The organism is Shewanella sp. SW1, assembly GCF_025653545.1.
Taxonomy (GTDB): Bacteria; Pseudomonadota; Gammaproteobacteria; order Enterobacterales; family Shewanellaceae; genus Shewanella; species Shewanella oncorhynchi.
Window position 1 is genome coordinate 1 of record NZ_JAKKSG010000003.1, and the last position, 115,343, is coordinate 115,343.

Genomic DNA, 115,343 nt, shown 5'->3' on the forward strand with positions numbered 1-115,343 from the left:
GCGTTATACCTAGATGGGTCGTTAGCTCAGTCGGTAGAGCAGTTGGCTTTTAACCAATTGGTCGAAGGTTCGAATCCTTCACGACCCACCACTTATTATTCGCATTGTTGATGCCAAAATAAGTGAACATTTTTATCGTAATACCTAGATGGGTCGTTAGCTCAGTCGGTAGAGCAGTTGGCTTTTAACCAATTGGTCGAAGGTTCGAATCCTTCACGACCCACCACTTATTTTTCAGCTGTATCTCTCTCGAATTTCTCCCTGAATGTCCCTCGTTAAACTCCAATACTGAGTACCGAATTTAATACCTTCGTTTTACTTATTCCACTGCAAAATATTTTTCTAACATAATTATTGGCATTAGCAAGTTCGACTAATGCAGCATCTTTAAAAAGAAATGTATCTTGAGTTTGGCGATTATATTAAAGCTGACATTATGTGCAGTGATGATGACAATGGTGCGTATAATTCTGGGGGGGTCTAGGCAGTTTATGTACCGAGCACTATTTATGGAAAGCTCTAATCCCACTTGGTTGTGATAAAGACTAAAAAGGAGACCTTAGGTCTCCTTTTGCATTAAGCGGATCACATATCTATAGAGTTTAATCTAACAGATTGTTTTCGCGAACATATTGTTCGAAATCTGTGCAGCCACCTATGTGCTTCTCATCGACAAAAATCTGCGGTACGGTTTCAACTGGCTTACCGACAGTTTTTTCTAAATCTGCTTTAGAGATGCCTTCTGCATGGATATCGACATATCTGAACTTAAAGTCATCACGTTTTTCAACGAGTTGCTCAGATAATTGCACAGCACGAACGCAATAAGGACAGCCTGGACGGCCAAAAATAACAACGAACATAATAGCTCCTTAGGATTACTTTAGTCGTTTTATACCATAGGCATAAGTGAATTGATAATGTCAGCCGCGTTTATTTTCAGTTTGATAGCGGCCTTGATAATCAAAATAGCTTTCGAGCAGATCCCAGCCTTTTTTATGTTTCTTCAGCAGCAAGAGATCGGGCATGCGGAATTTATCCGCGTCACTGATTAACTCTGCCACCTTAGTGTACTTTTTGGGTTTTAATCCCGGCGTTCGGCTATGGGGAAAGATGAATAAGGCATATAGGGCTCGCCACTGGGCCGGCGTTTGCAATTTAAAGCGGCGATTAAATTCATTGCCGTCGATATCGAGGTATTGCACTTTCAGATTGCCGTCATCGTCGATTAGCGTCATATGTTGGCAGCGGAACAAATGATGGTGCTGCTGGCTGAGCACTTGCCGCAGGCGTTTATCGGGATCGATGAGAGTCGATTGGCAGTGCTGGCAAATGCGCGCGGCGATATCGTTCTCTTCACCGCAATCAGGGCAAGATTTTGATCTAAATCGAAAGTCGCACTGCAGCTTTTTACCTTGCTGTTCGACAATGCCCTGACAACGGCGACCAAAGTGTTCGATAATGTCGCCATCGTCGTCCGTGAGTCCCCAGAATATATTGGCAAAATCGCACACAGGGCAATGCACTTGCACGGGTACCGATTTACTGTTGGGTTTCGCTTGGCCAACCTCAGGAAAATACAAGTCATAACCATTGGCAGCGTAGTCGATGATAAGACAATCTTCTTTACCTTCAGCGATGCGTAAACCACGGCCGATCATTTGTTGAAACAGACTGACTGAGGCGGTTGGGCGCAAAATCGCAATCAAATCCACATGGGGCGCGTCGAAGCCTGTCGTCAACACAGCCACGTTGACCAAAAACTTAAGCTCTTGGGCTTTAAAGCGTTCAATCGTCGCATCACGTTCATTGTCGTGCGTTTGTGCCGTGATTATGGCGCTCTGTGCAGCGTGAGCTTGGTTGAGTAGGCCAAAAATCTCATTGGCGTGACGCACCGTTGCAGCGAAGATGATAATGCCTTTTTTATGTTGGCCCAGTTCAATGAGCTGTTTCACTATCGCTGTGGTCGCGCGGCCGTAATGCCCCAGTAAATCGTTAACCTCGGTTTCGGCATACTCGCCATTCTCGTTGGCTTTGAGTTGGCTGAAATCGTACTGGGCACTTAAGCCATCAAACAGGGTTGGCGCTGTGAGGTAACCTTGTTTAATGAGTGGCCTGATGGGCAGCTCGAACACACAATGTTCGAACACAGCATGTTCGGGCGAACCCACTTTACCATGGTAGTGCTGCTGGTAAATCCAGCCAGTGCCAAGGCGATAGGGCGTAGCGGTGAGGCCGAGCAATCTTAGTTGGGGATTTTTCGTGCGTAAATGATTGAGCACTTGTTGATACTGGCTGGTTTTCTCAAGGCTGACTCTGTGGCATTCATCAATAATCACTAATGAGAACGGCTGATCGAACTGGGTTAACCCCCGCGCCGCCGATTGAATGCTGGCGACGACGGTTTTCCCGTCGGTGGCTTTTTGATTGAGTCCCGCCGCATAAATACTGGCTTCGGTTGTCAGTAAACCGACTTTCTCTGCATTTTGTGCAACTAATTCTTTCACATGGGTGAGCACTAATACTCTGCCTTTGGCGATGCGTGCCAGTTCGGCGATCACTATGCTTTTGCCGGCGCCTGTGGGCAATACGAGTACTGCGGAAGCTTGGCTTTGCCTAAAATGGGCGATGGCGGCATTAACCGCTTGCTGTTGATAGTCTCTGAGTTTGACTGACACGCTGATAAAAAATCTATGCTGAATAAAAGTGAGGCTGCAAGCTTAACATAACAGGCAAAAAAAATGCCCCTGGTTGGAGGGGCAAGCTAGAGAAAGGAGCAATCACACACACTCTCTCAACAGGGTTCACTTTTAACCTGAGGTTTAAAAAGGGAGGTTCAGGTTACGCTTAGCCTATTGGGCATAGACTAAGCGTTGTGGACGTTGTTCGTAACTCGGATATTACTCAGTACGATTTAAACGTGATTCAATCAAGGTTTCGATCACAGCTGGATCGGCCAAGGTTGATGCATCACCTAAGTTGGTCACTTCGTTAGCGGCAATCTTACGCAGGAAGCGGCGCATGATCTTGCCCGAACGAGTCTTAGGTAAGCCCGTCGCCCATTGGATGAGATCTGGGGTGGCCAGCGCACCAATTTCTTTACGAACCCATTGACGCAGCTCTTGACGTAGCTCTTCGGTTTCTTCAGTGCCGCGGGTTAGCGTGACATACGCATAAATACCTTGGCCTTTAATATCGTGTGGGTAGCCAACTACTGCAGCCTCGGCAACCAGTTCGTGTGATACCAGCGCACTTTCAACCTCTGCTGTACCTAATCTGTGGCCGGATACGTTGATCACGTCATCGACGCGGCCAGTGATCCAGTAGTAACCATCTTCATCGCGGCGTGCACCGTCACCGGTAAAATACATGCCGCGGAAGGTTTTAAAGTAGGTCAGTACAAATCGTTCATGGTCGCCATACACAGTACGCATTTGGCCCGGCCAAGAATCGAGTAATACTAAGTTACCTTCGTTCTCACCTTCTAAAATATTCCCCATGTTATCAACTAAGGCGGGTTGAACGCCAAAGAACGGACGGGTAGCTGATCCAGGTTTAGTATCGGTCGCACCTGGTAGTGGCGTGATCAAAATGCCGCCCGTTTCAGTTTGCCACCAAGTATCGACGATAGGGCAATGTTCATGACCTATGACCTCATGGTACCAACGCCACGCTTCTGGGTTGATAGGTTCGCCTACCGAGCCCATGATCCTCAAGCTGCTACCATCGAACTTATCGAAGTGTTGCTTACCTTCTGCCATCAACGCGCGAATTAACGTTGGCGCTGTATATAGAATGTTCACTTTATGGCGGTCAATCATTTCGCCTAAACGGGCAGGGCTTGGATGATTTGGTACACCTTCATGGATAAGCACAGTCGCACCATTGGCGAGCGGGCCGTAAACCATGTAAGAGTGGCCAGTGATCCAACCCACATCCGCGGTACACCAGTACACTTCACCCGCTTTGTAGTCGAACACATATTCATGGGTCATAGACGCATAAACCATGTAGCCGCCAGTGGTGTGCAATACGCCTTTGGGATTCCCGGTTGAACCTGAGGTATAAAGCAAGAATAACGGCGCTTCGGCGTCCATTTCTTCTGGTTGGCAGTGCTCTGATGCGGTGTCCATCAGTGAATGCCACCACACATCACGGCCTTCTACCCAATCCACTTTACCACCCGTGCGTTTAAGCACGATGACTTTTTCAACGGTAGTGACATCAGGGTTTTTTAAGGCATCATCGATATTGCGCTTTAATGGAATAGCACGGCCACCGCGCATACCTTCATCTGAGGTAATAATGACTTTTGATTTGCCATCAATCACGCGAGAGGCGATAGAATCCGGTGAGAAACCACCGAAGACCACAGAGTGCACAGCGCCGATACGGGCACAGGCAAGCATAGCTACTGCGGCTTCTGGCACCATAGGCATGTAAATTGTGACTATATCCCCGCGGCGCACGCCTTGGCTGCGCAGTGCGTTGGCGAATTTACACACATCTGCATGTAATTCACCGTAGGTGATTTTGCGTTGTTCGCTGGCGTTATCGCCTTCCCAAATAATCGCCACGCGATCACTGTGCTCAGCTAAGTGACGGTCTAAACAGTTGGCAGAAGCATTCAGGGTGCCATCGTAAAACCAATTGATCGATAAGTTATGGTCATCAAAAGAGGTTTTTTTAATTTTGGTATAGGGTTTTATCCAATCAATACGCTTGCCGTGTTCTCTCCAGAAACCTTCAGGATTGACAATCGACTCTTGGTACATTGTTTTATATTTATCGTTGTTTACAAGTGCATTGGCAGCGATATTGCCGGAGACTTTGTAGAGAGACTGCGAGCTCATAGGGCTTCCCTTTTGAAAAATTGCGTGGACTGAGTATGGTATGCAAGGGGGCGGCAACTCCATTAGACCTTGGTCTAGTGTTAAATTTTCCTTTATATTTAGTCTGTTGCATTAAAAATCCGGCTAGATTTTAGACAGGTTTTATCGCACAATAATCAGAAAAAAGAGCAAAGTATGAATTTAACCTTAGTCGTTGCTGTTATTGCCGTCTGTTATGTCTCGCTTTTATTCCTATTGGCTTGGGGGGCGGAGCGTTGGTTTACTCAGATCACTAAAAAGCTTCAGGTCGTGATCTATGGTCTGAGCTTAGCGGTTTATTGCTCCTCGTGGAGTTTTTTAGGCACAGTTGGGCAATCGGCTAAGGATTTTTGGTCTTTCTTACCGATTTTTATCGGCCCTATTCTGATTTTTACTTTAGGTTTTGGCATGTTACGCAAGATGGTATTAGTGTCTAAGGCGCAAAATATCACTTCCGTGGCCGACTTTATTGCCGCCCGTTATGGCAAATCTCAAACTTTAGCCGCCTTAGTCACCTTAATCGCCTTGTTTGGTATCATGCCCTATATCGCCCTGCAGCTTAAGGCGATGGTGTTCAGCCTTAATTTGTTTCAACCCGCAGACGATCCCCTCGATGGCGTGACAATTCCGTTACTGATCACTTCGCTGTTAGCCATATTTGCCATTTTATTTGGTACTCGCAAACTCGATGCGACCGAGCATAATCCCGGCATGATGCTCGCGATTGCCTTTGAGTCTCTGGTGAAACTTGCCGCATTTTTGTTGGTCGGCATCGTCATCAGTTTCGGAGTGTTCGATGGTTTTGGGGATATTTGGCAGCAGGCCAATGCGCAGTCACTAATTAATTATCCCAATCCACGTATTGAAGCTTTAATGCCTGAGTTACTCGTCGGAATGGCGGCCTTTTTATGTATGCCAAGGCAGTTCCATGTGATGGTGGTGGAATGCGCCGATGAGTCCGTGTTATCAAAGGGGCGTTGGCTGTTTCCCATTTATTTAGCACTTTTCGGTTTATTCGTTGGACCGCTCGCCTTGGCGGGGAAGCTCATCCTCGGCGATTCTGTGTCGGCCGATACCTATGTGATTAATTTACCGCTGGCGTTAGATCAACCCTTGTTGGCTGTGATTGCTTTGCTGGGCACCTTATCTGCGGCAACGGGTATGGTGATAGTGGCGGTGGTGACTATCAGTGTGATGGTAAGTAACGAATGGCTGGTGCCAGTGATGCTGCGCACAGGCCATATCCGCGAGAAAAACTTCAGTCAGTTCTCGCACCTGTTACTTAATGCCCGCCGCTTGGCGATCGTGATTATTCTTGGCTTAGGCTATGGCAGCTATTTGGCATTATCAGACAGTGATTCCTTGTCCCATTTAGGCATGTTGTCTTTTGGGGCTTTTGCCCAACTCGCGCCAGCTTTAGTCGGTGGACTCTATTGGAAACACGGCAATCGTGCTGGGGTATTTTTAGGGCTCGGCGTGGGCTTTACGTTGTGGTTCTATATCATGTTGCAGGGCATGACTGATGTGCAAAGCTCATCGGCGTTCTTGTCTAGTGTCGCGAGCGAGAAAGGCCTGCTAGATGCGATAACGCCCAATGTGCGTGATGCGCTGACGGCTCTTTTTGCCAATATCGCCTGTTATATTTTGGGTTCTATTTGGTTTAGAGCCGGTGTGGCTGAGCGTATTCAGGCCAGTGCTTTTGTGAGCCCTGGCAAATTGAAAAACAGTGCCAATAAGAAAAATGGTCCGATTTCACAGCAAGATTTACTGATACTTGCGAGTCGCTTCGTTAGCCCAACACGCGCCTACGAGAGTTTTAGCCGTTTCTCGATTGATGCGGTAAAAAGTGATAGTTGGCATAAAGCAGCGCCGCCGGAGTTGATTTCCCACACTGAACGTTTATTGGCGGGCGTACTCGGCGCCTCAAGCGCATCGCTGGTGATGGATTCCGTGCTGCAAGGGCGCGATTTAGCGCTGGATGAAGTCTTTAGTCTGGTCGATGAAGCTTCATCGAAGATTATGCTCAGTCAAGACATGTTGCGCGGTGCGATTGAGCACGCCTATGAAGGCATGAGTGTTATCGATAACGATCTCAATCTTGTGGCATGGAATTACAAATATGTGGAGCTGTATCAATATCCCGATGGATTTTTGCAGCAGGGCATGCCCATCAGTGAAGTGATCCGCTTTAATGCGGCGCGGGGTTATTGTGGTGAAGGGGAAATAGAACAGCAGGTTGAGCAGCGGGTGCAGCATATGCGTAATGGCACGCCGCACACTTCTGAGCGCCATCGCAGAGACGGTAAAGTGATTAAAATTCAAGGTAATCCCATGCCAGACGGTGGTTTTGTGATGACCTTTACCGATATTACTCAGTATCGCGAGCAGGAGCGCGCGCTGCTCGAAGCCAATGAAACCTTAGAGAGCCGTGTTAACGAACGTACCTATGAATTAGCCATGTTAAACAGTGAGTTACTGGAGGCTAAAGCGCAGGAAGAAATCGCCAACGCCTCTAAGAGTCGCTTCTTGGCCGCCGTCGGCCATGATTTAATGCAGCCACTTAATGCTGCGCGACTGTTCACTGCGTCGTTATCTCAGTATCCCAATCTAGATCGCGAGGCCAGAACCACCTTATCCCATGTGAATAGCTCGCTAAAAATTGCCGGCGAATTGCTCACTGACCTATTGGATATTTCTAAACTCGACTCAGGTATGGTGGATGTCAATCGCCGTGACTTTGCGATTTCAGAACTGATCAATGGCTTATCCGTTGAATTTGAAGCGATGGCAGCGGATAACCAAATTCGTTTTAAGATGGTCCCATGCAGCGCAACCGTTAATTCCGATCCTTCGCTGTTACGGCGTGTCCTACAAAACTTTTTAACCAATGCCTACCGTTATGCTCGCGGTGGCAGAGTGTTATTTGGTTGTCGCCATCGTGGCCATTACCTTGAGATCCAAGTGTTAGATACAGGTTGTGGTATTGATGAAAAAGAAACCCAAGAAATTTTTAAAGAATTCAAGCGGCTGAATAATCCTAAGAGCAACAATGTCAGCGGCTTGGGCTTAGGTTTAGCAATTGCCGATCGCATCAGTAAAGTGCTGGAACACGGTATTCAGGTTTCATCCCATTTAGGCCGCGGCTCGGTATTCTCTATTTGTGTGCCGCTCGGGGAGACTGTGCGTCAACCACAAGTGAAAGCGTTGCCGTCGCTGCTGCAGCCATTGTCGGGTATCAAAGTGTTGTGTATCGACAACGAAGAGGCCATTTTAGCTGGATTAGAAAGCCTATTAAGCCGCTGGCAGTGTGAGGTTATCTGTGCAAAAGATTTATCTGATGCACGCATTAAACTAGGACTGAAAGGCGTCGCGCCTGATATTGTGCTCGCGGATTACCATTTAGATGATGGCCAAAATGGCGTCGATGCGATGGACGGTATTCGCGCGCTTTATGGACAAGATTTACCCGGCATTTTGATTACCGCCAATACTCGCAAAGAGCTGGTGGAAGATGTGCAACGCCGCGGCTATCACTATATGGCGAAAATGATAAAACCTGCCGCGCTACGTGCCTTGATTTCTAGCTTGGTAAAATAAGCTTGGTATACGTGTTCGGTAACATGAGTTTTGTGACGTCGGCACGTTTAACGAAATGCCAAGATAATCGCGTAATTTTTTATGCGCCTTATCTTGGCTAAACGGTTTGACACAGGTTTGTGGGTGTAACTAAATACATGACTAGAGTTTGAATACGGCCAGTTTATTGTTTAAATTCAGTGATAATTCGGCCAAACTTTCACTTTCTTGAGCCAAATAAGTTGCCGATTCAGAGACTTCGAGCGCTGAGTTATTAATCCCGCACACGTTTCTGTTCATGTCTTCTGCGACCACACTTTGTTCTTCTGCGGCGGTGGCGATATGGGTTGCCATGTCACTCACATGTTTTATATGAGCAACGATAAGCGATAAATCCTTCCCCGCTTTTGCCGATTGACTCACACTGTTTTCTGCCAAAGCTCGGCTTGCATCCATTGCCTTAGCGGCGCTCACGGCCCGTTGTTGCAATAATGAAATCGTGTTTTGAATTTCTTCGGTCGATTGCCTAGTGCGACTTGCGAGTTGCCTCACTTCATCGGCGACTACAGCGAACCCTCGCCCTTGCTCGCCAGCGCGGGCGGCTTCAATTGCCGCATTCAGTGCCAGCAAGTTGGTTTGGTCTGAAATCGCGCTGATAACAGAGGTGACCTCGCTGATCTGCATGACTTCCTCTTTAAGCATATTCACTTGATCCGTCGCTTGCTCCACTTCTTTGGCAAGAGCATGAATACCATCTACGCTGGCGTGAACATCTTGGTCGCCAAGGCCAGCTTCCCAAGTGGCTTCTTTGGTATCTTTGGCTGTGCTCTCCGCATTATTCGCGACATCGGCGATAGTGGCGCTCATTTCATTCATGGCTGTGGCAAGTTGGGCGAGTTGATCCCGCTGATTATTTACCGCTTGATTGGTTTCCTCTGCAGTTGAGGCGATCCGAGCCGAGGCCTGTGCAACATTGTCAGCGCTATGACTCGCTTGAAGTAAAGTGCTACGAATGGAGTCTATGCTTTGGTTTATATTGTGGGCTAGGATGCCAAGTTCATCTTTACCATAGATTTTTAGCTGAGTCGTTAAATCACCTTTTGTGATGGCGAGCATAGCCAGATTCACATCATCCAATGGCTGAGTAATAGAGCGGCTAATGGCATAACCTAGCCAAGCCATAAGCACAATAATGACAAATGTAATGCCTCCCATGGTGAGGTATTCATTCCAAATGGTGGCTTCGATATCTTGGAGTAACATACCTGAGCCTAAGATCCAGCCCCAAGGTTTAAATCCCATGACAAGTGAGATTTTTTGCGCTGATTTGCCATTCGCCGTCGTCCAGCGGTATTCGACTAATCCTTGTTTGCCATCACGGCCGAGTTCGACCATTTCGAACCAATAATTCTCTTCGCCTCGATTACCCATTTGTTGGCCAACCAGTTCTTTTTTGATGGGATGAACGATAACGTGCCTCGATTCATCAATCACAAACAAGTAGTTATCACCATCAAAACGCATGTCGTTTAACATGTCTTTAGCGGCTTGCTGTGCTTGCTCTAGGGGTAGCGATTGCGACAATGCTTGGATACGGCTGCTGGCGAGGGATAATACGGCATTAAGTCGTGCTTCACGCTCTGCCATCAGGTTGTGCTTTAGGGCTGTGACGGAAATAGTGAGTAAAATTAAGGCACCTGCGAGGGCGATAATGAGCTGTAGTGCGAGTTTTCGATTAACGGGGATGTCAGCGAGTTTGAACATATGCTCTCCTTTTCTTTGTGTAGCGATTTAAGCCATTCCCTCTGCTCAAGTTGTTGTCAGCTTTTGGCGAAAGATATGTTGTGTAAAGTGAGTGATATAAGCATCGTTGGCTTTGATAAAATTTCCAGTTGGCGAATTAAATAAATGCACTAAATTACAGAGTATTAATGGAAATTGTGAGCAATATTGCAATTGCAACCTTAGCGCGTTTATCTATCGAGAGGATGCGAGATTCGAACAAGGGAAGGGGCTGCTGAGTCTGATATAAGCCAGGCAGTTCGAACCCCTAGCGCACAGTGCGCAGGGGTTCGTTTATTCGACATTAAAGGCTTATTGAGTTGAAAGAGCGTTAAGCTAAAAGATGGTCAAGCGCTAAAGCATTAACCGTGGCTGATAAGCTGCGGCTCAAGACTTTTTGATACCGCGCTAATACCTGCTGCGACTTGCTTCATCGCACTGGTGAGTTTGCTTAATTGTGCTGAGCTAATGATATAGGGCGGCATGATATAGATAAGGTTGGCGAAGGGACGCACCCAGACGCCTAAATCGACAAATTGCTGCTGTAACTCAGCGGTATTGACGGGTTCGTGCATCTCTAACACGCCCACTGCTCCGAGCACGCGCACATCTTTTACGCTTGGCAAATCAATCGCATCGTTAAGTTCAACGCGCATTTGCTGCTCGATAGCGGCCACTTGCGCTTGCCATTCATTACGGTTAATTATGTCTAAGCTTGCACACGCCGCCGCGCAGGCCAGCGGGTTGCCCATAAATGTCGGACCATGCATAAACACGCCCGCGGGAGATTGGCTGATTCCTTGGGCAACTTTATCGGTACATAGCGTTGCCGCTAGGCTGATATAACCGCCAGTCAGCGCTTTGCCTAAACATAAGATATCAGGGGTAATATTGGCGTGCTCATGGGCAAAAAGCTTGCCTGTTCGACCAAAGCCAGTGGCTATTTCATCTAAGATCAGCAGGACATCAAATTCATCACATAGGGCACGAAGACCCGTTAAATAATCTGCGCTGTAGAAACGCATACCGCCAGCGCCTTGCATTATCGGCTCTATAATCACTGCGGCAATATCATGGTGATTAATGCTTAATATGTCGCGCATTGCGGTTAAATCATCGGCTTGTAAAGCTTCGCCAAATGCGGTTTGTGGCGCGGGCACAAATGATTGCTTGGTTACTGCATCGCCAAACATAGTGTGCATGCCGCCTTCGGGATCGCATACGCTCATCGCGGCAAAGGTATCGCCGTGGTAACCCTTCTTAACGGTAAGAATGCGTTGTTTTAGCGGTCGTTCTTCTCCATGTACACTTCGCCCTTGCCAACTCTGACCTTGCCAATATTGCAGCGCCATTTTAATTGCCACTTCGACTGAGATAGATCCAGAGTCGCACAAAAAGACCTTTGTTAGCGGTTCGCAGGTCATAGCGATAAGTTTTTTGCACAGTTCAATGGCGGGTTCATGGGTGATACCGCCAAACATCACATGGCTCAGTTGATGCAACTGTTTTTCCATCGCGGTTAATATCTCGGGATGTGCATAGCCGTGCACACAGGCCCACCACGAGCTAGTGCCATCGACCAACTTGCGGCCATCAACTAATTCCAATTCACAACCTTTGGCGCTGTGTACACCAAAAACAGGAAGAGATCGGGTCATTGAGGTGTAAGGATGCCAAATATGGGCGCTATCAAAGTCAAAATCGAGTAAATTGCGCATAAATGCTCACTTTTTTGGTGATAAAGTAGTCATTAGTAAACTGGGTTCACTGGTTGGCGTTGACAGTTTAAGGGCTGAGGTTATCCTAGCCAAGATAAAAAACAGAATAAAAAGGGTGTTCAATGTCGCAGTTGCAAGTTCGTCATGATTGGAAGCGGGAAGAAATCGAAGCCTTATTTGCGCTGCCGATGAATGACTTATTATTTAAAGCCCACTGTATTCACCGTGAGGTATACGATCCTAATGAAGTGCAAATTAGCCGTTTATTATCGATTAAAACCGGTGCTTGCCCTGAGGATTGTAAATATTGCCCGCAGAGTGCTCGCTATGACACAGGTCTAGAGAAAGAGCGTTTGCTGGCAATGGAAACTGTGCTGACCGAGGCACGCAGTGCTAAAGCCGCGGGTGCCTCTCGTTTCTGCATGGGCGCGGCTTGGCGTAATCCAAAAGAAAAAGACATGCCGTACCTTAAACAAATGGTGCAAGAAGTTAAAGCCTTAGGTATGGAAACCTGTATGACGCTTGGTATGCTGTCTGAAGATCAAGCGAACGATTTAGCCAGTGCTGGCTTAGATTATTACAACCATAATTTAGATACTTCGCCTGAATATTACGGCGATGTGATCACGACACGTACCTATCAAAATCGTTTAGATACACTGACACATGTGCGTGCTTCTGGCATGAAAGTGTGCTCGGGCGGGATTGTCGGCATGGGTGAAAAGGCGACGGATCGTGCAGGCTTACTACAACAGCTGGCTAATTTACCGCAGCATCCTGATTCAGTGCCGATCAATATGTTAGTTAAAGTGGCGGGCACGCCGTTTGAGAAGCTTGACGACCTCGACCCACTCGAATTTGTGCGTACTATCGCCGTAGCGCGTATCTTAATGCCGCTTTCCCGCGTGCGGTTATCGGCAGGCCGCGAAAATATGAGTGATGAGTTGCAGGCCATGTGTTTCTTTGCTGGCGCTAACTCGATTTTCTATGGTTGTAAATTGCTGACCACACCAAACCCAGAAGAAAGCGATGATATGGGGCTATTTCGACGTTTAGGCTTACGTCCAGAGCAGGGTGCCGCGGCAAAACTGGAAGAAGAAAGTGCTGTTTTAGCCAAAGCCGCGGCCTATCAAGATAAGTCATCGGCACAATTCTATGACGCGGGTGCTTTGTAATATCACTGAGCGCATGTTGTCCGACAAACAGGTCGAATAGCCTGTAAACCTTGTTGGCTGCAGCCTATTTTGATTGCGGCCGATAGCTTTATTGGCTGCACTCCATTTTTCAAGCAGCATTTTTAAGACAATCATTCTTGAGGCTAAATCGATGAGTTCTCTGCTCGAGATGAAAATTGCCGCCCGTCAGCAAGCCTTACGTGAGCAAGGTTTATTACGGCAACGTAAAATGCTGAGTGTTGATCACAGCTTTGATGTTAACGCACCCACTTCGAGCCCGCGCTTTGTGTTCGAAGGGCGATCCTATGTTAATTTTAGCAGTAATGATTATTTAGGCTTATCCCGCGTTCCTGAGTTGGTTGAAGCGCTGCACCTTGGGGCGCAGACCTACGGTGTGGGTAGCTGCGCATCGCCCTTAGTGACAGGGTACAGTGATGCGCATGTCACACTTGAACGTGAACTCTGCGCCTTAACGGGGCATGAAGCGGGATTATTATTCTGCTCGGGCTTTAGTGCCAATACTGCGTTAATGAAAACCTTGTTTGATCAGCAAGATACTGTGATTGCCGATAAACTTGTGCACGCCTCAATTATTGATGGTTTACAAGATAGTGGCGCGCAGCTTAAACGTTTTTTACACAATTCGCTTGAGAGTGCTGAGCGGCTTCTAACTCGAAATCACGCATCGGCGTTAATCACAGAAAGCGTGTTTAGCATGGACGGGGATTGTGCGCCGATCACGCAGTTATCGGCGCTTTGTCGTCAACAGAATACTTGGTTGATTGTTGATGATGCCCATGGTTTTGCGGTGCTCGATGACTATCAAAATAGTGATGTAAGAGATAAAGCCGCCAAGCTTATCGATGTGCAAGTGGTGACCTTTGGTAAGGCATTAGGTTGCCAAGGCGCAGCGGTTTTGGGGAGTCAGGCGCTGATCGACTTTTTGGTCAGTAATGCCCGTGAATATATTTATTCGACCGCCTTATCGCCCGCCAATGCCGCATTAGCGTTAGCTGCGACTCGGTACTGTACTGCACATCCTGAGTTACAGCAAAAGCTGCTTGAGAATATTTCGCTATTCAAACAGTTATGCCTCGATGCTGCCGTGCCCCTTTTAGGTTCGGATACCGCAATTCAGCCGTTGATCATTGGCGATGCGCAGCAAACCCTGCAAGTCGCCGAAGCGTTAAGAGCCGCGGGCATTTGGGTTGGGGCGATTCGCCCGCCAACGGTGCCTGTAGGGTCGGCGCGGTTACGCATTACCTTAACGGCGACCCATAGCCCTGAAGATATTGCTGTTTGTGTTGAGCAATTAGCCCAAGTGCTCAGTCGTGTTGGTATCCCGCTTGTCAGTGAACGAGAATCTGCCTATGAGTACAGATAAATGTACCCTATAGATCGCGTTATTTTATTGAATGTTAAGTTTTTATGGTTGAGTGTTAGTTAAAATGCCAAGCCTGATAAAGTCTAGTGATCCAAGCTGTAGTGAGTTTGCTCATGAGTCAAACAAGTTTATTTCTTGCGATCTTAAGCTGAGTGAGCTTAATGCGGGCGTTTCTTATGGGGGCGTTCTCGCGGGGACTGTGTCCAATGTGCACGGGACTCAAATTGCTGAACGTTTTTCCGCAGCGGCCCATAGTTACCAAGATCATAATCAATTACAACGCCTGAGCGCTGCCAGTTTACTCAGTGAGTTTTTGGCAGCAGGTTATCTGTTAGACATAGGGGCTGGCCCTGGGACGGATTTTTCTGGGTACCACAGTGTCTCTCAACCAGCGGATCTCTCTACGCAAAATTCATCCACAACTGTATTTGCCGTGGATATTGCCCTTGGCATGCTACAAAAGCTAAAACAGTCTTATCCCGATTATCTCGGCGTATGTGCCGATGCGCAGTGTTTACCTTTTACCAATGGCTGCATGGATGTTATTTACTCTAATCTAGCCCTGCAATGGTGTGCTGATTTTCCTGCTGCGGTAGCCGAAATGGCGCGGGTACTTAAGCCGAACGGTGAGTGTCATTTGAGCCTCGTAGCGCAGGGGAGTTTGAATCAATTAGCTGAATTAGGGTTAAGAGTGAATGACTTTTCGACGATGCAAGCACTCAAGGCTGCATTTAAACTCGATACATGGCAATTACTTGAAGTGCAACTCGTCCCTATGACAGTGTATTTTGACACTCTTAAGGCACTACTCTATTCAATTAAAGGTGTGGGGGCTTCTGTACATGTCGCCAGTTCAACAACTCGGGTTTCAGGTTCAACAGTGAGTGCTTCAGAATTCACTCCACGGCTGCGTGGTCGTCAAGATTGGCAGGCCATGCAGGCCAAAGCTGAATCGCTACGTTTACCCCAAGGTTTGCCTTTAACCTACCAGATAGTTCAAATACGTGCTCGGCGTAGGTTTTAAAGTTCACATATTATGCCTTTAGTCATGGCATTATCAATTAGCACTAATATCTAGAAAACGTTGGATTTTTAACATTACGTATAGAGATCGTTAGCTATATGGACATTTAGCTTATGGAGAGTGGGCTTAACAAAGCACAACTCATAGCAACAGATAAGGATCTAATATGTATTTTGTAACAGGTACAGATACCGATAGCGGTAAGACTTTGGTTTCGGCGGCATTATTAACCGCTGTGAATCGTTTAGGGCTCATAGCCAATGCTGACTCTGCTGTGAGTATTCTTGCGGCTAACACTATGTTGACTTTAGGTGTTAAGCCCATCGCCTCGGGCTGCGCACAAACCTCCGAAGGCTTGCGTAATGCCGATGCACTGCAGTTGATGACTTCATCGTCGCTGAAACTTACTTATCCTGTCATTAATCCTTTTACCTTTGAACCTGCGATTGCGCCGCATATTGCTGCCGCCCAAGTGGGCGTGAGTTTAGCACCTGAAGCCATTATCGAAAGTTTGGATTTAGCGGCATTTGCTCAAGCGGATTTTTGTCTGATTGAGGGTGCGGGTGGCTGGCGTTTGCCCTTAGGCGAGGGCCGATATTTATCGGAAGTGGTACAGAGATTAGAACTGCCAGTGATACTCGTGGTAGGCATGAAGCTCGGTTGCTTAAATCACGCGCTGCTCACTCAAGAGGCAATACTGGCCGATGGGCTTAAGATTGCAGGTTGGGTCGCCAATTGTGTCGACCCGAATATGAGTATGTTTGCGGAGAATCTGACGAGCCTTAAAGAGATGATGTCAGCGCCTTTCCTCGGCAGTGTGCCTTTTCTTGATGATCCCAGTGCAGAAAATGCCGCCGATTATCTTAATACTTCACCGCTTTTTCAAAGCGTTGAGACTAATGCATAGGCAGTGCCTAACTAATGTTTAGCCGCTGAGCGGCTTAATGCTTTCATCTAAGCGTTACCGCTAATGTCTTTAGACAAAAAAATAAGCCTCACATTACGTTGAGGCTTATTTATATCAAGGCTGCTGATTAATGCTCGCAAATGAGTGACTGCACATTAAAGCTAAGCGCCGCGATTGATTTGCTGCTTCAATGCGGTTGAGGCTTTAAAGCTGGGCTGATTGTAACCGTCGATTTCTATGGCTTCGCCCGTTTGTGGATTACGCCCTGTTTTAGCGACATGGTATCTGAGTTCAAAGGTGCCAAATTGTGGCAGGAAAATTTTCTCGCCTTCGCTCAAGGCGGCGTGGATCTGTTGCAGTATCTGCTCAACCACAGGTTTAGTACTCGCTTGCGATGCATTGAGCTCGGCGGCAATACGTTGGATAAGTTGTGCTTTGTTCATAGAAACCTCTGAAGTCAGCTTAGGTTCAATCGAAGGGGAGTTATAACAAGCTCGCCTTAAGATTGAAAGCCATAGCAAGCTCAGCGCGGTTGATTGGTGTTTTATTGACAGGCTTGTGAGGCTTTTGGTTATTTTGTGTTGCTAAAGTAAGTACAAGTTTGTCGGATTGAGTGGTGGGCTGATTTTACTGGGCGAAGTGACTGACTTAATTTAAAGGCTTATTGAAAGCCTTAATTTAAAACCTTAGTTAAAAGGCTTAAGCGCAAGGCGTATTGCGCTTAGGCTATGGATTGAACACTAATCAACCGTTGGGTGATGAGAAACCCTTTTAACGCTTGCCTATGAAAAGAGTGTTTCTTCCAGAGTGCGACCTTTCAGCAGCATCTTGTATTGCCATTGATGCTGATTGAAGAGGGCGAATAGGCGCATCTCAATATCACTGTTGTGCGCTTTTTCTGTATTTGTGTCTAGCTGGATAATAAACACATTGCTTTGTTTTGAGCTAATGTTCACCACTCCCGCCAGTTTTGCCACTTCCGCTTGCAGTGCATCGCTGTCACAGTTTTGCATGGTTAATGTCAGGTAATCGCTGTCGGTCGACGCATGCATTGACACAGCTTGGCTCAGTTGGCCTTTATCTAAATACAACACTTGATCGCACAGCTTTTCGAGCTCATCGAGATTATGCGAGCTGATCATAAAAGTTGTGGTGGGCGATAAGGCTTTGACCAGTTCACGGACTTTTTTTGCATTGGCAGGGTCGAGTCCCGCCGTTGGTTCATCTAATAATACTAATTCTGGCGAGCCAATCAGCGCCTGCGCAATTGATACACGTTTACTCATACCGTGGCTAAGGCTAGGCGGTTTTTGCTCTGCGACATCCGCCAAATCGACTAAGGTTAATACGCGAATGGCTTCTTGCTTTGCTTGCTCTAGATTCATGCCCTGCAGGCGAGCGAAAAATATTAACTGGCTGACAATCGTCAAGTTGGGATCGAGCACTGCATCTTGGGGTAAAGCGGCAATCTTGCCTAAGAGTTTAGGGCTATTGGGGGCTTCACCGAGTAGGGTTATGGTTCCAGAGCTGGGTGATAAATAGCCGCATAACAGGCTAAAAAGCGTGGTTTTACCCGCGCCATTGGGACCGACAAGGGCGATGGGGGCACCCGCTTCAAGACTGAAACTCACATCATTCAGCGCCTTTTTGCTGCCGTAAAGCTTCGATAGCCCTTGGCATTGGATCAGACTCATAGCGAGCTCCTTTGCATATAAATTCTGCCGAGCAAGAGGGCCACAGCGGTTTGTAACAGTGGAATTGGGGCATAGACTAAGCTATTGAGTCCATTGGTATTGAGCATGTCCGACAGTTGAGCACCGGGTAATACCCACTGGAGTTGTGCGAGTAGGCTAGATTGATTCGCTAACACCACGATAGTGATGGAAATCACTGTCCATAAAATGGTGGCAAACACCATAGCTTGGCGTGCCGTGCGCGCATACAGGGACAATAAAGTCATCACAGCCGTGTAGGGCAAGATCACTATGATGAGGTTAAGACCCACCAAGGCGCCAGATGTTAACGCAGATAAAAACAGTTGGCTGTCGCGGCTGAGCGCGAGGGCGACAGTGGCGATAATCGTTAATAGGATCAGTAAACCTTGGATCAGAATTTGGCCGAGAAAACGGCCGAACAATAAGCTGTCACGGCTAGTGCGTATGGTTAAAAAGCGCAGCGTGCCGCGGGTTTTATCCGATGAGAACTGATCGGCGGCGATAAGAATACTGAACAGTGGAAACAAATACAGCGCAAAACACCAAAACACTGCCATTTCGGCCACGGGCCACTCAAAGAGCACATTGAGGGTATTGGCACCAAATAAGCTGTCGATGATATCTTTTACATTGGGCTGCAATAACATGGCCGATGCACTTTGAATGGGGTAAAGCAGAAGTACACCCCAAACTAAACCAAAGGCGACCAAGGCGATGATCCCGCGGGTATTAAATAAAAATTTGCGCAGTTCAAACATTGCGATAAAAAACATGTTGTTGAAACTGCTGGGTGGATTATTGGTCATGTGCTGTCTCTATTCTTTTTTGCGCTAGGTTCAGGGGCTATGGTGCTTGGCGCGACTATGTTGGTGCGGTTCAGTTTCTCACCCTTGGGTAGACAGTGGATTGGTCCATAAGTGCCATGTTGCCCACATAGCACTTATTATCCATCGGTATTTATCAGTCATTATCTATCGCTAATTAGCTCAATGAGGCGATTAATTCATCGAGCTTTTGCGTCAGTTCGGCGACTTGTTGTTCAAGCTCTGTCACTCTGTTCACTAATTCAAGCGGCTCTGCGTCTACAGACACAGCAACATGGGCTAAGGTATGACTTGTACTACGGGATTGACTAGCACTTTCGTGCGATGACGCTGCAGAGAATAATTCCACATAACGGGATTCACGGCGACCAGCTTCTCTGGGTAATTGTTTTAAGAAGGGCTTTTCACGGCTCATTAATTGACGGATGCAATCTTCCACGTCGATCACGTCTTTAAATTCGTGTAGGCGATTGCTGCGGGTCCGTAGTTCTCCCGGTGTTTGTGGGCCACGTAATAGCAACAAACAGACGATGGCGAGTGCGGCGGGGGACAGTTGAAGTTCGCTGAATTCGGTATTGCAGAACCTGTGTTTGTATTTAACGACGCGGCTGCCGAATCCCGACTGTTCGCTGATCAAACGTTTCCGATTTAGGGAATCAACGGCGATTTGCACTTGGGTTTCGCTGAGTTCGAGTACCGGCTCGCGGCTGGTTTTTTGATTGCAGGCTAAGGTCAAAGAGTTTAGCGAGAGTGGATATTGCTCAGGGGTGGTGATTTCTTTCTCAAGCAGGCATCCGATGACTCTGGCTTCGTGTAACGTGAGTTCCATATAAGCTCCAAAGAAAAAAGCATGGCTTTGTTTATAACAGAGCCATGCTTAATATCCTAGGAGTTGTCAGTCAAACTCAGCCTTAGTGATGGTAAACTGTACGATTTTAAGGCTAAGTCCTGAATAGAGTTGATTATTCAGCGGTTTCAGTTAAACGCAAACCATCATTATCTATGCTCAGTTGACCATTCTTAAACAAGCCACCAATGGCTTTTTTGAAGGCTTTTTTACTCATACCAAGCTGATCGTAAATGATTTCAGCATCGGTTTTATCGGTCAGTGCTAAGAAGCCGCCAGCCTGTTTAAGTTTGATCAGAATGATGTGGGCGTGCTTATCTAATTCTTGTTTACTGCCTTGTTGCAGTACAAGATCGATTTTGCCATCGCGACGCACTTGTTTGATGAAACCTTTGAGTCTTTGGCCGAAACGCAGTTTTTGGAACACTTCATTTTCATAAATCACGCCCCAATGGGCATGATTAATAATGGCTTTGTAGCCTAAATCTGTGGTGCCGCCGATGTATAAATCGACCTGCTCACCCACTGTGTAGTCTGGCTCTGTCTTATCGAGGAACTTATCGATTTTTGATGAGGCCATGATGCGTTCATCGGCGCGGTTGGCGTGTACATAGACCAGATATGAGCGGCCTTCTTCGATAGGCTTATGTTGCTCACCGAAGGGCAGTAATAAATCTTTATCTAAGCCCCAGTCTAAAAAAGCGCCATAAGGGCCGGTTGCGACGGCTTTTAAGTAGGCGAATTCGCCTACCTGTGCCAATGGACGGCGCGTGGTAGCAATCACGATATCTTCAGAATCTAGATACAGAAACACGTCAAGCAGATCACCGACTTGGCAGTCTTTTGGGGTGACTTTGTTTGGTAGCAGTACTTGCCCTAATTCGTGGGCGTTTAAATACACGCCAAAGCTGACTTGTTTTACAACCTCAAGTTTGCAGGTTTTACCTATCTGTACCATGGATCTCTCTGTGCATAATGGAATGTGATTCGGTTGCGATTATACACTTCGGTGCTGAAACTGCAGCATTATTGTCTTTGAGCTTTATCTTAGCGTGTGTGAGTCGTCACTCAGCGCAGGCTTAACCACGCATTGTGTCTCGGAGGAACCACCGATTTGTGGCTGGGTTTGGCGCCGTGATAATTGGTTGTTTGGTTTCACTTAATATTGGCAAATGTGCATCACTTGAGTGACACACAAAAATCAGGGATATTTGCAGGGGTAAATGTCAATAAAAGTGACAAAGGTGATATAAAAAATATTGAACAGACTCGTACGATGTTTATGGGTTAACTAACTAATATTACTCTATTTAAAACCAATGGGTGGCGGGTGGTTGTTAAGCAAGTGTTTATTATATTTTAATGCAAAAGATTAAATGAGATTCTTGCTTGCATTCTGTGACATTGCGCGGTTTAATTGCGCCGTTCAACGATTCCGCTCGTTGCAGACATTACAAATATTACGTGAGTAATAAAGGTTTTATGGTTCACCAGTCATTAACCGTGTAATTGACAACATATCGATTTACATGGGGTTAAGAGGGTTTTTATTAGCTAATGCACAAGCATCCATTTTTTGCACTTTGCCTAAAAGTGTCACAATGCCAACGCTCGATTGTCGTACCATACGATGATACTGGCCTTAAGCATCTCACGTTGATCCGCATCAATTCTGGCCGCGAAGAAGCCAATAGTCCCCTGTTAAAATAATCTTGCCTAGCGATAAGCTGGTTTGGCGTGTTCGCTAGTTCAGTGTTATCGGTTTTCGTTTTCTACTTGTGTTATCGGTTTCTGAAGGTCTTAACCTCTTTCGAACGTCTTTAAGCTACTTATTAGCTTGATGTTTTAAGGATACGACTCAGGATCTTATTTGGCTTTTTGGCGGTATTTGCGCCCTCTAGCCTGAGGATAAATGCAAGCTAGGCAAGTAAAGATAGCTTTACTGAGGTAAGGGAATAAGCTTTCCCTTCAATATGATACGATGTATTGCGCTAAGATGAGTTGTCTCTTGCGCTATTAATGAAAATCGCAGCAATGTCACTTACACTAGCGTGACGTTGCGGCATTAAGGAGAAGGTAAAATCTACCTTCGTGTATGTCAGGTAAGGTGTCCCTTTGCCTGGGTTTGTCGAACGGGCGGTTGTGCTATTAAGCCATAACCGTTTAACCCATTTTTTAATAGACGGGCTAAATAATAATGAATGATTGGTCTATTGATGATGCTCGTGCTGGGTACAATGTTACTCACTGGAGCCAAGGTTTTTATGGGATTAGCGATCAAGGTGAGGTGACTGTGTCACCGGACCCCAAAAATCCTGATTACAAGATTGGCTTAAATGAGCTAGCCAAAGACATGGTTAAGGCGGGAGTCGCTTTACCTGTACTAGTTCGTTTTCCGCAGATCCTGCACCACAGAGTGAACAGTTTGTGCCAAGCATTCGACCAAGCGATACAGAAGTACGAGTATCAGGCGGACTATTTGCTGGTTTACCCGATTAAAGTAAACCAACAGCAAACTGTGGTGGAAGAGATCCTGGCGAGTCAGGCATCAAAAGAAGTACCACAACTGGGTTTAGAAGCGGGCAGTAAGCCTGAGCTGATGGCTGTGTTAGCCATGGCGCAAAAAGCCAGTTCAGTCATTGTATGTAATGGTTATAAAGATAATGAATATATCCGTTTAGCACTGATTGGTGAAAAGTTAGGCCACAAGGTTTACATCGTTTTAGAAAAACTGTCTGAACTGAAAATGGTGTTAGCTGAATCTAAACGTCTGGGTGTGACACCGCGTTTAGGTCTACGTGCACGTTTAGCGTTCCAAGGCAAAGGCAAGTGGCAGGCGAGCGGCGGTGAGAAATCTAAGTTCGGTTTATCTGCTGCGCAAATTTTGTTGGTTGTAGAGCAACTTAAGCAACACGATATGCTGGATTCGCTGCAATTGCTGCATTTCCACTTAGGTTCGCAAATCGCTAATATCCGTGATATTCGCCAAGGTGTGAGTGAAGCGGGTCGTTTCTACTGTGAATTACGTGAATTAGGCGCAAGCGTTAACTGCTTTGACGTCGGTGGTGGTTTAGCGGTGGATTACGATGGCACTCGTAGCCAAAGTAATAACTCGATGAACTATGGCCTGACCGAATACGCTAACAACATAGTTAACGTATTGACCGACATCTGTAATGAGTACGAGCAACCAATGCCACGTATTATTTCAGAATCGGGTCGTTACTTAACGGCGCACCATGCAGTGCTTATCACCGATGTTATCGGTACTGAAGCTTATCAGCCTGAAGATATTCAACCGCCTGCGGAAGATTCACCACAGTTATTGCATAACATGTGGCATTCATGGTCTGAGATCAGCGGCCGCGCCGATCAACGTGCTTTGATTGAGATTTACCACGATAGCCAAAGTGACTTACAAGAAGCGCATTCGCTATTCGCTTTAGGTCAATTGACCTTAGCGGAGCGTGCGTGGGCTGAGCAAGCTAACCTGCGCGTGTGTCATGAAGTGCAAGGGCTATTGAGTGCGAAAAACCGTTATCACAGACCTATCATTGATGAACTCAATGAAAAGTTAGCCGATAAGTTCTTTGTTAACTTCTCATTATTCCAGTCATTACCGGATGCTTGGGGTATTGACCAAGTGTTCCCAGTATTGCCGTTATCGGGCCTAGATAAAGCCCCTGAACGCCGTGCTGTCATGCTCGATATCACCTGTGACTCTGACGGTATTGTCGATCAATACGTTGATGGTCAAGGGATTGAAACCACGCTGCCAGTGCCAGCATGGAGTGCGGATAGCCCATACCTGATTGGTTTCTTCCTTGTGGGTGCATACCAAGAAATCTTGGGTGATATGCATAACCTGTTTGGTGATACAAACTCAGCAGTGGTTCGCATCGAAGATAATGGTGTGACTAACATCGAATCTGTATTGGCGGGTGACACGGTTGCTGACGTATTGCGTTACGTTAACTTAGATGCGGTGGCCTTTATGCGCACTTATGAAGAGTTAGTGAATCTGCATATCGCCGAAGGTGAACGCGCACAAATTTTAGAAGAATTGCAACTAGGGCTGAAAGGCTATACCTATTTAGAAGATTTTTCTTAATTTCTAGCGTGTTAAAATAAATCAGCCTTGGGTAACCTCGGCTGATTTTTGTTTTTATAAGGACAGATTTTTCACTTTTATTGCCGTTTTAGTCGTGTAAAATCGCGTTGTTCTAGGATCAAGTAAAGGATGAGTGACGATCATGAGGTCAAAGGGTTGATGTTTTTTGAAGGTTCAGAAAAAAAACTCGAGATTATCGTGACGGCGTCTACGCCGAATTTACGAGAACTCGATGTGAGTTTTTGGTCTGCCTTAGTCAACTGTGCCCACGCTGAGATACTGTCGCAGTTAAGTAATGCGGACTGTGATGCTTATCTGTTGAGTGAATCCAGCTTGTTTGTATGGCACGACAGATTTGTCATGCTCACCTGTGGTAACAGTACCTTAGTGGACGCCGCTTGTTATTTTATCGACGCGCTTGGCGTGCCTGCCATGGCCTTGGTGAGTTATCAGCGTAAAAACGAATACCAAGCCCATCTGCAAACCACGAGTTTTGCCGAGGATATTGGCAAACTGCGCCAACGTATCGCCGGTAAAGCCTTTCGAGTGGGCCATCTTGACAGCCATCATCACTATTTTTTTTGCTCTGACAGTGATTATCGAGCACCAAAGGATGATCAAACCAGTGAGCTGTTGATGTACCACATTCGTGGCGAATTTGCCGACTATCTTAATGGCGGCTCGCAGAGTAAAGATGATATTTGCGCTGCACTCGAACTTAACGATTTACTCCCTGAATTTGAGATTGACGCCCATTTATTTGATCCGTCAGGCTTTTCGATGAACGGTCTCTGGGGCAAATATTATGTTACCTTGCATATTACGCCTCAAAGCGAGAATGCGTGCGCTAGCTCCTATGTGAGCTTTGAAACGAATCTGGATTTAGCGCAGTATCCGCAAGATCTATTGGGGCGTCTATTAACCTTGTTTGCTCCTGTCAGTTGGGACACAATCCGCTTTAATACCGACGACTCAACGCAGGGATTTCCTGCCCATTTATGCTTAGGGCGGTGTTCATTAACGACCGAGCAAGGTTATGACATTGGTTTTAGCCACTATCAGCAGCTTCAGGCTGAAGTGCTGATCCCTGAACTCATGTGAATTTTTGACGTTTGCTTAAGGAAACCCCATGACAGATCTCAGTGACATCCGCCGCGAGTATGCCAAAGGCGGCTTAAGACGTGCTGACTTACCGCAAAACCCGATGGACTTGTTTGAATTGTGGATGACGCAGGCGAGGGATGCGGAGCTTAGCGATCCCACCGCCATGTGTGTGGCGACTGTAGATGAGCACGGCCAACCTTTTCAACGAATAGTATTACTTAAGCGGTTCGATGATACAGGTTTCGTATTCTTTACTAACCTTGGCAGCCGTAAAGCACAGCAAATTGCTGCTAATAATAAAGTCAGTTTGCATTTCCCTTGGCATCCTCTAGAGCGGCAAGTGTCGGTGCTCGGTGAAGCGCAGGCGCTGTCCACCGCTGAAGTACTTAAATATTTTATGACCCGTCCTAAGGACAGCCAAATTGCGGCTTGGGTATCACAGCAATCGAGTAAACTCAGTGCCAGACAAGTACTTGAAGGCAAATTCTTTGAAATGAAAGCTAAGTTCGCCAAGGGCGATGTGCCTTTACCCAGTTTTTGGGGCGGTTACTTAGTGAGACCTTCGAGTATCGAATTTTGGCAGGGTGGAGAACACAGGCTGCATGATCGTTTTATTTATTCTCGCCATGATGCAGAGTGGGAAATCGATCGTTTAGCACCTTAGTACGGTGCATAGTTCGATAGCTCGGCATAAAACTGAGCTCGTGAACCTAACAACAGAGTTAAAAGACATTGAGTGATTATAAAATTTGGGTTGATGCGGATGCATGCCCTAATCCTATCAAAGAAATCCTGTTCCGGGCGGCGGAGCGCAAAGCCCTGCCGCTGGTGCTGGTGGCTAATCAAATGATCCGCGTACCGCCATCTCCCTATATCAGCCAAATTCGAGTCGGTGCGGGATTTGATGTGGCAGATCAATATATTGTCGATCATGTTGAACCGACGCATTTAGTGATCACCGCGGATATTCCCTTAGCGGCTTTAATCATTGAAAAGGGCGCCTTGGCGCTCAATCCCCGTGGCGAGCTCTATACCGTCGATAACATAAAACAAAAGCTGACGATGCGCGATTTTATGGAGGATTTGCGCGGTTCTGGCGTGCACACTGGCGGGCCTGATTCGTTTTCTCAAGCAGATAAACAGGCTTTTGCCAATAGCTTAGATAAATGGTTAGTGCGCGTATGAATCATAGTTTACTGGTCGCTAATGGATAAACAGAGTATCTTTAGCTTAAGTTAGGTGATGTTGATCACGTTTAACTGGGCAGGATTTTAGCCTGTTGCGGATGTCGAATTTCTTTACGGCATGGCTTTTAAACTCACTCTTTAAGGACGGATATGATGAAAAAATGGATGGGAATTGTCGCCTTATCTGCTATGGCCAGTTTTAGCTGTGCCGCGCAATGGCAAGTGATGGAACAAGATTCGCGAGTCAGTTTTATTTCGGTAAAGAAAGGTGATATAGGTGAAGTCCATCACTTTAAACAACTCAAAGGTACGCTAAAAGATAACGGTCAATTTGAATTAACAATTCCACTAATCGGTGTGGCAACGGGTATTGATGTCCGCGATGAGCGGATGCAAAATTTGTTATTTGAAGTGTCTTTGTATCCAGAGCTGAAACTGTCATCACAAGTAGACCCTAAGATACTAAAAAATCTTGGCGTCGGTGAGAGTAAAGTTTTTGATATTGATGGAAAAATTGCGTTACACGGCAAATCGCAAACTAAGGCTTTTTCGGTGATTATCACTAAAGTTTCTGATAACAAACTTTTAGTGAACAGTTTTCAACCGGTAATTGTTAATGCCAATGAGTTTGATCTTGTGGCTGGGATTGATAAATTACGTGAAATTGCGGGTTTATCGAGTATTAGTCAAGCTGTTCCTGTGTCATTTGTACTAACCTTAACTCAGTAACTTCAATAAGATTGGTATAGATCAATACGTCTGTTATCGAAGATAGGCTAGAGTTAAATAAGTGGCGTATGCGAGATCTTGATAAGAAGCCGAGCCTTTGGCTTCTTTGATATTTTCTGATGTGCTATTAATAGCATCACAATAGATATTAAGTTAATGAGTTTAAAGGGTAAAAAATGGTCACAGATAAAGATGGTTACATGCATTTGGTCCAGTATTTAACTGAACATCTTGGCTTATTTGAAACACCAAATTCTGAGGTGATTTCAGACGATACTGTGATGGAATTGTTTGAAGAGCAATTGTCGGCGCAGATCATTATGGTGTGTGGTCAAAATCCGTCATTGTCTTTCACGCAGCGCAACATGATTATCCGCGAAGTGGATGCGATAGTATATGATTTAGAAGAGATTTTAGCTTCGGTTGCCAATCATAAAGCCACGCCCGCGCAGACGTTATTTATTACCGAATTTTCCGGTTTAATTAAGAATTTGTTCGATCAAGAAATCGCTAAACAGCAAGTCAGCGCCTAGTCAGAAGGGCGCTCTAGCTTTGAGTGGCAAGCGTGCTGGCATTAAAATTAAGGTGTAATTTCAGCTCGTTGTAACAGTTAGTGTTAACGGCCTATTTTAACCGTCATGTTTTTGCCGCTTGATTGCCACGCTTGAGTGCCATGTGTTTCCTCACCTTGAATCTAGTCTTAAGTCGCTGCGCGAGTTAGCGTTAAGCTTAAAACATTTGGTGTGAGGCTATATCTGCTATCCGTTTCCCTTCGAGTTATTCTACTTTTCATCACTTTTCAGTCTTGTATTGCCACTTCGCTTTGTGACTTTTTCTGCTGACTGACACTTAGCTCGAGTGATTTTAAAACTTGAGTGGTGAGGACTAAATCGGCTTAGCGTAAAATAAACCACTCTCTTTTCCAGCATTTATGCCATTGTCTGTGTATCTTTAGTGTGTGAGCTTTAACTATTTTCCCCTTCGTGTATTGATAAGGAGTGTTCAATGCTAACGATCTCTTCGGGCCATGCCCATGACATATTAGCAGTCGTCGCATCTGGTCGTGTAAACCATGAGGATGTTGAAGGTTATCTGGTTCCCGCCATTGAAGCTAAGCTGCAAGATCACGCCAGTATTCGCCTCTGGTACGAGTTTGCCCCTGAATTTGAAGGCATATCCGTCGCTGCCCTGTGGGACGATGCAGTACTCGGCTTATTTCATTTAAGTGATTTCTCAAGAGTGGTGATGATTGCTAACGAAGCTCAAACAAGCGCTATGGTCAATGCGCTTGCCTGTATGCTGCCGTGCCCTGTAAAGGTATTTACTGCCGATGAGCAAACCCAAGCTAAGGCATGGCTTGATCAGTAAGCCGTATTCTTTATTGCGACGCTAAGCTGGTACTAAGCGGCCAATGACACTGTATGTGTGTGCCTTGGTTTAACTGGCTGCTGATGGTTAAGCTGCCATTGAGATCGTTTTTGAGCCACAGATTGATGCAGGTTAAGGTTCCGAGGCAGAGTTCTTGCTCCAGTTCCTGTCGCAATTGTGCGAGCTGCGCCTCCGTCATACCAATTCCATTATCGATAATACTGATCTGCAGCACGTCGTTCGATTTGTCGATGGCGATGGTGATTTCACGCTGTTCGTTGTGAGTCTTAAAAGCATGATTCAAAGTGTTAGTAATTAAGCGATAGAAGAGTTGCAGATATTGCCAAGCAGGGCCATCGATGATGATGTTTTCCTCGCAATCGAGCACTATCTCTACGTTTGCTTTCGCTAATTGCACTTTTAGCAAACCTAAGAGATGGCGCATAAATTGCGCGAGATGTAATGGACGAATATCGTTTTGATGATTGGTCAGCAGCTGGGCAATATGCCGCAATTTCTCTGCCTGAGTCACCATGATTTCGGTGATCTGAGTTCTGTAATTTGCCTCGTCCGTTTGCTGCAGTTGGCAAACTTTGGCGAGTAGCTGATCTTGCTCATGCATGATCTGCGTCATCATTTCAGCTAAGAAGTTTTGCATTAGCTGTTGGCTTTGTTCACGGCTGAGATTGAGTTGATGATGCTTCTCAAGCATTTTAGTTAATGCTTCTTGCTCTTGGTAAAGCTCATTATTATGTTGATTGATAAGGCGAATTTGCTCTTGTAGATGATTGAGCGTCTCGACTTGCCCTAAAAGTAATTTCTCCTGTTCTTGCTCTTTAATCTTTTTCAACGTGATATCAAAGGCGATAGCGCCGACCGCAATCACAGTATCGTCATCATCTTTTATCTTAAATTTGGTCACGATATAAATAAGATTCCCCAGTGGCGAGGGGATGGCCTCTTCAAAATTAATGGCTTCGTTATTGTGCAGTACGCGCCGATCGTTCTGTTGATACTCATGGGCAAATTGGCTGGGGAATACCTCAAAATCCGAGGCGCCAATAATGCGTCTGCGTTCTATGCCTAAAATTTCACAATACTTGTCATTCACCAGAATATATTTACCGTGCAGATCTTTGACATAGATAAGGTTTTGGGAAAATTTCAGCAAAGCCCTTAGTTGTTCTTTATGGCGCTTTAATTCGAGTTGGAATAGGTTCTGACTCTGCAATTGTTGCTCTAGTGCAAGATTACTGGCATCTAAACTCGCCATCGCCACTTCAAGTTGTTGAGTGCGCGACAGGAATGTCTTGGCTAATAAGCCAATTTCGTCGTGACTGTCTTTGGCTTTGAGTTCGATAGAGGCGGAATCATTACGTTTTAAGGCTTGGACGATTTCAATAATGGGGGTGATAAATAGTCGGTGCTGGAGTAAGAATAATAGAATTAAGCCTAATAGTTGAATACAGACTAAATAAACGCCGACCTTTTCGATTAAATGTTTAGCGGTATCCTGCAGCGGTGAAATTGGGGTGACGACAAGTACCTTCCAATAGGTATTTGGCATGAGAAATACCGAAACGAGAGATGCCGTTTTAAGGATTGGATCATGGGTCAAAGTTACCGACGTCAGTAATTTCGGGGCAGTAAAATGATTTAAGGCATTGTTATTTACGATGGCCGCTAACATGTCACGCTCATTTTGATGACTTAGTCTCGTTAGATGCTGCATCTGTTCTTGGGTAAAAACGCGCTCGGCAATCGCCGCTTCTATAAAGGCTTTATCTGCACTCTGTAATTCGACTTCGACGGGGCTGAAATCTGGCTGTTGGCTGGCGAGATGATTGAAGGTGACGAAAGAATGATTGGTATTGGTTTGATGCTTAAGATCGTTATTGGCATCTGGATAGGCGAGTACTTGGTTTTGATGATCTAAGGCTATGACATAGCCTCTGACATTAATCATAGCATTGCGTAACAGCACATTGAGCTTTTCTAAACTGATATCCACAGTGGCTGCACCAATAAACTGATGGTCCATCCACATAGCGCCTGAGGCTGTGATCATTGACTCATGGGTTGTCGGATCGAAATAAGATTTTGACCAGAAAATTTTACCAGCAGGAAAATAGCGCGTCGGGCGATACCATTCTTCGGTGTGGTAGCTTGGGAACGTGTCTTTGTTATAGGAATCAATGGCGACTAATTCATCGTTTACATTGTGTGCCCAAAACAGGCTATCTCGAAATTTTTGCTGATTAAACGCGCCGGGTTCCGGCCAGACGCCGCCGCCAGAGATGATGCGTTGTTGACTATCGAGTTTCAGCAACGTGGGAATGGTTTTCACCAGTTGCTCATGATCATAGCGGTAAAGTTTGGCAATACTGGAAATAGAGTCGACTACGGTTTCAACCTGTGAAGTCATTTCTTGCAGTTTGGCGATAATCAACTGGCCATAGTTTTGGTTTAACACGGCTTGCTGATCAAGAACTTGTTGGCGTTGAATGCTTAGCATCACCCAAGCTGTACTACAAATCAAAATAGCGGCAATGACGAGCTGAATAAGGCTAAATTTGAATGGCAAACTGTTTTGCCATTGGGTTAATGGCGTGTGTGGCTTAGATGTCGAACTTTTTCCCATAATCCCCAGTTTCCAAATCACCACTTTTCATTGAGCCAGTGTAGCGCTTTCTCACTGTTTTGCTATTGGCATATGTTTAAGTTGCGAGGATTGAATAGGATAAGTGGAATATAATCGTCAATAAAAAGGCAGGTTTTATGCCTGCCTTATCTCAAACTCGTTATTTATAAAGAGATGGTTTATTTGAACCACTTAGGACAGGCACAATAAAGAGTAACCAAGCGACTAAGAAGCCACTGAAGGCCACGACCATCCATTCGGGCATCGTTACACCCATAAAGACCCAAGGTACATCAGTACACATGCCAGTAGGCATCATAACGGCAGGGAACCATTCGTGTAATGGCATCCAAGCTGGAAATTCAGGTAAGAATGAGCAGGTTGAAAAAGGGGATGGGTTGGCTTGCATATCTACGAGCGATAAGGCTAGTTTTAATCCCCAAGTTGCACTGATGGCCCAGAGCACGGCAGCTAAGATCCTGACGATTCGATATTTGGGTGCTGTCATGCCAATGAGACCTGCTGCCAATAAACCAAAAATAGCGAGTCTTTGGTAAATACACATGACACAGGGTTCCAGTTTCATAACATATTGAAAATACAGGGCGGCTGCTTCTAACCCAAGGGCTGTGCCTGCGAGAATAAACCAAGATGAACGGGAATGGGCAAAGCGAGTCATTACAGTCAAAGTGAGCTCCATATCAACAAAAAACGCCCTCAGACATGGGGCGTTTTTTGGACTCTACTTATTAAATAAAGTTCAGTCAATAAAGAAGATTAATGTCCAGTCATCGGCTCTAAAACTTCACTAGCGCTGTGATGGATGATTATCTGGGAATCATAGAAATATTGGGTGGCTTGTTCTAAGAAACCCGTTTGAATCGCCATGACACCTACAATAGACAGCACGATAGTGTAAGGTAATGCCATCCATACCATTCTGCCATAGGATAAGCGGATAAGTGGCGCTAGGGCTGAGGTTAGTAGGAACAAGAACGCCGCTTGACCATTGGGCGTGGCAACCGAAGGTAAGTTAGTTCCAGTATTAATCGCAACGGCCAGCAAGTCGAATTGATCACGGCTGATTTGACCGTTAATTAATGCCGCTTTCACTTCGTTAATGTACACTGTGCCGACGAACACGTTATCACTCACCATAGACAGCAATCCGTTGGCGATATAGAAAATCACCAACTGAGTATTGCCTTGATAACTCAGTGCCCATTGGATCACTGGTGCGAATAAGTGCTGGTCGATAATCACGCCAACAACCGCAAAGAAGACAGCTAATAACGCGGTAAAAGGCAGTGCTTCTTCGAAAGCTTTACCGAGGGCATGCTCATCGGTAACGCCGTTAAAGGCTGTGGTTAAAATAATCACAGAAAGACCAATTAAGCCCACTGAGGCCAAGTGCAATGCAAGTCCTGCGATCAACCAGACACCCACTAAGGCTTGGACGATTAACTTCATGTTGTCTTTATTGGTACGGCGCGCATCTTCATGGGCGGCATATTCACATAAGATCCGATGAACGGCCGTTGGCAACTTAGCGCCATAACCAAAAATGCCAAATTTTTCAACTAAGTAACAAGTTAAGATACCCGAGATTAATACAGGAACAGTAACGGGTGACATACGCACAGCGAATTCACCAAATTGCCAATTTGCTTGCGCGGCGATAATAAGGTTTTGTGGTTCACCCACCATAGTACACACGCCGCCCAGCGCAGTACCCACACCAGCATGCATTAACAGATTACGTAGGAAACCACGGAATGCACTGAGTTCTTCTTCGTTTAACTGATCTTCACCATCATCATTTTTACCTTCAGAGGTATGATCGTGATCGGCGCCGAAATCTTTTCCAGAAGCGACCTTGTGGTAAATAGAATAGAAACCCACAGCGACCGCGATAATGACGGCAATAACCGTTAACGCATCTAAGAAGGCTGATAAAAAGGCTGAAGCCAAACAAAACATTAATGACACTAAAATTTTAGAGCGCACTTTAGTAATGATTTTCGTGAAGCCAAATAGCAGCAATTGCTTCATGAAATATATACCAGCGACCATAAATACCAAGAGTAATAATACTTCGAGGTTGGCTTCTATTTCATGTAAGACTTGGCTTGCCGATGTCATTCCGATCGCGACGGCTTCAATTGCCAATAATCCGCCAGGCTGTAATGGATAGCATTTTAATGCCATTGCTAAGGTAAAAATAAATTCTAGAACCAATACCCAACCAGCCACAAAGGGGTCGACATAGAAAAAGAGTATTGGATTGATAATTAAAAATGACAGTATTGCGGTTTTGTACCACTTAGGAGAATTTCCTAAGAAGTTCCCAATAAACGCCTGACTCATTGTCGCCGGCATGGCAGCCTCTCTTCTAATTATGTTAAAAATTGCACGTGATTATTATCAATACCTGCGTTAGTTAAATGAGTCTAGCCTAAAGAGAAAGCTAATGTAATGAGTTACTGATACCGACATTTCAAAAAGCGGAGCTAAGCGGCAAAATTGGCCCATCCTGTATTGACCTTGGTCGTTTTTTTGAACGATTCTGTGACATTTACACGGCGATAACACAGTGATTTTAAGTGAATGGTTTCCATTTTTTACCGCTCTGGTATGATCAGTGACCATTACGACGCACAACAACTGGATAAGTGGGCTGATGATTATCAATGCCAAAGGACCTGCAAGTTTTGCAGAGAAGTATATTGTGAGATCAATTTGGGAAAACAAATTTCCTCCAGGGTCCATTTTACCGGCTGAACGTGAGCTTTCAGAATTGATTGGTGTGACTCGCACCACTTTGCGTGAGGTGCTACAGCGCTTGGCGCGTGACGGTTGGTTGAAAATTCAGCATGGCAAACCAACACGGGTTAACAACTTTTGGGAAACCTCAGGCTTAAACATTCTTGAGACTATTGCTGATTTGAATCCCGAGGGTTTTCCGGTATTGGTTGACCAACTCTTGTCAGCTAGAACGAACGTCAGTGCTATCTATTTTCGCGGTGCTTTGCGTTATAACCCGGATACCGCTGTGGAGGTACTTGCAAAGATACACCAGCTTGAAGATACGGCTGAATCCTATGCTGAATTTGACTACTTACTGCATCACACCTTAGCGTTTTCGTCAGGAAATCCACTTTACGTTTTGATATTAAACGGATTTAAAGGTTTGTATAGTCGAGTTGGTCGTTATTACTTTACCAGCTCAGATGCGCGTTTATTAGCATTGAACTTTTACAAAGAATTAGAACTGTTGGCTCAGGCTAAAAATTACCTCGATGTCTCTGCGCTAATGCGTACCTATGGCATGAATAGCGGTAAGATGTGGTTACAATTACGCGAAGATATGCCGGCTTCTATTGCTCAAGATCATTAAACTCTGTGAGTGATATCACGTTAAGATAGTGCTAAATAAACAAAAAGGCCGTTTCAATTGGAAACGGCCTTTTTATTGTGCTTATTATTCTGGTTTATTGGCTTCAGGGCAGGATGCTAAGACGCTAATACCCGCATCTGCATTTTTTTGCTCTAAGGTGACAGTGAAACCCCATAATCGATGTAAATGCTTTAATACTTCTTTATGGCTATTGGCTAAGGGAATATCGTTATTTGGCACATAATGTAAGGTTAAGGATCGATCACCGTTGATTTCCACATTATGTACTTGGATATTTGGCTCAATATTAGACAGGTTATATTGTTGTGATAGTAACTGGCGAATATCTTGATAGCCCCGTTCATCGTGGATCGCGGATACCGAAAGATAATTGCGTTTCTCATCATCATGGATACCAAACAATTTAAATTGGCGGATAACTTTAGGTGAGAGATATTGGCTTATAAAACTTTCATCTTTAAAGTTTTGCATCGCAAAATGCAATGTTTCTATCCAATTACTGCCAGCAATGTCGGGAAACCAAGCTTTATCTTCATCGGTTGGATTTTCACAAATACGCCGAATATCGGTGAACATGGCAAAACCTAAGGCGTATGGGTTGATGCCGCTGTAATAACGACTGTTGTAATCAGGTTGGGCCACAACGCCTGTATGGCTTTGCAAAAACTCGATCATGAAGCGGTCAGTAACCACGCCATCGTCGTATAAGTGATTCAAGATAGTGTAATGCCAGAAGGTTGCCCAGCCTTCATTCATCACTTGAGTTTGTTTTTGCGGATAAAAATATTGCGCCATTTTACGCACAATACGGATTATTTCTCTTTGCCATGGTTCAAGTAAAGGAGCGTTTTTCTCGATGAAATATAAAATATTTTCCTGCGGTTCGGCGGGGAAACGACGTTTTTTAGATTGAGACTGCTCATGTTGATGGGTCGGAATCGTGCGCCATAAATCATTTACTTGGCTTTGAAGGTAAGCCTCGCGATCCTTTTGTCTTGCTTGTTCTTCCCTGAATGAGATTTCAGAGGGACGTTTATAACGATCGACACCATAGTTCATTAGCGCATGACAGGAGTCTATGACGCTTTCGACTTGTTCTACACCGTATTTTTGCTCGCAGTCACTTATGTAGTTTTTAGCAAAGACAAGGTAGTCAATAATCGAGCTCGCATCTGTCCATGTCTTAAATAAGTAATTGTTTTTAAAAAAGCTGTTATGTCCGAAACAGGCGTGAGCTATCACCAGCGCCTGCATTGTGATGGTGTTTTCTTCCATTAAGTAAGCGATGCAGGGGTTAGAGTTAATCACAATTTCATAGGCGAGCCCCATTTGGCCACGTTTGTAACCTTGCTCGGTTTCGATAAAACGTTTGCCAAAGGACCAATGGGTGTAACCAATGGGCATACCAATGCCCGCATAAGCATCCATCATCTGCTCAGCGGTGATGACTTCAATTTGATTTGGGTAAGTGCTGAGCTTATACAGTGCTGCTACCCGTTCAATTTCCTTGAGGTAGTCCTGCAGTAGCTCGAAGCTCCAGTCGGGACCATCGCTCAGTGGTGTCCAAGGTGTTGATTTAGTTATCCCCATAGTGCCCCCTTAAACCGCTTGTTTCTTGAATAGCTCCCTAAAGACAGGGTAAATATCTTCGGCTTGACGTATGTGCTGCACGGCGATGTTGTCGTAATGCTGTTGCAGGGATTCATATTCGCGCCACAGGGTTTGATGGGCGCGATTGGTGATTTCGATGTAGCTGTAGTAGCGCACCAGTGGCAAGATTTTTTGTTCTAACAATTGCCTACAGGTTGGTGAATCGTCGGCCCAGTTATCACCGTCGGATGCTTGGGCTGCATAGATATTCCACTCATCGGCGGGGTAGCGGGCTTGTTGAATTTCATGCATTAATTTCAATGCACTGGACACTATGGTGCCGCCCGTTTCTTGGGAGTAAAAGAACTCGTGTTCATCGACTTCTTTGGCTTGGGTATGGTGGCGAATGTAAACCACTTCTAAATTTTTATAGGTACGAGTGAGGAACAGATACAGCAAGATATAGAAGCGTTTTGCCATATCTTTGGTTGCCTGATCCATAGAACCTGACACATCCATTAAACAGAACATCACAGCTTGGCTAGAGGGGATTTCTCGTTTCGCATAATTATTAAAGCGCAGATCGAAGGTATCGATAAACGGCACTCTAGCAATCTTTTGTTTTAACTCCTCAATTTGAGCTTTTAAATCCAAAATCAACTCTGCCTTAGTACCTGGAATATTTTCCAGTTCAGCAAGTTCTTGTTCTAACTCTTTTAATAGTTTCTTTTTACTGGCCGACATTGCAATGCGACGTGCAAGGGATGAACGTAATGAACGGACAATATTAATGTTAGCGGGGACGCCATCATTGGTGAACCCAGCACGGTAAATTTGGTATTCCACCAGTTTATTGAGGCGATTTTTTTGTAGATTGGGGAGTTCTAAGTCCTCAAACAATAACTCTAGATACTCATCTTTAGAGATTTCGAACACAAAGTCATCGTCGCCTTCACCCGAGTTTGAGGCCTCGCCTTTGCCCGAACCGCCGCCTGAACCACCAGGTGGTCGGTCAATTTTATCGCCACGGGTAAATTGGTCATTACCGGGATGCACTCTATCCCTGACACCGCCTTTGCCTTGGTGAAACATTGGTTCACTGATATCCCGTGTTGGGATACTGATTTTTTCGCCTTTATCTACATCCGTTACGCTGCGACGAGTCACTGCATCGCTGACGGCCTTTTTAATTTGTTGCTTATATCTATTGATAAAGCGTTGGCGGTTGACTGTGCTTTTTCCTTTCGCATTCAACCGTCTATCGATAAAGTTCGCCATACGCACCTCCCAAAACCCAGCGAAGGCTTTGGCAACACCAAAGCCCTGTACTTAGTTAGCGCAAGTTTAAGAAGATTTACGAACTCGTAAATACCACTCAGACAAGAGTCGGACTTGTTTTTTGGTATAGCCTTTCTCCATCATGCGATTGACGAAATCATCGTGTTTGCGTTGATCGTCGTTCGACGTTTTGGCGTTAAAGGAAATAACAGGCAGTAAATCTTCTGTGTTGGAGAACATTTTCTTCTCGATCACAGTGCGAAGTTTCTCGTAGCTGGTCCAGAGTGGATTGTTACCCTCATGGTTCGCGCGGGCGCGCAGCACAAAGTTAACGATTTCATTACGGAAATCTTTAGGATTGCTGATCCCCGCGGGCTTCTCAATCTTCTCAAGTTCAGCATTGAGGGCGGCGCGGTCGAATAGCTGACCTGTTTCTGGGTCGCGGTATTCTTGATCTTGGATCCAAAAATCGGCGTAGGTAACATAGCGGTCGAAGATATTTTGGCCGTATTCAGAGTAAGACTCTAAGTAAGCGGTTTGAATCTCTTTACCGATAAACTCCACATATTTAGGGATCAAATAACCTTTTAGGAATTCAAGATAACGTTCGGCGGTATCGCCGGGGAACTGTTCTTGTTCAATTTGTCGTTCGAGGACATAGAATAAATGTACTGGGTTGGCGGCGATCTCTGAATGGTCGAAGTTAAATACCCGCGACAAAATCTTAAAGGCGAAACGGGTGGATAGTCCATTCATGCCTTCATCGACACCTGCGTAATCACGGTATTCTTGGTAAGACTTAGCCTTAGGATCGGTATCTTTCAGGCTTTCACCGTCATATACCCGCATCTTAGAGTAGATGGAGGAGTTTTCAGGCGGCTTGATGCGTGACAACACACTAAATTGCGCTAAGGTTTCTAAGGTGCCGGGAGCGCAGGGCGCTTTTGATAACTCAGAGTTGATTAGCAGTTTTTGATAGATTTGCAGCTCTTCTGAGACCCGTAAACAGTAGGGCACTTTGACGATGTAAACACGGTCGAGGAAGGCTTCGTTGTTTTTGTTGTTTTTGAAGGTTGACCACTCGGACTCGTTTGAGTGAGCCAGAATAATCCCGCTATAGGGCAAGGCCGATAAGCCTTCTGTGCCGTTATAGTTACCTTCCTGAGTTGCAGTTAGTAGTGGATGCAGCACTTTAATGGGTGCCTTAAACATCTCGACGAATTCCATCACCCCTTGGTTTGCACGGCACAATGCGCCTGAATAGGCGTAAGCATCGGGATCATCTTGGGAGAAATGTTCGAGCTGCCGAATATCGACTTTACCGACAAGGGACGAAATATCTTGGTTGTTTTCATCACCGGGTTCAGTTTTCGCTATTGCCACTTGGTCCAGAATGGATGGAAAGACTTTCACCACGCGAAATTTGGAGATATCGCCACCAAACTCATGCAGACGTTTTACCGCCCAAGGCGACATGATGGTTTTCAGATAACGGTTGGGAATGTTGAATTCATCTTTTAACAGCTGTCCATCTTCTTCCACATCAAACAGGCAGAAGGGGTGATCGTTGACTGGGCTGCGGACTCCATTCGCGCTCAGAATGTAAATGGGCACTTTTTGCATTAGTGCTTTGAGTTTTTCGGCTAGCGATGACTTACCGCCGCCCACTGGGCCCAGTAGGTATAGAATTTGTTTGGATTCTTCTAATCCTTGAGCCGAGTGCTTTAGGTAAGCCACAATTTGCTCTATGGCGTCTTCCATGCCGAAGAAATCTTTAAATGCGGGATAGCGTGAAATAAGTCGATTCGAAAAAATACGGCTAAGTGTTGGATTTTTTGCGGTATCAATGACTTCTGCTTCACCAATTGCAAGCAGTAGTCGCTCTGATGCTGACATGTAAGCGCTGCGATCTCCCTTGCAGATGTCCAGAAACTCCTGCAAAGAATATTCTTCATCGAGTTTTTGTTCGTAGCGCTTTTGGTAATGCTCGAAAATGCCCATATAAACCCCCTGAAACGCCAGTGATGTCATGGAACGGATAACTGGCTAGCCAGCCTTCTACTCTAATCTTAGACACAAACTCACTATCTGTGTCAAAAAAATATCAAATAAAAACAATAACAAATAGTTGCAAACGCAATTATTGCACTTGTAGTTAGCGGAGGATAAATCGGTAGGATAAGGGATGGGCGGCAAACGAGGGGCATAAAAAAAGAGCCACTAGGGCTCTTTTTACTGGGATTAACCCACTGCTCATTCGGCAGTAAACAACGTTAGGTTAAATGAATTAACCTGCGAAGTTTTGGTTAACGAAGTCCCAGTTAACTAATTGCCAGAAGTGGGCAAGATAGTCAGGACGCACGTTACGGTAATCGATGTAGTAAGCGTGTTCCCACACGTCAACTGTCATGATTGGTGTTACTGTGCTGTCAGTCAGTGGCGTCGCTGCATTGCTAGTGTTAACGATAGCAAGAGTGCCATCGGCTTTTTTCACTAACCATGTCCAAGCGCTACCGAAGTTGTTTACTGCTGAATCAGTAAATTGCGCTTTGAATGCGTCGAATGAACCGAAAGCGGCATTGATTGCATCAGCAACTGGGCCTGTTGGTTCGCCGCCAGCATTAGGGGCTAAGCAGTTCCAGTAGAAAGTGTGGTTCCACACTTGAGCTGCGTTGTTAAACACGCCACCCGTAGAAGTTTTGATGATATCTTCTAAAGATTTGCCAGCGAAATCAGTTCCTTCGATTAAGCCGTTTAGCTTCACAACATAAGTGTTGTGGTGCTTGCCGTAGTGGTATTCTATAGTTTCTTGAGAAATGTGTGGTTCTAGTGCGTTCTTTGCATATGGTAATGCGGGTAATTCGAAAGCCATTAGTATCTCTCCATGGTCTTAGGTTATCGTTTCTTAAACGTGCTCACTTGGGACTATTGTACCGATAAAATTTGTGATGTGAATCATTGTTTAGCTAATTGACTAGATAGACGCCATCGAAAAATCAAATGTCGACATAACCTTACAAACTGTGGGATTTTGTTCTGCGTCTAGCTGACGTACAATAGTCGCATTGAGTCAACGTCATCCTACTTAGGAATCAAAATGGAAACAGTAGAGAAAATTAAGCAGCAGATCACGGAAAACCCTATCATTGTTTATATGAAAGGCTCTCCTAAGTTACCAAGCTGTGGCTTCTCGTCACAGGTAGCTCAGATCATGATTAACTGCGGCGAGCAGTTTGCATTCGTGGATATTCTTCAGCATCCAGACATTCGCGCAGAATTACCTAAGTTTGCTAACTGGCCGACTTTCCCACAATTGTGGATTGAAGGCGAGTTGATCGGTGGGTGTGATATCGTAGTGGACATGTTCCAAAAAGGCGAATTACAACCTTTGATCAAAGCGGCTGCCGCTAAGATCAAGACTGAAGAGTAAGAGTTAATTCTTACTTCATAAAAATATTGCTTCATAAAAAAGCCGCCGTGATTGATATCACGGCGGCTTTTTTATGGTGGTTTCTTAAGAAACGATCAATTTTATAAAGTGGTTATTTTTCAACGACATACTTCGAAATTGATCGTGTTTTCAAGCCGTAATTAATGAGGCGTCACATCAGACTCATGGTGTTTATTGTGTGGCTTAGTCGCGGGTAATAGTAAGTTCATGGTAATAGCGACAATACCGCACAAGCTAATACCAGTAAGACTGAATGAACCTATGCCAAATGCCATGCCGCCGATACCAAAGACTAAGGTAACACCGACAATACTTAAATTACGTGGCTCAGATAAATCCACATGATTACGAATAAGGGTGTTGAGGCCAACTGCGGCAATGGAACCAAATAGCAAACACATAATACCGCCCATCACTGGGACGGGAATAGTTTGCATCAGCGCACCTAGTTTGCCAACGAAGGCTAAAGTGATGGCGGTAATGGCAGTCCAAGTCATGATCTTAGGATCAAAATTTCGGGTTAAGGTTACTGCACCTGTCACTTCTGAGTAAGTCGTGTTCGGTGGACCACCAAAGGCTGCGGCTGCAATTGTGGCAATCCCGTCACCCGTTAGCGTGCGATGCAGGCCGGGTTTTTTCATAAAATCTTTACCCGTGACGTTGGATATCGCCAGAATATCACCTATGTGTTCTACCGCAGGGGCGATTGCCACTGGGATCATAAATGCAATGGCATACCAGTTTAATTCTGGCGCGACAAATTTAGGAATAGCAATCCAGCTTGCAGCGGTCACGACTGCAAAATCAACAATACCAAAGGCTAGGCTTAAACTGTAACCTACTATAATACCTGCTAAAATCGGCATCACTTTGAGTAGGCCCTTTGCGAAAATCGCCACCGCGATAGTGGTACCAAGTGATGCGAGCGAAATAAATAACGCCGTATTTGTAGCGACTAAAGTCAAGCTACCATCACCACTCTTGCCTAATGCCATATTCACTGCCACGGGGGCTAAGCCAAGGCCGATAATAATGATCACAGGTCCCACTACGACTGGGGGCAATAGTCTGTGAATAAAGTCAGTACCGCGCACTTTAACCAAGGCGCCGAGCATGACGTAGACCACGCCCGCGGCCATAATGCCGCCCATTGTGGATGGAATTCCCCAAGTCTGCACGCCATAAAGTATGGGGGCAATAAAGGCGAAGGAAGATGCGAGGAAGATAGGCACTTGGCGTTTAGTAATCAATTGGAAGAGTAGGGTACCGATACCTGCGGTAAACAATGCCACACTGGTGTCGAGCCCTGTAAGTAGCGGCATTAGTACTAGGGCACCGAAGGCCACAAATAGCATTTGCGCGCCCTGTAGGGGGATAGCGAGTCGTCTCATTTATTATTCTCGTTAATTTAGGGTAAACCGCCAAATGATAACAGTTTGTTGGATTTTGAGCAGGAGAAAATCGCCTGTTTTGCCGACGTTGATCACTGTTTGGGTTTTCTGTGCTATGGCAGGCACGGAAATGGGGCTAAATTTTGGCAAGACTCGCTTAAGGCGCTAACTATGGTACAATTTGCCTCATCTGACGCTACTTCAACTACTCAAAGATGCTGAAATTCCTATTGAAGCCGAGCTTAATTGCATTTCTATATTGTCTGTTCACGATTAATAGCGTCAATGCTGTTGAGGTGAGTAAATTAGATGAGGCCAATGTGCCTGTGTCTTCGCGCGCAGTTGCTGAACGCGACAAAGCCTTAAAAAGTGCACTTGAGCAAGTCATTATCAAGAACACTGGGACTGCGCGATCCCTCGATAACAGCCTAATCCAATCTCAGCTCAGTAATCCTGATACCTTGCTGAGCCAGTATGGTTATATCGAGCAAAATGGCCAATTGCTGTTGACCGCGAGTTTTGAGCACCGCCGCATAGTGGCGTTACTGCGTCAGGCACAATTGCCTGTTTGGGGAACTCAACGCCCGCTGACCTTATTTTGGGTTGCTATGCCTGGTGATGGCGACACTATGATATTGGGTGACTCATCTGCGTTAGCCGAACGTAAGATTTTTAGCGATTTTTCCTATGCCCGCGGTATACCTGTACTCTTGCCTATCTTAGATCTTGATGAGTTGATGGGTATAAATCCTAACGATATTAAAGGGATGTTTGCCGACATCGTGGCGAGTGTGTCTGGCCGCTATCAAGCTGACTTTTTGGCGCTAGTGGCAATTGATGCCGCCGGGAATCAGGTTCGTTATCGTTTAAATCTTTATACTAAGGCTACCATTGATTCTTTGACGCCACCGTTATTCAGTTACAACGGTACTGCTGAAAATTCGGCCCAAGCGATTACCGCTATGATGGCGGCGTTAGGTGAATACTATTTTACTAAGTATGCGATTGCCGATACTGGTACTCAGCTTGGTGCGAGTGTTACCTTCGTTAATATCCAAAAAATGGCGCAATTAGTTGAAGTTGAAAAATATTTGAAGCAACTCAGCGCGATTAAAAATGCCACGTTAACGCATATTCAAGGTAATACTGTGACTTTCTCGTTAGATTTATTTGGCTCAGAGACGGATTTACAACGCTTATTAAGCTTAGAGCCGCGTATTTCTGTGGTCGCACCTGTGAGTGCAGGTGAATTTAGCCCTGTCTCTAATCAAACTGGCAAACCTGTGTATGAATGGCGTTTACATTAAGATGTTATCGGCCGTGCTTAGTTAAGCACGGCATTGTTTTTATTTAATATTGAGAAGACCGAGTGCCCTTAAACTCACCTTTGCAACTCTCGCTACCTGTGCATTTGCCAGATGACGAAACCTTTAATAGTTATTACCCCGCCGCGGGTAATGATGAACTTATTCAAAAATTGAGAGCGAATGCCGAAGGGCATGGTGAAGCCGCCATCTATTTGTGGGGCCCAGTTAAATCGGGTCGAACCCATTTAATGCACGCTGCTTGCGCGCACGCTAATGAAGTGGAGCGTCGCAGCTTTTATATTCCCTTAGGCATACATGCGAGTATTTCGACCGCATTGCTTGAAGGCCTAGAACAGTTGGATTTGGTTTGTATCGATGATGTCGATGCCATCGCCGGCCACCCCGTTTGGGAAGAGGCGATTTTTGATCTCTACAATCGCGTCGCAGAAAATAAGAATTGCGCCTTAGTGGTCAGCGGCAGCTCGTCTCCTGCGGATGCTGGGTTCCTCTTGCCAGATCTTGTTTCACGTATGCAATGGGGGTTGAATTACCAACTGCAACCCATGGCAGATGATGAAAAACTTGCCGCACTGCAACGCCGCGCCGCTATGCGTGGCCTGCAATTACCGGAAGATGTCGGGCGTTTTTTACTGAACCGTATGGCGCGGGATTTGCGTACCTTGTTTGATGTATTGGATAAGTTAGATAAGGCCTCATTAGTGCATCAGCGTAAGCTCACGATTCCGTTTGCTAAAGAGATGCTACACCTTTAGATACAGCATGGCTTGTGTTCGTTCTGAAGATACAAAACCTACTGGCATTAAAGCCAAAAAGAGTAAAGCCCGTCATGTTGAATACATACGGGCTTTTGTTTATCTAAAATTTAAAACGCTATTGTTGTGGATGTTGGTGACGGTCACCACTTAAGCGAAGTTCGGCTTCAAAACGAGACTCGGCATTAATTGCAGTTGCATTGCTTTGGCCTTTGAGCTGCGTATTCGCAGGCGATATTGCTAATGTTTGACGCCAGCTTTGACCTTGCACCATATTAATTGGCTCGGGTAGGCTTTCGACCAGACTGATCCCATTAAGCTCTGGCAGCATTTCATCAATCACCAACGCAGCGCGATTTTCTAGACTGTCTTGCGCAATTCGTCCCCTTTGTCCCCAGTCAATAATCAGCGAATCCGCAGTTAAAATCGCAGGTTTATTGGTGACGGCGACATCACGCAATATTTGATAGCGATAACTCATCATGGCTTCCTCAAATAACATGGCCGTGTCTTCACGGGTACTGGAATATGCATAGAAGTCGCTGGCGATATCGGTAGAAAAGAAAGTACTGACATCCGATGCTTGATAGGCCTTTTGCACATTACTCGCCGCTGCGCCGAGGAAACTAACATTGGCAAGTCCCATCATTTCAGTGCTCGTTAATGGGTAGGTTTTGCTGACTTGATCTGAAATTAGACTCTTGCTGGCATTGCGGCGGCTGTAGTCATCTAACAATCTTGGCCCTGTGAGTGTGGCATGCACGCTGCGTGGAAAAAAGTCATTGGCATGGGCGAGCTCGTGGTACAACAAGGACGCCAGATCGGGATTGATTTGCGCTAATGTGCGGTTTGCTCTGACTGTGATAGGCACGCCAAGGGAGGCATATTGGTTATCTTTCACGTAACGCCAAGGCATCACAAAGTTAAGATCATTTCCAAAATTACTGCGGTAATCCGGCGCCTCATTAATAGTGTCGCGCTGGCTTGGCGTAAGCCATAAATCATTGGGATCGAGATAAATCGCCCCTGTGACTACCCAATAGAAAGAAGGGCGTACATCATAGCTAATCACCACGGCCGTGACGGATTGTAACAGGCGGGCAAAGTCGCTATTGGGGTCCATCTGGGCTAAGAAAGCGGCAAAGTTATCACCCATCCAATCGTGGGAAACCAGTACTCGATTTAGAATCGTCTCGTGATTGAGATCGCTTGAGGTTTGACCTATCAAAGGTAAGGTATTGATAGTGCAGCTATCATTAAGCTGATTGGAGTAAACACAGTTTGCTAGCACATTGGCGTAAGGTGAATCCGGACGATAGGCATGGGTGCGCGCAACTGGGGTATCGAAGTATGGTGAGCTGATCGCTGGCGCCGAGGTTGTTAGCACAAAGACATCATCGCTAAGCTGATTGCCATTGACGTTGGCATTCACTTTGAGCCGAGTGATTGTATCCTGGGTGACCGTTGGCGCGGTAAACAAGGGTCTAAACGGATCGCTCACATCGACCATTAAATCTGGGCCAGATGCTACACACCAAGAGATATTTGCTGCGCTTAATTCCGATTGTTGCCCGAGTCTTAAGCTCACATTATTGCCTTCAACCACTTGATGATCTTGACGAACGTTTAGCATACCCGTCGATGCGGGATCGACATTAATACCAATTTCTCCGGAGACATCTAGATTACTGCCCGTCACATGCAAGCTAAAACGGTAGCCGCCTGCGGTGGGAGTATCAAGGGCTAATACCGGACTGTTTTGACTGACGAGTGCTATGTTAGGGCCATCGATTTGCTGCCAACGGAAGGTTAAGTCTTGGCTGTCACGATTTAGGATATTGGCAATGATAGTACTGGATTGACCCGCCACATAATTTGGCTCGGTTTGAAAGCGAATTGAGGATGACGTGGTGGTAATGAGTGGCGAAATGCTATCTGTGCAGCGTGCTAGTGAGGTGGAGGGGGGCGTGACTACACTATCATCTGGTTGACTATCACCACCGCCCCCGCATGCCGCAAGTAGGCCAGAGCAAGCCATAAATCCGAAAAATTTCAGTGGTATCGACATTCCCATTACACCATTCTCCCTTGCTAACTCTGCTGTGCTATTTAGACTTTTGTGGCGTCATGGGACGCTTATACTGTGAGAAACTGACTATAACACGGGCACTTAGTTGCAAAAAGTCAGTGTAAGTATAATAAGTGTTAATTTTGTCGTGATGGGAATTGACGTCGGAACGGAGGTTAGAACTAAGGTTAAAATGGGTATTCAGACTGAGATCATAAGGGATATTTGAGCCAAGGTTTGGCCTTCTAATATAAAAAATGCCGCCATACCTAGCAAGGTGAGACGGCACTGAAAATACATTGAACGGACTATTCTTTAGATTTTTTCTTCAGGCCTAATCCCAGTTCACGACCACGTATGCGGGCATAAAATGGGAAAGCGATTAGCAGTACGCCAATCAATAATACTTCGATTAAGGCAAAAGCGAAGGCGTCATTGGTGACATAAAGCAGGGTGAGCCCATGTAACATATATAAGCACAGAATAAAACTTGCCCAAGCGTAAGTGTATGGATTACCTTGGAAAACTCCCTTTGCGGGTAGTAATAACGGCACTATCCATAAGAGGCTAAATAGCAGGGTGTATTCACCGCTAATCCCTTGGCCAACAAACCAACCGCCTAACAGCAGCACTAGCGCAAAGTAGCCTAAACGGCTAAGGATAAATAAGGTGTTGGACGTCATAAGTCTACCTAAGGGTTGAAAATAAAAGCCATTTTGGTTTAAAAAATCATGGGTTAAAGAATAGTGAGCACATTCTCAGGAGGACGGCCGATGGCTGCGCTTTGATTGGCGAGCACAATTGGCCGTTCGATGAGTTTAGGTGTGTTGACCATAGCCTCAATCAACTGCAATTCTGTTAGTGATGAGTCTGCAAGTCCCAAGGCTTGATATTCTGCTTCCTTGGTGCGCATTAATTCGCGAGCACTGATGCCTAATTTAGCCAGAATGTCGCCGATGTCTTTAGCCGTAGGGGGATTTTTTAAGTATTCCACTAGGGTAATGTCGCAGCCTTGTTGCTCGAGTAAAGCTAAGGTTTCACGGCTTTTTGAACAACGTGGGTTATGGTAAATCGTCGCTTGGGTCATAGTACTAGAGGCTCAATACGGGCTGAAATAACAATGGCGCGGATAATAACAGAAAAAACCGCGCCCCGTCAGTGTGTTCGGGGCGCATAAATGGGTTATTGTCTTTAATCTATTTGTAAACCAACTTATTACTTAAGCGCATCCATTTCTTTATCAGCCATTTTAAACTGGCGAATACGTGCTTCAATACGTGCAAGCTGTAATGGATTATTTTCGGATGCACGGTAGGCAAAGTTAAGTTGATCGATTGCGCCCTTATAGTTCGCACCTAAGGCCATCAGCTCTGCGGTGGAAAAATATTCCAATGCTTGATTGCCGGTTTTTTTATACACCATAGTCAACAATTGATAGGGCAGTTCATTTTGTTTATCGAGGAAAATCATATCCTCCAGCAAAGGAATTGCTTTGGGGGCTTGATCGGCTTCGATATATATATTGGCTAAGTTGGCATTGATCACTTGAGACGTTGGTTTCATTTTACGCTGGGCTTCGAGCATAGTAATCGCTTTTGCATAGTCCTTACGTTCGATCAGTAAATCAGATTTAGTGTCTATATAAAACAGGTTGTTATCATCGATTTTTAACAGCTCATCGACGATTTTTTCTGATTCATTAAACTTCTTCAATCTATATAAAGCCAGCGCTTTGCCATAAAGTGCCGCCTCTTTGAAGCTATAGGTCTGTTTGTTGAGTTGCCGATCAAACATGCTTAATACTGCTTCGTCGCTATAGCTGGAAAAACGGACTTGAATACGGGCTTTTGCTAGCTGAAAATTAAGATTATCAGGGATATAACGTTTAGGGTATTGCTCGGCACGGTTACGGGCTTCAGTGATCCGCGATTCAGGTAATGGGTGAGTTAATAACATTTGTGGTGGTGTTGTGGTAAAGCGATAACGACTGGCTAATTTACCAAAGAAATCCGCTGCAGCATTAGGATTAAAGCCTGCATCCACTAGAATTTGCATTCCGATGCGATCGGCTTCCTTTTCATGCAAACGGGTGTAGTTGATTTTCGATTGTGTTGCCATAGCTTGGGTTGTCGCAAGTGCCGCCATACCTGCTTGTGGTACTGCAATAGTTAACAAAATGGCGCCGAGTAAACCGGCAATTGTTGCAGGATTACTTTTTTGCTGTGCTTCTAGGGATCGGGCAAGGTGACGTTGAGTAACGTGAGTCACTTCGTGGCCTAATACTGAAGCGAGTTCGCTTTCATTGTCGGCATTGAGAAATAAGCCTGTGTGCACGGCAACATGGCCGCCAAAGAAGGCGAAGGCGTTGATTTCATCATTTTGTAATAGGAAAAAATAAAACGGCGTTTTTACGCCTGTGGCATGGGCGACCAGTTTATTGCCAAGCTCGGTAAGATATTGACTCAACACGGGGTCATTTAGCATAGGTGCCGATGAGCGAATGATGCGCATATAAGCATCACCGTAAACCATTTCTTTTTCAAGGCTGAAGGTGTTAACTGCGGCCGTACCTAAATCCGGTAAGTCATTGTTAGCAAAGCTTTTGGCGGCGAAGGTTAGCAGCATCAAGGAGAATGCGCCTGCAACAAAAGGTTTTAATCGAGTCAAAAAAGTCAAGTTACGCAAGCGGATCCTTTTATTTCTAATTATCTCAACTAAAGGCAGATACTGCACTTAGCTTGTAGTTTGAGGTGCAACTTAGGATAATGGCCCAAGTTCGTCTATAGCAAGTTCATTATGATTTTTATTGATTTAACGCTCTTTCGTTGTCCAGTACCCTTAGTGAAAGTGAAGCTTGCATTGAAGCCAATGCGAGAGGGTGAGCAGTTGCATATCTTACTCTCAGACTCTGGTTCGCGGCGAGATGTTCCCCAATATTTAAAAAAACAAGGGCATGTCGTGCAAGAGTTGCGTAATGATGCAAGTCTGTTAGCCTTGATGGTCACCAAAGTTGATTTATCTCAGGGATAAATTGAGGATTTTTATGTTTAAATCCTCTGAGACTAGCATCAAGCGCCTAATTCTGAGCCAGAGTGCCGCTCAGGCTAGGTTGTTTACTCTTGTCAGTTTATTTTTTGATTTAGCTGACGTGTAGAAGCGAAAGTCTAACTGAGTAAAGTCTCGAATAACATCATGATAAATAAACTTTCCTGAGCGTTTGGGAAGCCTCGCCAACCATCACAATTGGAATGATCCATGTTTACTGTTTTTTCTCGTTGGTATCAAGAGCGCTTTAGTGATCCACAAGCTGTGACCTTAATGGCTATTCTTGTCGGGCTCGCGCTAGTGATTTATTTTGCGGCAGGTTTACTTGCTCCGCTGTTGGTCGCTCTTGTGTTGGCATTTCTATTGGAATGGCCTGTGGCGCAAATGCTTAAATTGGGGATTAATCGCACCGCTGGTGCGTCCTTGGTTATTGTGTTGTTTTTGGGAATCGTGGTTTTACTGACATTTGGCTTAATTCCGAGTGTGTGGCGTCAAGGTGTTAGCTTAATTGCCGACTTGCCTAGCATGATAGATAAAGGCTTGCTGACAATACAAACGCTGATCAATCAATATCCACGATTTATCAATCCAGAGCAGTTAGATCTGATGGTTGGTGAGCTTAAAAAACTGCTCGATACTCAACATGTGTTGGATATTGCTAAGCAATTAATCGGTTATTCAGCTTCTTTACTCGTCTTGATGGTGTACGCGATTTTAGTGCCCTTACTGGTATTTTTCTTTTTAAAAGATAAAGATCAACTGATTAGCGGCAGTAAGCGATTTTTTCCCGCAAATCGCCAGTTAGCGCGTAAAGTGTGGTTTGAAATGCACCAACAGATTTTTAATTACATTCGTGGCAAAGTGATTGAAATCGTGGTTGTTGGCGTCGCAACTTATATTTTGTTTGCCTTGATGGGACTGCGATATTCGGCGTTGCTTGGTGTGTTAACGGGGTTATCGGTATTGATCCCTTATGTCGGTGCAACCTTAGTTACATTACCTATCACCCTAGTGGCATTTTTTCAGTGGGGCTTTAGTTCTGAATTTGGCTATTTAATGTTGGGTTACGGTATTATTCAGGCGCTCGACGGTAATTTACTCGTGCCTATTTTATTCTCCGATGCGGTGGATTTACATCCGGTGATCATCATAGCGGCCGTTTTAGTCTTTGGCGGTTTATGGGGTGTATGGGGAGTATTCTTTGCCATTCCATTGGCATCGTTGGTCAAAGCCGTGATTAACGCTTGGCCTAAAACAGAGCTTGAGGCTGACAATAAACTTGATGCGAGTTGATGCTTACCTGTCTAACCGCTATTTGTATTATTGGTTATAGTGGGCGAGTTAACCGTTATCGCTAATTCCTCTTGGCATTTGAATTAAGTGCCAGAGGCGTTTGGGTTGAATGTTATGCCTTCACAATTTAAAGCATCCTCGTCTAGTACTCTGTACCCATTCACTTATTGTCATTCCTTTTTATTATCACTTTGTCTTAAGTATCACCATGAATCGAGCTTTTAGTTTTAGATTAAGGGGGATTTATTCTGTCGCTTGCCAGTTTAGGGATTTACATTATGTAGCCTCTAGGTTAGGTAGATGTAAAACTCTTATATAAGCATGTGGTTACATGATGCAGCGCACATTTTACCCTTGAGTATGTTGATAAAGTTGTGTCGCTTAGTTTGGGTTTGCTTATTCGTTCATCCTTAGCTAAGTTATATCGAGTCGTGCTATTTATTTTGGTTGAGAGATGGAAGTCACCCTGACAAGAATTTCCACTGACAATCGCCATTGGAGGATACTATTGTGAGCAAAAAACTATTAAGTGCGCTTTTCGGGGCAAGTCTTGCAGCGTTAGCGCTGTCGCCAACCGCATTTGCTGCAGATCAAAAATTGTCTGATTTCCATGCTGAGTCGGGTGGATGCGAAAGCTGTCATAAAGATGGTACACCTTCTGCGGATGGTGCCTTTGAATTTGCACAGTGCCAAAGTTGTCATGGTACCTATGCTGAAATGGACGCTGTGCATAAGCCACATGACGGTAATTTAGTCTGTGCAGATTGTCATGCGGTACATGATATGAATGTCGGTCAAAAACCTACCTGTGAAAGTTGCCATGATGATGGTCGTACCCCAGCAACTGTTCTGAAAAAATAATCTCAAAAATACGTTTAGAAAAGTTGGTATATACCTTCATGTCTAAATAAATAACGCCAGCAAATGCTGGCGTTATTTTTATCCGTTTACTAACCGATTACTCGTCTTTTGGCTGACCTTGGATGATCTTCTTGCCGGAGAACATGGCTGAAATAATCCCTGGTTGACGTTTTACTTCAGTATAAATCACCGCGAATACATGTAATAACATCAGCAGTAACAACACATAAACCGCATAGACGTGCACTTGACCTGCCAATCCTTTCATTGGTTTAAGTGCATCCGCTTTTTCTGCGTTCACACCCGTTGCATCATAGGGTTTTAAGCTTGTAGGTTCGACATTGGTATCGGCAAGATAGCTTTGTACAGCACTACCTAGCGGCGGATAATAAATATCTGTACCTGCACGCAAAAGTCCAGTGATCATTATGGTCACTAATAGCAACATGATGGCCATCACGGCAAATTTACCTTTAGGGTTATGACCTAAATACTGCGGATTTTTCCCCGCGGCTAATTCAGTTTTATAAGCTATTAATTCGCTTTTGCTATTAGCATTGGGAAACATGTGGCTGAAACGCGCATATTTGTTACCGATAAAACCCCACACAAGGCGGACTATGAGGTTTATTGCAAACGCATATCCTATGCACACGTGTAAAGTTTTCAAGCCAATTTTACCTGTTAACTCAGATATGCCTAGCTCAGTGCGATACATCATGATGCCACCGACTAAGATGAGTGCGAGCACAAGAATGACATTAATCCAATGAAATAATCGCGTCGGTTTGTCCCACACAGGATAGGATTTTATTTCAAAAGCGGTGGGGTTACTGCTGGACATGGAATTTCCTTATTTTTTGTGTTGGTATGATCTTACGCTTTTATCCTAAAATTTCAGTAACTTTTTTCAGTTTCAATTAAGACTTCTGATTGATAGTGTAGTCAACGAAAGTGTTAGAAGTTTTTGATTTGCGTACGGTAAATATTTTTTACGTAAGTCTTTTTAATCTGTTTTATCTAATGCTAATATCGTGACCACGGTAGACTTGGAAGTCTATTGACGGATGTTGAAGTCGTATTTGGAGGATCTTAGATCCTTAAAAGTGAATAATCGTTAACCAGACAGGGAGTGAGCAGGATGTTCAAAATATTACATTGGATTGTAGTGTCACGATCGCAAGTATTGATGGAATTGCTCGCAGGACGTTGGCCGCAGGAGTTTCTCGTTAAGTTGACCCAAGTCAGCCCTGATGAGATGTGTGAGCAAATCAAAGATAATAATGCCTCCATGGTCGTGATCGATTTAGCGACTGTTGATCTTCAAAAAGCCCATCAATTTCAACGTTTACTTGCCCGTGAGCAACCGAGTGTACGAGTTGTCTATTTGCAGTTCCCTAAGCAAGTGGATGCACGTTTCTTAATGCAAGCAGCCACAACTGCAGGGGTGTTTTATCTCGATGCAGGTTTAACTGAGATAAGCCTAGGACTCTCGAATATTTTACGAGGTCATAGGGTCATCCCAATTCAGCTCATTAATGGGGTAAATGATGATTTTGGGTTGTTCGAAGACACTGAACCGTTAACTATCCGTGAGCGTGAAGTATTACAAGCATTGTTGACGGGAAGTACTAATTTAGATATCGCCAATCAGTTGTTTGTCAGTGAAAGCACGATAAAAACCCATCTGTACCGAGTATTCCGTAAAATTGGAGTGTCTAGCCGTGGTCAAGCGATTGCGTGGGCACAAACCTATTTGCACGATGTGGTGGTTTAAGTCGCTATCAGTATTGATATACACACGGATATACATTTAAGTTAAGTCTTATCTCAGATAAAAGGGGCTAAAGCCCCTTTTATTATTTCTCAAAAGTAGTCTTAAGCCGAAAGCCTATTAACGTCCAAGCCAAGCCGCTATTTTGCTTTTGTCACGAATGGATAGGGCGACAGTATCCTTAGGCGCGGCAGTTATCATCAATTCACCTGTCATCAATTCATCCCGTCTAAACCAATGTAAATTCAACGATTCACCCAGCGGATACTGCTGTAGCTGCGCCTCAAATTGTCCTGTGACTTGTAGGTTATCCGCGGCAATTAACACATCACCTGCACTTAACCCCGCAAGGTGTGCAGGGCTGCCTTGGGTGACAGTCACGATTTTTAATCCAACAGGTGCTGCTTGGGTTTTCGCGCCGAATGCAATCTCATAACCTTTCGCTTGCCCGCCGCCCACATCTTGCGCACCTTGGCTGGCCCGAAGACTCAAGTTGACCCCAAATTCGGCGAGTAAAGCCGCTAACGGAATATCGTCCGTACTATCTAAGTAGGCAAACAGATCTTGGCAATCACGACCAAGGAGTCGTTCAACGATGGCTTGATGGCAAGTATCTGTGGTGCCTTTATCTTGCAGAGCATATTCCTGCCATAAAATCTGCATAACATGGTCGAGATTGTATTTGCCCTGGGTTTCGCTGCGCAGGGTTAAATCTAAGTACAGCGCAAACAGAGCCCCTTTAGTGTAATAACTGATGATGGCATTTTGTGCGTTTTCATCCTGCTTGTAGAACTTAGTCCAAGCATTAAAGCTTGAGTCCTTAACACTTTGTTTAAAGCGTCCCTGGCTGCGATAGACACGGGTGAAGGTCTCACTCAGCATATCTAAATAGCTTTGTTCATCTACCAGACCTGCACGATAGGTAAGAAAGTCATCGTAATAGGAGGTGATGCCTTCATAGGCCCATAATTGTGGCGTATAGGTTTCTGCATCAAGTTTATAGGGTAAAAAGCATTCAGGCTTAATGCGCTTAACGTTCCAGCTGTGGAAATACTCGTGGCTGCACAGGGATAAATAAGTGCGATAGTCGTTATTGATTGGCATATCGAGCGACAGTGGTAAGTCTTTGCGTGAACACATTAATGCAGTAGAAGCTCTGTGCTCTAAACCGCCAAAGCCATTGTCTAATACTGTGGTCATAAACAAATAACGCTTAAACGGTGCAGGTGTACCAAAGAAGTTAATCTGATACTCACAAATGGCCTTTAAATCTTGGCAGAGCCTTGGCATACAAGCACGGTGGCGACCATTGAGTACGATATCATGCTGCACGCCACAGGCATCAAAACTCCCTAAGGTGAATAAGCCCATTTCCACCGGATGATCGATGAGCTCGTCATAGCTTTTAGCTGAAAATTGGCCGAAGGCAAAATCGTCACCACTGGTGCGGGTCATGCTGGTAGCAAGGCGCCAGTCACTTAATGTTGGCTCTGTTGGTGGCTCTATAGAGACGGTGTGTAAAGTGTCTTCAAAACCATGGGCAGATAAAAACACGCTACTGCCGTTAAAGAAGCCGTGGGTCGTGTCCAAATGCGCGGTGCGTACCGACAGATCCCAAGCATATACTTGATAAGTCAGAATAATTTCGCTGCTATTATTATCAACCGACCAAGTTTGTTTATCTAGTTGGGTGAGCTTAAGCGTTTGGCCTTGTGCATCTTGTGCCTTGAGTTCAATGATATTTTTGGCAAAGTCGCGCACCATATAACTGCCGGGCAGCCAAGCGGGTAGGCTAAATACCTGCACTGGCTTGGGTTGTGATAATGTCATAGTGATAGCGAATAAATGGGCTTTCGGATCGATGGGGATTATCTGGTAATGGATCATATTTATCCTACAAAACCTGAGTGTTTTAATGGTGGCCATGCTGCCAAAAATGCCTGCAACTGGCAAATGAAAAGCAAAATATCTGCAGACATAAAGTATTTAATTGTTAATATACCCAAGCAACCTGAAGATACGATTTCAGAGCGCCTAGGGTGCTTCAATTCAAGGCGCATCAATGACAGAATGTCGGCCACCTTTTGAATTGATGCAACACGGGAGTGGAGTACCCTAGACGCTCCGTCCCGGCGGGTTTTAACGCACTTTATGCTGTGTTGGTTATTTTTAACTTAGCCCACTAGGTCCGCAAATAACCGCCTTGCCTAAAGTGCGTTAAACTCCCGCTGAATCATGCATCTTCAGGTTGTTTGGGTATATACTATGCCAACTAACCCAAGGAGGACGCCCCATGGCCGAAGAAACGATTTTCAGCAAAATTATTCGTCGCGAAATTCCCGCGGATATTCTGTATCAAGATGAACTTGTGACTGCCTTTAGAGACATTTCCCCTAAGGCGCCAACGCATATTTTGATTGTGCCGAATCATTTGATCCCAACGGCGAACGACATGAAAGCCTCTGATGAGCCGGTACTTGGCCGTATGATGACGGTTGCGGCTAAATTGGCGGCTGAAGCGGGTATCGCTAAAGATGGCTACCGACTGATCATGAACTGCAATCAACACGGTGGACAAGAAGTCTATCACATTCATTTCCACCTTGTGGGCGGGGAGCCTCTGGGGCCCATGTTGAGCCAAGGCAAATGAAGGTCAATTCGGATTTTTTCCCGTTGACCCAAATGGCGCAGCGGTTTGTGGATCAATTAGCTCAGTGTCGTCGCCTCGGTTTAACCGTATTGGAGGCGAGTGAGCACCATGTGTTGATTGAGTTGCCCTACAGCACTGAATTAATTGGGTATCCCGATACCGGTGTTATCCATGGCGGGGTGATCACTACTTTAATGGATACCGCGTGTGGCAGTGCAGTCGTGAGCGCTATTTTCCATAAATTCAAATTATTAGAAATATCACCCACGCTCGATTTGCGGGTGGATTACATGAAGCCCGCTCAGCCCCATAAGCCAGTGTTTGGATTTGCTGAATGTTACAAGTTGTCTTCTAATATTGCCTTTACCCGTGCAATTGCTTACCAAGACAGTATCGACGATCCCATCGCCCATGCCGTCGGCTCTTTTATGCGGATAAGCCCTGAAATGGTTGGTGATGCCTTTAGGCAAGCGTTAATGGGTGAAGCCGTGCCTGCGATAGGAGAGAGTGATGAGCGCAAATAATTCGATACTAGATGCAGCCAGTACAACTCAAAACGCACAGGTTAAAGCGCCTATTGATGTGCAAGGTATAGTTAAACGCGCCACTGAACTTAATGATTTTGGCCATTTACTTGAACACGTTCCCTATGCCAAATTTATTGGCATGAAGGTGGAGCGTTTTGGTGATGAACTGATTTTTAAATTGCCCGCTAAAGACGACAATATCGGTAATCCTGTATTGCCCGCTATTCATGGCGGCGTGATTGCGGGCTTTATGGAAATGTCAGCGATAGTGCAGTTAATGGTATTTATGCAAACGGCAAAGGTGCCTAAAGTCGTTGATTTTTCAATCGACTATTTACGTGCAGGTCTGCACAAGGATAGTTTTGCTGAGTGTCGTATTACCCGTCAGGGTCGACGAGTCGCCAACGTGAATATTGATTGTTGGCAAACCAATCGTAAGCAGCTTATTGCTACGGCACGGGCACATTTTTTGATTGATTAATCTGATTAAGTTTAGATTGATGAAGCATGACTGATTCACTATTTTAGATTGAGAATGCTTTATTTAACCTATGTTATTAAGCATGAGTTCAGCACTGTTCGATTAGTTTGTCGTTTAATGGGAAATGATGCGCTAGCTGCGTATTTTGTGGCGTGACTAGGAGAAATATATGAAACAAGTTTATACAGGGTTATTACTGGCCGCAGCGCTTACCTTAGGTGCTTGTGCCTCACATACCGCAGGGATTTCAGTGAGCTCACTGGGTGAAACCCGCGTCGATAACTCCAGCTTTGCCAGAGATATTGCGGTACAGAGTGTGGATGCACGCCGAGTCGGTGATTTCGTGCAGGGCTCAGCGTTGATTGTTAGCAAATCCTCTTCCGATATGCGTGTGCAATATAAATTCACTTGGTACGATGCCAGCGGCTTTACTATCGAAGATGAAGCGACCAGCTGGAAATCTGTGAAATTACATGGTAAACAGCAATTGCAAGTCGGCGCTGTTGCACCTAATGCCCAAGTGGTTAAATTTGATGTATACGTGCGTGAAACCTTTTCAAACTAAGCTTGAGTTTACTTCTGTTTAGTTTATTCCGTGTTTAATTGATTTTTTGATATTAAACCCGTTCTAAAATGGCTTACTTCTTTTAAGGAGTAAGCCTTTTTATTCGTTTTACATCAACTTTCAATGACCTTAAGGTCACTCAAATGTTATTAGCTTTCGTCTTTTTGACATTGAAAGTTGCGATAAATCACCCATTTTTAAGCAAAAAGGTTTACGGCAAGGTGAAATCCGGACTTTAGTCCTAAATACATTTAGTGATTGAGCACTACTATCAGCATATTACCACATGAGGATAGAAAGATGACTGCTCATATTAATGCTCAACCTACTGATTTTGCTGAAACTGTTATTATGCCGGGTGATCCACTCCGTGCTAAATATATCGCTGAAACCTATCTTACCGATGCCGTAGAAGTCACGAATGTTCGCAATATGCTTGGTTACACGGGCTTTTACCAAGGACAGCGCATTTCCGTTATGGGTCATGGTATGGGTATTTCATCTATGGTGCTCTATGGCCATGAGCTGATTAATTATTTTGGCGTGAAACGCATTATTCGTATTGGCAGTTTAGGTGCAACACAAAAACATGTACAAATGCGAGATGTCATTTTAGCCCAAGCCGCAGGCACGGATTCACCTACTAACGCTAAGCGTAGTAGTGGCTACCAAATGGCAACTTCTGCGACCTTTTCTTTATTGCATAAAGCCTATACAACAGCGAATGAGAAAGGCATTAGTGTAAAAGTTGGCAATATCTTTAGTGGTGATCTTTATTACGATCCCGATGAAGATATGATCCCCGCACTTGAACGTTTTGGGGTATTAGGTATTGATATGGAAGTGGCGGGGCTTTATGGATTGTCACACCAACAAGGTATCGAATCATTAGCCATTTTAACGGTATCGGATCATTGTTTAACCGGTGAAGAAACTACGGCCGAAGAACGCCAACTCTCTTTTAATAATATGATCGAGCTCGCGTTAGAAACCGCCCTCAATTAGGTTTAAAGCCATCCTTTGAACCCTTAGCATTTCACTTATGGAATGACATAATGAATAATAAAATTACTTTAACAGCCATCAGTTTTCTCGCCAATTTTATTATGGCGGGCTTTGCGACCCAATTTGGGATGTTGATTGAACCCATAGCTGAGAAATTTGCCGCTAATGTTAACGAAGTTGCATCAATTTTTTCATTGCTTAATGGCGGTGCACTCGCGGGAACGATTGCTGCATTTTTCTTTATTGAAAAAATGGGTATCAAAAGAATGACCTTGATAAGTTACAGTCTGGTTGCTCTTTCTGCTCTGGCTTTACATCTAACCAGTTCCCTACAAGTTGTGATGGTAGCAATGACCTTAATTGGTTTTTGTGGCGGTATCGGTCTATGTATTGCTGGTACGATTGTGGTGTCTGTGTGGCAAGAGAAATTACAAAGCACAATGTTAGTGGTGCAAGATGCAACGTTTAATATTGCAGGCGTTATTTTTCCATTGATAACGACTTATGCATTAACAAATTCATTATCATGGAGTTATAGCTATTTAGCCGTAGGTTTAGTGGCGTTCGGTACAGTCATTATTACCTTGTTCACTCATTTCTCTATTTGCGAGCAATCTTCTACAACACAAGAGAAACAACAGTCTGAATGGAATCTCGGTATTATTAGTGGAGGTATTGGTTTATTTTTAGGAATGTTGGCTTTATATACTTTTTTAACTTGGGCACCTTTATTTGTAAAACAAAAATTTGATATTCCGTTTGAAGATGCCGGTAATATTATTACCCAGTATTGGTCCGCTGCGCTAATTGGGGCGTTAATTTCGACTGTGATTGTGACTCGTGTAAAAATTCACCATTTCTTAGTCGGTATTATTGCTTTAGCTATGGTGATCACCGCTGCCATTGTCAGTACCAATAATCTTAATTGGATAGCTTATTTAACCTATGGTTACGGTTTTGTGTGTGCCGCGCTTTATAATGCATTTATTGCTTATGGCGTGTCTTTTGTAAAAAAAGCCAGCAGCAAAAATGTGTCATATATTCTTATTAGCGGAAGTGCTGGGGCGATGTTTAGCCCAGCCATCAGTTCTTTCTTTGAACGTATTATCGGATTACAAACAGTGATGTATGTGATACCTCTGCTTTACGCAGCGATATTTATGCTATTGATCGTTTCAAGTCGGATGAAATCGGCTATGGAACAACACTCGCCATCCGTAAGTTAATTTACCTGTGCATCCATCCCACACTCGGTTGTTAAATTAAGTCGAGTGTGGGTTATGTTGAAAGCGGTTATATACCTGCTTCAACAAATTTCTTGAGTGCGTTGAGATTACAAATCCGAATGCCATCTTTTTTCCGCTCAATTAAGCCTCGTTCCTCAAGATTTTGTAGCGCCCGACGGTAGACTCGGTCGGTAGTGCCAAATCGTTCAGCCTCTAAATAACGTTTACTAAAGCCATCTACGGGCAAGTCATTTAAGTATTCATGGTAAATATCAAATGCCACGTTATAACTGATGGGATAGAGCAGTCGCCGAGTAAAAATATCCACTGTGTCTTGGTAGTCAATCGCAATTGCACTAGCGAAAAATAGCGCGAGTTGAGGGTGTTGACCGAGGCAATGTTGCAGTTTTTCAGCGCTAATCAACATGATTTCTAAGGGTTCACTGGCAATAATGTCTAGTTGACAATGGTACTGGGTGAAGAACTCCATTTCGCCAAACAGCTGTGAATCACAATCAATAGTACCTAATTGAAAACACCGACCATTTCTCGCGGTATGGCCGAGTGATACGCGACCTTGCTTCACCAATACAAGTGATGCCATCGCTTCCCCCTGCGTCATGAGGTGAGCGCCTTTTTTGAGCATTTTTATTTCGCTGATGCAGCTAAGTACAACCGCTTCAATAAGTGGATAGTCTTGCTCCCATCGCTGGCTATAACGTCCTTTCGATAAAGGTTTTAGCTGCATCGACTATGATCCTCTTACTGTGTTCGAAATTGCGACCTTCTATAGCATTATCATGATAGGCGGTCAAATGGACGAAAGGATTTAGGCGGCTACTAAAGATATTTTCATCATACGGACTGAAGGGCAGTGGTTTTCGCGACATTTAATTGAATCGCAGAGATAAGAGTGCCCACTTTTTATTTCCGTCATGTATACTAGGCGCCGCCAAGGGGTGTTTGTTGTGCATTAATGTTACTCTGATTTTAACGTTAACGGCTGCAAACTGAGATGTCATCTGACGAACCCTTAGAACCTGATCCGGCTAATACCGGCGTAGGAATGGGCCAATCAACAGCACACTTCTGAATCGCTTATTCGTTGCCGGATCTCAAACATTATATTTGAGGTCCTATGTCAAACCGTAAAACGTCAAACCATCAATCTCCATTTTCAACCGTATCGCCAAGCTTATTTTTAGCCCGAGCGCCGCTGGCGTTAGCCATCGCCGCAGCGCTGAGCACCCCTGTTTTTGCACAAACCGACGCTATCGATAAACCCGATCCCAGCACTGAGATGGAAGTCATGGTGGTGACGGCGGATTTTCGCAGTTCAAGCTTAGAAAAAATGCCCTCCAGCATTACCGTTATCGACAGTCAAAAAATTCAAGATGAAAGTGCGCAACACTTTGAAGATCTGCTTAATTCTATCGCCAATTTTAACTGGTCAGGTGGAAGCTCTCGGCCGAAATATTTTCAAATTCGCGGTGTAGGGGAGCAGGAGCAATACCAAGGCGCACCTAATTCTTCCGTGGGTTACATCATAGATGATATCGATTTATCCGGTATTGGCATGGTGTCGAGCATGTACGATTTACAGCAGGTCGAAGTGCTTCGTGGACCGCAGGGGACGCGTTATGGCGCGAATGCCTTAGCGGGATTGATTTATCTGAAGAGTAACGATCCAACTGATGTGTTTGAGCATGGCGGCGAAGTGTCGTTAGGCGATGATGATTTACGCACTTTTAGTGGTTTCAGTTCTGGCCCATTAACGGATTCTGGCAAGCTGCTTTATCGTGTGTCAATGCAGCAACATCAGCAAAATGGTTACCACGATAACTTGTATTTAGACCGTGATGATACAAATGGTCGCGATGAATTCAGCGGCCGCGCTAAGCTGCGCTGGTATGCGACAGATGATTTGCAGTTTGATTTAACTGTGCTGCATGCCGATTTTGATAATGGCTATGATGTCTGGAGTTTAACCAATTCACCAACCCAGACAACATCGGATCAACCGGGTGTTGATAGCCAGCGCACCACAGGCGCGGGTTTTAAAGCGATCTATTCCGGCGCAGAAAACTTCGAATTAACTTCGTTAACCTCTTTTGCGAATACCGATCACCATTACAGTTACGATGGTGATTGGGCTAACTCAGAATATTGGGCCTCTAAGCAATGCAATGATGACAATGGCAATCTGGCGCCGTGTCAATACGATTATTTTTGGGATAAAACGGGTCAGCGTAAAACCGTGTCGCAAGAGTTTCGCTTAAGTTCTACCGAGCAGGGCCGTATTTTTGCAGAAAGTACTGATTGGTTGCTTGGTGTGTATGCCATGAATCTGAAAGAAGATAACCAATTGTATTCTGAGTACAATACTTCGCTAGATGAAGTCTTAGACTCAGAGTATGAGGCGACAAACTATGCACTGTTTGGCCAGCTTGATACGGATTTGGGCTCAAATTATGCTTTATCTGTGGGTCTACGTTTAGAGCGTCGCAACAGTCATTACTCTGATACGAATAACGATAATTTCGACCCGAGCGAAACCATGTGGGGCGGTCATATTGCTGTGAGTAAAGTGCTGAACGACTCACACAATGCTTATATCCGAGTCGCACGCGGTTACAAGGCGGGCGGTTTCAACATGACTTTGCCCGTCGAATTGAACGATAAAAAAGAGTTTAGTACTGAGACGCTCTATAACTATGAAATCGGCCTTAAATCCCATTGGTTAGCGGGACTTATCGATACTAATTTGGCGCTGTTCTATATGGACAGACAAGATCAACAGGTGGCTGCATCACAGCAAGATCCCGATAAACCACAGCGTTTTATCTTGTTCACTGAAAATGCAGGCAGTTCGAATAACTATGGCGCTGAGTTAGATGCAACCTGGTATGCCACCGATAATCTGCAAGTTTACTCAAGCTTAGGTTGGTTAGAAACGGCCTACGGTGACTACCAGTATCAGGATAAATATGGCACTGAGGTGGATTTAACTGGCCGCGATCTTGCCCATTCTCCACATCTTACCTACAGCCTTGGCGGGACTTATCGTGCCAATTCGGGTTGGTTTGCTAACCTGAATCTTAGCGGTAAGAGTGAATTCTATTATTCAGACAGCAATGAATCCCGCTCTGAACCCTACACTATCGTCAATGCCCGCGTAGGTTATGAGGCGAGCGCATGGTCGGCATATTTATGGGGACGCAATCTGTTTAATGAAGAATACGGTGTGCGTGGCTTCTATTTTGGCAATGAGCCAGATAACGGTTGGGCGGAAAAGCAATATATTCGTTACGGCGATCCGCGTCAGATTGGCGTAACCTTTAACGTTAAGTTTATGTAATAGCTCATTTTAAAATGAGCATAATCATTTAAGTGTTAACTGAACTGTAGCCCAGTATTTGGGCTACAGCCTTACTTCAGAATATCAAGGAATTAAAATGAAACTGACCGCAGAAATTAGCATGTATCCCTTTAATGAAAATTACCTCGATCCTATCAAGTGGTTTATTGGCCGCGTGGATAGCTATCCCAATATCGAGCGCGTGACTAATGCGATGGCTACTCAAGTGTGCGGCGATTATTTAGATGTGATGACTATGCTGGCGACTGAGATGCAAGCGGCCCATGAGAAGTGGGGCAAGGCAGTATTTGTGTGTAAGTTTATCGGTGGTGAGCTGAATTTAGCCCACAGCGAATAATGATTGACCGCCATGTAAGCGACATATAGGCAATGAGAACAACACTATGACAGATTTATGGTTAACCTTGGTCGAGAGCGTTAATACGGCCTTTGGTGAAGTCCATGTGATGACCGTATGGGAAGCCCTCGCGGTATTGTTGGCGATGGCATATTTACTGCTGGCGATGAAGGCCAGTGTGTGGTGCTGGGCGGCGGCCTTTGCCAGTACCGCCATTTACACTGTGTTGTTTTGGAAGGTGTCGCTACTGATGGAGTCTGTGCTTAACGTCTATTACATGGCGATGGCGCTCTATGGATATTGGCTCTGGACCCAAGGTGGTGATAAGCATCAAGGCGTAAAAGTGACCACTTGGCCATTGAAAACCCATTTAAAGTTGATCGCAGCGACGGGCGTGATTTCGCTTTTGGTTGGTCACGGTATGGCGACGTATACCCAAGCCGCATTCCCGTATCTAGATGCGGCGACAACCTGTTTCGCCGTGATGACGACTTATTTAGTAGCAAAAAAGGTACTTGAGAATTGGCTTTATTGGGTGGTTATTGACATAGTGTCGATTTACCTTTATCTCAGCAAAGGCTTGATGCTGACATCCTTGTTATTCGTGCTTTATGTGGGTCTGGCGGTCGTGGGGTATTTCCTGTGGCGAACCGCGTTAGCCGATGCCCGTGAAGCTAATACCTTGAAGTTACTCAGTTAATGCTCGATATAAACGCCTCGATGCAACGCTCAGCAGGCGAGCCATTCAAAGCACTTTACCCCATACTCAAAAGTGCTGGGCTAGTTAACGTGTTAAGTATTCATGAGCTTGCGGGCGGCTTAAGTAATCATAATTATAAAATCACTACGCCCACAGGCAGTTATGTTCTGCGGGTGAATGCCGATGCGGCGGACAGTTTTTGCAACCGCCAGCAGGAGCGTTTTTACTGGCAGCAATTGGCTCAAGCTAAACTTGCTCCTGAACTGTTGTGGGTGAGCGAAGATGAGCGTTATTACCTCAGTGATTTTATTGAAAGTGATTATATTGAAAGTGACGATATTGAAAACGAAGGCTTAATCCACTGGCCAGCGTTAGAGCGCCAAACGAGTGCTGCTGATTTTGTGCTGGGGCAATCGACGTTTAATTATTTACAGTATCCGGCAGCAGAACAAGAAACGCATCCTAACCAAGCCCATTGTTTGCTATTGGCGTTATTGCTGCAATTACGCGATCTGCCTACAGGGCCTTATGATATTAGTATCACTGAGCAGTGGCAGGAATATCACCAGCAAATGCTTGCCTATCAGGCTTCTGCAACATTTCGTGAGCCAGTATTAAGGCGAGCTGTGCCATTGAAGCAGGGTAGTGATATTGGTTATAGCAATACTCGTGATTGGAATGAGCGGGTGGCTAAGCTGCTTGCAATTCAAATCGAAATTAAACATTGGTGTGATGAGTTAGCAGCCTGCATAATCAAGCCGCAGTTTTGCCATCGCGATCTTAATCCCCATAATTTGTTACTTAAAAATAACCGCTTGTGTTGTATTGATTTTGAGTATGCGACGGCGTCGCATCCACTGTGTGAGTTGGCTGTAGTGTTAGCGACACATGCGTTAACGCCCTATCAGCAAAGTGTGTTGGTGAAACAGTATCTGAGTGGACATCCTTATGTTACTGCACAAGCCGTAACGGCAGTGCCTGCTGCCATTGACATGTATTGGGTATTTGCTTGCTACTGGGCATTATTGATGGCAGCGCAAACAGAACCCAGTCGTAGCGCCGACTACCTTGCTTGGTTTGATTGCTTCTGGCCGCTGATCACCCCCAAATAGTCATTATTGCGTGTGCTTAGTTTCCATCTGATGATAATGGCTCATTCCCTTATGGCATTGACCGCGCTATGGTGGGACATGCGGGTAGAACATACTGAAAACCTTTATTAGACAAACTTGTTTGATATAAAAAGCAACTTTATATAGTCTCAAGCGTCTTATTAGCAACAATTCTAGGATGGATTATTCAGTATGAAAAAAGGCGTGATGCTACTTGTGTGTCTCTTAGGCTTAAGCGCCTGCTCCACTAAATTCAGTTACCATTTCCTCGACTGGGCCATCGGCTGGGAGCAAGAGGATTATGTTACCTTAGATAAATCTCAGCAAAAGGCATTTGATGCCCTCATTGAAAAATTTGTCATTTGGCACCAATCCAAAGAGTTAGCTCATTATGTGGTGCAATTGACCGAAGTCGAAGGCCTCATAAAAACCAATACGTTAACGCCAGTGCTATGGGCAGACCATGTGAATATTGCTAAGCGGCATTGGTTTCGATTGTTTGAGTTCGCCTTGCCCGAGCTTCTACCTATTATAATGTCTTTGTCCGATGAACAGGTGAAGCAGATCCTCACAAAATTACGGGAGGAAGAGCAGGAGCTCGTTAAAGAATTTGCGGGAAAAACCCCTGAACAGTTACAAAAAGATGCCGATGAAAACCTTCAAACCCAATTTGATGATTGGCTTGGAAGTGTAACTGCGGAGCAAAAAGTGCTTATTCACCAATATAATCAACAGCGTTTATCTACCTTAGATATGTGGCTTGAGTACAGGCACGAATGGTTACGCCAGTTTGAGGTTGCACTGGGTCAGCGTGCCGATAAAGCATTATTAACCGAGCGTTTAACCTTGCTGATGACGCAGCCCGATGAGCTTAAGTCAGAACAACATAAAGTGTTTTTACGTAAAAATACTGAGGCATTTGGGACTTTGCTGTTGGCAATGAATGCGAGCTTATCGGAGCAGCAGTCTAAGCATTTTTATAAAAAGTTAGGTGGACTCATTCAAGATCTCAAGGAACTGAATCAGGAAGCGATTGAAAAAGAAGCCTAGGCCATGAAAGATTTATTACCTTGCTAGGGTCTATTCCTGCAAGCCAATAAATCAGCCTACTAACGACTAAATAGAGACCTTATGCCACTCGTATCCCTTTATCAGAAACTGCTCAATATGAGCCGCTATTTCGAAGGCTTAGCACCATTAGCCCTTAGGATTTACCTTGCACCTGTGTTAATACAAGCAGGCTATAACAAGCTCGCTCACTTTGAAGATACGGTTGCTTGGTTTGCCAATCCCGATTGGGGCTTAGGTCTGCCAATGCCGGCGTTAATGGCAGGACTGGCGGCGGGAACTGAGTTCTTTGGCGCTATCTTGTTACTGCTTGGGCTCGCGACGCGACTGATTTCAATCCCTTTAATGATCACTATGCTGGTCGCCGCATTGACTGTGCATTGGCCAAATGGTTGGTTAGCGATTGCCGATGGTAGTTCTTGGCTAGCCAACGACAGAGTGCTTGAGGCAGGGGATAAACTGATAAAAGCCAAAGAGTTATTGCAGGAGCACGGTAACTATGACTGGCTGACCAGTTCAGGTAATTTTGCTGTGCTTAATAATGGTATTGAGTTTGCGATCACCTATTTTATTATGTTGCTGGCGCTTTTTACCTTAGGCGGTGGTCGTTACACTAGCCTAGATTATTTCATCGCTAAGCGCTGTGGGATTAAGTAAGCTTTTCTTAAACGGGCCCAATTGTTAACTGCATCAGATTTTCAAGCGCATTTAATTTTGCAGCCCACTCGATTGTTAAGTGCACTCAACAAGTTAAATCCCACTCAAGCGGTGGGATTTTTTTATGCCTCTTTGTCAGCAATTTGCTATGCTTGAGCGCAATTTATATCGAACTAGGATAAGAACTTGGACGCTATTGAACTTTTACTCACTCGCCAATCAACCCCACGATTAACTGCTCCTGCTCCAGATGCGAGTCAATTAAAAATCATCTTAGATGCTGCCATTCGTGTGCCAGATCATGGCGCCTTAGCGCCATGGGAATTTATTATTGCCGCAGGACAAGGGTTAGAGACCTTGGCAGATATCTTTGTTGAGGCAGCGAAAGCGAACGGCGCCGATGAGGATTTTGTCAATAAAGCTAAGGGTATGCCAATGCGTGCGCCTATGGTGATTACTGTCGTGGCGAAAACGCAGCAACATTCCAAAGTCCCCGTACTTGAACAGCTCATTGCAGCGGGTTGCGCGACCATGGCGATGCAGCAGGCTGCCTTCGCCTTAGGTTTAGGTGCCGTGTGGCGTACAGGGGATTTTGCCTTTGATGCGAATGTGAATGTTGCTTTAGGTCTTGAGCCACACGATCAAATTGTCGGCTTTTTGTATGTGGGGACGCCAGCCGTTACCGCTCCCAAGAAACCGCAAAAGGACGGCAGTCAGTACGTCCGTTATTTATAAATCCGCCTCTTTTTTTAGTGGAGAAATTCTATGCAAGTTGCGCGTACTCCTAGACTCATCCTGCGGCAGTTAACCCCAGCCGACGCTTCTTTTATGTTAGTCTTGCTCAATAGCCAAGGCTTTATAGAGAATATCGGGGATAGAGGAGTACGCACACTTGTGCAGGCTAAGGATTATATCGTCAATGGACCGATGAAAAGTTATGCCGAGTGCGGTTTTGGTTTTTATGCTGTAGTGCTCGCCGAGAATGGATTCACTATTGGCATCTGCGGTTTAATCAAACGGCCGACACTGGACAATGTCGATATAGGCTATGCTTTTTTGCCGCAATATTGGGGCAAGGGCTATGCATTCGAAGCGGCTAAAGCCGCTTTTGACTTAGGTAAAAGTTTAGGTATTGAGCGTATTGTCGCGATTGTTAGCAGTCATAATAGTGCTTCAAAAGCTTTGCTGAACAAACTTGGATTACACTTTGAGCGTTGTTTGCAGCTTAGTGATCATGATGCGCCTGTTGAACTGTTTGGTTAATGTTAACGTGTTGTTTGTATAGGTTTTTATTTTATTGTAATTCCGTCTTCTTTATTCTAGAATTTCGCAAAATTTATCGTTGAGATATGGCAATCATATCTCTTATCGACGCCCCTCGAAAATCAGGCTCACTTAATCCCTCCTTGAGCCCTTGAGTACAGCAAAAGCGTAGCCCTTTTTTGGATGTAGCATAATGGTTTCGCAATTAAGTGAAGCAATGCTGGACGTGATCGCTGATGCCTTGGTAGACAAAGGCTATATCTTTTTATCTGACTTAGTTCCTTCCTGTATTAGCCAAGTACTATTGGAAAAAATTCAATCAACTGAAATATATGAATTAAAAGCTGCCTCTATTGGTCGAGGTTCTGAACAGCACTTAAATCCAGACATTCGTCGTGACAGAATACAGTGGCTAGAAGAGCAAAATGAGCCCGATGCCCAGTATCTTGAGTTGATGACACAACTCAAAAATGGCTTGAATCGTCGCTTGTTTATGGGCTTATTCGATTATGAAAGCCACTATGCGGTATATCAGCCTGGGGCCTTTTATAAAAAACATGTTGATGCGCTAAAAGGCAGCCAAAATCGTATTTTAACCACAGTGTTTTTCTTAAATCCTGACTGGAAAGCGGCAGATTGTGGTGAGTTGATTATCTATGATGAAGCCGATATTGAGATTGAGCGCATCGCGCCTAAAATGGGCCATTTTGTGATTTTCCTCAGTGAGCGTTTTCCCCATGAAGTGACTAAAACCTTGGCCCAGCGTAATAGCATTGCGGGCTGGTTTAGGGTCAGTAACAGCGTGCATGGTTTTTAGCTTTAGCTTTTAACTTCACCAGATAACAAACGCCTAAATGCTGCCCACAGGTTTAGGTGTTTTTGCTCTCGATTGCCGCTTTTGGTCATCGTCATCATCAATCATCAATCACCAATCACCAATCACTTATCGCGACTGCGCAATGTCATTGGCTATTTCTCGGATATTGATTGGCCATATCACGGCGTGTTCTTCCGCAGCAGTATTTATTCCAACCTGTTTTAACTGCCTTCTACTCATTTTTTCAATTTTTTTTACATTCTTAAGCTTTAGGTAATCTAAGCCGCCGACAATGGAATGAATTTGTCCAATCATGCTGAAAATAGGGTATTTTTTTATTCTCGTTTAATGTTAGGCTAGATAAAAACGTGCGCTACAACACACTTTTCTATCATCTAACGGAGGCGATACTGTGGGCTGTGAAGATAACTTAGGTTGTTTAAGTGGTGAGCATATTGTACTTGAGCCCTTATCTTTGTCCCATGTGGCGGCATTGAGTCTCGCCGTTACAGATGGTCAACTTTGGCGTTTATGGTTTACCAGTGTCCCTGAGCCAACTGAGATGAAGCTCTATGTGGCTAAAGCACTCGAAGAAAAAGCGCGGGGCCTGAGTTTTCCCTTTGCGGTGCGGGATAGAGTGTCAGGGGAAATCGTCGGATGCACGCGAATTTGCAACTGGGAGTCTGATAATCGTCGTCTTGAGATTGGATACACTTGGTATGCTAAACGTGCCCAGCGCACTGGGATTAATACTGAAGCTAAACTGCTGTTATTGACCTTTGCTTTTGAAACCTTAGACGCCATTGCCGTTGAGTTCCGTACTCACTGGCATAATCAAGCTTCGAGACAAGCCATTGCAAGACTGGGCGCTAAGCAAGATGGTGTATTGCGAAATCATAAGATTCTTAAGGACGGCACTATCCGCGATACCGTGGTGTATTCCATTATTGATACCGAGTGGCCAACGGTGAAAAACAGTCTGCAATTTCGATTGCGACAACGACCGCCAACACTCTAATGATAAATAGGAAAGGCCCATGGCAAGCATTATAACTCGAGTAGATGTGACTCATGTCCATGAGGTTGCAGTGTTATTCAATGAGTACCGACAGTTTTATGGGCGTAGGGATGATCTCGCGGCTGCGGAGCAGTTTATTCATTCAAGAGTGTCAGATGGCTCATCAGTGATATTTATAGCCAAAGATAATCAAGGGCTTGGATTAGGTTTTGTTCAAATGTATCCCAGTTTTTCATCGTTACGCTTGGCCCCTATGTTGATCCTCAATGATGTGTATGTGACTCAACATGCCCGATGTGTCGGTATTGGGCGGGCGTTAGTGCTACAGGCCGCCAGTTATGCCAAAGCGCATAATATGAGTTATTTGATGTTAGAAACACAGCAAAAAAACCAGCGCGCGCAGGGCTTGTATGAAGGTTTAGGGTTTGTGCGTAACCAAGATTTTTATATCTACGAACTTGAGCTCCACCGAGGGCTTGAGTAGGTTTATTTATGGCGATTAAAAGGAAAAGTAACATGTTAACTCAGGTAAAAACGTTAGTATTAGGTGGTTTAGTCTTAAGTGCCAGTACTGCAGTTTGGGCTGATGAAGCAGAAAAAGCGTTTAGTAAAGAAGCCATTGAATGTGCCGCTTACTATCAAATTAGCTCAGAAGCCATTGGCGCGATGAATGCACCGCAAATGCAGGCCGTGGGTGAGCGTTTAAAAAGTTCTAAAATTGAGTCTGAGAATTTAGCTAAGAAATACAGCTCTGAAGCTGAGGTCACTCAAGCGGTTGCCGATGCTAAAGCCCGTCAAATCGAAAGCTTAGGGGGGTCAAGCAACTTAGGTGCGTTAATGGGTAAATATAAAGAAGAATGTAAAAACCTGTTAGCCGATCCACAAAAGCGCTTAAATTATTGGACTATGGCGACTATGTAATCGTAGGTTTTAGTCAGGGTAATCGTTTACGGATTGTGAAGAGAAGGAGCCTGATGGCTCCTTTTTTACGTTAAAGTACAAGCACTAAGGAGCTGGTGGAGTCATTCATATTGAGTCGGTTTTCCCATAGATTTTAGCCTCGTTTGGTTTAGGGGCTTAGAACCAAGTTGCTTATTTTCGCTCGGCTGAAACTCAACCGCAGTTTTTAGGGTCCAAGTTACATGGCCAAGTATTTAAGCCTTCGGTTTAAATTCTCCTCAGTTTTAAATTCTTAGTTCCGTTACGATATTCAAAGATAATCAAATATGAGTACCAAATAGGAGCACTATGGTATTAACAATAATGGCAGCGACTGTTTTGAGTGCTGGAGTCTGTGGGTACCATTTAATCTATGGTAAGCGGGTTTTATTAGCACCACTCTTGAAGGCGAATGTGTCACAGCAAAGCAAGCAAATGCTACTGTGCTTATTTCACTGCCAATCGGTATTTTTTGTGGTTTCAACGGCTGCACTTTTAGCCTGTGCACTAAAGGTAATCCCTGGGATGTATGCCTTTAGCCTGTTGTTATTCCTCGGGATGAACTATGGGATCTTTGCGATTTGGCAGTTTTACATTGCCACTCTGAGTCCACCAAATAGTGGTCAGATGATCATAGTGCAAGCGCTGATTTTCTTACTCATTGGTATTTTGGCTATGTTAGGGCCACTCTTGTCTGCCGCGTAAATTGCTCATGAGAACTTGATAAATCATCGCGATTGAAGCGTAAGAGTTTGAAAAACAAACAGTGAATTATGGGGTTAATTGAATACCGTATTGGGCGGCGAGTTCAGCGAGTTTACCATTATTGATGAGCAGTTCAATCCAGTGTGAGAGCCTTTTGCTATCGAGCTGTGAACTGGGGTTGAGTAAAATGCCATTGGCGTATTTTTGGTCCCATTCATCTGATATTAAAAGTAATTTTCTCTCTTCTGGATGAACCTTTAAATAATACTGTAAGTAAGAGTTAGTCACGGGCGCTAGGTCGGCGCGTTCACGTAGAATACTTTCGATAGAGGCGTTATTGTGACTGACGAACAAGGGACGAAATTGCTTTGCCAGCGTATTCGCATCGGTTTCAAAGTGGGCAAACTGGTAGTGATATCCTTTGATGAACGCAATTGACTTGTTGGTTAAGTTTTTGAAATAGCTTTGGTTATGAGCTTTAGTTTTAAGTGCAATAAAGACTTCACCATCTATCATATGTAGCGGAATAAACTGAGTCGCTATTTTTTGCCATCCCCAAGCGGGATTCTCAAAGAGCATCATGTCGAATCGACCTAAGGAATGGGCTTTATATCTGTGCTCAATACTGGTGACGGCAAATTTAAAGACCACTTCTTGTTGTACTTGATTTAATGCATTAATGATATCGAGTGTGAGACCTGTGTAACGGCTGTCTTGTTGTTGATGGACATAGGGAGCAAATTGATAACCACCGACATGAATTGTCGGAATTGACTCGGGAATCGCTGGCGACTGAACTTTATCTTGGGCGATAGCCGTGGTAAATGCGCTAATGCTTAAGGCTAAACAAAAGAGTAGACGACACAACTGGCTCAATATCATAGTCACCCCTTGTTATTTTTAGCATGAATGATTTTTTACAAGTATACACAATTTAATTTGTTCAATGCTGTCGATAAAGTGCGAATTTTAAATCTGTCATAGTAAGCTAGCGCAAACAGGATGAGGGAGATTTCACATTGAGCAAGATAAAATCTCAAGTGTGTGGTTGGGTTGAACAGGGACATATCACGCAAGAGCAGGCGAATAAGCTTTATCGACAGGTGACTGTCTTGCCGGATGGGTCGAGTTGGCGTCGCTTAATTGCTCATTTATTACTCTGGTTCGGTGCGTTAAGTTTTGCCTGTGGGGTGATTTTTTTCTTTGCCTATAATTGGCAATCTTTGGGGCGATTTGCCAAATTTGGACTGATTGAAGTGGCGATAATACTCGCTATCAGCGCATTTGCTTGGCTCTATTATCGTGCCAATATTTATTCCCCTGTTAGTTCTTATCGTAAAGACAGCACTTTTGGTGCGACGACCGCCAATGGCGTGCTACTGGCCGCAAGTGTGTTAGTTGGTGGCTTATTAGCGTTAGTTGGGCAAACCTATCAAACGGGCGCCGATCCTTGGCAGTTATTTGCGCTATGGGCATTCGTTATCTTACCCTTTGCTTGGGTGGCGGGATTTGATGGTTTGTGGCTGTTGCTGGTGGGATTGCTAAACCTCAGCATAGGGATATTTCTGGATTCCTTTTCCCATTTCTGGGGATTATTTTGGGGCGCTCAAGGACAATTGCTGATCTTTATCTGTTTGAATTTAATTATCTATTATGCTTTCGTACTTTTAGACAACAAAGTCGCGGGGCGCTGGCATGCGCCAATCCTTGAATATGTTTGTTCATTGTTTGCTATGGGCTGTTTTACTTGGTTAATCACTTGGCTTATTTTCGACGATTTCCTTGAACGTGACAGCTTCAGCACTGGGATTTTCTGTGGTTATTTTGCCCATCTTATATTCGGATTCGTTATTTTTCGTTATAGATTACCACGCATATATCCCTTGGCCTTGGGCGGTTTTAGCTTGATTGCCGTAGGCGCCGCGTTACTGATAAAGCTGATGTTTGAGGATAATGACCCCATAGGTGGATTTTTGTTTATTGGGCTTTATATCATTTTGGCAAGCACAGGTTTGAGTATTTGGTTGAGGGAGCTAAGCCGGAAACTTAAACCACAGTTTGTAGGAATCGCCAGCCAAGGGAGCGTGAGCGTGGGAGATGTTCATGAGCAACAATAATGGTTTACAGGATAGCGAAATGATCACTCGACCCTGCACTGATAGACTTAATTCAATCGACGCTTCGAGTGAATTAAGTCTAATCAAACTCTGGCAAGCTTTGTATGCCGAAGGCAATGTTAGTGCAGCTCAAATGTCAGAAGACCATGATATCCCTTGGTATATTGCCACTATGCAGGCGTTTGCTGCTTGGATAGCTGCGTTGTTTTTATTGAGCTTTATGATGGCAGCGTTTGGTGCCATTTTTGAGCATGTTGAAGAAGATGTCATTTTATTTATCGGCTTAACCTATTTAGCCTTGGGGATTGGGCTGTATTTTTTACCGCGGCAACAGATTTTTATTGAACAATTTGCTTTTGCCGCCTGTTTGAGTGGTTTGATCAGTGTGGCATGGGGATTATTTGATTTAATTAACAATGATTTTAGCCTCACATGGTATCTCTGTATGGCGGGTATTACATTGTTATTGTGGGGCTTGATTGCCCATGGGCTAGCCCAGTTTGTATTCGCTTTTTGCTTAAGTTGGTGCGTGATTGGCCTGATGGCAAAATTTGAACTGCTCAATTTTAGCCCGAGCCTTTTTGCCGTAGTCATTAGTCTAGTGTTATTAAATATCAATCAGTTCGGGCGTCATTATCGCAGGGCTCGGATGCTCATCTATGGCTTCGCACTCGCCTTGCTTTCGTTGCAGTTGATGCACGCTTTTAGTATGGACAGTATTTTTGAAGCCTTATTTAGCCCTTGGCAGCAAAGCCTGTGGCTGACACTGACTCATCTGTTGATTATTTTCGCTATTTGCGGATTTTTATTGGTGACAATCTTGCGCGAGCGCCAGCAATCACTAAGCTCACCAGCGGCGCTGGGGTGTGTTATCGGTTTAGTCATCGTTAGCGGTTTATCCTTACCTATGCAGGGTTTATCAACGGCTATTCTATTGATCTTGCTTGGTCATTATTGCAACGAGTCTTGGTTGAAAGGTATGGGAATGGTGTCGGCGCTGTTATTTGTCAGCGGGTATTATTATTCCCTAGAGACGACTCTGTTACTTAAATCTGGTTATTTGATGGGCTTAGGCGCCTTGCTGTTAGTGGCAAGGTTAGTGATGTGGCGGTTATTTCCTGCTAATGAAAATGCCAAGGAGACTATGTGATGGGAAAACTGTCGGCTTCACATAAATGGGCGCTTGGGCTCGTATTATTCACAACAGTGACGATTCTCGCTGGCGTGAATTGGCGAATTTTCAAATTCGAACAACTGCTTAATCACGGCCAAGTGGTGCGTTTTGCATTAGCACCGGTCGATCCGCGCTCATTAATGCAGGGTGATTACATGGCGCTTGAATATGCCATTGCGCGCGATGTGCGTAGTGCCTTAGCGCCGCAACAAATGCAGGGCCAGTTATTGCTGGCTGTCGATGGGCAAAAAGTGGCGCGTTTTGTGGACTTTTATACCGACCAAGCACTCGGTAAAGATCAACTACGAGTGCAGTTTCGTGTCCGTGGTAATCAAATTAAGCTCGCATCGAACAGCTTTTTCTTTGAAGAAGGACAAGCCGATCATTTTAGTGCAGCTAAATACGGTGAGTTTAGAGTGAATTTGCAAGGTGAGTTACTGCTCGTCAGTTTACTCGATGAAAAGCTTCAGCCCTTATAACCCTGTGTCAGGATTGTCATCCATTGGTTCTGCTTACTTGATTAACCTCGATTTATCTCTAGCCGCACTGTGTAGTGCGGCCTGCATCTTCCGTACTGCTTTCTTCCTAGTTCTGATCGCTAAATCGCGCGAATAATATCCACCTTAAGTTGCAACTTTGATGCAACCAATTTGTAACCTTGACCGCCTATAGTATCGTCAGTCTTCGAGGTGATATCACCTTGAAGCATCTAAGCGCATCAATTAAATACCAAATATTAAAACAATACATTTAGGGGTCTCAATGTTTAACACTAAAACTGTGCTGGCGTTAGCCATCAGCAGCGTTTGTGGGCTTGCCCATGGCGCGGATAATTTGATCATTTCTGAATACGTCGAAGGCAGCAGCAATAATAAAGCTATCGAACTGTATAACCCAACCGCGGGCGCTATTGATTTAAGCCAATACCAATTGCGCTTCTATTTTAATGGCAGCACAAACGTCGGCACGACCATTGCGCTCACTGGATCATTAGCGGCGGGGGCGACTTATGTGGTTGCCGATAATGACTCTTCTGCCGATATCCTTGCGGTCACAAATCAACAGAGTAACGCCAGCTTCTTTAACGGCGACGATGCGATTGAACTGACCTATCAAAATCAAGTCATTGATAGTTTAGGTCAAGTCGGTGTCGATCCCGGTGCCGAGTGGGGCAGTGGTGATCTCTCCACTCAAGATAATACCCTGCGCCGTAATCCTGATCTGCTGATTGCCGATCCTATCAGTACTGATGCAGTAAGCTTTAGCACTTGGCTAGGTTTTGCTAAGGATGATGTTTCTGATCTTGGTAAGTTCAGTGCGGGTACGCCAACCGATCCCGTCGACCCTCCACCAAGCTCTTTAGTGTGCGGCGAAGAAGCCACAGCAATTCATGCGCTTCAAGGCGCGGGCGCTGCCAGCCCTCTCAATGGTCAAACTTTAGTGGTTGAGGCGGTTGTCGTCAGTAATCAAGAAGCTGGTCTTAAGGGCATTTTCGTGCAAATGGCTGATAATGAAGCCGATAGTGATCCCCAAACCTCGGAAGGGGTGTTTGTGTATACCGGCACTGCGCCCACAGCTTATGTGGCAGGCGATCGTATTCGTTTAAAAGCCAAAGTCACTGAATATCAAGGCTTAACTGAACTAACGACTTTATCAGAACACAAGTTGTGTGCTACAGGACAAACGTTACCAACGGCCGCGCTAGTGGCCTTACCAGTTAACAGCAGTGATGATTTTGAGCCCTTTGAGGGCATGCGTGTTCGTTTTAGCCAAGATTTAGTGGTGAATGAAGTCTATAACCTCGGTCGTTATGGCGAGATTTCATTAGGCAGTCAGCGCCACTTTATTGGTACGCAGGTGGCTGCACCGGGCGCGGATGCGCTGGCGGTGAGTGCAGCCAACCAACGTGACAGTATTTTATTGGATGACGGTTTAACGGCGCAGAATCCTGATCCTGTGCAATTCCCCGCTCCTGGTTTGAGCGCATCAAACACAGTGCGTGTAGGCGATAAAGCCACATCGCTTACGGGTGTAATGCACTATGGCTTTAATCTGTATCGCATTATGCCAATCGAAACGGTGAACTTTGTGGCGGAAAACCCACGCCCTGTTGCGCCCACATTGAATGATGGCGGTAATCTAAAAGTCGCTAGCTTTAACGTGCTTAACTACTTCAATGGTGATGGCCAAGGTGCAGGTTTCCCAACCGCCCGTGGTGCCAATACGTTGAGCGAATTTGAGCGTCAAAAAGCGAAGATTGTCAGCGCCATGGTGGGCATTAGTGCCGACGTATTCGGTTTGATGGAAATTGAAAATGATGGCTTTGGCGCTAATTCAGCCATTGCCGATTTAGTCGCAGGTTTGAATGCCGCAGTGGGTGAAGCGCGGTACGTTTATATCGCGCCAACAGGCATGAATGTGATTGGCACCGATGCCATCACAGTTGGCTTGATTTATCGCAGCGATAAAGTCACGCCGCAGGGCGCTGCACGTATTCTATCTAGTGCGAATTCGCCATTAGATAGCGATCAACAGCCCCTGTTTGACGATAGCAAAAACCGTCCAATGCTGACGCAAGCCTTTAGCGTGAACGGCAGTGAAGAAGGCGTGGTTGTTGCGGTTAATCACTTTAAATCTAAAGGCAGTGAATGTGCAGGCGAACCTGATCTTAACGACGGTCAAGGCAACTGTAATATCACTCGTACCCGTGCGGCGACGGCTGCAGGTCAATGGATCAGCGAGCAATATCCAGATCAAGGCGTACTGCTGATTGGTGATTTGAACGCCTATGCGAAGGAAGATCCATTAACTGCTTTAGGTAATGCAGGCTTTAGTGAGCTGTTTGCCAAACTTGAAAAGCCAAATCCTTATTCCTATGTGTTCTCGGCTGAATCGGGTCAGTTGGACCATGCTTTAGCAAACGCTGCCCTGGTGGATAAAGTGGTGGATGTGACGCAGTGGCATATCAATACCGACGAACCGCGCGTATTGGATTACAACGAAGAGTTTAAGACGCCTACTCAAATCCAAGACTTATTTGCCACTGATGCGTATCGCTCATCGGATCACGATCCTGTGGTGATTTCACTCTTGCTCGACGCGGAAAAAGTCGCGCCAGTGGCCAGTTTCACCCAAGTGGTGAATGGTGCTGCGGTGCAGCTGACATCCACTTCAACCGACAGCGACGGACAAATCGTGTCAGCAGAGTGGAGCTTTGGTGATAATACCGTCGCAATGGGTGAGGTAGTGACTCACAGTTATAGCCAAAGCGGCGAGTATCTGGTCACGCTAACTGTGACTGATAACGACGGCCTAACCCATAGCACGTCGCAAATGGTGACAGTGGTTGCTGATAACGTGAAACAACCACCCGTTGCGCAAATTCAGCGTATTAATTTATGGTTAGTCGATATGTTTATCTCGACTAGCTATGATACCGATGGCGTAATCAAGCAACATAAATGGACGTTCGACAATGGCACCCGCGCTAACGGTCAAGTGGTATTGCGCCTTGCCCGCCGTGGACAACACACAGTTGAACTGACCGTTAAAGATAACGACAAGTTAACGGATACCACAACGCTGACTTACCGTTAAGCCAGTCCTTTTATTCCGTTGATTTTAAGTGACGCCAAGCTCGCAGCCGCGGGCTTTTCTTTTTGCCCAAAAGCAAAATAAAGTTGTTGTCAGTTGTGACGCATCAATTGTCATTGTTTCCCCAGTGACTCGTCACCTCTTTATTTAACAAGAAGCCTCCCTGAGGGCTCTAATAAAATATCCCTGTTTTAGAAGGTTACAGGTGCAACAATGACAATTTTAACTAACCCTTTCGCTGTTTGTTTAGCTAAAAAGCTAATGCACAAAGCAAGATAACTTTGTCGTCAGTTGTGCTGTATTCATTGTCATTGTTTCCCCTGTGACTCGTCTATTTCTTTCAAAATAAGCCTCCCTGAGGGCTCAGCTAAAACATCCTGTTTTAGAAGGTCACTGGTGCAACAATACCAATCTTAACTAACCCTCTAGCTGCTCGTTTAGCTAAAAGATATTGCCCTAAAGCAAGATAACTTTGTTGTCAGTTGTGCAGCATGAATTGTCATTGCTTCCCCAGTGACTCGCCGTAAATATATCCCTATAGGCTCGACGGCAGCATCCATGCCGCCAACGGTCACTGGTACAACAATGCCAACTTAACTGACACTTCTGCTGTTTGTTTAGCTAAAAAGCTATTGCCCCATTCCAATTAAGCAATGACTTAATATGTACGACTTGGTGCTTTTAGATTGACCAAATTTTAGTAATGAGACAATGTAGTCATCAGGAACTGTTCGCCTCCATTTACAAACTTACTTCGGTGGATCATTTTTCGATGCAAATCGTGAATCAGTTTTTGGTGCAAATTAAGAAAAGCGTTAGGAACTATTGAAGAAATGTTCTCTGAATCGCAGAAAATTGAAACATACAAAGCTATGGGGCAAATCGCTATGGTCTGCGGTGGCAGTGAGTATAAGTGTGCATGGGCTATGAGCTTGCTTGAACAAGGTGTAGATACGCCATATATTGCTATTTTAGCTACACTCATAAAGCCTATAAATGAATTCGAAGCCGATGATTACTTCAATAGAGTTTTATCAGAACTAGATATTGAACGACCAAACGATGAAGAAGCAATTGAAGGTTATGCCAAAGTTTTAATGAAAGAGGTGGTTGACGGATCTTTAACCCCAGAAGTTGGTGTTTCAATGATATATAATGCAAACGTAAAACTTGACTATCCTAGTTCATTTGGCGATTTTACAGTTCTCGAGGACGAATGGTACTGTGAATACATTAATGGATGGTCAAAAGAGCAAAGAAAAACCAAAATTATCAATGCATGTAAGAATACTTATGAGGTTCTTAATTATCCAAATGTTTTCAAAGTCTAACAAATAAGGTTAGGCTGCGCGAAGCGGCGACCTTATCCCAAATATTGAACAAGTTGTTCCACCGTCATTTATCCTTTTGCCCCAAAGTTTGCTAGCACTCGTTTAGTGAATCGAAAATTGACGAACTACTTGCCCTACAAATCCTTATCTATTAGTTCTGCTTTTTAACCCGACTTTTAGCTCTTCATCATGACTGATCAAAATTGAAATGCTATACAGTTGTGTTCATAAATGCCTAGTATTGAGTGCTTTTACTTAAATTACATGCGCGTTATCCCAATACTGTAAAGATAAAACTATTAAAAATTAAATTCTTAAGTTTTATGTCGGTTAGATAATAGATTTAGAAAATGCGCATGCGCGTTTTTCCGGATGGTGTATTTGATAAAAAGCTGATAAGTTCTTTGCACACTGATAGTTAACTGTGCATGCGCACTATACATACGCTAAGTGTCAAAGGATAGGCTGGCACATCATGGAGGAATTATGTCCCACAAAATATCGAATGTAGTAATAAAAAACTTCAAATCTGTCATTGATGCAGAGTTTAAACTGTCAAGTTTTACTCCTTTAGTTGGTTATAATAATGCAGGTAAATCGAATTGCTTGTCTGCTATTCAATGGTTACTTAAAAAATCTAGTTTACCAGAAAAAGACTTTTTCGATGCTACTCAGCCAATTGAAGTAATCGCAACTATAGAAGGTGTTACTCAAGCTCTTCTCGATTCAATGCCACCAAGGCAAAAAAGCTCTATCGGAAAATATATTCAAAATGAAACGTTAAAAATACGACGATTTCAAGCAATTCCTAGTGAAAAAACAGCAGATATTAAAATTTCAGTATGGGATGAAGTAGAAGCTGAGTGGGCTGTAAACCCAACAGGTCTTGATAATGCTATTAGTGTACTACTTCCTGAGCCTATCAGAATTGGTGCTATGGAAAATGCAGCTGAAGATGCTTCAAAAGCCAAAACCTCCACAACAATTGGGAAGTTACTCGCAGAATTTCTGACTCCAGTAAAAGCGGCGCATGAAACAGAGTTAAACCTTCACCTCAATGAGGTAGGAAGACGAATTTCATCTGACGGAGATATGCGATTTGGGGAACTTTCAACAATCGATCAAAACGTTAACTCTAAAGTAAATGACTTGTTTCCAGGCATGAGTGTAAAACTTCACTTTGACACGCCTTCAATAGATGATTTGATCAAAGCAGGTACAATAAAAGTTTTTGAAGGAACTGGAAATGGTAGAGACTTTTCTTCGTATGGTCATGGTGCTCAACGTTCTATCCAGATGGCTTTAGTTCAATATTTAGCGGAAATTAAAAGAGTTAACAACAATTCAAGCTCAACTACATTATTGTTAATCGATGAGCCTGAATTATATTTACATCCTTTTGCTATTGAGCAAATCAGAGAGGCTTTAGTAGCATTATCAGAAAATGGATATCAAGTACTAATTACTACTCACTCAGCTCAAATGATTACTCCAGAATTAGCTGAAAAAACATTATTAATTAGAAAAAATGATTCTCATGGCACTCATTCAAGACTTAGATTGACAGATGCTATTCAAAGAGTTGTGCCTAATTCTATGCATCAGATGGAGCAGTTGTTTAATTTATCACACTCTAATCAAGTTTTATTTGCTGAAAATGTCATCTTAACTGAGGGGAAAACGGAGTTACGTTTACTTCCTTTTTTATTCAAATCAGTTGCTAATTTAACTATGGGACAGGAAAAACATGCTCTTGTCGCGCAAAGTGGTGTTAACGATACAAAAAATCATTAGAAATACTTGGTGCAATGGATTTACCCTCAAAAGCAATATGTGATCTAGATTATTGTTTTACGGGTGCAGTAAGGGATAACTTTATTTTATCTACTGATCAAGATTTAGTTGCGTTGAAGGCTATGCTTCCTAATTTAGTTCAATCCCATGGTGTGATGTTAAATGGGAATGGTTTACCTAAAAACACCAATGCAATAAGTGCGGCGAAAGCTTTTGAAGCTTTAGCTAGTCAGCAAGCCGCAATTCCATTAATAAATTCTTTACATAATAAAATGAAAGCACAAAGCATTTGGGTTTGGAAAAAAGGTGCTATTGAGGCTCATATTGGAACAACAAGTAAAGATGAAAGCGCTTGGGCGCAATTTAAAAATAATGTATCAATTCATGGGTTAGCCCAAGCATGCAATGATCACCAAAGTATAATAGATCTTGTTGAATGGCTACGTAATTGACACTTAATCGGGTAGCCGGAGGTATCTAACCTCCAGCCCCCAAACCACCCTGTATTCGGCTCTGCACACGACTAAATGGATTTAGGAAGTAGGGCGAAGCTGGATGCCAAAGTCGAGGGCGGTTCATTTAGAACGTCTAACCTAGGCTTTCTGGTTAGCTTCTTGTTTCGAGAGTGAACTGCAATCCATCCATCTCTCAGTGAACATAAACCCGCTTTCTTAACTCTTACTTGAAGCTTTGCATTAATAATTATAATGTGAAGCATGAGCTTTAATGCTTAAGCTCTAAATCATTTCTGTCCCAAAGTGTACTACCTATGCCTTTAAAACCTACAGATTACGCGAATGCTCGAAAGGTGTGCCATGGTGATTGGCGAGACGACCGTCCGCCCCATGGACGGGGCGGTCGAGCATCCAAGGACGGACTTGCAGCGAGTCGACGAGCGAATGCCATGGCAAGCCTGTGCGAGTGGATACCCGTAAACGCTAAACTTCTAACAACTGAAATTACTGCTCCCCAAACACTACTTTCCAACATATTTCTGTCCAAAAGCGTGCGGCGTATCGCTTTAAATATACAAGTTATGCTAGTGCGCAAAAGGCGTGCCATGGTGACTCGCGTGACGACTATCCGCCCTACGGAAGGGCATTCTAGGATGGACTGGAACAACATCCATGCTTAACTGCCAGTTCGCCCTCCATGGCTCTCGTTCATAAACTTAGAATCCCTAGGCTTCTATTCACCCTGTCGACGAGCAAATACGATGGCAAGCTTATATGAGTAGGTCAAACCAATAAGCGCTCCACGGTTTAAAATGGATGGCCTAATTTATTGCCCATCATTTTATCTGTCATTTTAATTAGTTTTTATTGGCAATATATATCTATTAAAGCTATATCATTTAGTTTTTCACTTAGTCGCTTGAGACACTAAAAAATGAATTCTGAAGTTTTGAAGTATGTAAACGAGCATCAGCTTTCGTCTGTAATGAATAAAACAAAGTGGTGCGAGCTTGAAAAGGCATTAAATGGATCTGAAGACTTTATTCCCTATGTGCGATACAAATTGATTTATGATGAAAATCCAAATGCAGGTTTTACTGCTGTGTGGTGGCATGAGTTACTTGAAATAGCAGAAACCATTGAGTGGTTAGAAGTTGATCCATTCAAAAGAGAATGGCTAGGCCGATTAGTGGCGGATCGAGTGACGGACTTTTCTGATGTTGTAAGCGCACAATTAGCCCAATATTCAATTCCTTATTCGATAGAAAATGGCATGTTTCGGATTTGGGGTTATCTGAGGAGGGATGAATCTCCAGAATTTATCTAACTGAAGAGTTATATCTCTGTAAGTCACTTATTTTCAAGCTAAAACCACTCAAAACTGAGACCTCAATACTGATTATTGAGATTGGGCATAGAGACAAAAGACAGTAAAAAAGTGCTTTATTTTTCAATAAAGCACTCATTTTAAGCGAGTCAAGCACTCGTTAACCTATTGATCATATTACCGATCAAAGTAGCGGTCAAAGTACTATATAGAGTGGCCAGCCGAGAAGGCCGACGAGACCTTCTTTATGTTCGAATCTTTCTAAGCGTTCAGGTGAAGCGTCGCTGAGTAAGAGTTCGCGGTAGCTTTTCGCAAAGTGCAGGGTACGCAGTAGGGCGGGGACAAAGTTTTTACCGAGATCTTTACTGATTGTTTCAGCGAGTTCTGCGGGTAATTCTGCTAACGCTTTCTGGGTTTCCAATTCGATATGCTCACGGGTAAACCATTCCTCTTTTAAGGTGATTTTGCCGATACGCTTTTTCAAATCCTGTCTGACTTTGGCGCCATCAAACAACAATCGATACAGTACTGCTTCGGCTAATACACTCTCTAAATTGAGAAAATCTAGCGGATCATAGCTCGATTGCGCGTAAAACTGTGCCAATAAGGCCGCAATTGACTGTTGGCGTTGGTGTTCAAGCAGGGCATCTTGATAGGCTTCATAGCCTAACCATTCTTCCGCATCTGGCGGGCTAGACACTTGTTCAAGCAAGAACTTGTCGACATCGCCGTACAGTGACTTGCCGTTGACGAGTTTGTGCTTGCTGACAGTGCTGAGCATGCTCCAGCCTTTTTGAAAGCATTTGACTACGCCATCGGCGGTGATCAACAGGCGTATTGCCTGCTGCGGATTCTGGTTTGATAACTCCATCAAACCAAGGCTGACCACACCAATGACATCGTGTGCCGCTTGTTCAAGCAGGTGCATTTTGTACTTGTTGTAAAACTTATCGGCCAGTTTGAGGCTCATCAAAATGGCTTTGGATTTGATTTGTGACAGCTGTTCACCGCTCAGCGTTTCGTCTGCTTGGCCTTGGATCAATACCTTGCTTAGGTAGGGTCCTTGATCTACATCACGCAGTACCAGTTGCATCAAATAATTCCTTAATCCAAAAAGCTAAACATATCATCGACTTCAGCGTATTCATCCGTCACTTGGTTTTTCTCTTTGGCTTGAATAACCAGCTCGTTGACAAACTTGCTGATGATCATTTCCCAACCTGAGCTTTCGTTACGCAGCAGACTCTTAATGGCTTTTTCAACATCGGGCGCGAGCTCGTGGATCAAGGCCATTAGGCTGCGTGGGTCGTCTATGCTGAGGCTGTGTGCATCTTCACTGGCGACGCGGCTGTCGTAGCCGATGGTCTCAGTGTCTTCTTCGTCATCGTAGAGATCGGTGTAGCCGTCTTCATCTTCATGTTTTTCGCCTAACATCATTTCGATGAAAGGGATCGACAGGTAGAAGAGGCCCGCAGGATCTTCGGCGATACATTCTAAAATCGCAGTTTGTTTTTCTTCGCTATCTTGGATGCGAATTAAATAGGTCAAAAAATCAAAGGTATGCTGAATAAGTTCTTCGGCATTGTTTTTGATTTTTTCTTCCCAGTACAAAGGTTGCTGACAGACGATGTCGCGAATTTGTTCTGGGGTCATGAGTTCAGACATGATCGAAGGACAAGAGATATCATGGTGACTGTTGATTTGGGTCAGCGTGACGATATCCATGTGTTCGATAACTTCGACTAATTGCTCGTCGCTCATAGTATTTGCAATGATTTCAAAGCGTTTGCTCGCTTGTTTTGGCTCTACGTCCGCCAACTCTTTAATTTCAGCGACGGTAATCTCAATGAGACTAGTGTTCATTAGCGGTCCTCATCATCGTAGTGATCGTAGTAGCCATCTTCCTCTTCGCCTTCATCATCATCGTCGTCGTTATCTGAGGTACCAACATAATCGTTGTCATCATCTTCATCGTCGTGATGTTTTGCTGCTGGCGTTGCTTTACCTTGAGTTTCAAGTAAATACAGCACGGCGCAGCTTTCAATCAGTAAGGTTTCCGAGTAACCACGCACGGCTAACACTAAAGGTAAATCAGCATTGTTAAAGCCAATCGTGACTTTAAACTCATCCCACTCGGGTTGAGTAGCCGTGTTTATCCAATGTGCCCACTTGAGTTTGGCTTCGGCGGGAAACTTAATTCGACCGTAAAGCGCGACAGGCAGGTACTCAGGCACAGTATCGAGCATCTTAGGATCGGCTTCTAACACCTTTTTGATTTGGCTAGTAAATTGCTCTAGCGCTTTAGGTGTATCGGGATCGTCGTAGGACTCGATATTGTCGTAGGCATTATTTTTTAGCTCATTAATGCGTGAGATATTCAGTTTTTTGACCATTTGACACTACTCTAGAAAACGCTCAAGGATAAAATTGATCCCACAGTTCGCGCATGGCGCTAGCGGGATCGGTCACTATGACGTTATTGAAATCTTTGATAAACGCATTACGTCGCTTAGGATCGGACAACACATCATAAGCATTTTTAACGCGTTCAAGTTGTACGGCGGCTTGCTGCTTTTCCTCTTCCGAGGCGCCTAACAACTTGTCGGGATGATATTTGTTTGACAGCCGTCGATAGGCTTTTTTAATGTCGTCTTCTTTGGCACTGGGTTTTATACCAAGCACACTAAAGTGGTTAATCATACTTGTACCTGCAGGCGATGGGGCTGATATCGCGAGATAAAAAGGGTTTGACTCTGATTATCTTTAAATTCGTGGAATTATGATTAGTCAGCCGTGGATGATAGCAGAAATCCCCACTCAGCGGCAAACGCGCGAGCAGGAATTTGTGCTTTAGTGAAGGGTTAAAAATCCTTTAAACTTTAATCTGTTGTGGCGCATGGATTAAGTCTACCGCTATGCTGTTGAAATCCGGTTACCTCGCCAGATTGACAGCTAACTTAACCTTGTTTTAGGCGAGATAATGGCCCTCGATTAAGGGCAATATTTTAGCGCCGAACAGTGCCGAATCCTCGCTAAACTCACTCACACAGAGCTAACCCACACTCGCCTCGGCCACGTTAGGCTGAGCTAACGCCGTAACCGCTAAGTCAGACTAGACACTAAACGCAGGTTCATTCCAAGGGTGAGCATTTGTTTTTGTTCTCGCTGTAAATCTTTCATAAACAAGCTGATTTTCCGCTTATGGCTTGGTAGTACTAGCATGAGTCCATCGGGGATCACTTTAATATGATCTAAGGTCAGCGTCTTAGCGATACGGCCAAGATTGAGCAAGACAGCGAGCCTAAGCAGGCTGAGTAGGCGATTGAGCGTGAGCTTATGGTTGGGATCGAGTTCAGCGAGCATTAATTCGTTAGGCTTTTTTCTGTGGTTGGTGATAAGTCGTGCTAAATCCAGCTGCAAGGCTTCGCTAAACCCAGGTAAGTCACTGTTACTGATAATGTAACCGCCGTGTTTGTGCAGGGATTTTGAATTAATGTGTAATCCGATTTCATGTAAAGTCGCGCTATAGGCGAGCAAGCGCGCATGGGGCCTTAATTGCCATTCGTCGGCGACCTGTTCAAACAAGGCCATAGCAGTGTCGCGTACCTTAGCCGCGTGGGCCATATCGATATGATAAAGCTGGGCAATACTGTCGACGGTGCGGTGGCGAATATCCTGATACTGGCCAATCTTTGCCAGTTCGTAGAGTACGCCTTCACGCAGTGCGCCTGGGCTAAACTCAAGTTTTTGAATCGGTAAGCGCCTAAAAAAGCTGATCAAAATGGCAAGTCCGGCGGGCACTAAGGGAATGCGTTTATCATCGACGTTGGCAAATTGGATTTGGCTAATATGGCCACATTTGATCAACTTGATTTTGAGCTGTTTGAGTCGTGGCAGCGTGATGGTTTCATCGCCGTGCTCTTCTTGAATTGCTTCGCAGATGGCTTTCACTGTACCTGAACTACCCAAGGTGAGTTCCCAGCCGCCCGTGAAATATTCCTTTGAGAGCGACGCGAACTGCTTATCAGCCGCACTTTGGGCATCGCGAAATGAGGCTGGGGTGATGAGCCCATCAATAAAGAAACGCTCATTGAAACTCACACAACCGCAGCGCAGGCTAGATAACTGAGTTGGGGTATTTTTCTGGCCGATCACCACTTCGGTAGAACCGCCACCGATATCGATGACTAAATTACTTTTCCCTAGCACTTGGCTTTGGGCAATACCGTTATAAATCAAACGCGCTTCTTCATGGCCCGAAATGACCTCCACCGGATAGGGCATGATGGCGAGTGCAGCCTCGATAAACTGATCGCGGTTTTTGGCAATTCTCAGAGTGTGGGTGGCGACTAATCGCACTTGCGCTTGGTCGAGATTGGAAAATCGTTGGTTAAAATCCCGTAGGCAATTGAGCCCACGTTCTATGGCGTCATTGTCGAGAATATTTTGCGCATTGAGTCCAGTGGCGAGCTGAACCTGTTGTTTTTCTTTATGTAAAATCTGCAAACTGCCATCTTGCTCGCGGGCGATGACCAGATGAAAACTGTTCGACCCCATATCGATGGCGACAAAGTGACGCGATTTAGAGTTTGCGAGTACATTGCTGGGCGTAACGTGTGACTGTGTGTGCGAATATGTGGTTACCAATCGGATTATCCTTAGGCAATCAAAGCGATATAAAGCCAGCGGTTAGCTGGCTTTGGCCCGTAACTCTGGTGTTATGTCAGGCTGAGTTTTCACTTCTCGCTCAGCGTCACCCTCATGGGTGGACATACGTAAGGCATTAAATTCTTGCAGTTGGCGCTTCTCATAATTAATCAGATATTGATAAATGGCAATTTGAGAACGCACTTTTCGTTTGTTTCCGCGATTCCGATAAGGATTACTTTGTTCCTTGTTGATTACACGTGCTTTAGTGTTGTCATTGAATTGTAAGGATAAAATATCCATTATCATCTGTTTTAGGCGCAGATCATAAATCGGCACACTCACTTCAACGCGATTATCTATGTTGCGGCTCATCCAGTCGGCGGAGCAGATAAAGAGTTTGTTCTCACCACCCGCGTGGAACAGCATCACTCGTGAGTGTTCGAGGAATCGGTCGACGATACTATAGACTTCGATATTGTCGCTGATCCCCGGAATTTGCGGGATAAGCGAACACATGCCGCGAATAAGTAACTTGATTTTGACCCCAGCCGCCGAGGCTTCATAGAGCTTTTGTACTAAGGATTCATCGAGTAAGTTATTTAGTTTTAAGGTAATTGCCGCCTTCATATGGCTCTGGGCATTAACGATTTCATTATCAATTAAGTGACTCAGTTTTTGTCTGGCATCGTAGGGCGACACAATTAAATGCTGGAAATTATCGCGGCGATACGGATGTTCAATCAAGTCAAATACTTGCTCCACTTCTCGGGCAATTTCTTGATTGGCGGTGAACAGCGACAAGTCAGTGTAGACCCGCGCCGTGCCTTCGTTAAAGTTGCCTGAGCCGACGTGACAATAGAGTTTGATTTCCCCTTGTTCTTCGCGGCCAATCAAGCACAACTTGGAATGCACTTTTAAGCTGGTGATACCGTGGTGAACTTTGACGCCCGCTTCGGCCAAGATGCGGGTCCATTCGATGTTGGATTGCTCATCGAATCTGGCTCTGAGTTCAATGACGGCGGTGACTTGTTTGCCGTTCTTCACTGCATCGATAAGCGATTGCATTACATGGGATTTTTTCGCCACTCGATATAAATTAATTCGAATAAAGCGCACCGCCGGATCGTAGGCCGCTTGGCGTACCATTTCGGTAAAGTGGGAAAACTTATGGTACGGATAATTGAGCATGATATCGCCCATCCGAATCGCATCGAAACTGTTGGCGCTGCGGCCAAAACCTGCACTATTGAGCGCTGGTAGTTTTTCGTTTTCGAGGTAGTCGCGGCTCGGGTTGGGGAAGGCGATAAAGTCTTTAAAGCTGTGGTAACGCCCGCCTGGGATCAAACATTCGGTCGAGCTGATGTTCAGGTTTTCTTTGAGCATCACCAACATGTGTTCAGGCATTTCTTTGTCATATACTAAGCGTACAGGCTCGGCGGTAAGACGTTTTTTCAATCCCTTGGTCATTTTCTCAAGCTGGGTTTGTTCAAGCTCGTCAGTAATATCAAAATCGGCATCGCGGGTTAACTTCATCGAATACACTTCGATAGCATCGTACTCGAAGAAGGGACCAAAGAGTTCATCGACGCAGTGGCGAATAATATTATCTAATAAAATCAGATATTTTTTCGCTTTACTCTTTTCGGCTGGGAGTTCGATAAACCGCGGTACATTTTTAGTCGGCACTTCGACTAAGGCGTATTGGCGGCGAGCTTTAGTGAACAAACACACACACAAATAGGTGGCGTCGTCATTGATTTGCTTGATCAGATCGCGATTATTATTGACCATAAGCGGCGCGATATGGCGTTTGAAATGATCTCTAAAATGCTTTTTCAGCCAGTCGCTGTGGAACTCGCTTAATTGTTTCTCATTGATTAACAAAATATTACGACGTACAAGTTCGCGCATTAAATCCGTGTATATGCCATCGAACCTTTCTTGCAATGCCATCACTTTCGATTGGATCTTGGCCATTAAATGGCGGCTATTACTGCGACCTTCCTGCAGGGATGACAGCAAAATGGAGCGTCTGACCGCAGCCACACGCACCCTAAAAAACTCATCCATGTTATTGGAAAATATCCCTAAAAAGCGCACTCGCTCCACTAAGGGAACATTGTGATCGCAGGCTTCTTGCAATACCCGCTCATTAAAAGACAACCAAGAGAGTTCTTTATCAATCGAAAGTTTATCGGTATTCGGGGACACTGCACAGCTCCTTTAAGCAAGCGTCATGGCGCAATATACAATAGCATTCATCCGCCGTTGTGCAATCAGATTTACTGCCGACAAGTGAAGGAGTTTCAATGATAAATATTGCGTACACGCCAAAATCAGTCTGGGATTTATCTGGGATAAAGATACGAGGGAAATATGTCAACTTGATGACGAGTGTGACAGAAATATGACCTTATGATGATCATCTTGGATTGAGCTCAAACTCAGTTCGCGTTACTGCGATTTAAGTCTTGAGAAACTGTGCAAGCGCGGCTTACTGGGGATAAATCCGTCAGTGTTAACTCCTTGGGCATTATCGCAAACTATGTTATCTTGCTCGGCTTTTTTATCGCGGGAGTAAAAGGTATGTTTGTTGGATTTGATTATGGTAGTGCTAACTGCGCCGTAGGGATCATGCTGGATGATGGTGTGCAGTTATTGGCGTTATCAGAGCAATCAGCTTATTTGCCTTCGACCTTATACGCGATGGACAGGGAACTGATCGCCGAGGCGGTTTACCGTGGTCTTCCTATTGAGTTAAAAGCCGATTACGCCAAAAAGCGCGCCGCGCAATTGAGTCGTGCCCGTATGGTGCGCCATGAGTTAGATCTCGATGCCGATGTTCAGGCTGTATTTGTTGGCGAGCAGGCGGTGAGCGCGTATTTAGAAATGCCGGAGGAGGGATTCTATGTCCGTTCGCCAAAATCCTTTTTAGGCGCGACAGGGCTTAGACCCGAACAAGTGGCCCTGTTTGAAGATATTGTTACCTTGATGATGCAGCACATTAAAGTGCGCGCCGAATCTGTGTTAGTTGAAAAAGACCTTGTGAAACAGGGTAGCACTGCGATGATCACCCATGCGATTATTGGTCGTCCGGTGAACTTTCAAGGCATAGGCGGTGAAGAGAGTAACCGTCAGGCCGAAGCCATTTTGACCTTAGCGGCAAAACGTGCGGGTTTTATTGACGTTGATTTTCTGTTCGAGCCGTTAGCGGCGGGGATGGATTATGAAGCGACCTTGACCGACAACAAAACGGTATTGGTCGTCGACGTAGGCGGCGGTACAACGGACTGCTCTGTGGTAAAAATGGGACCCGCCCATAAACAAAAAGCGGATCGCAGTGAAGATTTCCTCGGTCACAGCGGCCAGCGGATCGGCGGTAATGATCTCGATATCGCCCTTGCAATGAATGCCTTTATGCCGCACTTTGGTTTAGGTTCCTTGATGATCAATGGCAAACCTATGCCCAGTAAAACCTTTTGGAATGCGGTTGCAGTGAATGATATTAGCGCCCAGCGAGAATTCAGTACCTTAAGTAGCCGTAAATTGATTGATGAATTGGTTAAAGAAGCCGAGCAGCCACAGTTACTGAAGCGATTGTTAAAGGTGCAACAGCAGCAGTTAAGCTATCAACTGGTTCGCCAAGCCGAGCGTGCGAAAATTACGCTGTCAGATACCGATAATACTGATGTTAATCTGGATTTTATCGAAGCGGCGCTGCACGCGGGTGTGAGTCGTGACTTGTTTGAAAATGCCATTGAGCCGTCGCTGACGAAAGTGGAAGCCCTGATGCACCAAGCGCTCACGCAAGCTGCAAAAACTTTGGCTGCAACAAATGTCGCGGTAAACCGCTCATCAACAGAGGATTTATCCGCTGAAGCAGAGTGTAAACCCGATGTGATTTACGTGACGGGTGGTACGGCACGAAGCCCTGCGATTTATGCGAAAATCGCTGGTATTTATCCCGATATTCCGGTCGTGGTCGGCGATCACTTTGGCTCTGTGACAGCCGGATTAACCCGCTGGGCACAAAAGCTATTCGCTACGCATTAATATATAAGCGCTAGCATATCAGCACTAATGTAAAAGGATGTATGAATGAAAACTCTGTTGAAGTGTGCGTTTGCGGCCTCTGTAGGTTTATTGCTTGCGGGTTGTGGTGACGATGTGGGTAAGGTGAGCTTAGGGCTTTTTACCACTAAAGATGTGATTATTGATGCTAAAAACGATCCTAAAATACCTGGGGTGACTTGCCATATCAGTCGTATCGAAGCCAATTTAGATTTTGCTGATCCGTCCGATATGGGGATCAGTTGCCGTCAAACTGGGCCAATTACTGCGGCCGATCTGGCGAAGATAGATATGGGGAAACACGGCGAAGTGATTTTCACTGAATCCCTGAGTATTTTATTTAAGTCATTAAAAGTGCGTAGAATTTACGATGCGCAAAATCAGACTCTGTTGTATTTGTCCTATTCGACGAAAGAGACCAATGGCAGCCATAAACATGCGCTCTCAACAGTGCCGCTTTATGGCTCTGCGGCTTGGGTCGATCCTGCATTAAGTATTGGAACGAAAGCGAATTAATCGCTGTAGAGTTTATGGTTTAGCGGTTTATTTGCGATAAGCATAATGATATTGCAATAAAAATTCGTATTTGTATCAGTACCGATAAGAGAAGGGGCAGAATATTTATTCCGCCCCTTTTTTATATATTCTGCTAGCACTTAGCACATTAAATATCGTTACTTAGCTTTGGCCGCCAATACAGCGTTAAAACGTTCAAACCCAGCACTGAGATCGGCGATTAAATCAGCGGGATCTTCTAAACCAATATGTAAACGGATCAAAGGTTTGCTCGCATCCCATTGCGTCGCCGAGCGGATTTTTTCAATGCCGAAAATGCCGAGGATTAAACTCTCGTAGCCGCCCCAAGAAAAGCCCATCTTAAAGTGACTCATATTTTCAACCAGTGCGGTGACGGCATCGGCATCGCCCTGTTTTAAGATAAAGGAGAACAAGCCGTTGGAGGCACTAAAATCGCGTTTAAAGAACTCATGACCAGGGCATGTCTCGAACGCGGGGTGACGCAGATGATCGACTTCTGGCCGGGTTTTCAACCAGTTGGCTACTTGCAGTGCATTTTTTTCATGTTGCGCCATACGCACGCCTAAGGTACGTAGGCCGCGGGCAGCAAGGTACACATCATCAGGGGAGGTAGTTTGTCCCATCAAATAACTGTGTTCACGTAATTGTGGCCAGTATTTTTCGTTGGCCGTGGCCGTGCCTATCATCACATCCGAGTGACCGACGATATATTTGGTCGCCGCTTGAATTGAGATATCTACACCCATTTCAAAGGGTTTGCTATTGATGGGCGAGGCCCAAGTGTTGTCTAGCATAGTGATCAACCCATGTTCGTGGGCGATGCGGCACAAGGTCGGTACATCTTGCACTTCCATGGTGATGGAGCCCGGAGACTCTAAAAACAGTACCTTAGTATTGGGGCGAATAAGGTCGCGAATGCCTGCGCCAATCAGCGGATCGTAGTAAGTGGTTTCGATACCAAAACCGCCGAGAATATGGGTGCACAGATCCCGCGTTGGCTCATACACGCTATCAACCATTAACAGGTGATCGCCCGTTTTTAAAAATGACAGTAGCGCCGCACTGATCGCCGCCGCGCCAGAAGGATACAGCGCCGTACCGACGCCGCCTTCTAGTTCGGCAATCGCGGCCTGAAAGGCAAAATGGGTTGGGGTGCCACGGCGGCCATAAAACATCTCGCCATTGGTTTTATTTTTCGCGGCGTGGCGCATTTCATCCATGGTTTCGAAGACGATAGTCGAAGCGCGAAAGACGGGCGGATTGATCACGCCTTTGGTCCATTTTTTGTCTCGACCTAAGCTGACGATTTGGGTGGCTTGATGATGTTTATCTGTCATTGGATCATTACCTTGGCATTTAGGTTGAACGAAGAGGTTGAACAATTTGGGAGAATAATTGGCGTTTCTTATCGATTGTTATGGCGGTCATCTTAGCATCTGCCCGCATAAATGACAGGAGGCGCGTGATGAGTTTGGCTCATGTTATTGGCCTCCTGTATTTTAGCTGTTGAGATTATGACGCAGGGCTTAAAAGCTGTAACACGCTTAACTTAAAGCCCGTATGTTCTTAATTTAAAGGTAAGGTGACAAGGATATCCACACCATTATGTTCGCTGCGATTACGGGCAAGGATTTGTCCTTGGTGGAACTCGGCGACCAATCGCGCGATATACAGACCTAAGCCTAGGTGGGGTTTATCTTGGGCTTGATTAATCCGCACCGACACCATGGAATCGAAAATCTGCTCCGACATATCAATAGGCAGTTCAGGTCCTAAGTTGCTGATAAGCAGAGTCGCTTGCTTACCCACTTGGGTGAGCGTGACTTCGATAGCACTGTCTTTATGGCAAAACTCAATGGCGTTAGCGATAAGTTTGTCCATTAACTGGGCGATATATTCTGGTACACCTTGCATCATCAGTGGTTGATCGGGCACTTTCACACTAAAGCCTTGTTCTGGATAGGTCATTTGATAACCTTGCATACAACCGCTGACCACTTGGGAGAGTGGGAACTTAGTGATATCGGCCTGCGTTAAACTCTGCTCTAGGCGTGTTGCCTCGCTCATGTTGTTTAAAATCATGCTTAAGCGGCTGACACCTTCTTGGGCGCGGTCGACATATTTTTGCGTGTCTTTATCTAAGGTCTGCAGGTTTAAATGCTCAAGGGATGAACGCACCACAGCCACGGGCGTACGTAACTCATGGGACAGGCGCGACGACATGTTTTCTAGATAGTGAGTGTACTGACCCAGTCGCCCCACAATGCTAGAGAAGCTACGGGACAGATCGCCAATTTCATCCCGAGCCTTCGACGGTTTGAGGTGATTACGCACACGGCCTTGGCTATCGATGGCGTTTTCGGCTTCATCGCGCAATTTACGGATGCGGTTAGAAATACTCGAGGCGAAGAAGAACAGCGCCAAGGTGCCCATACTCATTATGGTCAAAATCACGTTAAAGAGTTTTTCCAGCGCTCGGTTGCGTAGGGTTCGAATTCCGTGGGTGGTTTCTTCGGCGACGACTGCCCCCATCACATTGTTATCAATCCAAATGGGGCTCGCAGCGGCGAGTACCACAGCTTTGTTGTCTGGGGTTAACCGCCAAGTTGAACTTTGCTGACCCGCGAGGGCTTTTTGGATATGACTGCCGTCAAGCTCGGTGGAATCTTGTAAGGAATCAATAAAGTCTTTGGGCGGTTTTGTGAGAATTTTATAGTACAGCGGATGCAGGTAATCACGCTTGAAGGTATCCCACAGCGCGGTGCTCTTTTCATCTTCTAAGGTGCGGGTCCATACACTGTCATTAGCGCGAATGTCACCGGATTTTGCCAGTACGCGGCCGTGTTTATCGACCACCCAAATACGTGAGCTATAGTGGCTCATGCCTTTGATAATACTTTCAATTTCCGGTGATGGTACCAGCACAGTGCCGAGATTGTCGACCGTGTCTAAGGCCGAGGTGCCGACAACTGCAGCGACATCACGGTATTTGCTGTCGTTGACATCGGCAATGGCAAATCCGAGTTTGCTGCCGACCATGTCTAAGGGAATACGCAGCTCGACATTGTAGCCCACATCTGTCGTTGCCCATTGTCCTTGGATACGCACCTCAGGTGTGACGGGCACAGTTTGCTTAGGATTAGCGGGTAATTCGAAGGCGCTGATCCAGCCGGGTTGAGTCGTGGCAACGATATAGCGTTTGAATTTATTGTCGGGCGCGAGTGTCGCAATCGAGAGATGATCGTTTCTATCAACACTTAGAGCATTTTTACCCCGCAGTACCACTGTTGGATCAATGACTTGAAAAAAAGCATACAGATAACCATCGTATTGTCCGACCATGTGGGTAAAGCTTAAGGTCAGGGGAGCGTTCGGATCGGCACGCATAATTTGGTGCGCCTCACCGTATTGGATAAATCTGTGCTGATATTCCTGCCATTCGTTGAGTTTGCCGTCGAGTAGAATCGCCCCCGCCAGTGGATAGGCGTATAGATCGCGGCTTTTTTCCACTTGCTTTAAAAAACTCGCTTGCCCATCGAACAATTTTGGCCGCTCGTGCAGCGCGGTGGCCAGTGCTTGAGTGGTGCCTTCTAAGGTGCGTTCTTGGCCGTGGCGAAGATACTTTTCCATTTCCCACACATATTGATACCCCAGCCAAGGTAGGCAGAGCAAGAACAGGCTAAGGCCGATGACTTTAGTGCGTAGACCAAAGGGGAAACGTGTCATAAGTTAGGGATCAGCATTAATGGGTTTAAAAGTTCATTCATCCAAGGTTATCTGGTTCAACGCCGCGCGCTTAAAGGTTGGTTAAGCCATAGATCAGGCCAAGCTGTCCCAGCGATAACCCATACCATAGACAGTATCAATACAATCAAACTCTGGCGCGGTAGCGATAAACTTTTTGCGAATGCGTTTCACATGGGAGGTGATAGTGCTGTCATCGACAAAGATTTTAGCCTCTTGCATTAATTCATGGCGACTGCGTACATGGCCTGGATGTTTGGCTAACGCATGCACCATCCAAAATTCGGTCACGGTAAGCTCGATTGGTAACTGGTTCCAATAGACTTGCATGCGGTTGGCATCAATGGTCAGTGGGCCACGTTCGAGCAAGTTTTCCTGCGCCGTTTGGCTGGCCGCAAGTTCAGATCGTCGAAACAATGCGGCTAAACGTGCGGTTAAATGGGGAAAACTCACTTCTTTGCTCAAGTAATCATCGGCGCCTAAACGCAGGCCACACACAGTATCAAAGTCACTGTCACGGGCGGTTAAAAAGATGATCGGCAGCGTGCTCGACATGGCGCGCAATGACTGACATAGCATAAAGCCTCCATCAATTTCATTACCTAAGCCGATGTCGATAATGGCTAAATCCGGTAAACGGGTATTAAAGGCTAGCATGGCCGATGGTCTGTCGGCGTAGGTTTGCACGCTGTAACCGTGTTGTTGCAGCACGTCCTTGTAATTCTCGCGAATGGCCGCTTCATCTTCCACTATGGCGATACGCTTCATAGAGCCGTATTCCTATTGACTTGGGGGGAGTAAGTTTTCGTGACTATACAGGATTTTACCCGAGAAAAAAGGCCACAAATGCAATTGCCATTTTGTTGCCACAATTGATAGTTGTATTGCCATTTTCCATCCCTGCTCATGCCATTCCACTTGTGTTTAATAGCCCCATTCAGTTTTGTACCCGTTTGACCTGATGTGGTGTTGAGTGGATTGCTTCAGGTACGAGTCCAAGCTCAGCTAATAATCAAAAAGGAATGAGATGATGAAAAAGACACTAATTAATCTATTGGTTTTGAGTTTATTAAGCGCACCTATAGCCAGTGTGTCGGCGCGGGTTTCACTGCAAAACCAAGTGATAGGACAAGACCTCACCCTAGAAAATGATGCCTATGCAAGCGGTATAGCGATGGATGACGAATACGCAAGCGAGGATGAACAACCGGAAGCCCTCATTGGCCTCGGTGGTGGAGCCTTAGTGGGGGCGTTAGTCGGTGGTCCAGTGGGGGCCATTATTGGTGCGTTCACTGGCACCTTAATTGGCAAATCGGTCAGCGATACAGACACACTGCACGTTCAGCAAAGACAGATCCATTTGCAAGAGTCCCAGTTATCCGAGTGGAATGTAAAACAGCAAGCCGCCGAAAAACGGGCGAGCGAATATACCAAGACGCAGCAAGAGCTTGATGAGTTGCTGTCAGCGCAACGTCAATTGCTCAGTGAACTCGCCTTGGGGCTTAGCGTACAGTTTCGTACCGGTTCCTCTGAGGTTGAATCGCATTTTTTGCCCCAATTAGATGATGTGGCTGAGGTGATGAATTTATCACCAGAACTCAATCTTGAGCTGAAGGGCTATGCCGACCGCCGTGGTGATGAGAGTTACAACCAAGCCCTTTCTGAACAGCGTCTACTGGAGGTGCGTGGCTACCTGATTAAGCAAGGCGTCACTGCCGAGCGTATGACCACTCAAGCCTTTGGCGCTTTATCGCCTTTGCAAGCCGACCAAGACAGAGAATCGGATGTGTTCGACCGCCGCGTGACATTAACACTACAGCCTCATTTGGCCTTGACGGCAAGGCACGCTGCTGACTAGCGGTCAATTTAAGCTGTCCATTTTACGTCGTTCATATTAACGACAACCAACATCAGTTCATATTTGTTAATAGAGGAAGCCTTTGTGATGATCACAGGGAAAAGGGTAAAAGAAGTGAGTGAAGCGGTAGCGGTATTGCTGATCAGTGCCGCCGTGTGTTGGGGTTTGCCCTTTGTGGCATTGGCTTCGCCTAATAGTACCGGCACATTGTCTGCGCCACAGAATATGGCTTCGGCATTGGTCGGGCAAAATAGTGCAGAGTCACACATCATTAATTACGATGATATCACGCAGGGGCTGTTGCTTTATCGCCAGCCGAGCGGTGCTTGGGTGCCATCTTTGCCGCTCGATACACAAGTGTCGATGCAAGTCTCTGGCTTAAGTAATCGCGTGAGCGTGAAACAGGTTTTTCGCAACAACACTGAATTTGTGTTGAATGGGCAATATTTGTTCCCGCTGCCCAATGAGGCTGCGGTGGATTCGTTGCGATTACATATAGGCCAGAGAGTGATCGAAGGGCAAATTCATCCTAAGGCCGATGCCAAGCAGATTTTTGAGCAAGCGAAAGCTGAAGGCAAACGTGCCAGCTTAGTGAGCCAAGAGCGGCCTAATATGTTCACGACCGAAGTCGCAAACCTAGCACCTCAAGAGGAGCTGATTGTAGAAATCAGCTATCAGGAGACCATTAAATATGAAGATGGTTTGTTTAGTTTACGTTTTCCGCTGGTGGTCGCGCCCCGTTATATTCCGGGATTAACATCGGATTCAAGTGCTAGCGACTCACATGATCCTATGGCACAGGTGCGCCAATCAAGCCGAGTGACAAGTTCGCAGGTGTTTGATGCTGACCGGATTGTGGCACCAGTGCGGGACGGCGCCAGTGGACGTGATCCTGTGCTGAAGGCAGACATTCAAGTCTTACTCGCAAAGGGGGTTGATAAAGCGTCCATTGAGAGTCCTTACCATGACATCAAACTCAAGCAAGACAACAGCGGCGCGGTCGATGTATCGCTGGCGCAACGAGTGCCCGCTAATCGTGATTTTGTGCTGCAATGGCGAGTAAAGCAGGGCACGAGCCCAATGGCTTGGGTGTTTAATCAGCAAGGTAAAACCCATAAGCTCGATGGCGAAAATTTGTCTCAGGATACACTTGAGACAAGTAAAACTAGCGGCGTAAATGATGATAGTTACAGTCTCGTCATGGTGTTGCCTCCTAAGGTTGAAAAAAGTACTCAGCCGAGTTTGTCCCGTGAATTAATTTTAGTGATTGATACTTCGGGCTCTATGGCGGGGGATTCTATCGTTCAAGCTAAAAATGCACTGTTATACGCGTTAAAAGGACTGAAGCCGGAGGACAGTTTTAACATTATCGAATTTAACTCCAGTTTGTCTCAGTTCTCTGCAGTGCCATTGCCGGCGACTTCGTCGAATTTGTCACGGGCCCGTCAATTTGTGAGCCGTTTACAGGCCGATGGTGGCACTGAAATGGCGTTAGCACTGGACGCTGCCTTGCCAAAATCCTTGGGCAGTGTATCGCTTGATGCAACGCAGCCTTTGCGCCAAGTGATCTTTATGACCGACGGCTCTGTGGGCAATGAACAAGCGTTATTTGATTTGATCCGTTATCAAATAGGTGAGAGTCGCCTATTTACTGTCGGCATAGGCTCGGCGCCTAATTCTCACTTTATGCAAAGGGCGGCGGAACTCGGTCGTGGCACTTTTACCTATATTGGCAAAGTGGATGAAGTCGATGAGAAGATCAGCGCCTTACTCAGCAAAATTCAATATCCAGTGTTAACCGATATTCAAGTGCGTTTTGATGATGGCAGTGTGCCCGATTACTGGCCATCACCTATTGCTGATCTGTACCGCGGTGAGCCAGTGCTCGTGAGTTTAAAGCGCAGCGCCCGTGAGCCACAGGAGTTAGTGATTTCAGGACGCCAAGGGCATCAAAACTGGCAACAGTCGCTCTCGCTGCAGGACAACTCCGTAGGATTGATGACCCATCAAGGTGCGGGTTTAGATTTGCTGTGGGCGCGTAAACAGATTGGTGCATTGGAGTTGAGTAAAAATGGCGCGAATGATGACAAGGTCAAACAGCAAGTGACGGCCTTATCAATGAATTATCACTTAGTCAGCGCCTATACCAGCTTAGTGGCGGTGGACTTAACCCCAATTGATTCAACTGCAATGAGCCGTGATGCCGTGGTTCGTCAGCACTTGCCCTTAGGTTGGCAACCTTTTGGAGCCTTGCCGCAAACCGCGACTTCAAGTCGTTTGGATATGTTATTAGGTGCGCTGACCTTGCTACTCGCTTTGATTCTTACGGGATCGATTCTTCGACAAAGACGGGAAGAGAAGGCGGCCTTGGTGGCACTTACCAGTGAACGATGAGTTAAGCGCGATGAGCAAAAGCAGAACACAGCGATTTTTAGTGGTGGGATTATTTTTAATTGGCGCAACATTGTTAGGAAAGGGACTCTATATGCAAGCTAAAGCACACTTTGCCCAGTATTTGATTGAACAGGCGTGGACTAAAACCTTGGCTGATGGCCAATCCCATAAACCTTGGTCATGGGCGGATACCTATCCCGTGGCAAAGCTGTCTATTCATCGTGAGCAAGTGGCGGCTAACAACAATATTGAAGCAGAGCTTAATGACAGTTTATACGTTCTTGCGGGGGCTTCTGGGCGAAATTTGGCCTTTGGTCCGAGTCTGGTGTTGTCCAGTGCGCCAGCGGGGCAAAAAGGCAATACTGTGATTGCCGGCCACAGGGATACGCATTTTGCGATACTCAATGGCATGGCGGTGGGGCGTCGATTATCGTTACAAACGCTTAAAGGCAATCACATTATTTATGAAGTGGTGGCGACTCAGGTCGTACATGAAACCGAAACTCAATTTATGGCGCCATCCGATGATAATCGCTTAACGTTAATTACGTGTTATCCCTTCGATTCACTTCAAGGTGGTGCTGAACTGCGGTTTGTGGTGCAGGCGATACCCGTCGAAAATGAGTCGATGGAAACACACGGTACGAATGTATCCGTTTCAATAGGGAGTGGCGTGCAAGGGAATATTGGAACTGTTTCTCGCAGTTTCAAACATTAATCTGAAATCTAATTTAAATCCTTCATGTAGCTTTCAAAAAAATGCTCCTTTGTTAATCATCTTAGCCTGAAGCTGAATTATCGGCTTCAGGCTAAGTTATAACCATCAGTTACTGATAGGCAGCACACGATTTCGTCCTAAGCGTTTGGCTTCATAAAGTAATTTGTCTGCCGCTTCAATCAATTGCATCCCCGTTTGTTTTTCTTGCCATTGGGCGACGCCAAAGGAAGCACTGATATTATTGATGCGTTCGTCTTTGCGTCTGTCTTTTAAACTGAGTTTTTCGAGTCCACGGCGCATAGCTTCGGCCAGTTGCCTTGCGATACGTAGCTGACTTTTAGGAACAATAATCGCAAATTCTTCACCGCCAAAACGATACAGTTTCGTGCCATCGCGGCAGGATTCCTGTAGCCGTTTCGCCACGGCGCGTAACACTTGGTCGCCGAGCTGGTGGCCATAGGTGTCGTTAAACACTTTAAAATGGTCGATATCGGCCAAGATCACACAAGTGCCTAAGGGGGCTTGGGCTATCATTCCTGCAAAATCAGTGTCAAAGGCGCGGCGATTAAAGCAGCCCGTCAGTGCATCGTAGAGAACGTCTTTTTCTGTTTGTTCAAGTTTTTTCTTTAGTGCGTTTATTTCGGTTTGAGCCTTCTGCAGCTGACCGGTAAAGAACTCTGTGCTCGAGCGAATATTGTCCGACTCTTTCACTAAGCTGCGGACCAGATCGAGTACTTGTTCGACGCTAAAGCCTTCGTCTTCGATGCGGTTGAGCTTTTCAAAATTACTTTCGATACGCGACTGGAAGTCATTGGCATCTAGATTGGTATCTTTGAGTGATTGGGAAAGCTCAGTCACCATAGCATCCAGATTTTGGCGCATTTCTCTGACATCGAGTTCAACTGGGTCGGCAACATATTGGCGATACAAGATTTCGCTACTGACAGGAGGGCAAGTATTGTATTGGGCAATAACAGTATCGAGTTGTTGATTTAACTCCGGATTTTGTTCACCAACATAAGTGTACCAAAGCGCATAGTTAACGGGGGTGGTCGGAATTTTATGTTTGAGCATCAGAGGCACTGCTTTTTTGAGGTTCAGTGCAGCGGCTTGTAATAACTCTAGCGACATATTGTTACCTTACTCAATGAAAATACACGGATATTTTAAAATTTCGCTATTTTTTTATTCTGTTGCAGTCAGGTTTAGATCAACGACATGAATATCGGTCAGATGGAGACATGATTACCGTTTACTCTTGGATGTAGCGACTCCGTTTGCGCTAAGACTTCCATCATAAATTAAAGATGATATGGTAAAGTCTATCCTTAAAACCAAATAATGATAATAACTTGGGAGAAAGTTGTGAAAAATTTAATCATAACCACAAGTCTGTTGGCCACTATCTCATTACCTGTCTTTGCTGAAACGGCATTTGTGAAAAGTCTCGATCTCGTGCAATACCGAACCGATGTGAAAACCTTAGCGAGCGATGCTTTTGGGGGACGCGCGCCCTTATCTGAAGGAGAAAGGTTAACTTTAGACTATTTAGTGACAGCATTTAAAGATATGGGTCTCAAACCCGGATTTGGCGATAGCTATTTACAGGCGGTTCCTTTAGCGCAAATTAGTGCCGATCAAAACATGCAGCTTGATATCGGTGGACTTAAATTTGCTAATGGCAGTGAATTTACCGCGAGAACCCAAAGAATCGCCGACACCGTGAGCCTGAATAAAAGCGATGTGGTATTTGTTGGCTATGGTATCAATGCACCCGAATATGGCTGGAATGATTATCAAGGGTTAGATGTAAAAGGCAAAACGGTCATCGTACTCGTGAATGACCCCGGCTTTGCGACCCAAGATCCAACAATATTTAAAGGCAATGCTATGACCTATTATGGTCGCTGGACTTATAAATATGAGGAAGCGGCGCGTCAAGGCGCTGAGGCCGTGTTTATTGTCCATGAAACCGCACCAGCCGCCTATGGCTGGGGAGTGGTACAAAACTCCAACACGGGCACTAAGTTTACTCTGGTCGATGCCAATAATAACCAAGGTCAAGTGGGCGTGATGGGCTGGGTTCAGCACGAGGCCGCACAAAAAATCTTTGCCAAAGCGGGATTGGATTTTGATACCTTAAAACGGCAAGCGGCCAAGCCAAACTTTAATGCGATCCCACTTAAGTTGAGCGCGCAGCTCACGTTAAACAATAAAATTGAACACGCCAAGTCCCATAACGTCGCGGCTTTACTGCCCGGTAAAACGCGTCCCGAGGAAGTGGTGATGATGCATGCCCATTGGGATCACCTTGGTACTGTGATTGAAGACGGTAAGTCAGAGATTTTAAACGGTGCGGTCGATAATGCCAGCGGTGTGGCGGGGGTTTTAGCGTTAGCGCGTTACTTCAAACAGCAAGCTAAGACGGCGCCACTGGATCGCTCGGTGCTCTTCAGTGCCTTTACTGCAGAAGAAACGGGTCTGATTGGTGCACAGCATTTTGCTCAGCATCCCAGTGTGCCAACCAAAAATATCGTCGCCTTTTTAAATATCGATGGCATGAATGTAAATAAAGGCGTGGATTACATTTTGCGCTATGGGGAAGGGGTATCTGAGTTGGAGCAATACTTAGATAAAGCTGCCAAAGCCCAAGACCGTTCGGTAAAAGCGGATCCAAGACCACAGAATGGATTGATGTTTAGATCAGACCATTTTGCGCTGGCCCAGCAAGGTGTACCAGGATTGTTATTTATGAGTCTTGGGGATACAGATCCTGACTATATTGCGCATAAATATCACCAAGGAGCCGATGATTATGATCCAAATTGGACGTTGGAGGGCGTGAGTCAAGACCTAGACTTGATCGCCAGTATGATAACCACTTTAGCGAATGGTTCAGATTGGCCCCATTGGCTTGAATCATCAGACTTTAAAGCCAAACGTGAGCAGGATGGCCGTAAATAGGCTTAATGGGTTGGATCATGAGGGCGTCCAGTAGGCGCCCTTATTTTTTAGCACTAATTTGGGCTAGGGTTCGGGCAACTGTTTGAGCGAGAGGGGTGTTTAATACAATATGGGAAGAAATTTTTATAGAATTAAAAGGAATAGCTGATAGAAAGCATAGGGCCAATAAAATTGTAATAGATGTTGTAATCGGCGATTTGAGTATCTTTATTCGGCGAATTTTGGGCGATATCAACGTCAACTTTATAGTAGTTATAGGCCACGCTCATACGCCAGTTTGGGGTGATTTGTGCATTAACCCCCACTTTAATATCAACCAGTTCGCCTTTGACATCATTGAGTTTGATGTAAAAATACTGTGCATGGCTGGTGATTTGCCAACCAGGAACAAATTCATACTGACCATATATGCCAATGTCGGGCAGTGGCGCAGTGACATTTTCGTCAACAATGCGCGGAATTGCTTGGCTACCGCAGACATTATTGAGTAATTCCGATGAAGCGCAAACACCAATCACCCCTTCAAAACCTGTCTTGATAAACATAGTATGTAAACCAAGTGATAAACCGACATCATAGTTACTGCCTTGAAATACATCATAGCCATAGCCGAAGCGCAGTACATCAATGTTTAAGGTTGAATTTAGATTACCGCCTGCTTTGATATCGTAAATGGTGTCGTTAATCTCGAGCTGGAAGGGTTTGGTTAAGGCTTGGGTTTCGGCGTTACGATGAAGCTGTTTCCAGTCTAGGTAGATATTGTGCCGTTCGTTAAAGTGATAATTTAACTCGATAAAGGGTAAAAATTCGTTTTCTGCAAGTTGTAGATCGGACTCATAATCTAAGGTGAAATTATTACCCGAAATAGGGTTAGTGACTTCCATATTGGTGTCTGATTGCGAATAAAAGCCGCCTAACTGAATAGTAAAATCATCGGCTTGCACTTGAGTGCTGAGCAGTGACGCTATGATTAGGGGTAATAGGCGGTTCGACATGTTAAGGAGTGACTCCTGCATTATTCTTATTATGTTTAGCGATAAGGTCAGAATTTAGTGCCATAAAAAAACAACATTTGGAGTTTAACAGCAAATTTTTCAATGTGAACAAAATGTTTTAAAAAATGCAAAAAATTGTGATTCAAAACAAAAGTAGAGCTGGTTCTCGTGAGGTTGAATGAAATTTGAGTGAGCGATCACATCAATTGTGGATTGAAAGACTAAGGGCAAGTGTTTCCTTCCTGAACGGCTTTAGGATTGTTGCGTTATTGATGGGGCGAGATACAAATGGATATAGACACAACATGGAGGAGAATTATCGATATTGAGAATATCTAGCGGTACGATCCCGCTAGATATTGATATGTCCTAGTGCTTCTATTTCGTCTCGATAGAGGACGCAGACGATAGAAGTGACGGGATAGAAGTCTCAGCCTCTACGCTATCAGCTACGATTTTTGGGCTACTTGGTTCATCTTTATTAAACATGCCTAAACGGATGCGAATAAAATGCAAAATTTGCGCGGCAATATCCACATTCAAACAGGACTCTAAGCCCTCAAACCCTGGAGATGAGTTAGCCTCACAAATTTTGTAATGGCCGTTATCAAACAATAAATCGATACCTGCAACATCAAGATCGAGAATATTGGCTGTTTGGGTGGCAAGCCATTCAATTTCAGGAGTGATCTGAAATGGACGCGCTGAACCACCGGCACTGACATTGGCTTTGAAGCTGTCTTCTTGACCACGCCTTTCATAGCAACCCGCCACACGACCACCAATAGTGAATACGCGTAGATCGCGCCCATGACTGTTAGCGATAAACTCTTGCAGAATGATGTTAGCGTTTTTATTGGTCGCTTCAATCAACTGCATTAAATCGTCAAATTCACGCGCCTTATGGGATAAAAACACACCACTGCCCTGTGAGCCTGAAAGTGTTTTTATCACCACAGGAAAACCGAGATGGCGTTCTACGAGGGCGATATCGACGGGGAATTTAACCAACATGGTTTTAGGCGTAGGCAGATTTTTCTCGGCCAACAATTGTTGGGAGAATAACTTGTCTTTAACGATTTCAATGGCTTTAGATGGATTGAGGCAATATACCCCTAATCTTTCTAAGTGACGAATAATGGCTAAAGCAAAGTAGGTCGTGCCTGAGCCCATTCGCGGAATGATAAAATCGGGCAGCTCGACGGCTTGCCCATTCAATAAAATACTCTTGTTATCTTCTCTGGTGACAGTCAGATCAAATTCATCAGGTGCGTAAACTTCCAACTCTATGTTATCGGCTTTTGCTGCCGCCAGTAGACGCTCAATTTCATACCATTCAGGTTTTAGCTGAGTCGCGGTTTCTTTATATAAAATCCAACCACGCATTTAGTAGCAAACCTTAATCTTCATTCTTTATCCTCGGGTTCAGGTTCATCCTGAACATCATCTTCAATATCAAATACAGCCTCTGCCTCTATTTCTATCTCGGGCTTGGTTGCAGGCAAATGCACTGTACCAACCACGGCATAAAAGGGTTTCCCCATGGCGAGCCTGCGATACTTTACCCAGATCTGCTCTAACAAGCTACTGGGCGCGATATTTCCTTTGGCGACTTCCACAAATTGGGCTTCATCAGAGGTGCAAGGCAGCGTTTTTCCTTCCGCTAAATTCTTCATCGCATGACCATGCAATTCAAGGAGTTCAGCTTCTTTATTGGTAAAATCGCCGCTTCGTTTAAAGCCTTTGGGGAAATTAGCGTCGTCGTAGAAACGTTTTTGAGAGACAAAACTGGCAGCAACTGAGCCGTTAAACGTCTCAGAACCCTTGTTAGCGTTAAAAAAAGACTGTTCAGACATGGCAGATACCCTCTAGTTTTTGATATACAAAGATTTGCAACTGGAGTATTGGCTAGTATTATTGATTTATAAATCAAAAAAATTTGCCTATGTTGGTCAAGAATTTTTATGGATACCGATTTACTAAAAACCTTTCTCGAAGTCTCCCGTACTCGCCATTTTGGTAAAGCGGCTGAGAATCTTTACCTCACCCGAAGCGCTGTGAGCTTTAGGGTGAAACAGCTTGAGAGCATTTTGGGTGTCGCCTTATTTGAACGGCAACGTAATAATATTCAGCCCACGCCAGCAGGCGAACGTATGCTTGGTCATGCCGAGGCGGTGTTAACAGCATGGGAGCGGGCTAAGCAAGATGTTTCCCTCAGCCAGTTACAGACAACGCAGCTTGCCATCGGTGCAGGGCCGAATATTTGGGACGCTTACTTGCAAGGTTATTTACAGGGACTGCATGTCGGTTTACCTGGCGTGGCGTTGCGCACGGAAGTACTACCCGCGAATGCAATGACGCGTCAGCTAATGGATCGCACCTTAGATATTGCGATTTCATTCGATCCGCCAAAGCTTGATCAATTTGAGATAGTACAACTGGGGCAAATTAATTTGTTGTTGGTATCGAGCTTAAAAGGTCAAACGGTAAAAGCGGTTGTGCCGGGGCAATATGTAAAAGTCGATTGGGGTACGGCGTTCAATATTGTTCACGCGCAGGAATATGCCTCGCTGCCAGTGCCAACGCTGCACACGAGTTCAGCACGTATTGCGTTAGATTTCATCTTGAATAATGGCGGCTGCGCATTTTTACCTGAGCATCTAGTGCAACATGCATTGCGCGGCGGCGAATTGCATCTCGTCAGCGGCGCGAATGCCATTTCACGAAATGTGTATCTTGCGTATTGGGCAGAGAATGACCGCTTAGCCCAGATCAAACAAGCCATTGACTTTTTAAGGGACGATGGCTCAATGATTGCTCATGCGACGGTTTAGAAACTAAGAATTAAAGCACTAGCGGCGTTAATACAACCAGCCAAGTTAATCCACAAAGCGCAAGACTCATAAAGACGGCAGCCGAGGCAATGTCCTTGGCTTGGCCACTTAACGGGTGTATTTCACTGCCGACACGGTCAACCACAGCTTCAATCGCCGAGTTTAATAGCTCAACAATCAACACGATAAACAACGTGAAAATCAGCATAAGGCGTTCAATAGTGCTGATATCAACCCATAAGGCTACGGGTAACATGACTATCGTCAAGATTAATTCCTGTCTGAAGGCGGCTTCGTGGATCCAAGCGGCCTTTAGGCCCTTCATCGAAAATCCCGTCGCTCTGAATATGCGCTTAATACCGTGATTATTGGCTGGTTTCATAGTGTTTCCAATTGACGTTAGCGACAAAGCGCTGAGGTTCTGCTCATTCAAAACAGGGTGAATAAACCCTACTGTTGTCTTTGTTAACATTTGACTGAGTTATAAATTTGGCCGCAGTATAGCCCGAGATGAAAAGTGCATAAACAATTAACTGAGCAAATTTGATCATCAACATTCGTTGTTAACTTAGGGAGTTAGTGACTTTTGCGGTTATTTTAGTGCAACTTTAGCCGTGCGGCCTAAGCTTGATGAAGGATATATTGCAGCGTGGGCAAGGGAATGACTCATACAAACCCGTTACGAAATTTAACATTTAATCAGTTCATCCGTTTTAGTATTTTTAAGCTCAGCTTGCTCATACTTTGCGGTTTAACTCTTTCGATTAACGCACAAACCTCACCACCTGCCATACAACTTGCTACCGAGTTTGATGCGACTCGAACTTCGCAAGATATTAATATTCAAAATTTTTTGATTAGTGAGAAACTCGACGGGGTTCGAGGTTACTGGAATGGCAAGGAATTATTCACTCGGCAGGGAAATGCCATCGCCACACCCATTTGGTTTACTGCGAATTTTCCGAATTATCCCCTCGATGGTGAATTATGGCTTGGGCGAGGTCAGTTTGAGGCTATGTCCAGCCTTGTTCGACAAACTTCGGCTAAGGATGATGATTGGCGCAAAGTGCGATTTATGGTGTTCGATGTCCCCAAGGCCGGTGGCGACTTTCAGCATCGCTATCAATTTGCGCTGACTGAACTGAGTGGCAAATCAAATTATCTTGAAGTCATAGTGCAGTTCCAAGTAGAAAGCCTTGAAGCCCTGTATCAAAAACTCGATGCCTTAGTTGCAAAAGGCGCCGAAGGCTTGATGCTGCATCGCAGTTCTGCGACTTATATCAGTGGTCGCAATCCTCATCTGATGAAGTTAAAACCTTATTATGATGCTGAAGCTACTGTTATCGCTTATATCCCTGGTAAAGGTCAATTTGCAGGGCAGATGGGCGCATTAAAAGTGCAAACGCCAGACGGCCGAATTTTTAGTATTGGCACAGGTTTTAGTCTCGCAGAGCGCCAACATCCTCCCGCAGTGGGCACTATCATTACCTATAAATATCTTGGTCTTACCGTTAACGGTTTACCGCGGTTTGCCAGTTTTTTACGGGTAAGAACCGATGTTGAAACTGAGTAGCCGTACCTAGTAAATCAAATTGCGCATTAGTCTTTACGCTGAGTAATGCGCAATTGATATTTTGATAGTGTTATTCGTAATAGGCGACTGTCGATAATAGTTGTTCACTGAAATTAAAAATATCATCTACAGAGTTAATAGGATGACGAGTTTCATTTTTATTTTCATCCACTAATCCGAGATACTTTTGTTTAGCATTGAAGTGTAAGCGGCATAAGGGTTTTCGGTTATTATCATCCAATAGTATGCCAAAGTAACTTTGGGTATCCCTTGCGATGATTCGATTAACTTCTATTTTTTTGCCTCAATATAGCTTTTATCACATTGAAACCGTCAATTTCTTCTTCAGTAGTAACTACTTTAATTTTTTCATCATTGGATGGGATTGGGGTATCGATTAAATTTTTGTTTTCATCAGTTGGTTTATCATTGCCAATAGCGGATTTTAAACGTTCATTAATGCTGTCGTTGAGAAATTGTCTTAGTGCTTTATGAGTAATTTCAGCAAATTGATGTTTTACTTTAGATGTAAGAACCCCATCATAAGCCCTTGAGGCAAAAAAGCGAATAAACTCTTCTTCAGGTTCTTTAAATTGCTCACTAATAATACGTTTTATCTGACTCAAGTATTTTAGTTCTCCTGCCGCGCTGACTATTGAGTTAACGTCGAACGAGTTTTTAGTCAGCTTTTTAACTTCAGGAATTAAGTGTTCATCAATATTTTCAAGATCTAAGATCAGAAATGGTTTTTCATCCATTTTGTTAGGAGCATCTAGATCGGTATAAAATTGATATTCAGTACCGTTTGTAAGAATAGCTAAGCGTGCGTTTGTGACAGAAAAATAACGAAATAGTTGTGACGCATGCTTTATGGACAGCTTTTCATTGTACTTTTTGCATTCAATAAGGATTTGCACTTCGCCTTCCTTAATTAATGCGTAGTCAACTTTCTCACCTTTTTTACCTATAGTATCTGCCGTAAATTCTGGGACAACTTCGCTAGGATTAAAAACATCATATCCTAGAACTGTATGCAAAAATGGCATGACTAAGGCATTCTTAGTCGCTTCCTCAGTTTGAAGGCTATTAGCAATTTGAGGGATGCGTTTTGATAGAACATCGATTCGTTCAATAAAATCCATTTTACTTTTCCTCTTCTTGTACTTTGTTGTGTATTTTTTATTTGAGCGAGTATGCGGTGAACATTCAGTTTTATTTTAAACCGTACTCTGACATATAAACCTAGTCGATAAAAAATCCTTAGCAAGGAGGCTAATTTGTTTCTGTGCTGTTTACCGTATATTTTACGGGTTAGGTTAAATTTTGTGCGTGCTTGGTATGTATATGGCTCAAGGGGAATATTTTAGCTGAGGTGACACCCTTAACTTTCGGATCGTAGCGCGCATTTTATTTTTGATAATGGTTTGGCGTAAGAATATTTTGTATTTCTAGGTTTAAAATGTTGTATTTATAGGTAAATAATTAATGTTTTAAGCTGCTTATCATATTAAGTTTACATCTAGGTTTAAGCACATTAGATAAATTATTGATAATACTAAGCTATGAGGTATTCATGTTAAAAAATCAAAGTGTACGGCGAATATTGATGGTTTGTATGGGTAATATTTGTCGCTCACCGACGGCAGAGGCGGTTTGTCGTTTTAAGATTACTGAGCGCAGGCTTAATATTGAGGTGGATTCGGCGGGTACTATTGGTTATCACCAAGGGGATAAGCCTGATAGCCGCGCTATTGAGGCTGGTAAAAAGCGGGGTTTTAGTTTCGAGGGCATGCGGGCGCGGCAGGTGGTGAATGCTGATTTTGAGCATTTTGATTTAATTCTAGCTGCGGATAATGCCAATTTGGCGGATCTGCTTAGCCGTTGTCCGGTTGAGTATCAACACAAGTTACAGTTAATGTTGTCCTATGCTGATACGCAAATAACGGAAGTACCAGATCCTTACTATGGCGGCGCACAGGGTTTTGAACTAGTGCTCGATCTCCTCGAGCAGAGTATGGAAGCTTTATTAGATCAATTGACCGAAAAGTTCCGTTGAGATGCGTATTTCCATTTACGGTTTGGGTTTTATGATAAGTTCGGGTAAATCCCCTTATGCGAGATGACGATGAAAGTAATGGATTCTGAAAACCGAGTATGGTTCCTTTTGGAGCATGAAGGTCGCTTGTACTTGAATGCAAATTGCAACATGAGTGCATTTGGCTATAGCTATATGATCCAGCTCAATGGTCAGGAACTGCAAAATTATGAAGGTGGTGGCCGCGAGTATCTAAATAATCTTGCTCACGATATTCATTATTCTGTTCCAATCGCAAAAGACACAACGTCAATTTACAAAGGTCGTGAAGTTTCAAAACAGCTAGCTGGTTTAGCAACAGAAGCGATTAAAGCGTGGCGTGCTTAAAATCGGTTAACTCTAAAATGCCCCAAAGCTTGTTTTAAAGTTTAAAATGCAAGTAGGGCGAATAAAGTTGTGGCTATAAAAAAGCTAATGTGATGAGGTTACTTTCAACCTAGAAGTCATGCCAGTCCGAACTTTCAATAAAGCCACAGTAAAGTACACATCATCATAAAGTCATTAATAGATATCAGTATAGTTTGACTACAAACATCAATGGTTGTGGGCTGCTTGCCTTGCAAGGTTAAGTTGGTAAGATGTTGTTCATAAAGAAAATCAAATCGTTGTACATCTAGGACATATATGGAAATTTCATTACTTGCCGATAATCCCTCTGCGATAGACACGGTAGCGAGTTGGTATTTCAACGAATGGTGCCAAGACAATGGTAGCTATACCAAGGAGGAAGTCGTTAAAAAAGTCTCTGCATCAATAAATCGAGATACCGCGCCTATTCTGATCATTGGAAAAGTAAATGGTGTTCTTGCTGGTTCAGCAGAGCTAAAAATTCGAGAAATGGACATATACCCAGAATTTGAATTTTGGCTTGGTGGTGTTTACGTCACTCAGCAGGCTAGGGGACAGGGTGTCGCCTCAAAACTTGTGAAAGAGATAATATCGCTAGCACATAAAATAGGCGTGAAAAAATTATATCTTCAAACAGAAGATTTAACTGGAGGTTTATACTTACATCATGGGTTTAAGCCTATAGAACAAGTGAATTATAAAGGTATAAATGTATTGGTTATGGGCACAAACATCGGTGAATAACAAGTTTGTGAAGGTACTCTGCGGCTCAATTGAGGGAAGCAAGTGGAACGACATGGTCATATTTCACAGGGCTACCTAAGTAGGTCAAAGCATCCCCAAATGGCATCATTTTTAATCTTAGAATTTTAGTCAGTACAAGAAAATAGATTTCCTGTTTCAACAGTAAGAACCAGTTGTGTTCTGTTTCAGTCAAAGCGTTTATAAAGTCATTAGCAAGGCCATATAATCAGATGCTGAGTGACTCTTTACAGAATCTAATGATGAAAATGAGTCGAAATCTTCCAAATTTTGACAGTTATTGTTGAATCAATGGCTACCAAATAAGAATAGGCCGCGCGTAGTTGCGACCGATTTTACGATCGCTTAGTTAGTTCCTGCCCACGCTTGGTCCTCGCAGACTTCAGATCAATGTTGAACTCTTGATATCACATTATGCTTTTTACCGCTGTTATCGTCGTGTCGTGCGGCGAGCTTTTTTGCAAATAAAATAAACCTCCTGCCTCACGCTTGACAATAAATGAAACGTAAACAATCTTTTAACATGGAATATTTTCAGAAGGTTACTTTTCTTTCTGCAGAATAGAATTATTTTCACTACGGGAACACAGGAGTGTTTAACCCTTCCACTGAGATAACTAGGTTTCATTTGAGGCGATCCTCAATGGATTATCTAGGCTCAAGGTATCGTGATAAAACGCAATCATGAAAAGGAATTTCAATGAAAGACGTTAATATTTATCCGTATCAATCAATCTGTTCAGACCTGCTCAGTAAGCCAGAGACTGCGATCAAAACAGCAAACTTCAATTTTAATATCCAAAACTATTTATTTGGATTTGGTTGAGGTCAAGTCTTGTACGCTATTTGTATTGTGACACCATGTCTGCAGTGGCGGGTGTTGTGAAAGCCCTGATTTTAAGTCGTTAAAGAAAGAGGAGTTGTAAACGTTTTAAGCATTGAATAAGTCCCAATAACAAGGAGAGTTAATTTCATGTCTATCAAATCTTTTCGCTATAGTGCGTTTTTTTTGTGTATGAGTGCTGCTGTATATGCAGAAGCACCAGTAGAGACAAAAGCAGCTATAACGCTACCCACGTTAAGCCCTGTTATGCCGCTGGAAATCACAGCAAAACCCCCGTTCTCACTCGAAAGCCTGCAACATGATTTTGATGATTTTTCTTGGCAATCGTTTATTGCACTTAACTGGCCAGCAAATGCCGATGGCACACCCAATACCATGTCCACCATTGGGCAAAAAACTAACCAGCCAGTTGTGTGGCTGCATTGGAAGGAAAGCCGGGAGATTTTTTTACCCGATGGCGTAAAACCACCTGGGTGGGATCAGTCCAATAATGTGCCGGATGTTTGCAAAAGTATTGATCCCAAGTCCATTCCTCAAGGGACTATTTATTTAACGCAAGTAGGTAAAACCCCGAATGTGTTGGATGAAAGTGGTGAGCCTTTTACAACGGGTCCATTGATTGATCAAAACGGGCTTTATACCCGTTATGAAATATTAACCAATGAAACCATGTTCAATTTTATTTTGGACAATAACCTTTACAGTAAAAAAGGACAGAAACAGTTTAATGCCGATGTCGACTTTACCGCGAGCGACAGTAAAACCGGGCAGGTAGGTTCTATCATGCTTAAAGCCTCATGGATAAAAATGGGCGGCAAGTTTGATGCGACGAATTACTATACGACTTATGCGCTAGTTTATAACAATCCCGAAGAGCAACACGGGGTCAAGCCCGCGTGTGCGCTTGAACAAGTCGGTCTAGTGGGGTTTCACATTGCTCACAAAACCACGGGTGAACCACAATGGATTTGGTCTACCTTTGAGCATGTCGCTAACGCGCCAACCCAAGGTGAGTCAGCATCATTGTCGGCATATAATTTTTACGATGCTAAATGTACTGACTGCAAAGTGAATGAACCACCAACACGCCCGTGGGATCCGGCAAACCCGCACACTAAACCAACTCAAGTGGAACGCGTCATTCCTATCACTGCCGACGCTAAAGCCTTAAATGCCAGTTATCACGCTGCACTCGACGCTGTCGTGCCGGGATCGGTATGGATGAATTACGAATTGGTCAGTACGCAATGGCCTACCGATGCTAAAAATCCCACCGATCCAACGGGCGTGCCTGCTCCCTCATTTTTAGCGAACACCACGCTCGAAACTTACATACAGGGTTCAGTAAAGCAAACATCAAGCAGCTGTATGGCTTGTCACAATAATGCGGCAACCACTAACGGCAATTTTGCTGATTTCACTTATTTGCTGCAACGCGCGCAATAATTTATGAAAGGAACTCATCATGACTGATATTACAGGCGTGTCTGCCGACACTATGAA

General features: G+C 44.7%; 102 protein-coding genes, 2 tRNA genes and 1 riboswitch (1 of these 105 running past the window's edge). Of the genes, 63 read left to right on the forward strand and 41 right to left on the reverse strand.

All coding sequences use genetic code 11. The features are described from left to right. Positions 1-15 precede the first annotated feature (15 nt). Positions 16-91: transfer RNA gene (locus tag L5M71_RS03240), tRNA-Lys, on the forward strand. 59 nt (positions 92-150) lie between these two features. Beyond that, a tRNA-Lys gene (locus L5M71_RS03245) sits at positions 151-226 on the forward strand. 376 nt (positions 227-602) lie between these two features. Here the strand turns inward: L5M71_RS03245 and L5M71_RS03250 are convergent. The 3 genes from L5M71_RS03250 to acs form a co-directional block, all read right to left on the reverse strand. After that, entirely contained in the window at positions 603-863 is a 261-nt protein-coding gene (locus tag L5M71_RS03250; protein ID WP_028760344.1) for a GrxA family glutaredoxin, read from the reverse strand. A 60-nt stretch (positions 864-923) separates the two neighbouring features. Continuing rightward, positions 924-2,678 carry a DEAD/DEAH box helicase gene (locus tag L5M71_RS03255; RefSeq protein ID WP_263205531.1) on the reverse strand — a complete coding sequence of 585 codons (1,755 nt, stop codon included), beginning with the start codon at positions 2,676-2,678 and terminating at the stop codon, positions 924-926. 222 nt (positions 2,679-2,900) lie between these two features. Next, positions 2,901-4,853, reverse strand: a complete 1,953-nt coding sequence (acs, locus tag L5M71_RS03260) for an acetate--CoA ligase (RefSeq protein WP_263205529.1) — start codon at positions 4,851-4,853, stop codon at positions 2,901-2,903. Positions 4,854-5,027: 174 nt separating this feature from the next. On the opposite strand from acs, the gene L5M71_RS03265 reads away from it, so the two are divergent. Then, on the forward strand, positions 5,028-8,468 hold the full coding sequence (locus L5M71_RS03265) for a PAS domain-containing hybrid sensor histidine kinase/response regulator (RefSeq protein ID WP_263205526.1): 3,441 nt from the start codon (positions 5,028-5,030) through the stop codon (positions 8,466-8,468). A 141-nt stretch (positions 8,469-8,609) separates the two neighbouring features. Here L5M71_RS03265 and L5M71_RS03270 read toward each other — a convergent pair whose 3' ends face one another. Both L5M71_RS03270 and bioA read right to left on the reverse strand, forming a co-directional pair. After that, positions 8,610-10,211 carry a methyl-accepting chemotaxis protein gene (locus L5M71_RS03270; RefSeq protein WP_173496542.1) on the reverse strand — a complete coding sequence of 534 codons (1,602 nt, stop codon included), beginning with the start codon at positions 10,209-10,211 and terminating at the stop codon, positions 8,610-8,612. 380 nt (positions 10,212-10,591) lie between these two features. Continuing rightward, entirely contained in the window at positions 10,592-11,947 is a 1,356-nt protein-coding gene (gene bioA, locus L5M71_RS03275) for an adenosylmethionine--8-amino-7-oxononanoate transaminase (protein WP_263205524.1), read from the reverse strand. A gap of 122 nt (positions 11,948-12,069) precedes the next feature. Here bioA and bioB point away from each other — a divergent pair, with 122 nt between their 5' ends. The 4 genes from bioB to bioD all read left to right on the forward strand — a co-directional run bounded on the left by bioB (position 12,070) and on the right by bioD (position 16,437). Next, complete coding sequence (bioB, locus tag L5M71_RS03280; protein WP_113938773.1) at positions 12,070-13,122, forward strand: biotin synthase BioB; 1,053 nt, start codon at positions 12,070-12,072, stop codon at positions 13,120-13,122. Between the two features lie 151 nt (positions 13,123-13,273). After that, positions 13,274-14,506 (forward strand): aminotransferase class I/II-fold pyridoxal phosphate-dependent enzyme, encoded by a 1,233-nt coding sequence (locus L5M71_RS03285; protein WP_113938772.1) that lies wholly within the window; start codon positions 13,274-13,276, stop codon positions 14,504-14,506. 64 nt (positions 14,507-14,570) lie between these two features. Beyond that, positions 14,571-15,530, forward strand: a complete 960-nt coding sequence (locus L5M71_RS03290) for a methyltransferase domain-containing protein (protein WP_263205519.1) — start codon at positions 14,571-14,573, stop codon at positions 15,528-15,530. 166 nt (positions 15,531-15,696) lie between these two features. Next, the gene (gene bioD, locus L5M71_RS03295; protein ID WP_263205517.1) at positions 15,697-16,437 is read left to right on the forward strand and encodes a dethiobiotin synthase; all 741 of its coding nucleotides are present in this window, start codon (positions 15,697-15,699) and stop codon (positions 16,435-16,437) included. A gap of 161 nt (positions 16,438-16,598) precedes the next feature. Here bioD and L5M71_RS03300 read toward each other — a convergent pair whose 3' ends face one another. From L5M71_RS03300 to L5M71_RS03320, 5 genes are all read right to left on the reverse strand, one after another. Then, the gene (locus tag L5M71_RS03300) at positions 16,599-16,898 is read right to left on the reverse strand and encodes an HU family DNA-binding protein (RefSeq protein ID WP_263205702.1); all 300 of its coding nucleotides are present in this window, start codon (positions 16,896-16,898) and stop codon (positions 16,599-16,601) included. Between the two features lie 321 nt (positions 16,899-17,219). Beyond that, entirely contained in the window at positions 17,220-18,131 is a 912-nt protein-coding gene (locus L5M71_RS03305) for an ABC transporter ATP-binding protein (protein WP_263205515.1), read from the reverse strand. Further along, positions 18,128-18,958, reverse strand: a complete 831-nt coding sequence (locus L5M71_RS03310) for an ABC transporter permease subunit (protein WP_263205513.1) — start codon at positions 18,956-18,958, stop codon at positions 18,128-18,130. The genes L5M71_RS03305 and L5M71_RS03310 overlap by 4 nt, the downstream gene beginning before the upstream one ends. A gap of 175 nt (positions 18,959-19,133) precedes the next feature. Then, entirely contained in the window at positions 19,134-19,805 is a 672-nt protein-coding gene (locus L5M71_RS03315) for a YceH family protein (RefSeq protein WP_212599790.1), read from the reverse strand. A 133-nt stretch (positions 19,806-19,938) separates the two neighbouring features. Then, positions 19,939-20,781 carry a S1 RNA-binding domain-containing protein gene (locus tag L5M71_RS03320; RefSeq protein WP_105252833.1) on the reverse strand — a complete coding sequence of 281 codons (843 nt, stop codon included), beginning with the start codon at positions 20,779-20,781 and terminating at the stop codon, positions 19,939-19,941. 599 nt (positions 20,782-21,380) lie between these two features. Here L5M71_RS03320 and L5M71_RS03325 point away from each other — a divergent pair. From L5M71_RS03325 to L5M71_RS03360, 8 genes are all read left to right on the forward strand, one after another. After that, a complete protein-coding gene (locus tag L5M71_RS03325) occupies positions 21,381-21,533 on the forward strand; it encodes a hypothetical protein (protein ID WP_011846564.1) in 153 nt (50 codons plus the stop codon). A gap of 487 nt (positions 21,534-22,020) precedes the next feature. Next, entirely contained in the window at positions 22,021-23,934 is a 1,914-nt protein-coding gene (speA, locus tag L5M71_RS03330) for a biosynthetic arginine decarboxylase (RefSeq protein ID WP_028760330.1), read from the forward strand. 159 nt (positions 23,935-24,093) lie between these two features. Beyond that, a complete protein-coding gene (locus tag L5M71_RS03335) occupies positions 24,094-25,035 on the forward strand; it encodes an S-adenosylmethionine decarboxylase proenzyme (protein ID WP_263205700.1) in 942 nt (313 codons plus the stop codon). Between the two features lie 28 nt (positions 25,036-25,063). Beyond that, positions 25,064-25,702, forward strand: coding sequence for a pyridoxamine 5'-phosphate oxidase (gene pdxH / locus L5M71_RS03340; RefSeq protein WP_131523902.1), 639 nt, complete (start codon positions 25,064-25,066; stop codon positions 25,700-25,702). A 68-nt stretch (positions 25,703-25,770) separates the two neighbouring features. Beyond that, positions 25,771-26,223, forward strand: a complete 453-nt coding sequence (locus L5M71_RS03345; protein WP_006081277.1) for a YaiI/YqxD family protein — start codon at positions 25,771-25,773, stop codon at positions 26,221-26,223. 155 nt (positions 26,224-26,378) lie between these two features. Beyond that, complete coding sequence (locus L5M71_RS03350) at positions 26,379-26,954, forward strand: YceI family protein (RefSeq protein WP_028760327.1); 576 nt, start codon at positions 26,379-26,381, stop codon at positions 26,952-26,954. A gap of 176 nt (positions 26,955-27,130) precedes the next feature. Then, on the forward strand, positions 27,131-27,487 hold the full coding sequence (locus L5M71_RS03355) for a DUF3802 family protein (protein ID WP_006081279.1): 357 nt from the start codon (positions 27,131-27,133) through the stop codon (positions 27,485-27,487). 472 nt (positions 27,488-27,959) lie between these two features. Beyond that, a complete protein-coding gene (locus L5M71_RS03360) occupies positions 27,960-28,322 on the forward strand; it encodes an STAS/SEC14 domain-containing protein (protein WP_259527522.1) in 363 nt (120 codons plus the stop codon). A gap of 10 nt (positions 28,323-28,332) precedes the next feature. Here L5M71_RS03360 and L5M71_RS03365 read toward each other — a convergent pair whose 3' ends face one another. From L5M71_RS03365 to nhaB, 3 genes are all read right to left on the reverse strand, one after another. Beyond that, positions 28,333-30,963: a PAS domain-containing protein gene (locus L5M71_RS03365; protein WP_263205505.1), complete on the reverse strand. Its 2,631-nt coding sequence runs from the start codon at positions 30,961-30,963 to the stop codon at positions 28,333-28,335. A gap of 160 nt (positions 30,964-31,123) precedes the next feature. Continuing rightward, complete coding sequence (gene dsbB / locus L5M71_RS03370; RefSeq protein WP_028760323.1) at positions 31,124-31,651, reverse strand: disulfide bond formation protein DsbB; 528 nt, start codon at positions 31,649-31,651, stop codon at positions 31,124-31,126. Positions 31,652-31,740: 89 nt separating this feature from the next. After that, entirely contained in the window at positions 31,741-33,342 is a 1,602-nt protein-coding gene (gene nhaB, locus L5M71_RS03375) for a sodium/proton antiporter NhaB (protein ID WP_028760322.1), read from the reverse strand. A gap of 301 nt (positions 33,343-33,643) precedes the next feature. Here nhaB and fadR point away from each other — a divergent pair, with 301 nt between their 5' ends. Further along, positions 33,644-34,360 (forward strand): fatty acid metabolism transcriptional regulator FadR, encoded by a 717-nt coding sequence (fadR, locus tag L5M71_RS03380; protein ID WP_028760321.1) that lies wholly within the window; start codon positions 33,644-33,646, stop codon positions 34,358-34,360. Positions 34,361-34,444: 84 nt separating this feature from the next. Here fadR and L5M71_RS03385 read toward each other — a convergent pair whose 3' ends face one another. From L5M71_RS03385 to sodB, 4 genes are all read right to left on the reverse strand, one after another. Further along, positions 34,445-35,971, reverse strand: coding sequence for a SpoVR family protein (locus L5M71_RS03385; protein WP_263205503.1), 1,527 nt, complete (start codon positions 35,969-35,971; stop codon positions 34,445-34,447). A 9-nt stretch (positions 35,972-35,980) separates the two neighbouring features. After that, positions 35,981-37,249 carry a YeaH/YhbH family protein gene (locus tag L5M71_RS03390; protein WP_063883574.1) on the reverse strand — a complete coding sequence of 423 codons (1,269 nt, stop codon included), beginning with the start codon at positions 37,247-37,249 and terminating at the stop codon, positions 35,981-35,983. Positions 37,250-37,315: 66 nt separating this feature from the next. After that, positions 37,316-39,250: a PrkA family serine protein kinase gene (locus tag L5M71_RS03395; protein ID WP_131523897.1), complete on the reverse strand. Its 1,935-nt coding sequence runs from the start codon at positions 39,248-39,250 to the stop codon at positions 37,316-37,318. Positions 39,251-39,536: 286 nt separating this feature from the next. Further along, entirely contained in the window at positions 39,537-40,121 is a 585-nt protein-coding gene (gene sodB / locus L5M71_RS03400) for a superoxide dismutase [Fe] (RefSeq protein WP_028760317.1), read from the reverse strand. Between the two features lie 225 nt (positions 40,122-40,346). On the opposite strand from sodB, the gene grxD reads away from it, so the two are divergent. Beyond that, positions 40,347-40,679 carry a Grx4 family monothiol glutaredoxin gene (gene grxD, locus L5M71_RS03405; protein WP_011846572.1) on the forward strand — a complete coding sequence of 111 codons (333 nt, stop codon included), beginning with the start codon at positions 40,347-40,349 and terminating at the stop codon, positions 40,677-40,679. A 161-nt stretch (positions 40,680-40,840) separates the two neighbouring features. On the opposite strand, the gene L5M71_RS03410 is transcribed toward grxD, so the two are convergent. Then, complete coding sequence (locus L5M71_RS03410) at positions 40,841-42,091, reverse strand: uracil-xanthine permease family protein (protein ID WP_028760316.1); 1,251 nt, start codon at positions 42,089-42,091, stop codon at positions 40,841-40,843. Between the two features lie 215 nt (positions 42,092-42,306). On the opposite strand from L5M71_RS03410, the gene L5M71_RS03415 reads away from it, so the two are divergent. After that, positions 42,307-43,398 (forward strand): DUF2066 domain-containing protein, encoded by a 1,092-nt coding sequence (locus tag L5M71_RS03415; protein ID WP_105252829.1) that lies wholly within the window; start codon positions 42,307-42,309, stop codon positions 43,396-43,398. A 62-nt stretch (positions 43,399-43,460) separates the two neighbouring features. After that, positions 43,461-44,171, forward strand: a complete 711-nt coding sequence (gene hda, locus L5M71_RS03420; protein ID WP_168823935.1) for a DnaA inactivator Hda — start codon at positions 43,461-43,463, stop codon at positions 44,169-44,171. A 118-nt stretch (positions 44,172-44,289) separates the two neighbouring features. Here the strand turns inward: hda and L5M71_RS03425 are convergent, their stop codons facing one another. From L5M71_RS03425 to L5M71_RS03440, 4 genes are all read right to left on the reverse strand, one after another. After that, positions 44,290-46,245 (reverse strand): hypothetical protein, encoded by a 1,956-nt coding sequence (locus L5M71_RS03425; RefSeq protein ID WP_263205501.1) that lies wholly within the window; start codon positions 46,243-46,245, stop codon positions 44,290-44,292. Between the two features lie 302 nt (positions 46,246-46,547). Continuing rightward, on the reverse strand, positions 46,548-46,922 hold the full coding sequence (locus L5M71_RS03430; protein WP_028760312.1) for a DUF2069 domain-containing protein: 375 nt from the start codon (positions 46,920-46,922) through the stop codon (positions 46,548-46,550). A gap of 53 nt (positions 46,923-46,975) precedes the next feature. Continuing rightward, the gene (gene arsC, locus L5M71_RS03435; protein WP_105252827.1) at positions 46,976-47,326 is read right to left on the reverse strand and encodes an arsenate reductase (glutaredoxin); all 351 of its coding nucleotides are present in this window, start codon (positions 47,324-47,326) and stop codon (positions 46,976-46,978) included. 128 nt (positions 47,327-47,454) lie between these two features. Then, positions 47,455-48,924, reverse strand: a complete 1,470-nt coding sequence (locus tag L5M71_RS03440) for a M48 family metalloprotease (protein ID WP_263205497.1) — start codon at positions 48,922-48,924, stop codon at positions 47,455-47,457. Positions 48,925-49,035: 111 nt separating this feature from the next. Between L5M71_RS03440 and L5M71_RS03445 the strand changes: the two genes are divergently transcribed. From L5M71_RS03445 to cctA, 3 genes are all read left to right on the forward strand, one after another. Then, positions 49,036-49,269 carry a sulfurtransferase TusA family protein gene (locus L5M71_RS03445; protein ID WP_028760309.1) on the forward strand — a complete coding sequence of 78 codons (234 nt, stop codon included), beginning with the start codon at positions 49,036-49,038 and terminating at the stop codon, positions 49,267-49,269. 225 nt (positions 49,270-49,494) lie between these two features. Next, positions 49,495-50,577, forward strand: a complete 1,083-nt coding sequence (locus L5M71_RS03450; RefSeq protein ID WP_131523891.1) for an AI-2E family transporter — start codon at positions 49,495-49,497, stop codon at positions 50,575-50,577. 510 nt (positions 50,578-51,087) lie between these two features. Next, entirely contained in the window at positions 51,088-51,438 is a 351-nt protein-coding gene (gene cctA / locus L5M71_RS03455) for a tetraheme c-type cytochrome CctA (protein ID WP_105252823.1), read from the forward strand. Between the two features lie 97 nt (positions 51,439-51,535). Here cctA and L5M71_RS03460 read toward each other — a convergent pair whose 3' ends face one another. Next, on the reverse strand, positions 51,536-52,282 hold the full coding sequence (locus tag L5M71_RS03460) for a cytochrome b/b6 domain-containing protein (protein ID WP_028760306.1): 747 nt from the start codon (positions 52,280-52,282) through the stop codon (positions 51,536-51,538). 297 nt (positions 52,283-52,579) lie between these two features. On the opposite strand from L5M71_RS03460, the gene L5M71_RS03465 reads away from it, so the two are divergent. After that, positions 52,580-53,215: a LuxR C-terminal-related transcriptional regulator gene (locus L5M71_RS03465; protein WP_263205495.1), complete on the forward strand. Its 636-nt coding sequence runs from the start codon at positions 52,580-52,582 to the stop codon at positions 53,213-53,215. 117 nt (positions 53,216-53,332) lie between these two features. On the opposite strand, the gene L5M71_RS03470 is transcribed toward L5M71_RS03465, so the two are convergent. Then, positions 53,333-55,099 carry a M61 family metallopeptidase gene (locus tag L5M71_RS03470; RefSeq protein ID WP_263205493.1) on the reverse strand — a complete coding sequence of 589 codons (1,767 nt, stop codon included), beginning with the start codon at positions 55,097-55,099 and terminating at the stop codon, positions 53,333-53,335. Between the two features lie 406 nt (positions 55,100-55,505). On the opposite strand from L5M71_RS03470, the gene hinT reads away from it, so the two are divergent. The 6 genes from hinT to tsgA all read left to right on the forward strand — a co-directional run bounded on the left by hinT (position 55,506) and on the right by tsgA (position 59,666). Next, positions 55,506-55,862 carry a purine nucleoside phosphoramidase gene (gene hinT, locus L5M71_RS03475; protein ID WP_006081303.1) on the forward strand — a complete coding sequence of 119 codons (357 nt, stop codon included), beginning with the start codon at positions 55,506-55,508 and terminating at the stop codon, positions 55,860-55,862. Continuing rightward, entirely contained in the window at positions 55,859-56,386 is a 528-nt protein-coding gene (locus L5M71_RS03480; protein ID WP_028760303.1) for a PaaI family thioesterase, read from the forward strand. The genes hinT and L5M71_RS03480 overlap by 4 nt, the downstream gene beginning before the upstream one ends. Beyond that, positions 56,373-56,870 (forward strand): PaaI family thioesterase, encoded by a 498-nt coding sequence (locus tag L5M71_RS03485; RefSeq protein ID WP_168823948.1) that lies wholly within the window; start codon positions 56,373-56,375, stop codon positions 56,868-56,870. Before L5M71_RS03480 ends, L5M71_RS03485 begins: the two co-directional genes overlap by 14 nt. 169 nt (positions 56,871-57,039) lie before the next feature. Beyond that, a complete protein-coding gene (locus L5M71_RS03490; RefSeq protein WP_263166519.1) occupies positions 57,040-57,435 on the forward strand; it encodes a YcfL family protein in 396 nt (131 codons plus the stop codon). 300 nt (positions 57,436-57,735) lie between these two features. Further along, positions 57,736-58,440, forward strand: coding sequence for a purine-nucleoside phosphorylase (deoD, locus tag L5M71_RS03495; protein ID WP_012196924.1), 705 nt, complete (start codon positions 57,736-57,738; stop codon positions 58,438-58,440). A gap of 50 nt (positions 58,441-58,490) precedes the next feature. Further along, entirely contained in the window at positions 58,491-59,666 is a 1,176-nt protein-coding gene (gene tsgA, locus L5M71_RS03500; protein WP_219252759.1) for an MFS transporter TsgA, read from the forward strand. 67 nt (positions 59,667-59,733) lie between these two features. Here tsgA and L5M71_RS03505 read toward each other — a convergent pair whose 3' ends face one another. Next, entirely contained in the window at positions 59,734-60,414 is a 681-nt protein-coding gene (locus L5M71_RS03505; RefSeq protein WP_263205489.1) for a Crp/Fnr family transcriptional regulator, read from the reverse strand. 197 nt (positions 60,415-60,611) lie between these two features. Beyond that, positions 60,612-60,750, forward strand: a riboswitch (TPP riboswitch). Between the two features lie 54 nt (positions 60,751-60,804). Between L5M71_RS03505 and L5M71_RS03510 the strand changes: the two genes are divergently transcribed. The 13 genes from L5M71_RS03510 to L5M71_RS03570 all read left to right on the forward strand — a co-directional run bounded on the left by L5M71_RS03510 (position 60,805) and on the right by L5M71_RS03570 (position 71,661). Next, positions 60,805-63,024: a TonB-dependent receptor gene (locus L5M71_RS03510; protein ID WP_263205487.1), complete on the forward strand. Its 2,220-nt coding sequence runs from the start codon at positions 60,805-60,807 to the stop codon at positions 63,022-63,024. Between the two features lie 97 nt (positions 63,025-63,121). Then, positions 63,122-63,382: a hypothetical protein gene (locus L5M71_RS03515; protein WP_028760297.1), complete on the forward strand. Its 261-nt coding sequence runs from the start codon at positions 63,122-63,124 to the stop codon at positions 63,380-63,382. A gap of 46 nt (positions 63,383-63,428) precedes the next feature. Further along, positions 63,429-64,082: a nicotinamide riboside transporter PnuC gene (gene pnuC / locus L5M71_RS03520; protein ID WP_028760296.1), complete on the forward strand. Its 654-nt coding sequence runs from the start codon at positions 63,429-63,431 to the stop codon at positions 64,080-64,082. Continuing rightward, a complete protein-coding gene (locus L5M71_RS03525) occupies positions 64,082-65,194 on the forward strand; it encodes a phosphotransferase (RefSeq protein WP_263205485.1) in 1,113 nt (370 codons plus the stop codon). Before pnuC ends, L5M71_RS03525 begins: the two co-directional genes overlap by 1 nt. A gap of 192 nt (positions 65,195-65,386) precedes the next feature. Next, positions 65,387-66,244, forward strand: a complete 858-nt coding sequence (locus L5M71_RS03530) for a DUF6279 family lipoprotein (protein ID WP_113938746.1) — start codon at positions 65,387-65,389, stop codon at positions 66,242-66,244. Positions 66,245-66,325: 81 nt separating this feature from the next. Continuing rightward, positions 66,326-66,919, forward strand: coding sequence for a DoxX family protein (locus L5M71_RS03535; protein WP_263179633.1), 594 nt, complete (start codon positions 66,326-66,328; stop codon positions 66,917-66,919). A gap of 186 nt (positions 66,920-67,105) precedes the next feature. Further along, positions 67,106-67,654, forward strand: coding sequence for an NAD(P)H nitroreductase (locus L5M71_RS03540; protein WP_263179632.1), 549 nt, complete (start codon positions 67,106-67,108; stop codon positions 67,652-67,654). 30 nt (positions 67,655-67,684) lie between these two features. Continuing rightward, positions 67,685-68,182, forward strand: coding sequence for a GNAT family N-acetyltransferase (locus L5M71_RS03545; protein WP_131525839.1), 498 nt, complete (start codon positions 67,685-67,687; stop codon positions 68,180-68,182). A 193-nt stretch (positions 68,183-68,375) separates the two neighbouring features. Further along, a complete protein-coding gene (locus tag L5M71_RS03550; protein ID WP_028760290.1) occupies positions 68,376-68,999 on the forward strand; it encodes a 2OG-Fe(II) oxygenase in 624 nt (207 codons plus the stop codon). A gap of 412 nt (positions 69,000-69,411) precedes the next feature. Continuing rightward, entirely contained in the window at positions 69,412-70,017 is a 606-nt protein-coding gene (locus L5M71_RS03555; RefSeq protein WP_131525840.1) for a GNAT family N-acetyltransferase, read from the forward strand. A gap of 19 nt (positions 70,018-70,036) precedes the next feature. Next, entirely contained in the window at positions 70,037-70,501 is a 465-nt protein-coding gene (locus tag L5M71_RS03560; RefSeq protein ID WP_028760288.1) for a GNAT family N-acetyltransferase, read from the forward strand. 32 nt (positions 70,502-70,533) lie between these two features. Next, positions 70,534-70,938, forward strand: a complete 405-nt coding sequence (locus L5M71_RS03565) for a hypothetical protein (protein ID WP_105252762.1) — start codon at positions 70,534-70,536, stop codon at positions 70,936-70,938. Positions 70,939-71,265: 327 nt separating this feature from the next. Further along, positions 71,266-71,661 carry a hypothetical protein gene (locus tag L5M71_RS03570; protein WP_105252761.1) on the forward strand — a complete coding sequence of 132 codons (396 nt, stop codon included), beginning with the start codon at positions 71,266-71,268 and terminating at the stop codon, positions 71,659-71,661. 66 nt (positions 71,662-71,727) lie between these two features. On the opposite strand, the gene L5M71_RS03575 is transcribed toward L5M71_RS03570, so the two are convergent. Then, positions 71,728-72,543, reverse strand: a complete 816-nt coding sequence (locus tag L5M71_RS03575) for a substrate-binding periplasmic protein (protein WP_263179631.1) — start codon at positions 72,541-72,543, stop codon at positions 71,728-71,730. Between the two features lie 137 nt (positions 72,544-72,680). Between L5M71_RS03575 and L5M71_RS03580 the strand changes: the two genes are divergently transcribed. The 8 genes from L5M71_RS03580 (at position 72,681) to L5M71_RS03615 (ending at position 83,453) form a co-directional block, all read left to right on the forward strand. Continuing rightward, entirely contained in the window at positions 72,681-73,778 is a 1,098-nt protein-coding gene (locus L5M71_RS03580; RefSeq protein WP_263179630.1) for a DUF2157 domain-containing protein, read from the forward strand. Between the two features lie 19 nt (positions 73,779-73,797). Continuing rightward, positions 73,798-74,928: a DUF4401 domain-containing protein gene (locus tag L5M71_RS03585; protein ID WP_411568978.1), complete on the forward strand. Its 1,131-nt coding sequence runs from the start codon at positions 73,798-73,800 to the stop codon at positions 74,926-74,928. Next, the gene (locus tag L5M71_RS03590; protein ID WP_263179628.1) at positions 74,928-75,431 is read left to right on the forward strand and encodes a GDYXXLXY domain-containing protein; all 504 of its coding nucleotides are present in this window, start codon (positions 74,928-74,930) and stop codon (positions 75,429-75,431) included. Before L5M71_RS03585 ends, L5M71_RS03590 begins: the two co-directional genes overlap by 1 nt. A 283-nt stretch (positions 75,432-75,714) precedes the next feature. Then, positions 75,715-78,549: an ExeM/NucH family extracellular endonuclease gene (locus L5M71_RS03595; protein ID WP_263179627.1), complete on the forward strand. Its 2,835-nt coding sequence runs from the start codon at positions 75,715-75,717 to the stop codon at positions 78,547-78,549. A gap of 830 nt (positions 78,550-79,379) precedes the next feature. Further along, the gene (locus L5M71_RS03600) at positions 79,380-79,877 is read left to right on the forward strand and encodes a hypothetical protein (RefSeq protein WP_263166492.1); all 498 of its coding nucleotides are present in this window, start codon (positions 79,380-79,382) and stop codon (positions 79,875-79,877) included. A 486-nt stretch (positions 79,878-80,363) separates the two neighbouring features. After that, positions 80,364-81,671, forward strand: coding sequence for an ATP-dependent nuclease (locus L5M71_RS03605; RefSeq protein WP_263205483.1), 1,308 nt, complete (start codon positions 80,364-80,366; stop codon positions 81,669-81,671). 14 nt (positions 81,672-81,685) lie between these two features. Beyond that, positions 81,686-82,123 carry a hypothetical protein gene (locus tag L5M71_RS03610; RefSeq protein WP_263205481.1) on the forward strand — a complete coding sequence of 146 codons (438 nt, stop codon included), beginning with the start codon at positions 81,686-81,688 and terminating at the stop codon, positions 82,121-82,123. A 937-nt stretch (positions 82,124-83,060) separates the two neighbouring features. After that, a complete protein-coding gene (locus L5M71_RS03615; RefSeq protein ID WP_028760278.1) occupies positions 83,061-83,453 on the forward strand; it encodes a DUF6678 family protein in 393 nt (130 codons plus the stop codon). Positions 83,454-83,649: 196 nt separating this feature from the next. On the opposite strand, the gene atcC is transcribed toward L5M71_RS03615, so the two are convergent. The 6 genes from atcC to ppk1 form a co-directional block, all read right to left on the reverse strand. Further along, positions 83,650-84,546: a cold adaptation protein AtcC gene (gene atcC, locus L5M71_RS03620; protein WP_006081327.1), complete on the reverse strand. Its 897-nt coding sequence runs from the start codon at positions 84,544-84,546 to the stop codon at positions 83,650-83,652. Positions 84,547-84,557: 11 nt separating this feature from the next. Next, entirely contained in the window at positions 84,558-85,316 is a 759-nt protein-coding gene (gene atcB, locus L5M71_RS03625; protein WP_006086363.1) for a cold adaptation protein AtcB, read from the reverse strand. Continuing rightward, positions 85,316-85,846 carry a cold adaptation protein AtcA gene (atcA, locus tag L5M71_RS03630; RefSeq protein WP_263205477.1) on the reverse strand — a complete coding sequence of 177 codons (531 nt, stop codon included), beginning with the start codon at positions 85,844-85,846 and terminating at the stop codon, positions 85,316-85,318. Before atcA ends, atcB begins: the two co-directional genes overlap by 1 nt. A gap of 22 nt (positions 85,847-85,868) precedes the next feature. Next, complete coding sequence (locus L5M71_RS03635; protein ID WP_006081330.1) at positions 85,869-86,153, reverse strand: J domain-containing protein; 285 nt, start codon at positions 86,151-86,153, stop codon at positions 85,869-85,871. Between the two features lie 402 nt (positions 86,154-86,555). Beyond that, positions 86,556-88,100 carry an exopolyphosphatase gene (ppx, locus tag L5M71_RS03640; protein ID WP_263205475.1) on the reverse strand — a complete coding sequence of 515 codons (1,545 nt, stop codon included), beginning with the start codon at positions 88,098-88,100 and terminating at the stop codon, positions 86,556-86,558. Positions 88,101-88,142: 42 nt separating this feature from the next. Next, positions 88,143-90,314: a polyphosphate kinase 1 gene (ppk1, locus tag L5M71_RS03645; RefSeq protein ID WP_028760273.1), complete on the reverse strand. Its 2,172-nt coding sequence runs from the start codon at positions 90,312-90,314 to the stop codon at positions 88,143-88,145. A 375-nt stretch (positions 90,315-90,689) separates the two neighbouring features. Between ppk1 and yegD the strand changes: the two genes are divergently transcribed. Together yegD and L5M71_RS03655 are read left to right on the forward strand one after the other, a co-directional pair. Next, positions 90,690-92,156, forward strand: a complete 1,467-nt coding sequence (gene yegD, locus L5M71_RS03650; RefSeq protein WP_263205698.1) for a molecular chaperone — start codon at positions 90,690-90,692, stop codon at positions 92,154-92,156. 45 nt (positions 92,157-92,201) lie between these two features. Beyond that, on the forward strand, positions 92,202-92,690 hold the full coding sequence (locus L5M71_RS03655; protein WP_131525552.1) for a CreA family protein: 489 nt from the start codon (positions 92,202-92,204) through the stop codon (positions 92,688-92,690). A gap of 158 nt (positions 92,691-92,848) precedes the next feature. On the opposite strand, the gene L5M71_RS03660 is transcribed toward L5M71_RS03655, so the two are convergent. The 3 genes from L5M71_RS03660 to pdsR form a co-directional block, all read right to left on the reverse strand. Further along, positions 92,849-94,048: a cystathionine beta-lyase gene (locus L5M71_RS03660; protein ID WP_105252748.1), complete on the reverse strand. Its 1,200-nt coding sequence runs from the start codon at positions 94,046-94,048 to the stop codon at positions 92,849-92,851. 229 nt (positions 94,049-94,277) lie between these two features. Then, on the reverse strand, positions 94,278-96,437 hold the full coding sequence (gene pdsS / locus L5M71_RS03665; RefSeq protein WP_263176052.1) for a proteobacterial dedicated sortase system histidine kinase: 2,160 nt from the start codon (positions 96,435-96,437) through the stop codon (positions 94,278-94,280). Positions 96,438-96,530: 93 nt separating this feature from the next. Then, the gene (gene pdsR, locus L5M71_RS03670) at positions 96,531-97,223 is read right to left on the reverse strand and encodes a proteobacterial dedicated sortase system response regulator (protein ID WP_006081337.1); all 693 of its coding nucleotides are present in this window, start codon (positions 97,221-97,223) and stop codon (positions 96,531-96,533) included. A gap of 259 nt (positions 97,224-97,482) precedes the next feature. Between pdsR and pdsO the strand changes: the two genes are divergently transcribed. From pdsO to L5M71_RS03685, 3 genes are all read left to right on the forward strand, one after another. Beyond that, positions 97,483-98,313, forward strand: coding sequence for a sortase-associated OmpA-like protein PdsO (gene pdsO / locus L5M71_RS03675; protein ID WP_263205473.1), 831 nt, complete (start codon positions 97,483-97,485; stop codon positions 98,311-98,313). 87 nt (positions 98,314-98,400) lie between these two features. After that, positions 98,401-100,707 carry a marine proteobacterial sortase target protein gene (locus L5M71_RS03680; RefSeq protein ID WP_263205471.1) on the forward strand — a complete coding sequence of 769 codons (2,307 nt, stop codon included), beginning with the start codon at positions 98,401-98,403 and terminating at the stop codon, positions 100,705-100,707. A 10-nt stretch (positions 100,708-100,717) separates the two neighbouring features. Next, on the forward strand, positions 100,718-101,425 hold the full coding sequence (locus L5M71_RS03685; protein ID WP_219233729.1) for a class GN sortase: 708 nt from the start codon (positions 100,718-100,720) through the stop codon (positions 101,423-101,425). A 105-nt stretch (positions 101,426-101,530) separates the two neighbouring features. Here L5M71_RS03685 and L5M71_RS03690 read toward each other — a convergent pair whose 3' ends face one another. Then, positions 101,531-102,556, reverse strand: coding sequence for a GGDEF domain-containing protein (locus L5M71_RS03690; RefSeq protein ID WP_263205467.1), 1,026 nt, complete (start codon positions 102,554-102,556; stop codon positions 101,531-101,533). Between the two features lie 210 nt (positions 102,557-102,766). On the opposite strand from L5M71_RS03690, the gene L5M71_RS03695 reads away from it, so the two are divergent. Continuing rightward, positions 102,767-104,389 (forward strand): M28 family metallopeptidase, encoded by a 1,623-nt coding sequence (locus L5M71_RS03695; protein ID WP_263205465.1) that lies wholly within the window; start codon positions 102,767-102,769, stop codon positions 104,387-104,389. A gap of 131 nt (positions 104,390-104,520) precedes the next feature. Here the strand turns inward: L5M71_RS03695 and L5M71_RS03700 are convergent, their stop codons facing one another. From L5M71_RS03700 to L5M71_RS03710, 3 genes are all read right to left on the reverse strand, one after another. Continuing rightward, on the reverse strand, positions 104,521-105,384 hold the full coding sequence (locus L5M71_RS03700) for a hypothetical protein (RefSeq protein WP_263205462.1): 864 nt from the start codon (positions 105,382-105,384) through the stop codon (positions 104,521-104,523). Between the two features lie 378 nt (positions 105,385-105,762). Further along, a complete protein-coding gene (locus L5M71_RS03705; protein ID WP_263205460.1) occupies positions 105,763-106,770 on the reverse strand; it encodes a RimK family alpha-L-glutamate ligase in 1,008 nt (335 codons plus the stop codon). 20 nt (positions 106,771-106,790) lie between these two features. Further along, complete coding sequence (locus tag L5M71_RS03710) at positions 106,791-107,240, reverse strand: DUF413 domain-containing protein (RefSeq protein WP_028760261.1); 450 nt, start codon at positions 107,238-107,240, stop codon at positions 106,791-106,793. Between the two features lie 108 nt (positions 107,241-107,348). Between L5M71_RS03710 and hdfR the strand changes: the two genes are divergently transcribed. Beyond that, a complete protein-coding gene (gene hdfR / locus L5M71_RS03715; protein ID WP_028760260.1) occupies positions 107,349-108,218 on the forward strand; it encodes an HTH-type transcriptional regulator HdfR in 870 nt (289 codons plus the stop codon). 10 nt (positions 108,219-108,228) lie between these two features. On the opposite strand, the gene L5M71_RS03720 is transcribed toward hdfR, so the two are convergent. Then, positions 108,229-108,600: a diacylglycerol kinase gene (locus tag L5M71_RS03720; RefSeq protein WP_028760259.1), complete on the reverse strand. Its 372-nt coding sequence runs from the start codon at positions 108,598-108,600 to the stop codon at positions 108,229-108,231. Between the two features lie 279 nt (positions 108,601-108,879). On the opposite strand from L5M71_RS03720, the gene L5M71_RS03725 reads away from it, so the two are divergent. Beyond that, positions 108,880-109,791, forward strand: coding sequence for a DNA ligase (locus L5M71_RS03725; RefSeq protein ID WP_263205457.1), 912 nt, complete (start codon positions 108,880-108,882; stop codon positions 109,789-109,791). A 284-nt stretch (positions 109,792-110,075) separates the two neighbouring features. Here the strand turns inward: L5M71_RS03725 and L5M71_RS03730 are convergent, their stop codons facing one another. Beyond that, positions 110,076-110,933 carry a type I restriction endonuclease gene (locus tag L5M71_RS03730; protein ID WP_263205455.1) on the reverse strand — a complete coding sequence of 286 codons (858 nt, stop codon included), beginning with the start codon at positions 110,931-110,933 and terminating at the stop codon, positions 110,076-110,078. A 431-nt stretch (positions 110,934-111,364) separates the two neighbouring features. Between L5M71_RS03730 and L5M71_RS03735 the strand changes: the two genes are divergently transcribed. The 5 genes from L5M71_RS03735 to L5M71_RS03755 all read left to right on the forward strand — a co-directional run. Then, positions 111,365-111,847 (forward strand): low molecular weight protein-tyrosine-phosphatase, encoded by a 483-nt coding sequence (locus tag L5M71_RS03735; protein WP_263205453.1) that lies wholly within the window; start codon positions 111,365-111,367, stop codon positions 111,845-111,847. A gap of 69 nt (positions 111,848-111,916) precedes the next feature. Further along, a complete protein-coding gene (locus L5M71_RS03740) occupies positions 111,917-112,213 on the forward strand; it encodes a hypothetical protein (RefSeq protein WP_028760210.1) in 297 nt (98 codons plus the stop codon). Positions 112,214-112,510: 297 nt separating this feature from the next. Continuing rightward, a complete protein-coding gene (locus L5M71_RS03745) occupies positions 112,511-112,978 on the forward strand; it encodes a GNAT family N-acetyltransferase (RefSeq protein ID WP_168824006.1) in 468 nt (155 codons plus the stop codon). A gap of 991 nt (positions 112,979-113,969) precedes the next feature. After that, positions 113,970-115,286 carry a hypothetical protein gene (locus L5M71_RS03750; RefSeq protein ID WP_263205448.1) on the forward strand — a complete coding sequence of 439 codons (1,317 nt, stop codon included), beginning with the start codon at positions 113,970-113,972 and terminating at the stop codon, positions 115,284-115,286. Positions 115,287-115,305: 19 nt separating this feature from the next. Next, positions 115,306-115,343, forward strand: partial view of a hypothetical protein gene (locus L5M71_RS03755; RefSeq protein WP_263205445.1) — the start only. 493 nt of this gene lie beyond the right edge of the window; the window shows 38 of its 531 coding nt (coding positions 1-38); its start codon is at positions 115,306-115,308; its stop codon lies off the right edge, out of view.

Excerpts from the sequence above, each read along its gene's own strand:
- L5M71_RS03250 (WP_028760344.1), bottom strand. The coding sequence starts at position 863 with ATGTTCGTTGTTATTTTTGGCCGTCCAGGCTGTCCTTATTGCGTTCGT.
- acs (WP_263205529.1), bottom strand. The coding sequence starts at position 4,853 with ATGAGCTCGCAGTCTCTCTACAAAGTCTCCGGCAATATCGCTGCCAAT.
- L5M71_RS03265 (WP_263205526.1), top strand. The coding sequence starts at position 5,028 with ATGAATTTAACCTTAGTCGTTGCTGTTATTGCCGTCTGTTATGTCTCG.
- L5M71_RS03270 (WP_173496542.1), bottom strand. The coding sequence starts at position 10,211 with ATGTTCAAACTCGCTGACATCCCCGTTAATCGAAAACTCGCACTACAG.
- bioA (WP_263205524.1), bottom strand. The coding sequence starts at position 11,947 with ATGCGCAATTTACTCGATTTTGACTTTGATAGCGCCCATATTTGGCAT.
- bioB (WP_113938773.1), top strand. The coding sequence starts at position 12,070 with ATGTCGCAGTTGCAAGTTCGTCATGATTGGAAGCGGGAAGAAATCGAA.
- L5M71_RS03285 (WP_113938772.1), top strand. The coding sequence starts at position 13,274 with ATGAGTTCTCTGCTCGAGATGAAAATTGCCGCCCGTCAGCAAGCCTTA.
- L5M71_RS03290 (WP_263205519.1), top strand. The coding sequence starts at position 14,571 with ATGCCAAGCCTGATAAAGTCTAGTGATCCAAGCTGTAGTGAGTTTGCT.
- bioD (WP_263205517.1), top strand. The coding sequence starts at position 15,697 with ATGTATTTTGTAACAGGTACAGATACCGATAGCGGTAAGACTTTGGTT.
- L5M71_RS03305 (WP_263205515.1), bottom strand. The coding sequence starts at position 18,131 with ATGAGTCTGATCCAATGCCAAGGGCTATCGAAGCTTTACGGCAGCAAA.
- L5M71_RS03310 (WP_263205513.1), bottom strand. The coding sequence starts at position 18,958 with ATGACCAATAATCCACCCAGCAGTTTCAACAACATGTTTTTTATCGCA.
- L5M71_RS03315 (WP_212599790.1), bottom strand. The coding sequence starts at position 19,805 with ATGGAACTCACGTTACACGAAGCCAGAGTCATCGGATGCCTGCTTGAG.
- L5M71_RS03320 (WP_105252833.1), bottom strand. The coding sequence starts at position 20,781 with ATGGTACAGATAGGTAAAACCTGCAAACTTGAGGTTGTAAAACAAGTC.
- L5M71_RS03325 (WP_011846564.1), top strand. The coding sequence starts at position 21,381 with ATGCACAAGCATCCATTTTTTGCACTTTGCCTAAAAGTGTCACAATGC.
- speA (WP_028760330.1), top strand. The coding sequence starts at position 22,021 with ATGAATGATTGGTCTATTGATGATGCTCGTGCTGGGTACAATGTTACT.
- L5M71_RS03335 (WP_263205700.1), top strand. The coding sequence starts at position 24,094 with ATGTTTTTTGAAGGTTCAGAAAAAAAACTCGAGATTATCGTGACGGCG.
- pdxH (WP_131523902.1), top strand. The coding sequence starts at position 25,064 with ATGACAGATCTCAGTGACATCCGCCGCGAGTATGCCAAAGGCGGCTTA.
- L5M71_RS03350 (WP_028760327.1), top strand. The coding sequence starts at position 26,379 with ATGAAAAAATGGATGGGAATTGTCGCCTTATCTGCTATGGCCAGTTTT.
- L5M71_RS03355 (WP_006081279.1), top strand. The coding sequence starts at position 27,131 with ATGGTCACAGATAAAGATGGTTACATGCATTTGGTCCAGTATTTAACT.
- L5M71_RS03360 (WP_259527522.1), top strand. The coding sequence starts at position 27,960 with ATGCTAACGATCTCTTCGGGCCATGCCCATGACATATTAGCAGTCGTC.
- L5M71_RS03365 (WP_263205505.1), bottom strand. The coding sequence starts at position 30,963 with ATGGGAAAAAGTTCGACATCTAAGCCACACACGCCATTAACCCAATGG.
- nhaB (WP_028760322.1), bottom strand. The coding sequence starts at position 33,342 with ATGCCGGCGACAATGAGTCAGGCGTTTATTGGGAACTTCTTAGGAAAT.
- fadR (WP_028760321.1), top strand. The coding sequence starts at position 33,644 with ATGATTATCAATGCCAAAGGACCTGCAAGTTTTGCAGAGAAGTATATT.
- L5M71_RS03385 (WP_263205503.1), bottom strand. The coding sequence starts at position 35,971 with ATGGGGATAACTAAATCAACACCTTGGACACCACTGAGCGATGGTCCC.
- L5M71_RS03390 (WP_063883574.1), bottom strand. The coding sequence starts at position 37,249 with ATGGCGAACTTTATCGATAGACGGTTGAATGCGAAAGGAAAAAGCACA.
- L5M71_RS03395 (WP_131523897.1), bottom strand. The coding sequence starts at position 39,250 with ATGGGCATTTTCGAGCATTACCAAAAGCGCTACGAACAAAAACTCGAT.
- sodB (WP_028760317.1), bottom strand. The coding sequence starts at position 40,121 with ATGGCTTTCGAATTACCCGCATTACCATATGCAAAGAACGCACTAGAA.
- grxD (WP_011846572.1), top strand. The coding sequence starts at position 40,347 with ATGGAAACAGTAGAGAAAATTAAGCAGCAGATCACGGAAAACCCTATC.
- L5M71_RS03410 (WP_028760316.1), bottom strand. The coding sequence starts at position 42,091 with ATGAGACGACTCGCTATCCCCCTACAGGGCGCGCAAATGCTATTTGTG.
- L5M71_RS03415 (WP_105252829.1), top strand. The coding sequence starts at position 42,307 with ATGCTGAAATTCCTATTGAAGCCGAGCTTAATTGCATTTCTATATTGT.
- L5M71_RS03425 (WP_263205501.1), bottom strand. The coding sequence starts at position 46,245 with ATGGGAATGTCGATACCACTGAAATTTTTCGGATTTATGGCTTGCTCT.
- L5M71_RS03430 (WP_028760312.1), bottom strand. The coding sequence starts at position 46,922 with ATGACGTCCAACACCTTATTTATCCTTAGCCGTTTAGGCTACTTTGCG.
- arsC (WP_105252827.1), bottom strand. The coding sequence starts at position 47,326 with ATGACCCAAGCGACGATTTACCATAACCCACGTTGTTCAAAAAGCCGT.
- L5M71_RS03445 (WP_028760309.1), top strand. The coding sequence starts at position 49,036 with ATGATTTTTATTGATTTAACGCTCTTTCGTTGTCCAGTACCCTTAGTG.
- L5M71_RS03450 (WP_131523891.1), top strand. The coding sequence starts at position 49,495 with ATGTTTACTGTTTTTTCTCGTTGGTATCAAGAGCGCTTTAGTGATCCA.
- L5M71_RS03460 (WP_028760306.1), bottom strand. The coding sequence starts at position 52,282 with ATGTCCAGCAGTAACCCCACCGCTTTTGAAATAAAATCCTATCCTGTG.
- L5M71_RS03465 (WP_263205495.1), top strand. The coding sequence starts at position 52,580 with ATGTTCAAAATATTACATTGGATTGTAGTGTCACGATCGCAAGTATTG.
- L5M71_RS03470 (WP_263205493.1), bottom strand. The coding sequence starts at position 55,099 with ATGATCCATTACCAGATAATCCCCATCGATCCGAAAGCCCATTTATTC.
- hinT (WP_006081303.1), top strand. The coding sequence starts at position 55,506 with ATGGCCGAAGAAACGATTTTCAGCAAAATTATTCGTCGCGAAATTCCC.
- L5M71_RS03480 (WP_028760303.1), top strand. The coding sequence starts at position 55,859 with ATGAAGGTCAATTCGGATTTTTTCCCGTTGACCCAAATGGCGCAGCGG.
- L5M71_RS03485 (WP_168823948.1), top strand. The coding sequence starts at position 56,373 with ATGAGCGCAAATAATTCGATACTAGATGCAGCCAGTACAACTCAAAAC.
- L5M71_RS03490 (WP_263166519.1), top strand. The coding sequence starts at position 57,040 with ATGAAACAAGTTTATACAGGGTTATTACTGGCCGCAGCGCTTACCTTA.
- deoD (WP_012196924.1), top strand. The coding sequence starts at position 57,736 with ATGACTGCTCATATTAATGCTCAACCTACTGATTTTGCTGAAACTGTT.
- tsgA (WP_219252759.1), top strand. The coding sequence starts at position 58,491 with ATGAATAATAAAATTACTTTAACAGCCATCAGTTTTCTCGCCAATTTT.
- L5M71_RS03505 (WP_263205489.1), bottom strand. The coding sequence starts at position 60,414 with ATGCAGCTAAAACCTTTATCGAAAGGACGTTATAGCCAGCGATGGGAG.
- L5M71_RS03510 (WP_263205487.1), top strand. The coding sequence starts at position 60,805 with ATGTCAAACCGTAAAACGTCAAACCATCAATCTCCATTTTCAACCGTA.
- L5M71_RS03515 (WP_028760297.1), top strand. The coding sequence starts at position 63,122 with ATGAAACTGACCGCAGAAATTAGCATGTATCCCTTTAATGAAAATTAC.
- pnuC (WP_028760296.1), top strand. The coding sequence starts at position 63,429 with ATGACAGATTTATGGTTAACCTTGGTCGAGAGCGTTAATACGGCCTTT.
- L5M71_RS03525 (WP_263205485.1), top strand. The coding sequence starts at position 64,082 with ATGCTCGATATAAACGCCTCGATGCAACGCTCAGCAGGCGAGCCATTC.
- L5M71_RS03530 (WP_113938746.1), top strand. The coding sequence starts at position 65,387 with ATGAAAAAAGGCGTGATGCTACTTGTGTGTCTCTTAGGCTTAAGCGCC.
- L5M71_RS03535 (WP_263179633.1), top strand. The coding sequence starts at position 66,326 with ATGCCACTCGTATCCCTTTATCAGAAACTGCTCAATATGAGCCGCTAT.
- L5M71_RS03545 (WP_131525839.1), top strand. The coding sequence starts at position 67,685 with ATGCAAGTTGCGCGTACTCCTAGACTCATCCTGCGGCAGTTAACCCCA.
- L5M71_RS03550 (WP_028760290.1), top strand. The coding sequence starts at position 68,376 with ATGGTTTCGCAATTAAGTGAAGCAATGCTGGACGTGATCGCTGATGCC.
- L5M71_RS03560 (WP_028760288.1), top strand. The coding sequence starts at position 70,037 with ATGGCAAGCATTATAACTCGAGTAGATGTGACTCATGTCCATGAGGTT.
- L5M71_RS03565 (WP_105252762.1), top strand. The coding sequence starts at position 70,534 with ATGTTAACTCAGGTAAAAACGTTAGTATTAGGTGGTTTAGTCTTAAGT.
- L5M71_RS03570 (WP_105252761.1), top strand. The coding sequence starts at position 71,266 with ATGGTATTAACAATAATGGCAGCGACTGTTTTGAGTGCTGGAGTCTGT.
- L5M71_RS03575 (WP_263179631.1), bottom strand. The coding sequence starts at position 72,543 with ATGATATTGAGCCAGTTGTGTCGTCTACTCTTTTGTTTAGCCTTAAGC.
- L5M71_RS03585 (WP_411568978.1), top strand. The coding sequence starts at position 73,798 with ATGATCACTCGACCCTGCACTGATAGACTTAATTCAATCGACGCTTCG.
- L5M71_RS03590 (WP_263179628.1), top strand. The coding sequence starts at position 74,928 with ATGGGAAAACTGTCGGCTTCACATAAATGGGCGCTTGGGCTCGTATTA.
- L5M71_RS03595 (WP_263179627.1), top strand. The coding sequence starts at position 75,715 with ATGTTTAACACTAAAACTGTGCTGGCGTTAGCCATCAGCAGCGTTTGT.
- L5M71_RS03600 (WP_263166492.1), top strand. The coding sequence starts at position 79,380 with ATGTTCTCTGAATCGCAGAAAATTGAAACATACAAAGCTATGGGGCAA.
- L5M71_RS03605 (WP_263205483.1), top strand. The coding sequence starts at position 80,364 with ATGTCCCACAAAATATCGAATGTAGTAATAAAAAACTTCAAATCTGTC.
- L5M71_RS03610 (WP_263205481.1), top strand. The coding sequence starts at position 81,686 with ATGGATTTACCCTCAAAAGCAATATGTGATCTAGATTATTGTTTTACG.
- L5M71_RS03615 (WP_028760278.1), top strand. The coding sequence starts at position 83,061 with ATGAATTCTGAAGTTTTGAAGTATGTAAACGAGCATCAGCTTTCGTCT.
- atcC (WP_006081327.1), bottom strand. The coding sequence starts at position 84,546 with ATGCAACTGGTACTGCGTGATGTAGATCAAGGACCCTACCTAAGCAAG.
- atcB (WP_006086363.1), bottom strand. The coding sequence starts at position 85,316 with ATGAACACTAGTCTCATTGAGATTACCGTCGCTGAAATTAAAGAGTTG.
- atcA (WP_263205477.1), bottom strand. The coding sequence starts at position 85,846 with ATGGTCAAAAAACTGAATATCTCACGCATTAATGAGCTAAAAAATAAT.
- L5M71_RS03635 (WP_006081330.1), bottom strand. The coding sequence starts at position 86,153 with ATGATTAACCACTTTAGTGTGCTTGGTATAAAACCCAGTGCCAAAGAA.
- yegD (WP_263205698.1), top strand. The coding sequence starts at position 90,690 with ATGTTTGTTGGATTTGATTATGGTAGTGCTAACTGCGCCGTAGGGATC.
- L5M71_RS03655 (WP_131525552.1), top strand. The coding sequence starts at position 92,202 with ATGAAAACTCTGTTGAAGTGTGCGTTTGCGGCCTCTGTAGGTTTATTG.
- L5M71_RS03660 (WP_105252748.1), bottom strand. The coding sequence starts at position 94,048 with ATGACAGATAAACATCATCAAGCCACCCAAATCGTCAGCTTAGGTCGA.
- pdsS (WP_263176052.1), bottom strand. The coding sequence starts at position 96,437 with ATGACACGTTTCCCCTTTGGTCTACGCACTAAAGTCATCGGCCTTAGC.
- pdsR (WP_006081337.1), bottom strand. The coding sequence starts at position 97,223 with ATGAAGCGTATCGCCATAGTGGAAGATGAAGCGGCCATTCGCGAGAAT.
- pdsO (WP_263205473.1), top strand. The coding sequence starts at position 97,483 with ATGATGAAAAAGACACTAATTAATCTATTGGTTTTGAGTTTATTAAGC.
- L5M71_RS03680 (WP_263205471.1), top strand. The coding sequence starts at position 98,401 with ATGATCACAGGGAAAAGGGTAAAAGAAGTGAGTGAAGCGGTAGCGGTA.
- L5M71_RS03685 (WP_219233729.1), top strand. The coding sequence starts at position 100,718 with ATGAGCAAAAGCAGAACACAGCGATTTTTAGTGGTGGGATTATTTTTA.
- L5M71_RS03690 (WP_263205467.1), bottom strand. The coding sequence starts at position 102,556 with ATGTCGCTAGAGTTATTACAAGCCGCTGCACTGAACCTCAAAAAAGCA.
- L5M71_RS03695 (WP_263205465.1), top strand. The coding sequence starts at position 102,767 with ATGATAATAACTTGGGAGAAAGTTGTGAAAAATTTAATCATAACCACA.
- L5M71_RS03700 (WP_263205462.1), bottom strand. The coding sequence starts at position 105,384 with ATGTCGAACCGCCTATTACCCCTAATCATAGCGTCACTGCTCAGCACT.
- L5M71_RS03705 (WP_263205460.1), bottom strand. The coding sequence starts at position 106,770 with ATGCGTGGTTGGATTTTATATAAAGAAACCGCGACTCAGCTAAAACCT.
- L5M71_RS03710 (WP_028760261.1), bottom strand. The coding sequence starts at position 107,240 with ATGTCTGAACAGTCTTTTTTTAACGCTAACAAGGGTTCTGAGACGTTT.
- hdfR (WP_028760260.1), top strand. The coding sequence starts at position 107,349 with ATGGATACCGATTTACTAAAAACCTTTCTCGAAGTCTCCCGTACTCGC.
- L5M71_RS03720 (WP_028760259.1), bottom strand. The coding sequence starts at position 108,600 with ATGAAACCAGCCAATAATCACGGTATTAAGCGCATATTCAGAGCGACG.
- L5M71_RS03725 (WP_263205457.1), top strand. The coding sequence starts at position 108,880 with ATGACTCATACAAACCCGTTACGAAATTTAACATTTAATCAGTTCATC.
- L5M71_RS03730 (WP_263205455.1), bottom strand. The coding sequence starts at position 110,933 with ATGGATTTTATTGAACGAATCGATGTTCTATCAAAACGCATCCCTCAA.
- L5M71_RS03735 (WP_263205453.1), top strand. The coding sequence starts at position 111,365 with ATGTTAAAAAATCAAAGTGTACGGCGAATATTGATGGTTTGTATGGGT.
- L5M71_RS03740 (WP_028760210.1), top strand. The coding sequence starts at position 111,917 with ATGAAAGTAATGGATTCTGAAAACCGAGTATGGTTCCTTTTGGAGCAT.
- L5M71_RS03745 (WP_168824006.1), top strand. The coding sequence starts at position 112,511 with ATGGAAATTTCATTACTTGCCGATAATCCCTCTGCGATAGACACGGTA.
- L5M71_RS03750 (WP_263205448.1), top strand. The coding sequence starts at position 113,970 with ATGTCTATCAAATCTTTTCGCTATAGTGCGTTTTTTTTGTGTATGAGT.